Source organism: Streptomyces sp. NBC_00209 (genome assembly GCF_045206345.1).
Classification (GTDB): domain Bacteria; phylum Actinomycetota; class Actinomycetes; order Streptomycetales; family Streptomycetaceae; genus Streptomyces.
On the sequence record NZ_CP108121.1, the window covers coordinates 3983858 to 4096124 of the forward strand.

A 112267-nucleotide genomic window follows, 5' to 3' on the forward strand; every position below is an offset into this window, starting at 1 on the left:
GGCTGTTCGTCACGAACAACTCGTCCACCGCCTGCAAGGCCGACTTCGGGCCGAAGAGCGCGGTGCTCACCGTCACCGAGGCGGGCGGGGACGACGACGAGGTGTGGTCGTCCAAGGACTGCCCGCGCAACCCGAAGCCCGTCCTGATCGAGGTGCCCGCCGGGAAGACCGTCGTGCACACCGTGGAGTGGGACCGCGACCGGAGCGCCCCCAAGTGCGCGACGCCGCCCGCGGGCAAGGCCGAGCCGGGCACGTACCTCGTGGAGGCCAAGGCACCGGGCCGGCCCGTGCAGCGCGCCTCGTTCGTCCTCGCGAAGGACTGAGCGGGCGCCCCGGGGGACGGCCGGGGGTCTACACGTACCGTTCGAGGATGGACGACTCGGCCAGCCGGGACAGGCCCTCGCGCACGCTGCGCGCCCGGGCCTCGCCGACCCCGTCCACCGTCTGGAGGTCGTCCACGCTCGCCGCGAGCAGCTTCTGCAGACCGCCGAAGTGCTCCACGAGCCGGTCGATGATCGCGCCGGGCAGCCGCGGCACCTTCGCCAGCAGCCGGAACCCGCGCGGCGACACCGCCGAGTCCAGCGTCTCGGGCGAACCGCTGTAGCCCAGCGCCCTCGCGACCACCGGAAGTTCGAGCAGCTCCGTGTGGGTCAGCGAGTCCAGCTCGGTCAGCGCCTCCGCCACCGTGCGTGAACGCTTCGCCGTCGGCTCCGGCACGTAGTCCCGCACGACCAGCTCGCGCTCCGGCTCCACGCCCGCGATCAGCTCGTCCAGCTGGAGCGACAGCAGCCGTCCGTCCGTGCCGAGCTCCACCACGTACTCCGCGATCTCCGTCGCGATCCGGCGGACCATCTCCAGGCGCTGGGCCACCGCCGTCACGTCCCGGACGGTCACCAGGTCCTCGATCTCCAGCGCCGAGAGCGTCCCGGCGACCTCGTCCAGCCGCAGCTTGTACCGCTCCAGGGTGGCGAGGGCCTGGTTGGCGCGGGACAGGATCGCCGCCGACTCCTCCAGGACCCGCCGCTCCCCGTTCACGTACAGCGCGATCAGGCGCATCGACTGGGAGACCGAGACGACCGGGAAATTGCACTGCTTGGAGACCCGGTCCGCCGTGCGGTGCCGGGTGCCGGTCTCCTCGGTGGGGATCGACGCGTCCGGGACCAGCTGCACCCCGGCGCGCAGGATCTTCGTCATGTCCTTGTCGAGGATCAGGGCGCCGTCCAGCTTGGCCAGCTCCCGCAGCCGGGTCGCGGTGAACTCCACGTCCAGCACGAAGCCGCCCGTGCACATCGACTCGACGGTCTTGTCCATGCCGAGCACGATCAGAGCCCCGGTGTTGCCGCGGAGAATGCGCTCCAGGCCGTCCCGCAGGGCCATTCCGGGCGCGACGGCGCTCAACGAGGCGCGCATCAGCGCCTCGTTGCCCGTGGTTTGGCCGGACTTTCCGGGCGATGCTGCCCGGTCGCTGGCTGCCACTGCACTCCTCCGGTCACAGGTTTGCGGTGCCCTCGTGGCCTGTCGGTCGGAAACAGGCCGGATCCGATCGAAGGACCCTACGTCCCACGTGCCGTTCGTACGGACGGGCGAGACCAGGGCAAAGTCTACCGGCGTGCGTCGTCCTCCCGGGGGGCCTGTGCGCGGGTCCGGCGCGGGAGCGCCCTGAGCGCGTCGCCCATGTCGGCGACTTCCGTCACCTTCATACCGGCCGGGACCTTGCCCGGATCGGTCGGGACCAGGGCGTGCGTGAACCCCAGCCGGTGCGCCTCGGACAGCCGGCGCTGCACCCCCGTGACCCGTCTGACCTCGCCCGCGAGCCCCACCTCGCCGATCGCCACCAGGTTCTTCGGCAGCGGTGTGTCGCTCGCCGCGCTCGCCAGCGCCAGCGCGATCGCCAGGTCGGCGGCCGGCTCGGACAGCTTCACCCCGCCCACCGTCGCGCTGTAGATGTCCCGCTTGCCCAGCGAGCTGATCCGGCCGCGCTGCTCCAGGACCGCGAGCATCATCGACACCCGGGACGTCTCCAGGCCCGACGTGGTCCGCCGGGGGGACGGGATCTGCGAGTCCACCGTCAGCGCCTGCACCTCCGCGACCAGGGGCCGCTTGCCCTCCAGGGTCACGGTCAGGCAGGTGCCCGGCACCGGCTCGTCGCGCCGCGTGAGGAACAGGCCGGACGGATCGGCGAGCCCGGTGATCCCCTCGTCGTGCAGCTCGAAGCAGCCGACCTCGTCGGTCGCCCCGTACCGGTTCTTGATACCGCGCACCAGGCGCAGCCGGGCATGGCGGTCGCCCTCGAACGACAGCACCACGTCCACCAGGTGCTCCAGGAGCCGCGGCCCCGCGATGGCGCCGTCCTTGGTGACGTGGCCCACGAGCAGCGTCGACATCCCGCGCTCCTTGGAGGCCCGGATCAGCGCCCCGGCCACCTCGCGGACCTGCGCCATCCCGCCCGGCGCGCCGTCGATCTCCGGCGAGGCCACGGTCTGCACCGAGTCCAGGATCAGCAGCGAGGGCTTGACCGCGTCGAGGTGGGCGAGCACCGCCGACAGATCGGTCTCCGCCGCCAGATACAGGTGGTCGCTGATCGCATGGATGCGGTCGGCCCGCATCCGGACCTGGGACGCGGACTCCTCGCCCGTCACATAGAGGGTGCGGTGCTCGTCGGTCGCCGCCTTCGCCGCGACGTCGAGCAGCAGCGTGGACTTGCCGACGCCCGGCTCGCCCGCGAGCAGCACGACGGCCCCGGGCACCAGCCCGCCGCCCAGCACCCGGTCCAGCTCGCCGACGCCGGTCGGCCGGGCGGTGGCCTGCCGGCTGTCCACCTGGCCGATGGGCAGCGCGGCGGTGGAGACCCGCCCCGCGGCCGTGGTCCGGACGGCGGGGGCGCCGCCGAACTCCTCGACCGTCCCCCACGCCTGGCACTCGGGGCAGCGGCCGAGCCACTTCGCGGTGGTCCAGCCGCATTCGGTGCAGCGGTAGGACGGCCGGTCCTTCGCGGATTTCGTACGGGCAGCCATGGCGCCACCGTATCGGTGGGGTCTGACAGCGCGGCCGGGAACGCCCGCCCCTTATCGCGCCATACGTTCACCCGTAAGGGTTAAATCCACGCAAGCGGCGCGAGCGGGTGAGGCGCCGCGCCTACGGTCGCAAGGTGACGAGCAGCAGGCTGGAGACTCCGACGAACACCCCCGGCGCGCACCGGGGACAGCATCGCGCGCCCCACTCCTCGCACGCCACCCCGAAGAAGCCGCCCGCCCGTTACGAGCCGCATCTCGACGGCCTCTTCACCTACTGCCTCTCCGTCCTCTGCGACCACGACGCCGCCACCGAGGCGCTGGGCGGCGTCCTGGCCCTGGCCGAACGGCAGGGCTCCCGCTGTCCGGCCGACGAGGAGGAACGTAAAACCTGGCTGTACGCCCTGGCCAGGTGGACGTGTCTGCGCCGGCTCACCGAGCAGAAGCGGGGCCGCCGCGCCCATCGCCGCCTCGACCCCGCCCGCCCCCCGCACCGCAGGCCCCCCGACGAGGACCGCCACGCCCCGGCGGCCGCCCGCCCCGCCCGCCGCGCGCCACGCCCCGCGCCGCAGCCGTCACCGGCCCCGCGCACCGCCGCACCCGCACCCGCCCCGCCGCAGACCGCCCCCGCCGTCGAGGCGCACCGCCGGGAGCTGGCCCAGCTGGCCTGGCCCGAGGCCGCGGGCACCACGCCGGAGCAGCGCGAGGCCCTGGAGCTCGCCGTCCGGCACGGGCTGACCCCGCGCGCCGTCGCCGCCGTCCTCGGCCTGGACCGCACGGCCGCCCGCGAGCTGCTGGCCGGCGCCGCCTGCGAGGTCGAGCGCACCCGGGCCGCCCTCGCCGTCGTGGAGACGGGCAACTGCCCCACGGCCGGCCGGCTCACCGGCGACCACCGCGCGCTGCTCTCGCCCACGCTCCGCCGCGAGCTCGTCCGGCACGTGGACGATTGCCCGCGCTGCCGCCGCGCCGCCGAGCGCGCCGGGGCCGACGGGCCGTGGCCCGGGAAGACGGTGACCCCGGCCGCCGTGCTGCCGGTCCTGGAGGCCCCGAGGCCGTCCGCGTACGTGGCCATGCTGCACGCGCAGAAGCACCAGAAGAATCGGTCCGCCACACCGCGCTTCGACCGCACCGGCTTCCCCATGGACCCCAAGGACCACGCCGCGCGCCGCGACCGGCTGCGCTCCCGGGTCATGACGACGACGGTCGTCGCCACGGTCGTCGCCGCCCCGGTCATCGCCCTGTGGTCCGCCTACCGGGGCGCGCCGCTCACCGGTGAGGGCCGCGACGGCCCGGCGGTCAGCGCCGCCGACAACGGGACCGGTACGGCGCAGACCCCCTACGACGACTACGAGAACGCCGGCAACGCCCGCCCGGACGCCGGCTCCCGCTTCACCGGCAAGGACTCCCTGCCGGAGGTCTCCGCGGAGATCATCAGCAAGGGCACCGACCCCTCCCGCGACCCCGCCGCGCACGGCGAGGGCCGGCTCACCGTGCGGACCAGCACCGCCGGCTCCGCGACCTTGATCACCCTCACCGCGTCGCAGGCCGGCCCGGTCTCCTGGTCCGCCGCCACCGACCGGTCCTGGGTGAGCCTGAGCCGTACCTCCGGGAAGCTCCCGGCCGGGGGCAGCGTCACGATCCGCGCCCTCGTGGACCACGCGCGGCAGCCCGCGGGCCCCTGGACCGCCCACCTCACCCTCGCCCCCTCGGGCGCGGTCGTCGCCCTGCACGGCTACGGGGCCAAGGCGCCCACCCCCGGCGCCACGCCGCGCGGACTCCACCCGCGCCCGGCCAGGCCGAGTGCGCCGGACCCGACGCCCACGCCGGACCCGTCCACGCCGACGCCGACGCCGGACCCGACGGACCCCACGCCCACGCCGACGGAGACGGACCCGAGCCCCACCCCGGACCCGACCGGCTCCTCCGGACCGCCCGCCCCGCCGAAGGGGCCGAGCACCCCGCCCGCCGCGGACTGACGGTGCCGGGCGGCTACGCCGGGTCCGCCGGGTGCGGGGCCATCGGCAGCAGCGAGGCGAGCCGCTGCTCGCACAGCTCGGTCAGCGTGGCGTACGCCTCCTTGCCCATCAGCTCGATGAGCTCCGGCCGGTACGACACGTACACCGGCTCACCGGCCCCGTGCGCGGAGGTCGCCGACGTGCACCACCAGTGCAGGTCGTGGCCGCCCGGACCCCAGCCCCGCCGGTCGTACTCACCGATCGACACCTGGAGCACCCGCGTGTCGTCGGGCCGGTCGATCCACTCGTACGTACGCCGTACGGGCAGCTGCCAGCACACGTCCGGCTTGGTCTCCAGCGGCTCCCGGCCCTCCCGCAGCGCCAGGATGTGCAGCGAGCAGCCCGCCCCGGCGGCGAAGCCCGGCCGGTTCTGGAAGATGCACGAGCCCTGCCAGCGCCGGGTCTGGCGGTCCCCGTCCTCGTCGGTCTGGGTCCAGCCCGTCTCCGTACCCACGTCGTGGAACTGCCACAGCTCCGGAGTGAGGCGCGCGACATGACCGGCCACGCGCTTCTCGTCGTCCTCGTCCGAGAAATGGGCGCCCAGCGTGCAGCAGCCGTCGTCGGCGCGGCCCGCCTGGATGCCCTGGCAGCCGCTGCCGAAGATGCACGTCCACCTGGACGTCAGCCAGGTCAGATCGCAGCGGAAGACCTGCTCGTCGTCGGCGGGGTCGGGGAACTCCACCCAGGCGCGCGCGAAGTCCAGCTCCGTCTCGTCGGAAGGATCCGGCTCCGCCGCCGGGGTGTGCATCTCCACCTTCTCCACGTGCTTGATGTCCTGCGGGGTCTCCGCCTCGATGTCCCGCTTCTTCGTGGCTTTGCCCGGCTTCGCCTTTTTCGTCTTTGGCACGGGCCCAGAGTAAGTCCGCCACCGGCAGTAGCGTGCCCTGCATGAGACTCGGAGTCCTCGACGTGGGGTCGAACACGGTTCATCTGCTGGTGGTGGACGCCCACCCCGGCGCCCGCCCGCTGCCCGCGCACTCGCACAAGGCCGAGCTGCGCCTCGCCGAACTCCTCGACGAGGACGGCGCGATCGGCCCGCTCGGTGTGGACCGGCTGGTGGGGACGATCGCGGGCGCGCTCGAAGCCGCCGAGGACAAGGGCTGCGAGGACGTCCTCGCCTTCGCCACCTCCGCGGTACGCGACGCGAGCAACGCCGACCAGGTCCTGGAGCGGGTACGGCAGGAGACGGGCGTCGACCTCGCGGTCCTCAGCGGTACGGAGGAGGCCCGCCTCACCTTCCTCGCCGCCCGCCGCTGGTACGGCTGGTCGGCGGGCAAGCTGCTGGTCCTCGACATCGGCGGCGGCTCGCTGGAGATCGCGTACGGCCTGGACGAGGAACCGGCAGCCGCGGTCTCGCTGCCGCTGGGCGCCGGGCGCCTCACCGCGGGCTGGCTGCCGGGCGACCCGCCGGACCCTGCCGAGGTCAGGGCGCTGCGCCGGCACGTACGGGCGCGCATCGCCCGCAGCGTCGGCGACTTCACCCGCATCGGCCGCCCGGACCACGTGGTGGCCACCTCCAAGACGTTCAAGCAGCTGGCCAGGATCGCGGGCGCGGCGCGCACCGCGGAGGGCCAGTACGTGCCGCGCACCCTCAGCCGCAAGGCGGTGGAGGAGTGGGTGCCGAAGCTGGCCGCGATGACCGCCGAGGAGCGCGGGACCCTGCCCGGAGTGTCCGAGGGGCGGGCCGCGCAGCTGCTGGCCGGGGCGCTGGTCGCGGAGGGCGCGATGGACCTGCTCGACGTGGACGAGCTGGAGATCTGCCCGTGGGCGCTGCGCGAGGGCGTGATCCTGCGCCGCCTGGACCACCTGCCGTCGGGCGGGGAAGCGGCGCTGGACTGAGGGGGGAGTGGGGCCGGCGCGGAGGTGGCGCGGCTGGCGGTGCGGCCCTTCTCACTTTCAGCCGCTCTCCCTCGGCGGGGCGCAGCACTGCCCGTACGCTGTCTGCGTGGCAGAACCAGCGGTGCGCGTCCCGGATGCGAAGGTCGCCCTGTCGACGGCCTCGGTCTATCCGGAGTCGACGGCGACGGCCTTCGAGATCGCCGCGCGCCTCGGCTACGACGGCGTCGAGGTCATGGTCTGGACCGACCCGGTCAGCCAGGACATCGAGGCGCTGCGCCGGCTCTCCGACTACCACCAGGTGCCGATACTCGCCGTGCACGCGCCGTGTCTGCTGATCACCCAGCGGGTCTGGTCGACCGATCCGTGGGTCAAGCTCCAGCGGGCCCGCGCCGCCGCCGAGAAGCTGGGCGCGTCGACGGTCGTCGTACACCCCCCGTTCCGGTGGCAGCGCAACTACGCCCGTGACTTCGTCAGCGGAATCTGGCGGATGGCCGACGAGACGGACGTCCGGTTCGCCGTCGAGAACATGTACCCGTGGCGCTACCGGGACCGCGAGATGCTCGCGTACGCCCCCGACTGGGACGTCACCAACGACGACTACCGGCACTTCACGGTGGACCTGTCGCACACCGCCACCGCGCGTACGGACGGCCTGGCGATGGTGGACCGGATGGGCGACCGGCTGGCCCACGTCCACCTGGCCGACGGCAAGGGCTCCAACAAGGACGAGCACCTGGTGCCCGGCCGGGGCGACCAGCCCTGCGCGGAACTGCTGGAGCGGCTGGCCGGTTCCGGCTTCGACGGGCACGTGGTCATCGAGGTCAACACCCGCCGCGCGATGTCCACCGCCGAACGCGAGGCCGACCTCGCCGAGGCGCTCGCCTTCACCCGGCTCCACCTCGCCGCGTCCACCGAGGGCGCGCCGCGCCCATGACCCCGGACGCACCGGGCCCCAAGCGCCGGGGCCGCCCCGCCCGCGCCGCGTCGGACACCGGCCCGGACGCGCGCACCCGCATCCTGGAGGCCGCCCGCACGGAGTTCGCCGAGCGGGGGTACGACAAGACCTCGGTCCGGGGCATCGCGCGTGCGGCCGGCGTCGACTCCGCGCTGGTCCACCACTACTTCGGTACGAAGGACGAGGTCTTCGCCGCCGCGATCGAGCTGTCGTTCGAGCCCGCCCTGCTCGTCCCGGCCGTCCTCGAAGGCGACACCGACGATGTGGGCGAACGCCTGGCCCGCGCCTTCATCGGCATCTGGGAGAACCCGACGACCCGGGCCCCCCTCCTCGCCGTCCTCCGCTCCGCCCTCACCCACGAGGCCGCCGCGAAGGTCCTCCGAAGCTTCGTACTGCGCCGCCTGCTGGAACGGGTGGCGGCGGGCCTGGAGATCCCGGACGCGACGTTCCGGGCGGAGCTGGCGGCGTCGCACATGGTGGGGATCGCGATACTGCGGTACGTGTTGAAGGCCGAGCCGTTGGCGTCCGTGCCGCCGGAGAAGATCGTGGCGATGGTGGCCCCGACGCTGCAGCGGTATCTGGCGGAGCCGTCCGCGTAAGCCCGCGCCACCATCGTCGGGGGCGCCGCCCCCGAACCCCCGCTGCTCAATCGCCGCAGGGGCTTGATTTTGCCGCTGCAGCCTTCCACCCGCGGCGCTTGAGCAGCGGGGTCCGGGGCGAAGCCCCGAAACCATCCGGCGTGCATCCCAGCCCCGCCGGCGTTTGAGGCGCGGGGTCCGGGGCAGCGCCCCGGTTTCGGGAAGGGGCGGGTAGGGGGACAGGCCCGCCGCAGGCACCGCCCACCCCCAAAGCTTCCGCATAGCGGACACCCGGTCCACATCCTGGCACCAACGGCGTACGCTCAAGAACAGTCTTCAACGCAGAAGGAGCGAAAAGACGATGCCCACGCTGAGGTCCCGCACAGTCACCCACGGCCGCAACATGGCGGGCGCCCGCGCCCTTATGCGCGCCTCCGGGGTACCCGGCGCGGACATCGGCCGGAAGCCGATCATCGCCGTCGCCAACAGCTTCACGGAGTTCGTGCCGGGCCACACGCACCTGGCCCCCGTCGGCCGGATCGTCAGCGCGGCGATCACCGCCGCCGGAGGCATCCCGCGCGAGTTCAACACGATCGCCGTGGACGACGGCATCGCCATGGGCCACGGCGGGATGCTCTACAGCCTCCCCTCCCGCGACCTCATCGCGGACAGCGTGGAGTACATGGTCGAGGCGCACTGCGCCGACGCCCTGATCTGCATCTCCAACTGCGACAAGATCACCCCGGGCATGCTCAACGCGGCCCTGCGCCTGAACATCCCGACCGTCTTCGTCTCCGGCGGCCCGATGGAGTCGGGCCGCGCCACGCTGGTCGACGGCACGGTGCGCACGCTCGACCTGGTCGACGCGATGTCGGAGGCGGTCAACGACAAGATCTCCGACGAGGACATCCTCCGCATCGAGGAGAACGCCTGTCCCACCTGCGGTTCCTGTTCCGGCATGTTCACCGCCAACTCGATGAACTGCCTGACCGAGGCCATCGGCCTCTCCCTCCCCGGCAACGGATCGGTCCTGGCCACCCACACCGCACGCAAGGCGCTCTACGAGGACGCCGCCCGCACGGTGCTGGACCTGACCCGCCGCTACTACGAGCAGGACGACGAATCGGTCCTGCCCCGCAACATCGCCACGGCCGCCGCCTTCGGGAACGCCATGGCGCTCGACATCGCGATGGGCGGCTCCACCAACACGATCCTGCACCTCCTGGCCGCCGCCCAGGAGGCGGGCGTCCCCTACGGCCTGACCGAGATGGACGCCCTGTCGCGCCGCGTCCCGTGCCTGGCCAAGGTCGCCCCCAACGTCGGCAAGGACCGCACGTACTACATGGAGGACGTGCACCGGGCCGGCGGCATCCCCGCCCTCCTCGGCGAACTGCACCGCGCGGGCCTGCTCAACGAGGACGTGCACTCCGTGCACAGCCCGTCGCTGGACGACTGGCTGAAGACCTGGGACGTGCGCGGCGGCTCCCCGGCGCCGGAGGCGGTCGAGCTGTGGCACGCCGCTCCCGGCTGCGTGCGCTCGGCGGAGGCGTTCTCCCAGTCCGAGCGCTGGGACACCCTGGACCAGGACGCCGAGGGCGGCTGCATCCGCTCCGCGGAGCACGCCTACTCCAAGGACGGCGGTCTCGCGGTCCTGCGCGGCAATCTGGCCGTGGACGGCTGCGTCGTGAAGACGGCGGGTGTCGACGAGTCCATCTGGACCTTCGAGGGCCCGGCCGTCGTCTGCGAGTCGCAGGAGGAGGCCGTCCAGAAGATCCTCACCCAGCAGGTCGGCGAGGGCGACGTCGTCGTCATCCGCTACGAGGGCCCCAAGGGCGGCCCCGGCATGCAGGAGATGCTCTACCCGACCTCGTATCTGAAGGGCCGCGGCCTCGGCAAGACCTGCGCCCTGATCACGGACGGCCGGTTCTCCGGCGGTACGTCGGGCCTGTCCATCGGCCACGCCTCGCCCGAGGCGGCGTCCGGCGGCGCGATCGCGCTGGTCGAGGACGGCGACCGCATCCGGATCGACATCCCGAACCGCTCGATCGACCTCCTGGTCCCCGACGAGGAGCTGGCCACCCGCCGCGAGGCCATGAACGGCGTGTACGCCCCGAAGAACCGCGACCGCAAGGTCTCGGCCGCCCTTCGCGCGTACGCCGCGATGGCGACGAGCGCCGACCGGGGCGCCGTCCGCGACGTCTCGAAGCTGGGCTGACCCGAGCCGTGCCGGGGGACCGCACCCACGGCCCCCCGGCCGCTCCCGCACCTGCGGGATAATCGACCCCGTGAGCGAGAACAGCGAGACCCCCGAAGGCGCGGCCCCCGGCCCGTCCGAGCCCGCGGCCGGCACCCCGCAGGGCCCGCAGCCCGAGCCCCTCCGCTTCTTCGGCACCACCTGGGTCGCCCACGACGGCCACTACGGACTGCGCCGCGCCGGAGCCGCCGTCGGCTCCCTCCTCGCGGCCGCGGCCGCCTGCCTCGTCCTGCGCTTCGCGTACCAGGGCCTGGAGATCGCCGACGTCGGCGGCTTCGTCGGCGTGCTGGTGGTCGCGATGTTCGCCATCTGCAGCGCGATCGCCTTCCGCAAGACCTGGGAGGGCTTCAGCAGCCGCCCGGCCGACCCGGCCCGCGAGGAGAACCTGCGCGGCCTGAAGGCCATCGGCTTCGTCGGCTCGCTGCTCGCGTACTTCTTCCGTACGTTCACCGAGGCGCCCGGCGAGAAGCTGAGGCGTACGGAGTACGAGGAAGCCGTCGCCCGGTACGCGAAGCGCCGCGCCTCCCGCACCGGCAACCCGGCCGCCCGCAAGAAGAAGGGCCGCCGCGGCTGACGCGTCCGGACCCACCGGGCACGATGGCCGCATGACCACAACAGCATCCCCACAGCCCTCGCGGGCCCTGTCCTTCGACCGGGCCGCCGCCCAGTACGCCGCCGCCCGCCCCAGCTACCCGGACGCGCTGTTCGACGCCGTCGAGGACCTGGCCGGACGCCCCCTGCGCGGAGCCCGCGCCCTGGACGTGGGCGCGGGCACCGGCATCGCGACCCGCCGCCTCCTCGACCGGGGCGCCCGCGTCGTCGCCGTGGAACCCGGGCCAGGCATGGCCGCCCAGCTGCGCCGGGACCTCCCGGACGTCCCGCTCGTACAGGGCGACGGCAACCGGCTCCCCTTCGCGACCGCCTCGGCCGACCTGATCACGTACGCCCAGTCCTGGCACTGGACCGACCCCGCCCGCTCGGCCGCCGAGGCCCGGCGCGTCCTGCGGCCCGGCGGCACGCTCGCCCTCTGGTGGAACGTCGCGGACAGCACGGTCCCGTGGCTCGGCGCCCAGGAGGAACGGCTCGTCCGGTTCTTCGGCGTCGAGCCGGGCAAGCTGGGCCGCGGCATCGCCCACGGCTCGGCCACCCAGGGCCGCGCCCTGCCGCCGGACCTCGACTTCACATACCGCCGCGTCCCGTGGACCAGGAGCGTCCCCCTCGCCACCCACCTCGACAACCTCGGCAGCCACTCCGCGTTCCTGACCACCGACGACGAGGCGGCCCGCGGCTTCCTCGCGGAGGAGCGGGCCCTGCTCCTGGCGGAGTTCCCGGACGGCACGGTGGAGGAGGCGTACGTCGTGGAGCTGCACGCGGCCGTGCGCTGAGCCGAGTCGGTCACGCCCCGTCCCTTGACGGCGATGCCTCGCCGGAGCCAATATTCATCACATGATGAATTCTTCGGGCGTCGCCGTCGAGGCCCGTGGCCTCACCGTCCAACGAGGCAGCCGCACGGTCCTCAAGGGCCTCGACTTCACCGTCGAACCCGGCAGGATCACCGGCCTCCTCGGCCCCTCCGGCTGCGGCAAATCCACCCTCATGCGCGCCGTCGTGGGCACTCAGGCCAAGGTCACCGGCACCCTCCAGGTCCTCGGCAGCCCCGCAGGACACCCCTCCCTCCGTCCCCGCGTCGGGTACGTCACCCAGGCGCCCTCCGTCTACACCGACCTCACCGTCCGGCAGAACCTGGACTACTTCGCGGCGATCCTCCAGCCCGGCCGCGCCCACCGCGACACCCGCCACGAGGCCGTCACCCGCGCGCTCACCGAGGTCGACCTGACCAGCCACGAGGACGCCCTCGCCGGCAACCTCTCCGGCGGCCAGCGCACCCGCGTCTCGCTCGCCGTCGCCCTCCTCGGCACCCCCGACCTGCTCGTCCTGGACGAACCGACCGTCGGCCTCGACCCGGTCCTGCGCCGCGACCTGTGGCAGCTCTTCCACACCCTCGTCACCGGACGCGGCACCGCGCTCCTCATCTCCTCCCACGTCATGGACGAGGCCGAGCGCTGCCACCGCCTCCTCCTCATGCGCGAGGGCGAGATCCTCGCCGACGACACCCCGGACGCCCTGCGCGCCGCCGCCGGCGCCGACACCGTCGAAGCGGCCTTCCTCCACCTGGTCGACGCGGCCGCCACCCGCAAGGAGAACGCCCGATGAGCAGCACCTCCGTCACCGCCGCGAGCACCGCGCCCCTCAGCCCGGCCCGCACCCTCGCCACCGCCGCCCGCGTCCTGCGCCAGCTCGCCCACGACCCCCGTACGGTCGCGCTGCTCCTGCTGATCCCGGTCCTCCTGATCACGCTGCTGCGGTACGTCTTCGACGGCAGCCCGCGGACCTTCGACTCGACCGGCGCCTCCCTGCTCGGGATCTTCCCGCTGATCACGATGTTCCTGGTGACCTCGATCGCCACCCTGCGCGAACGCACCTCAGGCACCCTGGAGCGCCTGCTCTCGATGCCGCTCGGCAAGGGCGACCTCATCGCGGGTTACGCGCTCGCCTTCGGCGCCGTCGCCGTCCTCCAGTCGCTCCTGGCCACCGGCCTGTCGGTGTGGGCCCTCGGCCTGGACGTCATGGGGTCGCCGTGGCTGCTGCTCCTGGTCGCCCTGCTCGACGCGCTGCTCGGCACGGCACTCGGGCTGTTCGTCTCGGCGTTCGCGGCCTCCGAGTTCCAGGCCGTGCAGTTCATGCCCGCGGTGATCTTCCCGCAGCTGCTCCTCTGCGGCCTCTTCATCCCGCGCGACCGGATGGCGCCGTTCCTGGAGGCCGTCTCCCACGTGCTGCCGATGTCGTACGCCGTGGACGGGATGAACCAGGTGCTCCACCACACCGACGTCACCGGCGACTTCGTCCGGGACATCCTCATCGTGGCGGGCTGCGCCCTGCTCGTCCTGGCCCTCGGCGCGGCCACCCTCCGCCGCCGCACCGCCTGACGGGGCGGTGCGAAGATGGCGCCGACGAGCACTGAGCACCGCGCACATCGAGCACCGCCCGGAGGGTGAACGGCATGACCCAGACAGTTGCAGTCCTCGGTACCGGCAAGATCGGCGAGGCCCTGCTCAGCGGGATGATCCGGGCCGGCTGGCGCCCGTCGAACCTGCTGGTCACCACCCGCCGCTCGGACCGGGCCGAGGAACTGCGCGACCGCTACGGCGTGGACGCGGTCACCAACGCGGAGGCCGCCAAGCGGGCCGACATCCTCATCCTCGCGGTCAAGCCCCAGGACATGGGCCGCCTTCTGGATGAGCTCGCCCCGCACCTCACCGCGGACCGCCTGGTCATCAGCGCGGCGGCCGGCATCACGACCGCGTTCATCGAGGACCGCCTCACCGCCGGCACCCCGGTCGTCCGCGTCATGCCGAACACCCCCGTCCTGGTGGACGAGGGCATGTCCGTCATCTCGGGGGGCAGCCACGCCACGGGGGAGCACCTCGCCTCGACGGACGCCATCTTCAAGGGCGTCGGCAAGACCCTGCGCGTCCCGGAGTCCCAGCAGGACGCGGCCACCGCGCTCTCCGGCTCGGGCCCGGCGTACTTCTACTTCCTGGTCGAGGCGATGACGGACGCCGGCATCCTGCTCGGCCTGCCGCGCGCCCAGGCGCACGACCTCATCGTCCAGGCCGCGATCGGCGCCGCCGTGATGCTCCGGGACAGCGGCGAGCACCCGGTCAAGCTCCGCGAGGCCGTCACCAGCCCGGCCGGCACCACCATCAGCGCCATCCGCGAGCTGGAGAACCACGGCGTACGCGCGGCCCTCATCGCCGCACTCGAAGCGGCCCGCGACCGCAGCCGTGAACTGGCCTCCGGCAACGGCTGACACCCACGCGTCGGCCCCGGTCAACCCCGGGGTTGACACGCCCCCTCCCGATCCGTAGTGTGCTCCGAGTTGTCCGACGTGAGCGCCGACCCCGGTCGGTCCCCGGACAGCCATTCCGCAAGAAACACAACGAGCACGCGACAGCTGTCGCATGTCTTGGCGTGTGCTTATGCGAAATGAGGAATCCGCGTTCGAAAGAGCGCGACCCCGATTGGCGTCGGGGCCCAGGATTCCGCTAATGTCTCACTCGTCGGAACGGCCCAACGGCCGGGAAGGCAAGCCCCACTGACTGGGAATCAGGCCCGAAAGGATCTGATAGAGTCGGACTCGCCGGAAAGGGAAACGCGAAAGCGAAGAACTGGAAAGCGAAACCCGCTTCGACCGGGAATCGGACGCGAAAGAGTCTGATAGAGTCGGAAACGCAAGACCGAAGGGAAGCGCCCGGAGGAAAGCCCGAGAGGGTGAGTACAAAGGAAGCGTCCGTTCCTTGAGAACTCAACAGCGTGCCAAAAGTCAACGCCAGATATGTTGATACCCCGGCCTGCTTCGGCAGGTTGGTGGTTCCTTTGAAAGTCCTACACGGTCCTCTTGGGGTCCGGGTAGGCAAAACACAGCGAGGACGCAGTGGACGACGGGTCTTATTCCGACCTTGTCGTTCCGCTCTCGTGATGTGTCTCCCGATTACGGGAAAACATTCACGGAGAGTTTGATCCTGGCTCAGGACGAACGCTGGCGGCGTGCTTAACACATGCAAGTCGAACGATGAAGCCCTTCGGGGTGGATTAGTGGCGAACGGGTGAGTAACACGTGGGCAATCTGCCCTTCACTCTGGGACAAGCCCTGGAAACGGGGTCTAATACCGGATAATACTTTCTCCCTCCTGGGAGAAGGTTGAAAGCTCCGGCGGTGAAGGATGAGCCCGCGGCCTATCAGCTAGTTGGTGGGGTAATGGCCTACCAAGGCGACGACGGGTAGCCGGCCTGAGAGGGCGACCGGCCACACTGGGACTGAGACACGGCCCAGACTCCTACGGGAGGCAGCAGTGGGGAATATTGCACAATGGGCGAAAGCCTGATGCAGCGACGCCGCGTGAGGGATGACGGCCTTCGGGTTGTAAACCTCTTTCAGCAGGGAAGAAGCGAAAGTGACGGTACCTGCAGAAGAAGCGCCGGCTAACTACGTGCCAGCAGCCGCGGTAATACGTAGGGCGCAAGCGTTGTCCGGAATTATTGGGCGTAAAGAGCTCGTAGGCGGCTTGTCACGTCGGTTGTGAAAGCCCGGGGCTTAACCCCGGGTCTGCAGTCGATACGGGCAGGCTAGAGTGTGGTAGGGGAGATCGGAATTCCTGGTGTAGCGGTGAAATGCGCAGATATCAGGAGGAACACCGGTGGCGAAGGCGGATCTCTGGGCCATTACTGACGCTGAGGAGCGAAAGCGTGGGGAGCGAACAGGATTAGATACCCTGGTAGTCCACGCCGTAAACGTTGGGAACTAGGTGTTGGCGACATTCCACGTCGTCGGTGCCGCAGCTAACGCATTAAGTTCCCCGCCTGGGGAGTACGGCCGCAAGGCTAAAACTCAAAGGAATTGACGGGGGCCCGCACAAGCAGCGGAGCATGTGGCTTAATTCGACGCAACGCGAAGAACCTTACCAAGGCTTGACATACACCGGAAAGCATCAGAGATGGTGCCCCCCTTGTGGTCGGTGTACAGGTGGTGCATGGCTGTCGTCAGCTCGTGTCGTGAGATGTTGGGTTAAGTCCCGCAACGAGCGCAACCCTTGTTCTGTGTTGCCAGCATGCCCTTCGGGGTGATGGGGACTCACAGGAGACTGCCGGGGTCAACTCGGAGGAAGGTGGGGACGACGTCAAGTCATCATGCCCCTTATGTCTTGGGCTGCACACGTGCTACAATGGCCGGTACAATGAGCTGCGATGCCGCGAGGCGGAGCGAATCTCAAAAAGCCGGTCTCAGTTCGGATTGGGGTCTGCAACTCGACCCCATGAAGTCGGAGTTGCTAGTAATCGCAGATCAGCATTGCTGCGGTGAATACGTTCCCGGGCCTTGTACACACCGCCCGTCACGTCACGAAAGTCGGTAACACCCGAAGCCGGTGGCCCAACCCCTTGTGGGAGGGAGCTGTCGAAGGTGGGACTGGCGATTGGGACGAAGTCGTAACAAGGTAGCCGTACCGGAAGGTGCGGCTGGATCACCTCCTTTCTAAGGAGCATCTAGATTCCGCAAGGAATCCAGAGCCACTACGTCGGCAAATGTTCGACGGTGGTTAGCTCATGGGTGGAACGTTGACTACTCGGCACGGCAAGTTGTTTGTCACTAGTACTGCTTCGGCGTGGAACGTGAAAAATGATTGGTCGGGTCGGGCACGCTGTTGGGTATCTGAAGGTACGGGCTCGTTTGAGTCTGTTCCTTCGGTTGCCGGCCCCAGTGAACTCGCCTGTATTGGGTGGGGTGGTGGGTGGCTGGTCGTTGTTTGAGAACTGCACAGTGGACGCGAGCATCTGTGGCCAAGTTTTTAAGGGCGCACGGTGGATGCCTTGGCACCAGGAACCGATGAAGGACGTGGGAGGCCACGATAGGCCCCGGGGAGCTGTCAACCAAGCTTTGATCCGGGGGTTTCCGAATGGGGAAACCCGGCAGTCGTCATGGGCTGTCACCCGCTGCTGAACACATAGGCAGTGTGGAGGGAACGAGGGGAAGTGAAACATCTCAGTACCCTCAGGAAGAGAAAACAACCGTGATTCCGGGAGTAGTGGCGAGCGAAACTGGATCAGGCCAAACCGTATGCGTGTGATACCCGGCAGGGGTTGCGCATGCGGGGTTGTGGGATCTCTCTTTCATAGTCTGCCGGCTGTGAGACGAGTCAGAAACCGTTGATGTAGGCGAAGGACATGCGAAAGGTCCGGCGTAGAGGGTAAGACCCCCGTAGCTGAAACATCAACGGCTCGTTTGAGAGACACCCAAGTAGCACGGGGCCCGAGAAATCCCGTGTGAATCTGGCGGGACCACCCGTTAAGCCTAAATATTCCCTGGTGACCGATAGCGGATAGTACCGTGAGGGAATGGTGAAAAGTACCGCGGGAGCGGAGTGAAATAGTACCTGAAACCGTGTGCCTACAAGCCGTGGGAGCGTCGCTGTATGTGCTTGCACATACAGTCGTGACTGCGTGCCTTTTGAAGAATGAGCCTGCGAGTTAGCGGTGTGTAGCGAGGTTAACCCGTGTGGGGAAGCCGTAGCGAAAGCGAGTCCGAATAGGGCGATTGAGTTGCACGCTCTAGACCCGAAGCGGAGTGATCTAGCCATGGGCAGGTTGAAGCGGAGGTAAGACTTCGTGGAGGACCGAACCCACCAGGGTTGAAAACCTGGGGGATGACCTGTGGTTAGGGGTGAAAGGCCAATCAAACTCCGTGATAGCTGGTTCTCCCCGAAATGCATTTAGGTGCAGCGTCGTGTGTTTCTTGCCGGAGGTAGAGCACTGGATAGGCGATGGGCCCTACCGGGTTACTGACCTTAGCCAAACTCCGAATGCCGGTAAGTGAGAGCGCGGCAGTGAGACTGTGGGGGATAAGCTCCATGGTCGAGAGGGAAACAGCCCAGAGCATCGACTAAGGCCCCTAAGCGTACGCTAAGTGGGAAAGGATGTGGAGTCGCAGAGACAACCAGGAGGTTGGCTTAGAAGCAGCCACCCTTGAAAGAGTGCGTAATAGCTCACTGGTCAAGTGATTCCGCGCCGACAATGTAGCGGGGCTCAAGCGTACCGCCGAAGTCGTGTCATTCATACACATAGGGCCAACGCCTGTATGGATGGGTAGGGGAGCGTCGTGTGCCGGGTGAAGCAGCCGCGGAAGCGAGTTGTGGACGGTTCACGAGTGAGAATGCAGGCATGAGTAGCGATACACACGTGAGAAACGTGTGCGCCGATTGACTAAGGGTTCCTGGGTCAAGCTGATCTGCCCAGGGTAAGTCGGGACCTAAGGCGAGGCCGACAGGCGTAGTCGATGGACAACCGGTTGATATTCCGGTACCCGCTTTGAAACGCCCAGTACTGAATCAGGCGATGCTAAGTCCGTGAAGCCGGCCCGATCTCTTCGGAGTTGAGGGTAGTGGTGGAGCCGATGAACCAGACTTGTAGTAGGTAAGCGATGGGGTGACGCAGGAAGGTAGTCCAGCCCGGGCGGTGGTTGTCCCGGGGTAAGGGTGTAGGCCGTGTGGTAGGCAAATCCGTCACACGTTAAGGCTGAGACCTGATGCCGAGCCGATTGTGGTGAAGTGGATGATCCTATGCTGTCGAGAAAAGCCTCTAGCGAGTTTCATGGCGGCCCGTACCCTAAACCGACTCAGGTGGTCAGGTAGAGAATACCGAGGCGTTCGGGTGAACTATGGTTAAGGAACTCGGCAAAATGCCCCCGTAACTTCGGGAGAAGGGGGGCCATCACTGGTGAGAGCACTTGCTGCTTGAGCTGGGGGTGGCCGCAGAGACCAGCGAGAAGCGACTGTTTACTAAAAACACAGGTCCGTGCGAAGCCGTAAGGCGATGTATACGGACTGACGCCTGCCCGGTGCTGGAACGTTAAGGGGACCGGTTAGCTGCTCTTCGGGGTGGCGAAGCTGAGAACTTAAGCGCCAGTAAACGGCGGTGGTAACTATAACCATCCTAAGGTAGCGAAATTCCTTGTCGGGTAAGTTCCGACCTGCACGAATGGCGTAACGACTTCTCGACTGTCTCAACCATAGGCCCGGTGAAATTGCACTACGAGTAAAGATGCTCGTTTCGCGCAGCAGGACGGAAAGACCCCGGGACCTTTACTATAGTTTGATATTGGTGTTCGGTTCGGCTTGTGTAGGATAGGTGGGAGACTTTGAAGCGGCCACGCCAGTGGTTGTGGAGTCGTCGTTGAAATACCACTCTGGTCGTGCTGGATGTCTAACCTGGGTCCGTGATCCGGATCAGGGACAGTGTCTGATGGGTAGTTTAACTGGGGCGGTTGCCTCCTAAAGAGTAACGGAGGCGCCCAAAGGTTCCCTCAGCCTGGTTGGCAATCAGGTGTTGAGTGTAAGTGCACAAGGGAGCTTGACTGTGAGACCGACGGGTCGAGCAGGGACGAAAGTCGGGACTAGTGATCCGGCAGTGGCTTGTGGAAGCGCTGTCGCTCAACGGATAAAAGGTACCCCGGGGATAACAGGCTGATCTTCCCCAAGAGTCCATATCGACGGGATGGTTTGGCACCTCGATGTCGGCTCGTCGCATCCTGGGGCTGGAGTCGGTCCCAAGGGTTGGGCTGTTCGCCCATTAAAGCGGTACGCGAGCTGGGTTTAGAACGTCGTGAGACAGTTCGGTCCCTATCCGCTGTGCGCGTAGGAATATTGAGAAGGGCTGTCCCTAGTACGAGAGGACCGGGACGGACGAACCTCTGGTGTGCCAGTTGTCCTGCCAAGGGCATGGCTGGTTGGCTACGTTCGGAAAGGATAACCGCTGAAAGCATCTAAGCGGGAAGCCTGCTTCGAGATGAGTATTCCCACCCTCTTGAAGGGTTAAGGCTCCCAGTAGACGACTGGGTTGATAGGCCAGATGTGGAAGCCCGGTAACGGGTGGAGCTGACTGGTACTAATAGGCCGAGGGCTTGTCCTCAGTTGCTCGCGTCCACTGTGTTAGTTCTGAAATAACGAACAGCCGTGTTTTCATCCGGTGTTGGTTAATTTCATAGTGTTTCGGTGGTCATTGCGTTAGGGAAACGCCCGGTTACATTCCGAACCCGGAAGCTAAGCCTTTCAGCGCCGATGGTACTGCAGGGGGGACCCTGTGGGAGAGTAGGACGCCGCCGAACTCCTTTTAGGAAGAGCCCCGTGCCCTTGTGGCACGGGGCTTTTTCGCGTTCCGACCCTCTAAAGTCGTGCCATGCGCTACGAACTTGTCATCTTCGACAACGACGGTGTGCTCGTGGACAGCGAGCCGATCTCCAACACCATCCTGGCCGGCTACCTTACGGAGCTGGGCCACCCCACCACGTACGAGGAATCCCTGCGGGACTACATGGGGTCCGCCGTGCACCGCGTCCACGACCTCGTCCTGGAGCGGACCGGGACCAAGCTGCCCGAGGACTTCGACGTCACGCTCCACTCGCGGATCTTCGCCGCGTTCGAAGAGGAGTTGGAGCCGGTCCCCGGCGTGGACGAGCTGCTGGGCAAGCTGGTCGCCGACGGCGTCCCGTACTGCGTCGCCTCCTCCAGCAGCCACCAGCGCATCCGGGTCAGCCACCGGAAGACCGGGCTCGACCAGTGGTTCGAGGAGGAGTGGATCTTCAGCGCCGAGGACGTCGGCCGGGGCAAGCCGGCGCCCGACCTCTTCCTCCTCGCCGCCGAGCGCATGGGCGTCGCGCCCGAGCGGTGCGTCGTCATCGAGGACAGCCCGCTCGGGGTCGAGGCGGCGCGGGCGGCCGGCATGGACGTCTACGGGTTCGCGTCGATGATGCCCGCGGACCGGCTGAACGGTGTGACCGGGTATTTCTCCGACATGAGCCAGCTGCCGGAATTGCTTGCCTGACGCGTCTACCCACGGGTAGAAACTGGCTCTACGCTCGCCGCCATGACAGATGCACGGTTGCGGCACGGCAGGGCGTCCCTCGCGTTGAGCTTCTTCGTGCAGGGGGCCACCTTCGCCCTTCTGGTGACGCGGATCCCCGCGATCCAGGACCGGTACGGGATATCCGACGGCCTGCTGCCCGTGTTCCTCGCCGCCGTCCCGATCCTGGCCGGGGTGGGCAGTGTGCTCACCGAGAAGGCGGTCACCCGGGTACGGCCCCGGGTGGTCCTGCGGTGGACGCAGCCCGTCGTCCTCCTCGCGCTCCTCGGCGTCGGCGCCGGCAGCGAGCTCTGGCAGGCCGCCCTCGCGCTCGGGGTGTTCGGTCTGGCCGTCGGCGCGCTGGACGCGTCCATGAACATGATGGGCGTCAGCCTCCAGCGGGCGTACGGGCGCTCCATCATGCTCGGGTTCCACGCCGCGTACAGCCTGGGCGGGATCGCGGGGGCCTCGATGGCCTGGGCCGGGGCGCACTGGGACCTGTCGTTGCTGGTCTCGTACCTTCCGGCGGTCGTGGTGCTGCTGCCCGCGGCCTTCATCGGGAGCCGGTGGTACGTGGAGGGCGGCGAGGAGACACCGGAGAAGGGGGCGGCCGGTGTGGCCGGGGCGGTCTCCTTCCGGTTGCTGCTTCCCCTGTGCCTGGTCATGGCGTTCGCGTACATCGGGGACTCGACGGTCTCCAACTGGAGCGCGAAGTACCTCCAGGACGTCCTGGGCAGTTCGGAGCAGCTGTCCACCGTCCCGTACAACGTCTACATGGTGACGACGCTGCTGGGGCGGGCCGTCGGGGACCTCGGGGTGCGGCGGTTCGGGGCGGTGGCCGTGGTGCGGGGCGGGACCGTGCTCGCGGCCGGCGGGTTCGGCGTGGTGGCCCTGGCCGGCGGGGCGTGGACCGGGATGCTCGGGTTCACGCTGCTGGGGCTCGGGCTGTGCGTGATCGTGCCGCAGACCTTCGCGGCGGCCGGGCGGATGTTCCCCGGCGCGAGCGACACCGCGATCGCCCGGCTGAACATCTTCAACTACGTGGGCTTCCTCGTCGGATCCCCGCTCGTCGGGGCGCTCGGGGACGCCTGGAGCTACCGGGGCGCCATGCTCGTCCCGATGGTTCTGGTGCTGGCCACCCTCCTGTACGCCAAGTCGTTCGGCGCGGAACCCGCCCGATACGGTGGCGGGCATGAGCGGCCGCGCACAGCTGATGTGGGATGACGCAGTAACGGGCTACGACTTCGGGGAGAGCCACCCGATGGACCCCGTCAGGCTCGCCCTGACGATGGGCCTGGTGCGGGCGTTCGGCCTCGACCGGGCGGTCGACGTGGTCGCGGCCAAGCCGGCCGGGGACTCCACGCTGCGGCTCGTGCACCGCCCGGACTACGTGGCGGCGGTGAAGACCGCGTCCGCCGACCCCCGCTCGGCCGACCAGAAGTACGGCATCGGGACCGTGGACGACCCCGCGTTCGCCGGGATGCACGAGGTCTCCGCGCTGATCGCCGGGCAGTCCGTGGCCGCCGCCGAGGCGGTCTGGCGCGGCGAGACCCGGCACGCCGTGAACTTCACCGGCGGGCTGCACCACGCGATGCCCGGCGGCGCGGCCGGCTTCTGCGTGTACAACGACCCGGCGCTCGCCATCGCCCGGCTCCTGGAGCTGGGCGCCGAGCGCGTCGCGTACGTCGACGTCGACGTCCACCACGGCGACGGCGTGCAGGCGGCCTTCTGGGAGGACCCCCGCGTCCTGACGATCTCCCTGCACGAGCACCCCCGCACCCTGTTTCCGCAGACCGGCTGGCCGGAGGAGACCGGGGCCGGCCCCGGCGAGGGCGGGGCCGTCAATGTGGCGCTGCCCGCCGGGACCGGGGACGCGGGGTGGCTGCGGGCGTTCCACGCGGTGGTGCCCGAGCTGCTGGCGGACTTCCGGCCACAGGTCCTGGTGACCCAGCACGGGGCGGACACCCACTTCGAGGACCCCCTGGCGCACCTGGCGGTCTCGCTGGACGCGCAGCGCTCGGTGATGGCCGCGTGCCACGACCTGGCGCACACGTACGCGGACGACGGGCGCTGGGTGGTCCTCGGCGGGGGCGGTTACGCGGTGGTGGACGTGGTGCCCCGGTCCTGGACACACCTCGTGGGCATCGCCGCGCACGCCCCGGTGGACCCGGAGTCGGTGATCCCGTCGTCGTGGCGGGACGAGGTGTACGCGCGGACGCGGCAGTTGGGTCCGGCGCGGATGACGGACGGGCGGACGCCGTCGTGGTCGGCCTGGGAGGACGGGTACGACCCGGCGGACCGGCTGGACCAGGCGGTGCTCGCGACGCGGCGGGCGGCGTTCCCGCTGCGAGGGCTGCTGACCTGATCCGGGCACGGAGGGCCTGATCCGGGCACGGAGTGCTCGCGGGGTTACGGGGGTGAGTACGGTTTACGCCGACTGTGGGGCGTAATCGGGCTTTTGGCCCCTGGGCGGGCCGGTTCGGGCAGCATCGGTGGGGTGTTGAGCACCGGAGCGCTGCGTGCGCATCTGCTGGCGGCCCGGCTGGCCGGGCCCGTGGCCACCTCGCGTGAGGTGAGCCTGCGGAGTTATCGGCTGTTCGCGGCCAGGGACCCCCGGGTGACGCTCGGCCTCGACCCCGAACGGGGCTGGGACGAGCGCGAGTTACTGGAGCTGATGGCGGACAGGTGCGGGGTCTCGGACGATCCCGCGCATGTGTCCGGGCCCGATGTCATCGATCCGGAGCGGACGGTGGCGGGGCTCGACGCGTTCGCCGTACGGCTGGCGGAGGCGGCGGCCCGGCGGGTGCCGGTGCTGTTCGGGACCGGGCATCCGCATCGGCTGATCGGTTTCTACGCGGCGCTGGCAGACGCTTTGTCGTCGGCGGGCTGCCCCGTCCTCACCCCGGCACAGGGCCGATGTATCGACATAACGACTCGGTTTGGCGTACGTACGTACCACCTCGACTACGTACAGGGTGTCGCGCTGGTGCGTGAACCCGGCGCGGGGGCGGCCGGTGGTGGCACCGGCGCACACTCCCATTCGCCGCTGCCCGTACGGGTCGCGCTGGAGGCCGCCGCGGCCGGTCGCGGGCCCGTTCCGGAGCTGGTCGTCGGGGACCACGGATGGGTCTGCGGGGCAGGTCAGCTGGGCATCGAGGCGATCGGGCTGGCCGATACGGACGATCCCGCGCTGTTCGTCGGGGAGGCCGAGGGGCGGGTGGCGGTGGCGGTTCCGCTGGACGACGCCGTGCGGTCCGCGTACTACCTGCCGCTCACGCGCTATGTACTCAATCGGGCGTGTCTGTCACAGTAGCGGCCGATCGTCTCTCCTCTTCCCCACTCGCATCACCCGCCCCTAACCTGGGGAGTGAGCGCACAACGACGAAGAGTCACCGGAGGGGAAGCCGGTGCGCGTCTCGTGCGGAAGGTACAGGTGAGTCATGGCTGCTGACAGCGAGAGTCCTCTGAGCGAGGTCAAGTTTCTGACCGTGGCGGAAGTCGCCTCGGTCATGAGGGTGTCGAAGATGACCGTGTACCGCCTGGTGCACAGCGGTCATCTGCCGGCGATCCGGGTGGGCAGGTCCTTCCGGGTGCCGGAGCAAGCGGTTCACGCGTATCTGCGCGAGTCCTTCGTGGGGGTGGCATCGGCCTGACATTCCCCTCGGATTACGTCCCTCACGCGGTGGCGGGTAGGCTAGGCCGACGTAGGTCGTGTGGGCCCAGACGCCCCGCACCAGTGAAGAAGAAGTGAGCGAGGGTAGTCGTGGGCTCTGTTATCAAGAAGCGGCGCAAGCGGATGGCCAAGAAGAAGCACCGCAAGCTGCTCAAGCGCACGCGCGTTCAGCGTCGCAACAAGAAGTAAGCGAACGCAGTTCGTGAATCCGCAGCCCTCCCGCCGTTCCGGCGGGAGGGCTGCGGTGCTGTGTGCGGGGGTGCCCACCGGTTACGGTGACGTCCTGACCGACCGAATACGGGAGACCGACGGAAGGCGCTGATCTTGGGGAAGGCCGTGCTCGTCACGGGAGCGGCCCGGCAGCTGGGCGGCCGTTTCGTCCGGCGCGTCCAGCGCGATCCGGACGTGGAGCGGGTGATCGCCCTCGACGCGGTCGAGCCGGAACACGAACTGGGCGACGCCGTCTTCGTACGGGCGGACATCCGGGGGCCCGCCGTCGCCCGCGTGCTCGCCGACCACGACGTGGACACCGTCGTGCACCTGGACGTCAGCGGATTCGCGCTCGGGGCCCAGGGGCGTACGTCGGTCAAGGAGACCAACGTCATCGGGACCATGCAGCTGCTCGGCGCCTGCCAGAAGGCCCCGGCGGTGCAGCGGCTCGTGGTGAAGTCCAGCACCGGTGTGTACGGCTCGGCGCCCCGCGATCCGGCGGTGTTCCACGAGAACACCCCGCCCAAGTCGCTGCCCGGCGGCGGCTTCGCGAAGGACGCGGCCGAGGTCGAGGGGTACGTACGGGGCTTCGCCCGCCGCCGGCCGGACGTGGCCGTGTGCGTGCTGCGGTTCGCCAACATCCTGGGGCCCGACGCGGACTCGCCGCTCGCCGACTATCTGTCGCTGCCGGTGCTGCCGACGGTCTTCGGGTACGACCCCCGGCTCCAGTTCGTCCACGAGGACGATGTGCTGGACGTCCTGTCCATCGCGGCGAGCGAGCCCAGGCGCGGGACGCTGAACAGCGGCACGTTCAACATCGCGGGCGACGGCGTGCTGCTGCTCTCCCAGTGCGCGCGGCGGCTGGGGCGGCCGACGGTGCCGATGCTGCTGCCCGCGGTCACCTGGGTCGGACAGGCGCTGCGGGCGGTCGGCATGACGGACTTCTCGCCGGAGCAGATCCGGCTGCTCACCCATGGCAGGGTGGTCTCCACGGTCCAGATGCGCGAGACGCTGGGCTTCTCGCCCAGGTACACGACGGGGGAGACGTTCGCGGCCTTCGCGCGTAGCCGGGCGCCGGGCCTGCTGCCGCCCCGCGCGGTGGGCCGGGCCGTGGACCGCGTGGCCGAGGCCGTGCCCCGGATCGCCGGGCCCGGCTCCGGCGACGACACCCACCCGACCCCGAGCGCCAGGTAGAGGAGCGCAGCGACGATGGCGGATGCCAAGGTCATTCCGTTCGACGACGACCGTTCGCGGTCGGGGGGCGTGCCGCGCGCCGCGCGGCGGCGGACTCCGGTACGCGGCACGGGGTCGGTGAGCGCCCTGCCGGGGCAGGCGGATCCGGGCGAGCCCCAGGAGAGCCGTCAGGAGGGCACCCAGCGGGCCGGGGAAGCCGACCGGGGCCCCTGGGACCGCCGGATCGCGGGCGGGCTCGCCTTCCTGCGGCGGCGGGTCACCGGTGAGTACGACGTGGACGAGTTCGGCTACGACGAGGAGCTGACCGACCAGGTCCTGATGTCGCTGCTGCGGCCGGTGTACGAGAAGTACTTCCGGGTCGAGGTGAAGGGCGTCGAGAACATCCCGGCCGAGGGCGGGGCGCTCATCGTGTCCAACCACTCCGGGACGCTGCCGCTCGACGGGCTGATGCTGCAGGTCGCGGTGCACGACCACCACCCGGCGGACCGGCATCTGCGGTTGCTCGCGGCCGACCTGGTCTTCATGCTGCCCGTGGTCAACGAGCTGGCCCGGAAGGCGGGGCACACGCTGGCGTGCGCGGAGGACGCGGAACGGCTGCTGCGCCAGGGCGAGGTCGTCGGGGTGATGCCGGAGGGTTTCAAGGGGATCGGCAAGCCGTTCGGCGAGCGGTACAAGCTCCAGCGCTTCGGGCGGGGCGGCTTCGTGTCGACGGCGCTGCGGGCCGGGGTGCCGATCGTGCCGTGCTCGATCGTGGGCGCGGAGGAGATCTACCCGATGATCGGGAACGCGAAGACGCTGGCGCGGCTGCTGGGTTTCCCGTACTTCCCGATCACGCCGACGTTCCCCTGGCTGGGGCCGCTGGGGGCGGTGCCGCTGCCGACGAAGTGGACGATCCAGTTCGGTGAGCCGATCCCGACGGACGGCTATCCGCTGGAGGCGGCGGAGGACCCGATGCTGATGTTCAACCTGACGGACCAGGTGCGGGAGCAGATCCAGCACACGCTGTACAAGCTGCTGGTGCAGCGGCGGTCGGTCTTCTTCTGACGGCCGCCGCCGCACCGTGGGGCCGGGTCAGCCCTTCTCGTCCTCCGCGTCGATGCCGAGACCGCCGATGAGGCCCGGGAGCAGCGGCGGGATGGTGATGTCCGGCGACGGCGTCGAGCTCGGGGCCTCCTTCGACGGGCTCGTCGCGTCCGGCGACGGCGGGTCGAAGAGGCCGTCGGTGCCCCCGCCGATCAGGCCGCCGGCCGGGCTGGAACCGGCGTCCGAGGGGCGCGGCGAGGTGCTGGAGCCCGTATCGCCGTCCTCGTGGCGGCTGCTGGAGGACGAGGGCGACGGGGTGCGCGCGTCGGTGGACGGGTCCGCGCTGGTGCCCGTGGAGTCGGAGCGGCGGGACTCGGGGCCCCTCTCCGGGACGCGCGGGAACAGCGACTGGAGCGGCGCGACCTCTTCGTCTATGGCGTCGAAGACCGAACTGACCTGGTTGCCCACGTCGGTCAGCTGGACGGGGAGGCGGTCGCGGAGGCTGCTCCAGGTGTCGCGGTGGGAGCGGGAGAAGGAGTCCAGGGTCTGGATCGGACCGAGGGCGCCGTCCCGTTCGTACGCGGCGTGGAGGAGGCGGTGGCCCTCGGTGGCGTCGTGCGACATGCCGTTGAGGGTGCGCCTGATCTCGGCGAGCTGCTCGTGGTCGAGGTCGCCCGCGCGGGCGCGCTCCATGAGGCGGCGGGCCTCGCCGAGGCGCGTGGACGCCTGGTCGAGGAAGATCTCGCCGCGGTCGGTGTCGTCGCGGGTGAGGCCGAGGTGGAGGTCCTCCATGCCGCGCTTCAGGCCGTACAGCGAGTCACCGGGGAGGGCGTCGGAGCTGGCGGCGGCCACTCCGCCGAAGGCGCCGGCGGCCACCCCGACGGTGAGCCCGCCGGCGGCGAGGCCCTTGGTCCAGCGGGATCTGGGGCGCAGTTTGCGGAGCGGGGACGCGCGGTGGCTGCCCCTGCTCCGTTGTGAGGGCACCGTAGGGTCCGCGGACGCGCCTCCCTCGGCGAACATGGCTTCCATGGCGGCGACGAGCTGGGCTCGCTGCACCACTTTGACCTCGGGGTCCAATTGCGGCTTCGGTAGCTCACCGAGGCCGTTCGCCAGGGCCAACAGCGGTCCTCGGTCGGCCTGTTCGGCCGGGTCCTCGGGCTGTACGGCCGCCGCACCGCGGAGCGACTGCTCCTCCAGGGCCTGGGCGAAGGCGTTCGCCCGCCGGTGTGCCGAGACGTTTGCGATCACTGGCGGCACCTCCTCTCGTCATGACGGTCGACTCCCCTGGGGATCCGGAAGGTTGCACACCTTGAGCGCTTCCACACGAATGAGTGAGCGTCTGCGGACATGGTGTGACGACAGGGGGCCTGCAACCGGCACAACGAGTGGCTCGGCACTTGGGTTACGCACGAAAGATGATCGGACCAGTGCGTGATGAACGCATCGCCGGGACCGGCCCGGCGGGGGGAGCCGTCAGCGGGCATCGTCCGGGAGGAGCCGGGCGAGGGTGCGGACGGCACGGTACTGGAGGGTCTTGATCGCGCCCTCGTTCTTGCCCATGACGCGGGCGGTCTCGGCGACCGAGAGCCCTTGCAGGAAGCGCAGGGTCACGCACTCCTGCTGCTGGGGGTTGAGGCGGCGCACGGCCTGGAGGAGCGCCTCGTTGGAGAGGGATTCCAGGACGGAGTCCTCGGGGCTGCGCGCGACCTCGTTGGCGTCGAGCATTTCGCCGGTGGTCACTTCCAGCCGGAAACGACTGGATTTGAAGTGGTCGGCGACCAGGTTGCGCGCGATCGTGACCAGCCAGGCGCCGAAGTCGCGGCCCTGCCAGGTGAAGGTCGAGATGCGGCGCAGGGCGCGCAGGAAGGTCTCGCTGGTGAGGTCCTCCGCCGTCGCCTTGCTGCCCACGCGGTAGTAGATGTACCGGTAGACCGTGTCGCTGTACTGGTCGTAGAGGCGTCCGAAGGCGTCGGCCTCGCCGGCCTGGGCGCGCTCGACGAGCTCCATCATGCGCGCGCTGTCGCTGTCGGCGGCGGGCCGCCGCACCGGGGCGGCGCTGGTCGCCGCCCCGCGGGTGCCGCGTCTCCCCACCGCCGCGGCGCGTTCGGCCAGGGCGTAGCAGGGGCCGGCAGGTGCAGGGGTGGCGAATGCGGGTACGGCGTACGCGGTGGGGACGAAGCCGCGCATGCGTTCGGCTACTGATGCGCGCAGCGTAGCCAGGCCCGAGGCGTCAACCCCGACGTGTGGGTACACGGGACTCCCAGAGGCAGAGCTTCCATCACGAGCAGTGCGAAACCATCACTCGTCGTAGTGAGTGGCGGGTCCGGAATGCGTCTGAGGAGAATAACGCTTCGTACAGGCCGCGCTACGCCCAGTTGCGCAAATCACCGGTTGCGTCGCTTCCGTGCCAACTTTTCGACGCATCAAGTCACAGGTCGTGATCGCTTGTTGATCGAATTGCTTCGGAATCTGTCTGCGGGGGCGACGGGTTGTGGCCGGTGAAAGGGTGTGCCGTGTTGACGCACGCGGACGCGGAGAGTCAGCGGACGCGGAGAGTCAGCGGACGCGGCGGCGAGTCAGCGGCGGCGGCGGTGCAGGGCGACGGCCGCGGCCGTGCCGCCCGCGAGGGCGCCGACCCCGGCGGCGGCCGGGATGCCGACCTTGGCCGCCTTGCGGCCGGTGCGGTAGTCGCGCAGCCGCCAGTCGCGGGCGCGGGCGTGCTTGCGGAGCTTGGTGTCCGGGTTGATCGCGTACGGGTGGCCCACCAGCGACAGCATCGGGATGTCGTTGTGCGAGTCGCTGTACGCGGCGCAGCGCGCCAGGTCCAGGCCCTCCGCCGCCGCCAGGGCGCGGACCGCCTCGGCCTTCGCGGGGCCGTGCAGGGGTTCGCCGACCAGGCGTCCGGTGTAGACCCCGTCGACCGATTCGGCGACCGTGCCGAGCGCCCCGGTCAGGCCGAGCCGGCGGGCGATGATCGTGGCGGTCTCCACCGGGGCGGCGGTGACCAGCCAGACCCGCTGGCCGGCGTCCAGGTGGGCCTGGGCCAGGGCGCGGGTGCCGGGCCAGATGCGGTCGGCCATGTACTCGTCGTAGATCTCCTCGCCGATGGACATCAGCTCGGAGACGCGGTGGCCCTTGACGATGGACAGCGCGCTGTCGCGGGCGTCCTGCATGTGCTCCGGATCCTCGACGCCGGCCAGCCGGAACCACGCCTGCTGCCAGGCGAACCGGGTGAGCTCGCGGCGCTCGAAGAACTTCCGCTTGTACAGGCCGCGGCCGAAGTGGAAGAGCGCGGCGCCCTGCATCACGGTGTTGTCGAGATCGAAGAAGGCGGCGGCCCGTTCATCGCCGACGACGGGGAACTCCGGCTCCTCCGGTTCGGCGCGCTCCGGCTCGTCCTCGACGGCGGATTCGGCTTCGAGCGAGGACTTCCGCGCGGCCTCAGCCGCCGCCTCGCCCGCCAGCACACTGCGAGCCGTGGCGGAACGCCTGCGGGGGGTGAGCCATCCAAGAGCGGCCATGCGGTCGAGCATAGCCAGTCGGCCCGGCCGTTCCGGTTCCACCGTGGTGCCGCGGTGTGAACTCCTGGTGTCCGAGCACTCCCGGACGGGGTCGAGAATAAGAGGTATGAGTGCCTTGCTGCGCCGTAGGAAGAAGAGTCCCGCCGAGCGCGTGGTGACCCTGGTGGGGAAGCCCGGCTGTCACCTCTGTGACGACGCCCGCGCGGTGGTCCGGGCGGTCTGCGAGGAGACCGGTGCCGCCTGGGAGGAGAAGGACATCACCCAGGACGAGGAGCTGTACCGGGAGTACTGGGAGCAGATCCCCGTCGTGCTCGTGGACAACGAACAGCACACGTTCTGGCGGGTCGACCCGGCGAGACTGCGCAGCGCGCTGCTTTCCTGAGGGAAACCCGGTTACCATCGTGGGCGTTTTGAGTGGTCTCGGGGGCGTAGCTGTGAGGAGTGTGTGCTGCTTTGCCCCCTTCGGGCCTGCAACGGGCTGATGCGATCCATGGTTCCTGGATCGCACGACGGATGTGCGTGACCCCGGTCACTTTGACCGGACAAACCGGACACAATCTTTGTGCACGCGTTCACAAAGACATAGCCTGCATTCGACGGGGCGGTCTTGGGACATACGGCCGCCTAAAGCCCCGCTCATCCCGCAGGAGCACCGTGGCAACTGGCCGAAATCACCGACCGGCGACCCGTAGCCGAGGAATTCCCGAGGCCACCGTCGCCCGACTTCCGCTGTATCTCCGCGCGCTGACCGCGCTCTCCGAGCGCTCGGTCCCCACGGTCTCCTCCGAGGAGCTCGCCGCGGCGGCGGGGGTCAACTCCGCGAAGCTGCGCAAGGACTTCAGCTATCTCGGCTCGTACGGGACGCGCGGCGTCGGCTACGACGTCGAGTATCTCGTCTACCAGATCTCGCGCGAGCTCGGCCTCACCCAGGACTGGCCGGTCGCCATCGTCGGCATCGGAAACCTCGGCGCGGCCCTCGCCAACTACGGCGGCTTCGCATCCCGCGGCTTCCGCGTCGCCGCGCTCATCGACGCCGACCCGGCGATGGCCGGTACGCCCGTCGCGGGCATCCCCGTCCAGCACGCCGACGACCTCGACCGCATCATCAGCGAGAACGGCGTCTCCATCGGCGTGATCACCACCCCGCCCGGCGCCGCCCAGCAGGTGTGCGACCGGCTCGTCGCCGCCGGTGTCACCTCGATCCTGAACTTCGCGCCGACCGTCCTCTCCGTGCCCGAGGGTGTCGACGTGCGCAAGGTGGACCTCTCCATCGAGCTCCAGATCCTCGCCTTCCACGAGCAGCGCAAGGCCGGTGAGGAGGGCGTCGACACCACGCCCGACCCGGCCGCGCCGCCCGTACGCGCCACCACCAACCGGAAGGGACCCGACGGGGACATGCCCGCCGTGATGCCGGCATGAGCCTGCTCCTCGTGGGTCTGAGCCACCGCAGCGCCCCCGTCTCCGTACTGGAACGCGCCTCGCTGGCCGCCGACACCCAGGCCAAGCTGCTCCAGGACACCCTGGCGGCCGAGCCCGCCGCCGAGGCCACCGTCCTCGCCACCTGCAACCGCATCGAGCTGTACGCCGACGTGGACAAGTTCCACGCGGGCGTCGCCGAGCTCTCCACGCTCCTCGCCCAGCACAGCGGTGTCGGGCTGGACGAGCTCACTCCGTATCTCTACGTGCACTACGAGGACCGGGCCGTCCACCACCTGTTCTCGGTGGCCTGCGGGCTCGACTCGATGGTCGTCGGCGAGGGCCAGATCCTCGGCCAGATCAAGGACGCGCTCGCCCTCGGCCAGGAACTGCACACCGCGGGCCGACTGCTCAACGACCTCTTCCAGCAGGCCCTGCGCGTCGGCAAGCGCGCCCACAGCGAGACCGGGATCGACCGGGCCGGGCAGTCGCTCGTCACCTTCGGCCTGGAACAGCTCGCCGACGGCCCCGACACCGCCGCCTGGGCCAAGGGCAAGCGCGCCCTCGTCATCGGCGCCGGCTCCATGTCCTCGCTGGCCGCCGCGACGCTGGCCCGCTCCGGCGTCGCCGAGATCGCCGTCGCCAACCGCACCCGGGCCCGCGCCGACCGCCTGGTCGAGATCCTGAACCAGCCCGGCGGTACGGGGGTGCGCGCCCGGGCCGTGGAGATGGCCGAGGTCACCGGCGAACTGACACGTGCCGACATCGCCGTCTCCTGCACCGGCGCCACCGGACTCGTGCTCACCGCCGAGACCGTCGCCGGGGCGATCGGCCTGGACCACGTGCCCGATCCGGCGAGCGGCCTGATCCCGGCGCAGTCCACCGGACCCGAGCGCCTGGCGCTGCTGGACCTCGCCATGCCGCGCGACATCGACGTGGCGGCCGGCCGCCTCGACGGTGTGCGCCTCGTCGACATCGAGTCGCTCGCGGAGGCGTCGGCCGACGCCCCGATGGCCGCCGATGTGGACCGGGTGCGCACCATCGTCGCCGACGAGGTCGCCGCCTTCGGGGCCGCCCAGCGCGCCGCCCACATCACCCCGACCGTCGTCGCCCTGCGCACGATGGCCGCCGGCGTGGTGGCGGACGAGATCGCCCGGCTGGACGGACGCCTCCCCGACCTGGACGAGAAGCAGCGCGCCGAGATCACGCAGACCGTGCGCCGCGTGGTCGACAAGCTCCTGCACGCGCCCACCGTGCGGGTCAAACAGCTCGCCAGCGAGCCCGGCGGCGCCGGGTACGCGGACGCGCTGCGTGAACTCTTCGACCTCGACCCGCAGACGGTCGCCGCCGTCTCCCGGGCAGACCTGAACGACCCGAATCGAGGGCGGTCATGACCGACAACTCACCCCTGCGACTGGGGACCAGGCGATCCAAGCTCGCCATGGCCCAGTCCGGCCACGTCGCCGATGCGGTCAGCGAGGTGACCGGGCGCGCCGTCGAACTCGTGGAGATCACCACGTACGGGGACACCTCCCGGGAGCACCTGGCGCAGATCGGCGGGACCGGCGTGTTCGTCGCCGCGCTGCGCGACGCGCTGCTGCGCGGCGAGGTGGACTTCGCCGTCCACTCGCTCAAGGACCTGCCGACCGCGCAGCCCGAGGGCCTGGTGCTGGCCGCGGTGCCGGTGCGCGAGGACCCGCGCGACGTGCTGATCGCCCGGGACGGGCTGACCTTCGCGGAGCTGCCGCCCGGCGCCCGCGTCGGCACCGGCTCACCGCGCCGCATGGCCCAGCTCAACGCGTACGCCCGAAGCCACGGCCTCGACATCGAGACCGTTCCGATCCGCGGCAACGTCGACACCCGGATCGGGTTCGTACGCGACGGCGAGCTGGACGCGGTGGTTCTCGCCGCGGCCGGGCTCAGCCGTCTGGGCCGCAGCGGTGAGGTGACCGACTTCCTGTCGGTCGACACCGTGCTGCCCGCTCCCGGCCAGGGAGCACTGGCGATCGAGTGCGCTGCAGGCAGCGCCGACCTCGCCGCCGCGCTCGCCGAGCTCGACGACCCGTACACCCGGGCCGCCGTGACCGCCGAGCGTGCCCTGCTCGCCGCCCTGGAGGCCGGCTGCTCCGCACCCGTGGGTGCGCTGGCCGACCTCCTGGCCGACGGTCAGGCTGTCAACGAACTGCGCCTGCGCGGTGTCGTCGGTTCCACCGACGGTGCCTCGCTGGTGCAGATGTCCACCACCGGTCCCGTTCCCACGTCGCACGACGACGCGGCGGCGATCGGTCGCGAACTCGCGGCCGACATGCTTGCCAAGGGTGCGGCCGGTCTTATGGGGGAGCGAGCACTTTGAGCCCCACCGGCCCCGCCGTATCCGATTTCCCGGTCCACTCCGCAGGGCACGTCACCTTCCTCGGCGCCGGTCCCGGCGACCCGGGACTGCTGACCCTGCGCGCCGTCGAGGCGCTCGCGAGCGCGGACGTCCTTGTCGCCGAACCGGATGTTCTCGGCGTCGTCCGCTGCCATGCGCGGGCAGGGGTAAGTACCCCTGAACTGACGGTTGTTGACGCGCAGTCAACAGCCGCCGGAGTGCCCGTTCTCAGGGATGCGGCCAATCTTGTCATGGAGGCCGCGAAGGGCGGCAGGCGGGTCGTCCGTGCCGTGGCCGGAGACCCCGGCCTGGACGGGAACGCCGCCGCCGAGATGCTGGCCTGCGCCTCCGCCGGCATCCCCTTCGAGGTCGTCCCGGGCGTCGCGAACGCCGTCGGGGTGCCCGCGTACGCCGGGGTGCCGCTGCGGGACGCGCAGGGCGCGGACGTACGGTTCGTCGACGCCCGTACGGCCACCGACCGCTGCTGGAGCGAGGTCGGCGCGAGCGACGGCACGTGCGTCATCTCGACGTCGCTCGACGCGGTGGCCGCCGCCGCCGGTGAGCTGGTCGCGGCGGGCCGCAAGCCCGACACCCCGCTGACCGTGACGGCCGGGGGCACGACGACGCGCCAGCGCACCTGGACGGCGACCCTCGGCACGATCGCCCAGGTCTTCAAGCAGGGCAAGGTGCTTCCCTCGCCGGAGGGGCACCAGCCGGTCATAGCCGTGGTCGGGGAGCGCAGCTCCGCCGCCCAGCGCGACCAGCTCGCGTGGTTCGAGTCCAAGCCGATGTTCGGCTGGAAGGTCCTCGTGCCGCGTACGAAGGAGCAGGCGGCCTCGCTTTCCGACCAGCTGCGGTCCTACGGCGCCGTGCCGCACGAGGTGCCGACGATCGCCGTCGAGCCGCCGCGTACGCCCCAGCAGATGGAGCGGGCGGTCAAGGGCCTGGTCACCGGCCGGTACGAGTGGATCGCCTTCACCAGCGTCAACGCCGTGAAGGCCGTCCGGGAGAAGTTCGAGGAGTACGGGCTCGACGCCCGGGCCTTCGCGGGGATCAAGGTCGCCGCGGTCGGCGAGCAGACCGCCGCCGCGCTGATCGACTTCGGCGTGAAGCCGGACCTGGTGCCGTCGGGCGAGCAGTCCGCCGCCGGGCTCCTTGAGGACTGGCCGCCGTACGACCCGGTCTTCGACCCGATCGACCGCGTCTTCCTGCCGCGCGCCGACATCGCCACCGAGACCCTGGTGGCCGGGCTGATCGAGCTCGGCTGGGAGGTGGACGACGTCACCGCGTACCGCACGGTCCGCGCCTCGCCGCCGCCCGCGGAGACCCGCGAGGCGATCAAGGGCGGCGGCTTCGACGCGGTGCTCTTCACCTCGTCCTCGACCGTGCGCAACCTGGTCGGCATCGCGGGCAAGCCGCACAACGTGACGGTCATCGCCTGCATCGGCCCCGCCACGGCGAAGACCGCCGAGGAGCACGGGCTGCGGGTGGACGTCCTGTCGCCGGAGCCCTCGGTGCACAAGCTGGCCGAGGCGCTGGCGGAGTTCGGCGCGCGGCGCCGGGACGCGGCGCGGGAGGCCGGTGACCCGGTGACCCGTCCCAGCGAGCGGCGTCCGGGTGCGCGCAGACGGCGTACGACGACCTGATCCGGTGCTGTGAAGCGGGGCCCGTCCGTCTCTTCGTGAGGCGGGCGGGCCCCGCTGCTTTCCGGGCTCTTTCCCGGCTCTTTCCCGGCACCGGTGTCGGTAAGAGCGTGGGGCGCGCGGGTCTACGCTCGAAGGATGACTGTGTACGGAAACTTCCCCGGCTCGCGGCCCCGTCGGCTGCGGACGACCCCCGCGATGCGGCGGATGGTCGCCGAGACACGGCTCGATCCGGCCAACCTGATCCTGCCCGCGTTCGTCCGCGAGGGCATCGAAGCGCCGGTCGCGATCTCGGCCATGCCCGGAGTGCGGCAGCACACCCTGGACACCCTGCGGAAGGCGGCCGTCGAGGCGGTCTCGGCCGGGGTCTCGGGGATCATGCTGTTCGGCGTCCCGCTGGACGAGAAGAAGGACGGCCGGGGCACGGCGGGCACCGACCCGGACGGCATCCTCCAGCTCGCACTGCGCGCGGTGCGGGAGGAGGTGGGCGACGATCTCATCGTCATGTCGGACCTGTGCCTGGACGAGTTCACCGACCACGGCCACTGCGGCGTGCTGACCGAGGACGGCCGCGTCGACAACGACGCCACCCTTGAGCGGTACGCGGAGATGGCCCAGGTGCAGGCCGACGCGGGCGCCCATGTGGTCGGCCCCAGCGGGATGATGGACGGGCAGGTCGGGGTCATCCGCGACGCGCTCGACCAGACGGGCCACGAGGACGTCTCGGTCCTCGCGTACACCGCGAAGTACTCCTCGGCGTTCTACGGCCCGTTCCGCGAGGCCGTCGGCTCCTCGCTCAAGGGCGACCGCAAGACGTACCAGCAGGACCCGGCCAACATCCGGGAGTCGCTGCGCGAGCTGGCGCTCGACCTCGAAGAGGGCGCGGACATGGTCATGGTCAAGCCTGCCGGACCGTACCTGGACATCGTGGCGAAGGTCGCGGAGGCGTCGGACGTGCCGGTGGCCGCGTACCAGATCAGCGGCGAGTACTCCATGATCGAGGCCGCCGCCGAGAAGGGCTGGATCGACCGCGACGCGGCGATCATGGAGAGCCTGACGGGCATCCGCCGCGCGGGCGCCCAGCTGATCCTGACGTACTGGGCGACGGAGGTCGCGCAGCGGCTGCGGCGCTGAGGACAGGCCCTACGGCGTGTCCACCAGGCCCATGAAGAGCATCCAGGTGAACAGCACGGTCAGAGGGGCGGCCACGGCGAGGAGGACCGAGGCCGCCGGCCTCCTCCGCATGCACACCCAGCTCGCGAGCAGCACGCCGAGGCTCAGGGCGAGGCCGCAGCAGGAGACCGCGAAGGCCGGGCCGAAGCTCGCGTCGAAGCGGTCGCCCTCCGCGTCCGTGCACGAGTCGCAGGCCATCGGCATCAGCATGCTGAAGAGGAGCGCGTAGAACACGGCCGGGAGCATGATGACCGTCGAGGCCAGCGGCGCGATCCAGGGGTTCTTGGGGAGGTCGTCCAGGGGCTCGTCGTCCAGGGCGCTGGTCTGTGACATGGGCACGATTCCATCAGGTGTGCGGCGGTCGCGCATGGGTTCTTCTCGATCGCGCCGGGGAGCGGGCTCGCCGCCCTCGCCGGGATCGGCGGGGACGGCGAGCCCGCCGTCGACGAGGACGGCACGCATCGGATCTGGTTCTACTTCGAGCTGGGCGGTCAGTAGACGAGTGCGTCGGACATCTCGCTCTGCCAGTAGGTGACGAAGCCGTTGTCGTCCCAGTAGGTCCCGGCGGGCAGCGTCAGCTCGGCCTGGGAGCCGTTGATGGGGGCGTCGGCGCGGTCGGCGAAGGTGACGCCGAGGTGCTTGCTCGGGTACGGCTTCTGGCCGTTCGGCTCGCCCGTCAGGCCGATCCCGGCGTACGCGGACTGGCCCGGGTCGAGCGTCACCACGGCCTGCGGCTTGCTGTCCCGGAGCACCCGGAACACCGCCTGCGCGCCGTCGAAGCGGAGCATCGGCGCGTGGTACGCGTAGCAGGGGCGGTCGCCCGTGTTGGTGACCGTGAGCAGCAGGTGGTTGATCGGGCGGGTCACCTTGGTGACGGTGACCTTCGTGTTCGCGCCGGTGCAGGTGACCGGGGACTTGGGCTTGGGCTTCGGGCTCGGCTTGGAGGCGGGCTTTCCGGCGGACTCCGCGGGCTTCTCGGCCGGCTTGGTGGCGGGCTTCTCGGCGGGCTTGGTGGTGTCGGAGGCCGGCTCGGCGTCCGTGGGGGCCGTCGAGTCCTTGTCCGGCGTGGCCGTCGACGTGTCGTCGGTGGCCTGGACGGACGCCGCGGGCTTCTTCGCGTCGGTGCCGTCGTCCCCGCCGCACGCCGTGAGCGAGAGCGCGGCGAGCACGGCGGTCGCCGCGAGAACGGTGGTGCGGATGCGGTTGCTGCGCATGGTGGTACTCCCCGTGGGTTGTGTCCGGTCGTTCCGGTGTGGTCAGTTCTGGCAGATCAGGAGCAGGACGATCGCGGTCGTCACGATCAGCACCCCGATCGCCAGCGCATCGGTCAGCTCGATGCGGAAGAGGGTTCGCACTGTTCGGCCCCCGTGGTCGCTGTGGTGTGGTCCGAGCTTGTGGCACGGCCGATTCCGGCCGCAACGCCCGCCACACCATTGGGGATGCTGGAATGCCTGCGCGTACTGTGACCTGGGCAGATTCCACGTCCCTGGAACGGTGATCCGGGACGGACCAGGAGGGGGAACGCCGCAGTGGCGACGCCGGAGGCCGAGGAACTAGCGGGCCTGCTGAAGAAACTGAAGGACCGTTCGGGGCGCAGCTACGGGGTGCTCGCGGGCCGCTTGCACGTCAGTACGTCGACGCTCCACCGGTACTGCAACGGGGACGCGGTGCCGGGTGAGTTCGCGCCCGTGGAGCGGTTCGCGCGCCTCTGCGGGGCGACCTCCGACGAGTTGGTGGAGGCCCACCGCCGGTGGATCCTGGCGGACGCGGCGCGGGGGCGGGGGAAGGCGGAAGCGTCTGCTCCGGCGGAGGCCGTGGCGCCGGAGGCGGTGAAGCCGGAGCCCGCTGAGCCGGAGCCGGCCGAGACGCAGCCGGAGCCCGCGCCCGTAGCGCCGGGGCCCGAGCCTCTGGACCCCGGGCCCGTACGCGAAGCCCCCGCCCCCTCACGCCGGCGCCGGGCCTCCGCCCGTACGCGGGTGCTCCTCGCCGCCGCGGCGGTCGTCGCGCTCACCGTGCCCACCGCCGTCGTCATCGGCCAGCTCAAGCAGACCGGTTCCGACGCGGCCGCGGGCGCCCCGGGCGGGCCGGGCACCACTCCCGGGGAGGACTTCGTCTCCGCGTCCCCGGACATCCCCTCGCCCTCGGTCAGCGCGTCGAAGCGGCCCAGCGCCTCCGCGACGGCGGGTTCGGCCAGTGCCTCCGTACGGACGTCACCGTCCGCCTCGCGCACCACCGGCGCGCCCGGGGGCGGGCCGGGGAAGCCGCCCACGGTGACGATCAGCTCGTACAACTGGGAGGAGCCCTGCGGGCAGTACTACCTGCTGGGCCAGGACCCGGCGACCGTGCCGCCCCCGCCGCCGCCCAACAGCACCCGGGGCTGGGCGCGGGCGCTCGGCGGGGTGGACGGGGGCTCCATGAAGCTGGAGCTGACCGTGCAGGGCACCTCCGCGCAGGCCGTCGTCCTGACCGGGCTCCGGGTGAAGGTGCTGAGCCAGCGGGCGCCGGTGCAGCAGCCGGCGTTCTCGATGGGCGAGGGGTGCGGCAGCGGCATCGAGCCCCAGTCCTTCGACGTCGACCTGGACGACAGCCGCCCGGGGCTCAGGCCGGTCGCCGGGAAGCAGGGCGACGAGACCGTGCCCGCCAAGGACTTCCCGTTCCGGGTGTCGTCCAGCGATGTGGAGGTCTTCGACCTCGACGCGCACGTGGAGGGCCACGACGTCAGCTGGTACCTGGAGCTGGAGTGGTCCAGCGGCGGCCGTACGGGCACCCTGCGCGTGGACGAGGGCGGCAAGCCGTTCCGTACGAGCAGCATCGCGGGGCGCCCGGAGTACTACTACCGCTACGACACCTCGGTCTGGGAAAAGCGCTGAGCGGCACGCGGCCCTTCCCGGGCCGCGTGCCGCTCAAACGGTCATGCGTCAGGCGCGCTTGCGGCGGCGGGCCATGACCACGAGGCCCGCACCGGCGGCGACGACCACGGCGCCTCCGACGGTGATCGGGATCATGTTGCCGCTACCGGTCGTCGCCAGGTCGCCCTCGGGCTGCGAGGGGCTGGGCGACGGGACCGGGGCGCCCGGGGTCGTCGTGCCCGACGGGGTGGCGGACGGGGTCGCGTCGCCGGACGGCGGCACCGAGGCCGACGGGGTGGCGGTCGCCGGGGGCGTCGTGGAGGGCGTGCCGCTCGGGGTCGTGCCGGGCTCCGGGGTGCCGGGCACCTCGGGCAGGCAGCCGGTGAACGGGAAGTGGTGCGTCTCCGCGCCGCCCGAGCCGTGCAGCGAGGCCACCCAGACCGAGCCGTTGACCGGGGCGGCCGTGCCCAGCTCCAGGTGCGCGTACGGGGCGAGCACGCTGCCGGGCCAGGCGGCCTGGCTGTTCTTGACGACCTTCGTGGCGGTCGGGAAGTTCCAGAGCAGCTTGGCGCGGACCGCGCCGTCCTCCGCGCTCTGCGTCTTGTCGTCAAGGACGAAGTCCTGACCGCCCGAGAGGAAGAAGCCCGTCGTGCCGGCCGTCTGCATGTCGTACGTCTGGCCGGTGACGTTGACGATCGTCGTCGCGCCCGCCGGGACCTTGATGAAGACCTCCTTGGCCTTCTCCAGCTGCGACGCCTCGACCGAGAACACGTTCCGGCCGGTGTCCGTGCCGGTCAGCGTCAGCCGGTTGCCGTCGAGGCTCGCGGTGGCGCCGGAGGTCGCCGACTCCTTGGCCAGCGTGTCCGCGTACGACCGGAGCTTCGCGAACTCGCCGTCGAAGTCGATCAGATCGGCCTTCTTGCTGAAGGTACCGTTGTGCATCTCGACCGCGCGGTCCTTGACCTCGCCGCCGACGACGGCGTTGCCCTTCATCACGACGGTGGCGGAACCGCCGTTGAGCAGGTCGCCGCGCACGACGAGCGACGCCCGGCCGGGCAGCGCGTCGACCTGGGCGGCCGTCAGCTCGTTGCCGACGCTGAACCCGCCCTTGAAGTCGGCGTTGCCGCCGACCGCCACGGCGCCTTCGGCGTCGGGGGAGTGGACGTCGTCCCCGAGGACGAACTCGCCGTACTTACCGGCGATTCCGAAGGCGTCGGTCGTGCAGTCCGCCGAGGCGGGGGCGGCCTGGACGGCCGGAGCGACGGTGAGCCCGAGAACGAGGGCACCGCCGAGCGCCGCGAGGGCGGCGGAGGTCGGTATGCGCATGGTGCGTGGGTCTCCTGCGGAGCAGTTATGAAGGTTCTGTGGCGACTCCGGTCATGATTCTCATACTTAGGGAAATTGGTCAAGACCAATGAGGCCACCGGCCCCCATTGACCGGAGAGTTCAGCCCCCACGTGCCCGGTGAACGAGGCCCGGCCGGTGGGTGCGGCGTGTGGTGCGCGTCCTGGGGAAGATGGTCTCTGGCCCGGGAGCCACCGAACACTCTTGAGGAGCGACATGACCAGCGGCACCGACGACAGACCGGAACTGCGGACAGCGGCGCCCATCGCCGACGATGCCCTCGTGGAGCGCGCGCAGCGCCTCAGGCGGCGGCTGGAACGGCTCATCGGCATCGCCGCCACCGAGGGGAACGAGCTGGTCCCGCTGCGGAACGGGGACGCGATCTTCGCCGCGATGCTGGACAGCATCCGGGGTGCCGAGCACACCGTGGACATGATGACGTTCGTCTACTGGCGCGGCGACATCGCGCGCGAGTTCGCCGCCACCCTGGCGGATCGCGCCCGCGCCGGGGTCCGCGTACGGCTGCTGCTCGACGGGTTCGGGAGCAGGCTCATAGAGAAGGACCAGCTGCGGGCCATGGAGGACGCGGGCGTCCAGGTCGCGTGGTTCCGCAAGCCGCTCTACCTCTCGCCCCTGAAGCAGAACCACCGCTGCCACCGCAAGGTCCTTGTGGTGGACGAGGAGGCCGCGTACACCGGCGGTGTCGGGATAGCCGAGGAGTGGTGCGGCGACGCGCGGAACGAGAACGAGTGGCGGGACACGCACGTCCGCGTACGGGGCCCGGCCGTCGACGGACTCGCCGCCGCCTTCGCGCAGAACTGGGCCGAGTGCCACGACGAACTCTTCGACGCGCGCGACCGGTTCCGGAGCATCCCGCCTCAGGGCGACGCCGTGGTGCAGGTGGTGCGGGGCTCGGCCAGCGTGGGCTGGCAGGACATGCAGACCCTGCTCCGGGTCGTCCTGGAGACCGCCGAGGAACGCGTCAGGATCGCCACGGCCTACTTCGCCCCGGACGCCTTCTTCGTGGAGCTCATGTGCGCGGCGGCGCGGCGCGGGGTCGAGGTGGAGATCCTGCTGCCGGGCCCGCACACGGACAAGCGGGTCTGCCAGCTCGCCGGGCAGCTGTACTACGAGCAGCTGACGGCGTGCGGCGTGAAGATCCACCACTACCAGCCGACGATGATGCACGCCAAGATCATCACCGTCGACCGGGTCGCCGCGCTGATCGGGTCCACGAACATCAACCGCCGCTCCCTGGACCACGACGAGGAGGTCATGCTCGCGGTCCTGGACCGGGAACTCACCGCCACGCTCGACGCCCACTTCACGGAGGACCTGAAGGCGAGCGAGCGCATCGAGGGCCGGAGGTGGCGGCGCAGGTCCGTCGCCCAGCGTCTTCGCGAGGCGTCGGTGCGGCCGCTGCGCCGCTTTCTCTGAGCGCCCGTCATTTTCAGCGCGCCATGGAAACGAGAACGACTTTTCCGCGGGGGGCGTGGTCGCGAATGTCGGCCTTATCGGCCAGCTTCAGGATCAGGGGCCAGCCGAAGCCCCCCGTACCGCCGCTGAGGTCGGGCGTTCGCTGTCGCGGGCGGTCCCTACTGGGGTCGGCGACCTGTACGTACAGCATGGCTTCGTCCGCCCAGAAGCTCAGCGCGGTCACCGCGCCCGCGTGCCGGATCGCGTTCGTCACCAGTTCGGACACCAGGAGCAGCAGGTCCTGGATAGTCGTCGCCGCCGGTCGTGGGTCGAGTGTCGCCACGAACACCTTGGCCGCCGCCCGCGCGTCGGCCGCCCTGGACGGCGGAGGCCCGGTCACTGTCATCGGGTGCGGGGCGGGAGACACCGCCGCGGAATCGAGGTCAGTCATTTTCTCCCCCGGAGAAATGATCGTCGAACGGTCTGAATTCTTCTTCTTCCCTCGGGTCCCAGGCGTATCCGGCTTTTTTCCCGTACGTGGGGCAAGTGATTGAGCACGTCGACTCGGGGCATACGGGGCAAGTGAATTCCGGCCCGGCGCCGGAAAGAGGCCATGGCCGAAGGGGACACCAGATGACCGACTCAGCCGACTCCGTCCGCGACGCACTCCTGGTCACCCAGCCGGTGCCCGACCTCCAGCTCCAGCTGCTGATCCAGCTGCTCGACCGGGAGACCCGTTCCGGCCTGCCGCTGACGCTGGCGGTCCCCGCCGGGGTGCTTCACGGCGAGGTGATCGGCCACGAGTCGTGGAAGGCGGAATGGGCGCGCAGCCTGCGCCAGGTGGAGGGTGAGGGAGCGAATCTCCTGGCGGAGTTCCCCGAGACGGTGGACCAGGGCATCAAGGAGGCGCAGACGGAGGAGGACGCCGCCTTCCTGCCCCGCTGGATCCACCTGCGGGACGCGACCCTCGTCTGCGGCGGGGTGGCCCCGCTGCGGCTGCCGCTGTGGCGCGGCAGGCTGTCCGACGTCTCGGGATGGACGCTGGGGCGTCCGGAGTAGCGGAGAGGGGCGGGGCCCGCCGGGCCCCGCCCCGTAAAAAGCCCCGCCCCTACCGGCGCCTCAGAGCCGCTCGGGCGTCCGGATGCCGAGCAGCGCCATGCCCCGGTGCAGGGTGCGGGCGGTGAGGTCGCAGAGGAACAGCCGGTTCTCGACGACCTCGGCCGGGTTGTCCTCGCTCAGTACGTGGCACTGGTCGTAGAACGTCGTGAAGAGCGACGCGAGCTGGTAGAGGTACGCGGCCAGCTTGTGCGGCTCGTACTGTGCGGCCACCTCGGCCAGCACCTCGCCGAACTGGTCCAGATGCAGGCCCAGCGCCCGCTCCGCCGGGGCCAGCTCCAGCTCCGGGTGCGCCACCGCCTTCGCGTCGCCCGCCTGGCGCTTGATCGACTGGCTGCGCGCGTACGCGTACTGGATGTACACCGACGTGTCGCCGTTCAGCGACACCATCTGGTCCAGGTCGAACTTGTAGTCCCGTACGGCGGAGGTCGACAGGTCCGCGTACTTCACGGCGCCCACGCCGACGTACCGGCCGTTCTCCACGATCTCCTGCTCGGACAGGCCCACCTTTCCGGCCTTCTCGCGGACCACGGCGGTCGCCCGCTCGACGGCCTCGTCCAGCAGGTCCTCCAGCCGGACCGTGACGCCCTCACGGGTCTTGAACGGCTTGCCGTCCTTGCCGAGCACCGTGCCGAACGGGAGGTGGTGCGCCTTCACGTCCTCGTTCAGCCAGCCCGCCCGGCGGGCCGTCTCGAAGACCATCTTGAAGTGCAGCGACTGCCGCGCGTCCACCACGTACAGCAGGGTGTCCACCTTGAGGTTCCGCACCCGGTCGCGGATCGCGGAGAGGTCGGTCGCCGCGTAGCCGTAACCGCCGTTCGTCTTCTTGACGATCAGCGGGACCTTGTTGCCGTCGGGGCCCAGCACGTCGTCGAAGAAGACGCACAGCGCACCCTCGGAGCGGACGGCGACGCCCGTCTCCTCCAGGATGCGGCAGGTCTCCTCCAGCATGTCGTTGTAGCCGGACTCGCCGACGATGTCGGGGTCGCTGATCTCCATGTCGAGCTTGTCGAAGACCGAGTAGAAGTAGATCTTCGACTCGTCCACGAACCGCTGCCACATGGCCAGCGTCTCCGCGTCGCCCGCCTGGAGCGCGACCACCCGGTCCCGGGACCGCGCCTTGAACTCCTCGTCCGAGTCGAACAGGACCCGCGACGCCTTGTAGAGCCGGTTCAGCGAGGACATCGCGGCCTCGCCGTCCTCCTGGCCGCCCTCGTGGTCCAGCTCGTGCGGGTGCTCCACGAGGTACTGGATGAGCATGCCGAACTGCGTGCCCCAGTCGCCGATGTGGTGGCGCCGGACCACGGACTCGCCGGTGAACTCCAGGATCCGCACCATCGCGTCACCGATGACGGCGGACCGCAGGTGGCCGACGTGCATCTCCTTGGCCACGTTGGGCTGGGCGTAGTCGACGACCGTGGTGCCCGCCGCCTCGTCCGCCGGGACGCCCAGCCGGTCGCCGTCGGCGGCGCGCGCGGCCAGCGTCGCGGTGATCGCCCGGTCGGTCAGCGTGACGTTCAGGAAGCCGGGGCCCGAGACCTCGATGTCCTTGATCAGGTCCGAGGCCGGGAGCGCGTCGGTGACCTGGGCGGCCAGCTCGCGCGGATTGCCCTTGAGCTTCTTGGCGAGCGCCAGGATGCCGTTGGCCTGGAAATCGGCCCGGTCGCTTCGGCGCAGCAGCGGATCGGCGGTGCCCGCATCCGGCAGTGCTGCCGTCAGGGCGTCCGCCAGCTGCTGCTGGAGCGTGGAAGCGAGGGAAGTGACCGAGGCCATGAGCTGGCTGCCGTTTCGGTAGAGGACAGAGGATCGGTCCAGTATTCCACGGGGAGTAAAGCCGTTTTCGTGCTGCGGCCCGCACCTGGGAGAATGGCCGCTGCCCCTACCAGTCCTAGCCGAGAGAAGGACGTGCCGACCGTGGCTCAGAGTCAGAGCAGCACCGAGACCGACTGGGTCTCCCGCTTCGCGGACGAGGTCATCGCCGAATCGGAGCGTCGTGCGCCTGGCAAACCGGTCGTCGTCGCCTCCGGCCTCTCCCCGTCGGGCCCGATCCACCTGGGCAACCTCCGCGAGGTCATGACCCCGCACCTGGTCGCCGACGAGATCCGCCGCCGCGGGTACACCGTGCGGCACCTGATCTCCTGGGACGACTACGACCGCTACCGCAAGGTGCCGAACGGCGTCCCCGGCGTCGACGCGTCCTGGGCCGAGCACATCGGCAAGCCGCTGACCTCGGTGCCCGCCCCGGCCGGGTCCGCGTACCCGAACTGGGCCGAGCACTTCAAGGCCGCCATGACCGCGTCCCTGGACGAGCTGGGCGTCGAGTACGACGGCATCAGCCAGACGGAGCAGTACCTCGCGGGCACGTACCGCGAGCAGATCCTGCACGCCATGCGCCACCGCGCGGACATCGACGCCGTCCTCGACCGCTACCGCACCAAGAAGGATCCGGCGGCGGGCGGCAAGAAGCCGCAGCAGAAGAAGGTGGACGAGGCCGAGCTGGAGGCCGAGGCCGGCTCCGGCGCGGCGAGCGAGGACGACGGCAGCGGCGGCTCCGGCGGCTACTTCCCGTACAAGCCCTACTGCGGCAACTGCGAGAAGGACCTCACCACCGTCACCTCGTACGACGACGACACCACCGAGCTGAACTACACCTGCACGGCCTGCGGCTTCGCCGAGACGGTCCGGCTCAGCGAGTTCAACCGGGGCAAGCTGGTCTGGAAGGTCGACTGGCCCATGCGCTGGGCCTACGAGGGCGTGGTCTTCGAGCCCAGCGGCGTCGACCACTCCTCGCCCGGCTCCTCGTTCGTCGTCGGCGGCCAGATCGTCCGCGAGATCTTCGACGGCGTGCAGCCGATCGGGCCCATGTACGCCTTCGTCGGGATCTCCGGCATGGCCAAGATGTCCTCCAGCAAGGGCGGCGTGCCCACCCCGGCCGACGCCCTCAAGATCATGGAGGCCCCGCTGCTGCGCTGGCTCTACGCCCGCCGCAGGCCCAACCAGTCCTTCAAGATCGCCTTCGACCAGGAGATCCAGCGGCTCTACGACGAGTGGGACTCGCTGGCCCGCAAGGTCGCCGACGGCACGGTCCTCCCGGCCGACGCCGCCGCGTACGCCCGCGCGATCGGCACGGCCGCCGGTGAGCTCCCGAGCACGCCGCGCCCGCTGCCGTACCGCACGCTCGCCTCGGTCGCCGACATCACCGCGGGCGCGGAGGACCAGACGCTGCGCATCCTCAGCGAGCTGGACCCGGCGAACCCGCTCACCTCGCTGGACGAGGCCCGCCCGCGCCTCGACCGCGCCGAGAGCTGGATCACCACCCAGGTCCCGGCCGAGGCCCGCACCATCGTGCGCGACGAGCCGGACCGGGAGCTGCTCGGCTCGCTCGACAACGAGGCGTGCGAGTCCCTGTGGCTCCTCCTGGAGGGCCTGGACACGCACTGGTCCCTGGACGGCCTGACCACGCTCGTCTACGGCGTGCCGAAGGTTCTCGCGGGCCTGGAGCCCGACGCCAAGCCGACGCCCGAGCTGAAGACCGCCCAGCGGTCCTTCTTCGCCCTGCTCTACCGGCTGCTCGTCAGCCGCGACACGGGGCCGCGGCTGCCCACGCTGCTGCTCGCGGTGGGGGCGGACCGGGTGCGCCGACTGCTGGGCGCGTAGGTACGGATGCGCTGAGGGGCCGTCTCCCGGGTGGGAGGCGGCCCCTCGTGCGTCGCGGGGTTACGCGATGTGGTCGGCTTCCAGCTCCGCGTGGAAGCGCCGCTTGAAGTCCGGCATCAGCTGCCGGAGCAGGGCCTCGCCGCGCGGGTGGCGGACGTTGTGCCCGTCCGACAGGTGTATGTCCAGCACCGCGACGCTCGGGTAGTCGTTGTTCTCGGCGATGAACGCCGAGAACACGTCGTACGCGATCTCGGCGAACTCCTCGTCCTGCTGCGTCCACTGCTGTGCGGACTCCTGGACGGGCTCCTGTACGGGCACGGGCTCCGGTACGGGGGTCCGCTCGGGCCGCTCGCCGGGGACGGTGCTGCCGACCGTGCCCACGTTGCCCAGCGGCCGGGTGCGGCCGCCCGGGCCCGAGGGGACCTGGTGCGGGACCGGGCCCTCGACGTCGAAGTCCGGGTCGTACCTGCCCTCGTACACCTTGGCGGTCGCCTGCGACGGGAACCAGGGGTTGTCGCTCTCGTCGGCGGCGGGCTGCCCGGGGGCCTGCTGCCACTCCTCCGGGGTCGCCGTCTGCGGCAGCTCCGGGTGCTGCTGGGCCGTCTCCACGGCGGGGGCCGCGGCCTGGGGCAGCGGCTCCGGCATGGGCTCCGGCAGCGGGGCCGGGTCCGGGTCCGGGGCCGGGGGCAGGAGCGCGGGTTCGATGCCCGCGGCGGCCAGTCCCGCGGGGCCGGTCTCGGCGAGTGGGACGCCGTACTTCGCGAGGCGCAGCGGCATCAGGGACTCGACGGGGGCCCGGCGCCGCCAGGCGCGGCCGTAGCGGGCCTGGAGGCGGGCCTGGTAGATGAGCCGGTCCTGTTCGAGCTTGATGACCTGCTCGTAGCTGCGGAGTTCCCACAGCTTCATCCGGCGCCAGAGCCGGAAGGTGGGGACCGGCGAGAGCAGCCACCGGGTGAGGCGGACGCCCTCCATGTGCTTGTCGGCCGTGATGTCCGCGATCCGGCCCACCGCGTGGCGGGCGGCCTCGACGGAGACGACGAAGAGGACGGGGATGACCGCGTGCATGCCGACGCCGAGCGGGTCGGGCCAGGCGGCGGCGCCGTTGAAGGCGATCGTCGCGGCCGTCAGCAGCCAGGCCGTCTGGCGCAGCAGCGGGAACGGGATGCGCAGCCAGGTGAGCAGCAGGTCCAGGGCCAGCAGGACGCAGATGCCCGCGTCGATGCCGATCGGGAAGACCAGCGAGAAGTTCCCGAACCCCTTGCTCAGGGCCAGTTCGCGCACCGCGGCGTACGAACCGGCGAAGCCGATCGCGGCGATCAGCACCGCGCCGGCCACGACCAGACCGATCAGCACCCGATGCGTGCGCGTCAGCTGCATCGCAGCCACCCCCCCATCCCCTCCCTGTTCCCTTGTCCTCGTCGCCGGTGGCTTGTTTCCGGCGGGCACAGCCTGGCACATGTGTGCGAGAGGTGTCGCGGGGGGAGGGGCCGGGGTGGCCGCGGATGTCGTTGCTAGGACTTGGCCTTGGCCGATGAACTGGGCTTCTTGGACGGCTTCTTGGACGGCTTCTTGGAGGAGTCGTCGGACGCCTTGTCAGTCGCCTTGCCGGTCGCCTTCGGGGACGGGTCGGTCTTCGCGTTCGCGTCGGCGACGGCCGCGACCGCGTCCTTGGCTGCCATCGTGGCGCCCTTCAGGATGGTCTCGGCGTCCGGGGTCTTCGAACCGGCGTAACCCGCGCCGTTGTAGTTGACGACCACGACGACGTTCCCGGTGCGGGCGACGATCGTCGCGAACCGGAAGTCCTCGTCCGTCTTGGACTGGTCGTACGCGATCTTCGTCGCCTGGTCGCCGATGCCGCTGACGGGCCCGGTCGCGATGTTCTTCGCGCCGTCGGCCGCCTGGGACTTCTTGACCTGCTTGTCGAACTCGTCGCCCGCGCGGGCGGCCCCGCTGCCCAGGGTCTGGTCCGAGGCGAAGCGGGTGAAGCCGACGTCCAGCCAGCGGTACTGGGAGCCCTTGACACCCTTGTCGGCCAGCCCGTTCCAGGAGCAGCCGCCGCGCGCGGACGCGTCGCTGGACTTGCTGCGCGTGCCGTTTTTGCTCTTGGCCGAGGGGACCAGGGACCTGACGGTCTTCGCCTCGACGGACGAACAGGGGTCGGGCAGCTCGGCGAACTTCGCCGCCTCGACGGCCGGTTCCGACTTCGTCGCGTCCGGCGTGGCGGAGGCGGAGGAGTCCGCCTCCTTCTTGTCGCCGGAGTCCGACGAGCATCCGGCGACGACGAGCATCACCGGGACGGCGGCGCAGGCGAGTATGCGGGTGAGTCGCGGGGCTGATCGGTGCATGGTTCCTTCACTCGGATGGCGCGGCGGTCGGGGGACGGTGGTGGCTCCGGAGGGCCACGGTACGACGGACGGCGACCGGATGCCGCCTTCGCGGGCGGGCGCGGGGAGCGGTGCGCGGGCGGTCCGGGCGGGGCACCGGGGGCGTCAGTCGTTGAACGAATCGACCAGCTGACGGGCCAGTGCCTGGGCCTTCTCCTGGAGTTCCTGGCTGTCGGGGACCTCGGTGGGCATGGCCGGCTGGGCGGTGTACTCGACGGTCACGATGACGTTGGATGTGCGGAACACCACGCTCACGGTGCGGTGGCGGGCGGGGGCGCCGGCCCGGCTGAGCGCGTCGTCCAGGAACGCGCTGTCGCCCAGCTTGTCGAGCAGCCGGGGCTGGAGGCTGTCGGCGGGGCTGCCGGGGGTGGTGTCGCCGGTCGCGCCCTTGCCGTCCGTGCCCTCGGTGCTCTCCGTGCCCTCTGTGCCGTCCGCGCTCTCCGTGCCTTCCGTGCCTTCCGTGCTCTCCGTGCCTTCCGTGCCTTCCGTGCCGGCGTCCGGGGTGCCGGAGCCGGACGGGGACGCGTCGGGGGTCTCCGGCGGCAGGGCGGTGTCGGGCAGATCGGCGGCGGTCTCCTTCTTCGCGTACACCTCGCGGGCGCGGTCGTCGTCGCTCACGGCGGTGTCGTAGGAGACAACGCGCTCGAAGTCCAGGTGGATGCTGCGGGTGCCCTCGGGGACGTCGGACTTCCAGCGGCAGCCGATCCGCCGGTCGGTGTCGTAGGTGACCGTGGCGGCGCCCTCGAACACCTTGTCCTGCTGGGCCTCCGGCATGTCGGCGGTGCCGGGCAGGAGGTCCTTGAGGGTGGCCTGCGGGATGGCCCGGCAGGCGTCGGGGAGGGTGCGGTACTTGCCCGGGGGAGCGGAGGAGACGGTCGGGGTGCCCGGCTTGCCGTCAGGGGCGGATTCGCCGCTTCCGGTATCGCTGGTGCAGCCGGCGGCGAGCGCGGCGATGAGCACGGCGCCGGTCGCGTACGCCATTCGTCGCACGGTCCTGGGCTCCCTTCGTGCGAAAAACGGTTGCCGCCCGATGGCGGCCGGTGGACACAATGTGTATCGCACGCGCCGCTGTGAACGCCGGTCGGCTGACTTATTTGCCGATCTTGGCGCCGGTTTTGCGCTTTCAGACTTTTCGGGGGAATCGAGGGGTTATGTCGTATGTAGAGGTACCGGGTGCGAAGGTTCCCATCCGGATGTGGACCGACCCGGCGTCGGTCGAGGACGTGGCGATGCAGCAGCTGCGCAACGTCGCCACACTGCCCTGGATCAAGGGCTTGGCCGTCATGCCCGACGTCCACTTCGGCAAGGGCGCCACGGTCGGCTCGGTGATCGCGATGCACGGCGCGGTCTGCCCGGCGGCGGTGGGCGTGGACATCGGCTGCGGCATGTCCGCGGTGAAGACGTCGCTGACCGCGAACGACCTCCCCGGCGACCTCTCCGGCCTCCGCTCGAAGATCGAGCAGGCGATCCCGGTCGGCCGCGGCATGCACGACGATCCGGTCGACCCGTCCGGCCTGTACGGCCTGGCGGCCCGGGGCTGGGACGACTTCTGGGACCGGTTCGACGGGGTGGCCGAAGCGGTCAAATTCCGTCAGGAACGGGCCACGAAGCAGATGGGAACGCTCGGAAGTGGCAACCACTTCATCGAGTTCTGTCTCGACGAGTCGGGTTCCGTCTGGCTGATGCTGCACTCCGGGTCGCGGAACATCGGCAAGGAGCTGGCCGACTTCCACATCGGCCGGGCGCAGGGACTGGCGCACAACCAGGGCCTGGTCGACCGTGACCTCGCGGTCTTCCTCGCGGACACCGAGCCGATGCGGGAGTACCGCAACGACCTGTTCTGGGCGCAGGAGTACGCGAAGCACAACCGCGCGGTCATGATGGCGCTGTTCCAGAACGTCGTCCGCAAGGAGTTCAAGAAGGCCAAGGTCACCTTCGAACCGGTCATCTCCTGCCACCACAACTACGTGGCGGAGGAGCGGTACGACGGGATGGACCTGCTGGTCACCCGCAAGGGCGCGATCCGGGCCGGTTCCGGCGACTACGGCATCATCCCGGGCTCCATGGGCACCGGCTCGTACATCGTGAAGGGCCTCGGCAACGAGAAGTCCTTCAACTCGGCCTCGCACGGCGCCGGCCGCAAGATGAGCCGGAACGCGGCGAAGAAGCGGTTCTCCACGAAGGACCTCGCGGACCAGACGCGGGGCGTCGAGTGCCGCAAGGACTCCGGGGTCGTGGACGAGATCCCGAGCGCCTACAAGCCGATCGAGAAGGTCATCGACCAGCAGCGCGACCTGGTCGAGGTCGTCGCCAAGCTGAAGCAGGTCATCTGCGTGAAGGGCTGAGGCGGGGCCGGGGGCGACCCGGCCCCCGTTCTCACGCCGTGCGGTGCACCTTCGAGTTGGATGCCTGGGCTCGGGGGCGGACCACCAGGAGGTCGATGTTGACGTGGCTGGGGCGGGTGACCGCCCAGTTGATCGTGTCGGCCACGTCGTCGGCGGTGAGGGGGGCCTCGACGCCCGCGTAGACCTTGGCGGCCTTGTCCGTGTCGCCGCGGAAGCGCGTGGTGGCGAACTCCTCGGTCCTGACCATGCCCGGGGCGATCTCGATGACGCGGACCGGGGTGCCGACGATCTCCAGGCGCAGGGTCTCGGCCAGGACGTGTTCGCCGTGCTTGGCGGCCACGTAACCGCCGCCGCCCTCGTAGGTGGAGAGGCCGGCCGTCGAGGAGAGGATGACGATCGTGCCGTCGCCGCTCGCGGTGAGCGCGGGCAGGAGGGCCTGGGTCACGTTGAGCGTGCCGATGACGTTCGTCTCGTACATCTGCCGCCAGTCCTGCGGGTCACCCGTCGCGACCGGGTCGGCCCCGAGCGCGCCGCCCGCGTTGTTGACCAGGACGGCCAGGCCGCGGAACGCGGTGGCGAACTCGTCCACCGCCGCGCGGTCGGTGACGTCCAGCGCGTAGGCCGTCGCCTGGTGGCCGGCCTCGGTGAGCTCGGCGGCCAGGGCCTCGATGCGGTCCTTGCGGCGGGCGGTGAGCACGACGCGGTAGCCGGAGGCGGCCAGCTGCCGGGCGGTCGCGGCGCCGATGCCACTGCTCGCTCCGGTGACGACGGCGATGGGGGTTGCGGCCATGGTCGGGCTCTCCTCGGACGGCTGAACGGTACGGTCGAACGGGGCCAGGATAGGCAGGTCGGACCCGGGTCAGTGGTTGCGGGGGGCGTACATGATCACGGCCATCCCGGCCAGGCAGACCAGCGCGCCGGTCACGTCCCAGCGGTCCGGCCGGTAGCCGTCGGCGACCATGCCCCAGGCGATCGAGCCCGCCACGAAGACCCCGCCGTACGCCGCGAGCACCCGCCCGAACTCGCCGTCCGGCTGAAGCGTCGCCACGAAGCCGTACGCGCCCAGCGCGATGATTCCCGCGCCGATCCAGGCCCACCCCCGGTTCTCCCGTACGCCCTGCCAGACGAGCCAGGCGCCGCCGATCTCGAAGAGCGCGGCGAGGACGAACAGGGCGAGGGAGCGGAGCACGGACATGGGAGCAGCGTGTCATGGGCGGCGCGCCGCGAGGCGCGACGAACCGGTCGGTAAATATGCGCAATTCGGGGTGATCGGTATCTTCGGGGTGCAACGGCGGGACGACGGACCGGGACGCAGGAAACAACGAGCACGGGCGCTCGCCCTGGCCACGGGCGACCCGTACGTGTGCTGAGCAGCGACCCGGCCTTCGTACACTCTCCGCATGCCGCCGAAGCCGTCCCCCCGCCGCAGCACCCTGCTGGCCGAGATGTCCGTCGTGTCGCGGCGCTACATGGCCGCCTACGCGCTGTTCAACCAGGCCGTCGCCGACCGGCTGGGGCTGCACCCGACCGACCTCCAGTGCCTGAACCTGCTCAGCCTGGAGGCGGCGCCCGTCACCACGGGCCGCGTCGCCGAGCTGACCGGGCTCACCACCGGCTCGGCGACCCGGCTGGTGGACCGCCTCGTGCGGGCGGGTTACGTGACCCGGGCGCGGGACACCGCGGACCGGCGGCGGGTGCTCGTGGCGACGGTGCCCGAGCGCATGGCGGAGTTCGGCGCGGTGTGGGAGCGGCTGACCGGCGGCTGGGACGCGCTGTTCGACGCGTACGGCGACGACGAGGTGGCCCTGCTGCTCGGCCACATGCGGCGGACGGTGGAGCTGAGCACGACGCAGATCGCGCGGCTGCGGGAGGGCGACGCCTGAGCCCCGGGCCTCAGCCCGCGACCGGGCCGAAGTCGCGGACCGCTTCCGCGACGATCGCCTCCAGGCGGGCGTGGTGCGCGCCCCGCCAGTAGACCCGCCCGCACTCCACGCACTGCGCGAACACGTCGTACGTACGGCGCGTCCCGTGTTCCAGGTGCGGGCCCACCGTGTCCTTGTCGGCCTCCGTCAGCGGGCCGTTGCAGGCGGTGCACCGGGTCCACGGGGCGAGCGCCGGGGCGAACCGCTCCAGGACGTCCCGCAGCTGCTCGTCGGGCCGGTCGCTGTAGACGTACGCCCCCGCCCAGAGCTCCCGGCGGTGCAGCAGCCCCCGGTCCCGGGAGAGCAGGACGCGCCGCTCCTTCGCGGAGAGCGCGGTGAGGGGGTGTCTTGTCGGTCAGGGTCGGTCAGGCCGCGGCGCCTGGTGCGGTGCATCGCAAGGCGCCGGAGCGTCCTCATGGCGGAGCCATTCGGGCGTTTCGGCAACGCGGCGAGGCGCCGTGCCAGGCGTCGCGGACCCGGCCCTGACCGACAAGACACCCCCTGGGGCCGGGTCGCCGATGTCCTCGCTCTCGTACGCGGCGTCGACGCCGAGCAGCCGCAGCCGCCGGGCGAGGGTCCCGAGGTGGACGTCGAGCAGGAAGCGCAGGGGCGCCCCCGGCACGTGCTGCGGCCGGGGCACGGGGCGGACCTCGACCAGCTCGCCGGCGGCCGGGACGTGCGAGGCGGGGGCGGGGCGGCCGTCCACGAGGAGTTCGCCGGCCTCGGTGAGCGGGATGCCCAGGGACTCGACGACATGGCCGAGCGTGGACGAGCCGTCGGTGGCCACCGGCGTCCGCCCCTGCCGGCGCCCGTGGGCCACGAAGAGCCTGAGCTCGGGGGCGACTTCGAGGTGGATCTCCGGTCCGTTCACCGGGCCAGGATGCCATCGGGGCGGGCGCGCCGCCGCGGATTTCGGGGGCGGTCCGGAGACGGGGCGTCGGCGCGGCTTCAGGGCCGGAACGCGGCGGCGTGCTCGGCGGCCCAGGTGGCGAAGGGGCGGGCCGGGCGGCCGGTCAGCTTCTCGACCCCGTCGGCCACCTCTGCGGGGATGCCGTCGGTGGCCGCCCAGTAGGCGAGCAGCCCGTCGGCGACCTCGGTGGGCATGAACGACGCCATGGACTCCTTCCAGGCGGCCGGGGTCACCTCGTTGACGGCGGCCGGGGTGCCGGAGGCGTCGGCCAGGACGCGGACCTGCTCGGCGGCGCTGAGGGATTCGGGTCCGGTGAGGTGGTGGGCGGCGCCCTGGAGGGCGGGGTCGGTGAGCGCGGCGAGGGCGGCCTCGGCGATGTCCGTCTCGTGGATCGGGCTGCCCTCGCTGCGGGGGAAGGGCAGGTCGACGGGGCGCCCGGAGCGGAAGGCGCCCGACCACCCGTAGGCGTTGGTGGCGAAGGCGCCGGGGCGCAGCAGGGTCGCGGTGAGCGGCGAGGCCAGCAGCGCCTGCTCCACCGCGTGGTGCGAGGCGGCGATCGGGTTGGCCTCCGGGTCGGGGACCAGGACCGAACTGGAGGACAGCAGCACGATGTGGCGTACTCCGGCGGCCCGGGCGGCGGTGAGGAAGGCGTCGATGTGCGCGGGTTCCGCGTACAGGAAGACGGAGTCGACGCCCTCCAGGGCGGCGGGGAACGTGCCGGGGTCGCCGAGGTCGCAGGTCACGGCGGGGACGCCGGGCGGCGGGGTCAGCTCGGCGGCGTTGCGCGAGGCGGCGCGGACGGGGTGGCCGCCCTGGTGGAGCAGGGCGGTGAGCGCGGCGCCGACGCGGCCGCGGCATCCGGTGACGAGTGTGAGCATGGGTCTCCTCGGGTGAATGCGCCACGCATAGATTGCGCGATGCAGCTAAATATCCAGGAGGCGGCAGCACCCGTCAAACGCGTAAATCCGCCTCCTGCGTACTCCGGCGTCAGTCGTCCGCGCGCAGGTCCAGCCGCCAGTCGTGGGTGAGGAGCGGGTGGCCGGGCGGGTACTCGATCTCGCACTCGCCGAGCAGCGTGAAGCCGGCCTTGCGGCAGACGCCGTTCGACGGGCCGTTCTCCACGGACGGGTAGGCGTGCAGATAGCGGTGCTTGTGCTCGGCGCGCGCCGCGTCGGCCACCGCGCGGGTCGCGGCCGACGCGATGCCCCGGCCCTGGAACTCCGGCAGGACCGTCCAGCCCGTCTCGTACACCTCCTGGTCCCGCCAGGGCCGCTCCCAGAAGCCGATGGTGCCCGCGGCCTCCGCCTCACCGGCCAGGGCGACGCGGAACATCCGGCCCCGTCCCGTCCGGTCGGCGCTGAGCGCGACGTAACGGGCATGGCGCGCCATGAGCTGCTCCTCCGTCTCGGGCCCGCCCAGATGGGCCATCAGCTCCGGTGCGTTGGCGCGGCGGAGGAGGTCCAGGTCGTCGTCCGACCAGGGCTCGATCCGTACGGATGAGACGGTGGTGCGCTGCACATCGGCCATGACCGCACTGTAGGACGCGGCACTGACAACGGGGGTCTCAGCGGGGACCCAGAGCCGTGGGCGGGACGCCGAGCGTCGCCGTGAAGTCCCGGACCAGGTGCGCCTGGTCGCTGTAGCCGAGGTCGGCGGCGAGGCCCGCCCAGTCCACGTCCGGGTCCGCCCCGGCGCGTTCCAGCGCCTCGTGGATGCGGTAGCGCAGGATGACCCACTTGGGGCCGACCCCCACGTACGCGGCGAACAGCCGTTGCAGCGAGCGCGCCGACACGCCCTCGGCGCGGGCGAGTCCGTCCACGCGCAGGATCGTGCGGTCGGTGCGCACCAGGTCCACCAGGGCCATCGCGAGATCGGCGCGCGGGTCGGGCCCGGGGGCGAGCGCCAGCAGGTACGCGTCGAGCGCGGCGACCCGGTCGTCCTCGGCCGCCGGGTCCAGCACGGCGGCGGGCGGGGCGGGCGGTGCGAACACGTCGGCCGCCGGGAGGCGCCGGCCCGTCCACCGCGAGACGGGCGCCCCGGGCGCGAACGGCCGGAAGCCGCCCGGCCGGAACTGCACCCCGCAGACCCGCCCGCGCCCCTCCAGCTTCTGCGTGAACAGCTCCAGGCCGATGCCCGAGACCTCGGCGTATCCCGCCTCCTCGTCGCCGCAGCCCGCGTACCGCTCGAAGACGAGGTTGACGCTCGGGTGCGGGACGAGGTGCGAGGCGTACGGCTGGGTGAGGTCCCAGTCCATGAGCCAGTAGTGCTCCAGATACGGCCGCAGCCCGGGCGCGGGCTCGCGGCGCCGGAACTGTACGTGCGCGAACAGTTCGGGCGCGTCGACGATGCCCCGGGTGTCGCGCCGGGGGCCTTCCTGACCGGCCACGACGGGTGATCCTAGGTGCGCTCCCGGCCCTCGGCCAGTCGCGCGGCCTGCTGGGTGTACGGGGAGGGCGGCGCGGGATGCCTGCGCCGCCACCAGGTGCTCGCCACCGTGTGGAGGCCGCTGGCGAGGAGCAGCGCGGGGATGGACAGGGTCAGGAGTGTGTCGCCCATGGCAGCCTCCTTCGGGAGGGCGGTGCCTCCTGCATCGGCAGGGCGGACGGGGCGACTGAAGATCATTCTTCGGCCATTGAATGGCCGGATATGGCTGGCCCTACATGTGTCCTTCGAGCACGTGACCGCAGGTCGGGGTGTTGACGCGGACCACCTCGGGCGACCGTCCGGTTTCCGCCATGACGGCGATCCGACACCGGCCACCCCTGTGCAGGGCAGGGCCACGCTCGCTAAACCGATGCCATGAGATCCATATCCAGGCGCCGGTACCTCCCGGCCGCCACAGCGCTGACCATGGCGCTCACCGGATGGGCCGGCGTACCGGCTGCGGCTGCCGGCCCCGCCGCCACCCCGACGGCGAGCGGTTCCACCGGCACGTCGTACGACATCACCCTGGTCACCGGCGACGTCGTCCACTACACCGACCTGCCCGGCGACCACGACGTCGTGACGGTCGATCCCGTGGACGGCGCCAAGGGCGGTGTGCACGTGCAGACCCAGAGCGGGCACACCTTCGTGGTGCCGGAGCAGGCCATGCCCCTGCTGGCCGCCGACAAGCTGGACCCGCGCCTGTTCGACGTCACCGGTCTGGTGGCGATGGGGTACGACGACGCCCGCTACGGCTCCGTGCCGCTGATCGCGACGGGCTCCGGGCGCGGCCGTTCGGCCAGGCCCCCGGCCACGCCCGAGGGCGCGACCCGGGTGCGCACGCTCGACTCGATCGACGCGAGCGCGCTGCGCGCCGACAAGCGTCACGCCCGGGCCTTCTGGAAGGACGTCGCCCCGGGCGCGGCCCCGGACGCCCTGGCCGGAGGCATCGGCAAGCTCTGGCTCGACGGCCGGGTGACGGCCTCGCTCGCCGACGACACCACGCAGATCAAGGCGAACGCCGCCTGGCAGAAGGGCTACGACGGCAAGGGCGTCAGGATCGCCGTCCTCGACACCGGCGCCGACCTCGACCACCCGGATCTCGTGGGCCAGGTCGAGGCGTCCCAGAGCTTCGTAGACGGTCAGGCCGTGGACGACGGCAACGGCCACGGCACCCACGTGGCGTCCACCATCGCGGGCACCGGTGCCGCGTCCGACGGCACGGAGAAGGGCGCCGCCCCCGGCGCCCGGCTGCTCGTCGGCAAGGTGCTCGGCGACTCGGGGTCCGGCGCGGACTCCGCGTCGATCGCCGGCATGGAATGGGCGAAGGCCCAGGGTGCGGACATCGTCTCGATGAGCCTGGGCTCCTCCATACCGTCCGACGGCGACGACCCCATGTCGCGGGCCGTGGACGCCCTCTCGGCCGACGGCGGCCCGCTCTACGTGATCGCCGCCGGCAACGCCTACGACCCGGGCAGCATCGGTGCCCCGGGCGCCGCGGCCGCCGCGCTGACCGTGGGGGCCGTCGACGGGCGCGACCAGCGGGCCGAGTTCTCCAGCCAGGGGCCACTGGACGGCAGCCACCGCCTGAAGCCGGACGTCTCGGCGCCGGGCGTGGACGTCACCGCCGCCGCCTCGCAGTCCGTACCGGGCTGGACGGGGGGCCTGTACCGCACGATGAGCGGTACGTCGATGGCCACCCCGCTCGTCTCGGGCGCGGCGGCGATCCTCAAGCAGCGCCACCCCGACTGGAGCGGCGAGCGCATCAAGAACGCGCTGATGACGACCTCCGAGCGGACCGCGCAGAGCCCGTACGAGGTGGGCACCGGCCGCATCGACGCGGCCGCCGCCGTGGACTCCGTGATCGAGGCGATCGGCTCGGTCGAGGCCGCCGCCTACACATGGCCGAACGCCGACGCGAAGCCGACCGCCCGCACGATCACCTACCGCAACGACGGTGACCGGGACGTCACGCTCGACCTCGCCACCGGTACCGACGACGACGCCTACACGCTGTCGGCTTCCCGGGTCTCGCTCCCCGCCGGCTCCACCGCCGACGTCACGCTGACCCTCGACCCGTCGAAGGTCCCGGCGGGCACCACCTTCTCCGGCCAGGTCGCGGCCACCGACGCCGCCACCGGCGCCGTGGTCGCCCACACCGGGTTCGCTCTGTTCAAGGAGCGGGAGATGTACGACCTCACCATCAAGGTGAAGGACCGCGACGGCAAGCCCGCCACGGACTCGGTCGTCCTCTACGACCCGGCCTCCACCTCGCCCGCGTACCTCGATGTCACCGGCGAGCGGACCCTGCGCCTGCCGCCGGGCCGCTACACCTCCTCGTCGTACATGGACATTCCCGGTGACAGCCCCGACTCGCTCGGCAAGGCGTTCCTGATCGCGCCCGAGGTCTCGCTCGGCCCGGACCACCCGGGCGCGACCGTCACCCTCGACGCGAGCGAGGCGCGCAAGGCGTACGCGCTGCCGGAGCGGAAGAGCGAGACGATCGCCGCGGTCTTCGGCCTCGCGCGCGACTACGCCGGGGCTGCGGACCACGACTGGTCCAGCTCCATGCAACTGCCGATCGCGTACGACTCCGTGTACCTGACGCCCACCGCCAAGCCCGCCGACGGTTCCCTGGACGGGTTCCTGCACTGGCGGATGCGGCAGAAGGCCCTCGACGCGCGCACGGGCAGCGGCCGGGACGTCGCCCTGCTCGCCCAGCCGGAGACCGTGTTCCACGACGGAACCCGTACCCTGCGCACGGTCTACGCGGGTCAGGGCGCGGCAGCCGACTACGCGGAGCTCGACGCGCGCGGCAAGGCGGTCGTCATCGACCGGAGCGACGCGGTGTCGGCAGGCGTGCGCGCGAAGGCGGCAGCCGACGCGGGCGCCGCGATGCTGCTGGTCGTCAACGACGCACCCGGCAGGCTCTACCAGTCCTACACCGGCGGCGGCGACGTCACGGTCGCCTCGGTGGAGCACACGGCGGGAGCCCGGCTGATCGCCGAGGCCCGGACCGGCCGCGGGAAGCTGGCAATCACGCAGCGGCAGTTCCCGGACTACACGTACGACCTGGTGCAGAAGTTCCAGGACCGCATCTCGGAGAAGGCGCTGGCCTACCGCCCCCGCGAACACGACCTCGCCCGGGTGGACAACAGCTTCTACGCGCCGGAAGGGACGGCCGGCTTCGGCGGGCGCTACTTCGTCCCGGCGTGGGGCCCCGCCCTGGGCGGCGACTTCTACGAGCGCTACGGACGCACCGTCACCGAGTACGTCACCCCGGGGACCGGGGCCCTGGGCACCTGGTGGGAGCAGCACGAGGGCCTGGGCGCGGCGGCCGGCTACCGCGAGAGCGGCTACGCCGCGTCCTACTCCGCCGGGCGGTCTTACGGCGGGGCCTGGTTCAAGCCCGTCCAGGCCCCCCGCCTCGGCAGTGACTACGTCGTCTACCACACCCGCTCCACCCTGAACTGGAACATCCCGGTCCTCTCGGGCGGCAGCGACGGCCACAGCGGCTTCGGCGGCACGGCCCGCTCCACCCTCACGCGCGGCGGCACCCAGGTGGCGGCGTTCAACTCCCGGGCGGGCCGCGCGTCGAACCTGGCGGCGGGCCCCTACGAGCTGACCCTGACCGGTGAACGCTCCTCCGGGTCCGCCTGGTCCACTTCGACCCGTACGGCGACCACCTGGGGCTTCGACTACGCGCCGCTGTCCGCCGACGGGCCGGGCCGCGCGGACCTGCCGCTGCTGAACCTCGGCTATGACGTGGACACGGACCTCCAGGGCACGGTCCGGGCGGGCAAGCGCCTCACGATCGGCTTGAGCGCGGCCACCTTCCCCGGTGACGTGCCGGCGCGGACGGCCACGCTCCAGGTGTCGTACGACGACGGGGCGACCTGGCAGGACGCGAAGCCGAAGCGGACCGGCGACGGCCGCTGGACGGCGGCCTTCCCCACGCCGCGCCACGCCACCGCGGTCTCGCTGCGCGCCACCGCCACGGCACCCGGCGGACTCTCGGTCCGGCAGGACGTCATCAGGGCGGTCACGCTGCGCTGACCGGGCGGAGCACACGGAGGCGGGGGCGGCCCGGCACACCGGGCCGCCCCCGCCTCCGTCACACCCAGCCCCGGTCCCTCGCGTACCAGCCGAGCTGCAGGCGCGTCGTGGCGTCGGCCCTGGCCATGAGCGCCTGGAGCCTGCGCTGCACGGTACGGACCGACAGCCGTACCTGCCCGGCCACCGCCGTGTCCGTGAGACCGGCGAGCAGGAGCCGCAGGATGTGGGCGTCGACCGTGTCGATGCCGGCGTGCGGCTGCTCCTGGTAGGGGCGCGAACGCTGCCACACCTGCTCGAACAGCTCCCGTGCCACATGCGCCAGACCGCCGCGGAGCAGCACCGCCGGGTCCACATCCGCCTCGCGCCCGTGGAGCGGCAGCATGGCCACCGCTCCGTCGCACAGGATCAGCTTGTAAGGGACCTCGGTGACCGTACGCACCTCGACCCCGTCGGCCAGGGACTGCGCGACCTCGTCGGACGCGCCCGGTTCGCTCAGGAACCCCTGATCGACCACGGCCCGCACCCGCACGTGCCGGGAGATGGCCGTCACCTCCGCGCTGTCCGCCGGGGTGACCGCCTGGGGAGTGCCCGCCGAGAAGATGTCGATGGTGCTGCGCGCCGACAGCTGGAGCTGGAGGTAACGGGTGCGGATCGCCTCGGTGCCCTCGACGATCTCCACGAGATCGCGCTGCGCCCGGTCGGCGGTCGTCGTCCGGTAGGTCTCCGCCAGCCGTGCCACGGTCAGCTCGGCGCGCTGGAGGCGTTCACGCCGGGCGGCGAGTTCGACCCCGAGAGCGACGGCCGGCGGGGCGGCCGCGTAGCGCTGCCCGTCGGAGACCCGCAGGACCAGCCCCCGTTCCACCAGGGCGTGCAGGGCGTCGCCCGTTCGCTCCTCGCCCAGCCCGGCCGCGGGGGCCAGTTCCCGGCGGGCGGACGAGGGCAGCGCGATCAGCGCCTGGTAGACGGCGGCCTCATCGGCGGTGAGCCCGAGATCCTCCAGGCCCATGGCCGCCCCCACTTCCGCGCTGTATACATGTGTCGAACCGACGCGGCAGAAGTGTCGCAGGCCGTCTTCCCGGCCGTCCCGTCACGGCCACACCAGGCAATACGCCTGATGCCCCGCGTCGTGCAGCCGGTGCGAGAAGTCCTGCCACTCGTGGAGCAGCTGGTAGACGTTGAACGCGTCGCGCGGGCCGCCGCGGTCCGGGACCGTGGACCAGATGAAGGCGGCGGCGCCCACCGACTCCTCGCCGACGCCGCGCAGCGGGTCGACCACGGTCATGGGGAGCTTGACCACCGCGTAGTCGGGGTGCAGGACGACCAGTTCGAGCGGGGGGACCTTGTGCAGAGGTATGCCCTGTATGCCGGTGAGGACCATCGCGGCCACCGTCTCCGGCTTGATCTTGGTGAACATGCCGCCCATGCCGAGCTCGTCGCCGCCGAGCTCCTCGGGGCGCATGGAGATGGGCACGCGTGCCGCGGTGGCTCCGTCGGGAGCACCGAAATATTTGTAGGTCACCCCCACCCGGCCACCACTCCCGCTCCCGGCTCCGCCGCCTGTCCGCGCCTCACCGGCCTGTATGCCCTGCGTGTGCTCAGCCTCGCGCCGCCGGTGCCGGCCACGCCGGGCAGGCTCGGGCCCCGGGCTGTCGGTCCCTTCGCCCACTCCGCCACCGCGATGCATATCTCATCCACCCGACTACTCACTAGGAGGCACAGCCCCCGCCGTGCAACCCGATCATCGTGTCAGTGACCTCCCCCACGGGCGTGCGGTGAAACACCTGTCCGCAAAGACCGTCCGTGGCTCTGACACCATGGCATGTGTGAGCTTTCCCTATGACGCCCCAGTTTCGCAGACGCTTTTCGACCGCGCGTCCCTCGTGACGCCCGGCGGCGTGAACTCTCCTGTCCGTGCCTTCCGGGCCGTGGGCGGTACGCCCCGGTTCATGGTGTCCGGTACCGGTCCGTACCTGACCGACGCCGACGGACGGGAGTACGTCGACCTCGTGTGCTCGTGGGGGCCGATGATCCTCGGCCACTCCCACCCCGAGGTGATCGCCGCAGTCCAGGAGGCCGTCGCCCGCGGCACCTCGTTCGGTACGCCCGGCGAGGGCGAGGTCGCGCTCGCCGAGGAGATCGTCGCGCGGGTCGAGCCGGTCGAGCAGGTGCGGCTGGTGTCGTCGGGGACCGAGGCGACGATGTCCGCGATCCGCCTCGCCCGCGGGTTCACCGGCCGGGCCAAGGTCGTGAAGTTCGCCGGCTGCTACCACGGCCATGTGGACGCCCTGCTCGCCGCGGCCGGGTCCGGCGTCGCGACCTTCGGGCTGCCGGACACCCCCGGGGTCACCGGCGCTCAGGCGGGCGACACGATCGTGCTGCCGTACAACGACCTGGACGCCGTGCGCGCCGCGTTCGCCGCGCGGCCCGGCGAGATCGCGTGCGTGATCACCGAGGCGTCGCCCGGCAACATGGGCGTCGTCCCGCCGCTGGACGGGTTCAACGCGGGGCTCAAGGAGCTCTGCGCCGCCAACGGGGCGCTGTACATCTCCGACGAGGTGATGACCGGATTCCGTACGTCGAAGGCCGGCTGGTACGGCGTCGACGGGGTCCGCCCGGACCTGATGACCTTCGGCAAGGTCATGGGCGGCGGCTTCCCGGCCGCGGCGTTCGGCGGGCGCGCCGACGTGATGGCGCACCTGGCCCCGGCCGGCCCGGTCTACCAGGCGGGCACGCTGTCCGGGAACCCGGTCGCCACCGCCGCCGGCCTCGCGCAGCTGCGGCTGCTGGACGACGCCGCGTACGCGAAGGTGGACGCGGTCTCCGCCGAGATCCGGGGTCTGGTGAGCGCCGCCCTGGACAAGGAGGGCGTTGCGCACACCGTTCAGGCCGCGAGCAACATGTTCTCCGTCTTCTTCACGGACGGGCCCGTCCGTGACTACGAGGACGCCAAGCGGCAGGAAGCCTTCCGCTTCACCCCGTTCTTCCACTCGATGCTGGCGCAGGGCGTCTACCTCCCGCCGTCCGCGTTCGAGTCCTGGTTCGTGTCCACCGCCCACGACCCGCAGGCCGTCGAGCGCATCGCCGCCGCCCTGCCGGCCGCCGCCCGCGCCGCCTCGGAGGCCACCGCATGAGCGAGAAGAATCCCGACGACATCACCGTGGTCCACCTGATGCGCCACGGCGAGGTGCACAACCCGGAGGGCGTGCTGTACGGGCGCCGGCCGGGGTACCACCTCTCCGAGCTGGGCCGGGAGATGGCCGACCGGGTCGCCGAGCACCTGGAGAAGCGCGACATCACGTACGCCGTCGCGTCCCCGCTGGAGCGCGCCCAGGAGACCGCGACCCCGATCGCCAAGGCGCACGGCCTGGACCTCGCCACGGACGAACGGCTCATCGAGGCCGCCAACGTCTTCGAGGGCAAGACCTTCGGCGTCGGCGACGGCGCGCTGCGCAAGCCGGACAACTGGAAGCACCTGACGAACCCGTTCCGCCCGTCCTGGGGCGAGCCGTACATCGAGCAGGTCGTCCGCATGATGGGCGCGCTCGACGCGGCGCGGGACGCGGCCCGGGGGCACGAGGCGGTCTGCGTCAGCCACCAGCTGCCGATCTGGATCGTCCGCAGCTTCGTGGAGCGGCGGCGGCTCTGGCACGACCCGCGCAAGCGGCAGTGCACCCTCGCCTCGCTGACCAGCTTCACGTACCGGGGCGACAAGATCGTCTCCGTCGGCTACGCGGAGCCGGCCCGCGATCTGGTCCCCGCGCACCTGCGGGCCGGCGCGAAGCCGGTGAAGGGTGCCTCGAAGGGATTCGGCGCGTAGCGCCCCCCGGAGGTCGGAGCTAGTACCTCTGTTCGGTCAACGTCCGGGGCTGGTTTCGTAAAGAATTTTGTGCTATCCGGGGGAACCTCCGTGTGGCTCCTCCCATCTAAGCGATTGCCAGTTTGTATGGACTTCAGGCAAAACGACCGCAGATGGGAAGCCGCATGCGTGAGATCAGCCGAAGGGGATTGCTCGGAGCCGGTCTCGGTGCCGCGGCCGCCGCCGGAATGGCGGGGTGCGGCACCACCGGCTCCTCCGGCCCCGGCGCCGGAGACGGAAGCCCGAGCCCCGACAAGGGCGCCGCCGGGCAGAAGGCGGCCGGTGGAACCTCGAAGGGCACCGGGAACAAGAAGGACGTCCGCGCCATCGGTGACGGTTCCACCGCCTACACCGGAAAGCAGCCGAAGCAGCCGCAGGCCCCCGTGCCGCTGGAACCCGGGCAGAAGCCGCCGCAGTTCGTGATCTTTTCCTGGGACGGGGCCGGCGAGGTCGGCAACGGGCTCTTCCCGCGCTTTCTCGAACTCGCCCGGGAACACGACGCGTCGATGACCTTCTTCCTCTCCGGCCTCTATCTCCTGCCGGAATCGAAGAAAACGCTCTACCGCCCGCCGAACAACCCGGTCGGCGCCTCCGACATCGGCTATCTCACCGATGCCCACCTCAAGGAGACGCTGAAGAACGTCCGGCAGGCGTGGTTCGACGGCCACGAGATCGGCACCCACTTCAACGGGCATTTCTGCGCCGGCTCCGGATCGGTCGGCAACTGGACCCCCGCCCAGTGGCAGAGCGAAATCGACCAGGCGATCTCCTTCGTCACCCAATGGCGCACCAACACCGGCTGGAACGACGAGGAATCGCTCCCCTTCGATTACCGCAAGGAACTCGTCGGCGGCCGCACCCCCTGTCTCCTCGGCCAGGACAACCTGCTGCCCACCGCCAAGAAGCTCGGCTGGCGCTACGACGCCAGCTCGCCCGGCGGCACCCAGGTCTGGCCCGTCAAACGCCAGGGCGTCTGGGACCTGCCCCTCCAGGGCATCCCCTTCCCCGGGCACACCTTCGAAGTCCTCTCCATGGACTACAACATCCTCGCCAACCAGTCGCAGAACTCGACCAAGGGAATGCCCTCCCGCTATCCCGGCTGGCGCGAACAGGCCACGCAGTCCTACCTCAGCGGATTCAAGCGCGCCTACGAGACGAACCGCGCGCCCTTCTACGTCGGAAACCACTTCGAGGAGTGGAACGGCGGCATCTATATGGACGCCGTCGAGGAAGCGTTCAAGCACATCGCCGGGAAACCGGATGTGCGCCTCGTCTCGTTCCGGCAGTTCGTGGACTGGCTCGACGTCCAGGACCCGGCGGTCCTCGACAAGCTGCGTACACTCCAGGTCGGCGAAGCACCCGCGGGCGGCTGGAACACCTTCTTTAAACGAGCCTGACAACGGGCTTTACGGGCACCGAGGGGGGTGCCCAAGATCCCCGGAACGGCCATGCGAAACTTTTCACATGAGCCATGGCCGCGCACCCCGACGCCGCTTCACGCTGCTCGCCGCCCCCCTGGCGGCCGCCGCCCTCGCCGTCACGCTGACCGCGTGCGACTCCGGCACCAAGACCAGCGGCGGCGGCGACACCAACTTCGTCACGGGCAGCGGCGGCATCGCCACCGCGCCCGAGGGCGAGCGCGCCGACGCACCGGAACTCGACGGCGAGACCGTGGACGGCAAGCAGCTCGATCTCGCCGACTACAAGGGCAAGATCATCGTCCTCAACGCCTGGGGCTCCTGGTGCGCCCCCTGCCGGCTCGAAGCGAAGTACTTCAAGCAGGTCGCCGAGGACACGAAGGACAAGGGTGTGCAGTTCGTGGGCATCAACACCCGCGACAACTCCAAGAGCAACGCCGCGCAGTTCGAAGAGAGCCACGGGACCCCCTACCCCAGCTTCTACGACCGGACCGGGAAGCTCCTGCTGCGCTTCCCCAAGGGCACCTTCCGGCTCCAGTCCATCCCGTCGACCGTCGTCATCGACCGGAACGGCAAGCTCGCCGCCCGCTTCGTGGGTCCGATGGACGACACCGATCTGCACAAGATGCTCGACCCGCTGATCGCGGAGAAGTGATCAGGTGAGCACCCTCGCCGCAGCCATGCAGAACAACACCGTCCTGAACGGTGCCCTGCTGGTCGCCCTGCCCATCGCCCTGCTCGGCGGGCTCGTCTCCTTCTTCTCGCCCTGCGTCCTGCCGCTCGTCCCCGGCTACCTCAGCTACGTCACCGGGGTCAGCGGCGCCGACCTCGCCGAGGCCCGGCGCGGCCGGATGGTCGCGGGCGCCTCGCTGTTCGTCGCCGGCTTCACCGCCGTCTTCGTCTCCGGCGGCGCCCTCTTCGGCTACTTCGGCGACACCCTCCAGGCCAACAGCGGGCCCCTCACCAAGGTGCTCGGGGTGCTGATGATCCTCATGGGCGTCTTCTTCATGGGCCTCATGCCGTGGATGACGCAGCGCGAATTCCGTATCCACCGGAAGCCGGTGACCGGCCTGGTCGGCGCCCCGCTGCTCGGCGCCCTCTTCGGCATCGGCTGGACCCCGTGCCTCGGGCCCACGCTCAGCTCGGTGTCCATCCTCGCGATGAACCAGGGCACCGCCGGACGCGGCGCCATACTGACCGTGGCCTACTGCCTGGGCCTGGGCATCCCCTTCGTGCTCGCCGCCGTCGCCTTCCGCAAGGCACTCGGAGCGTTCGGCTGGGTCAAGCGCCACTACGCCTGGGTCATGCGCGTCGGCGGCGGAATGATGATCGTGACCGGGCTGCTCCTGCTCACAGGCGCGTGGGGCAGCATGATGCAGGAACTACAGGGCTGGTCGAACGGCTTCCAGGTGGGGATCTGAGTACCAATGAGCAACACCACCTCCAACCGCTCCCAGGAGCGGGACCAGGAGAACGCGGCTGAGCTCGGCGCCGCCGGCTCCCAGCTCTCCACCGCCCCCCGCGAGGAGACCCTGGCGAACCTCCCCGCCATGGGCGTCATCGGCTGGATCCGCTGGTTCTGGCGCCAGCTCACCTCCATGCGGGTCGCGCTGATCCTGCTCTTCCTGCTCTCGCTCGGCGCCATCCCCGGCTCGCTGATCCCGCAGAACAGCGTGGACGAGCTGAAGGTGCAGACGTTCAAGGACGCGCACACCGTCGTCACGCCGATCTACGAGAAGCTCCAGTTCTTCGACGTCTACAGCTCCGTGTGGTTCTCCGCGATCTACATCCTGCTGTTCGTCTCGCTCATCGGCTGCATCGTCCCGCGCACCGCCACCTTCGTCGGCCAGCTCCGCAGCCGCCCGCCGGGCGCCCCGGGGCGCCTCACCCGGCTGCCCGCGTACACCACCTGGCGCACCGAGGCCGAACCGGAGAAGGTCCACGAGGCCGCGCTCGCGATGGTCCGCAAGCGCCGCTACCGAGCCCACCTCGCCGGAGACGCCGTCGCCGCCGAGAAGGGCTACCTGCGCGAGGCCGGCAACCTGATGTTCCACGTCGCGCTCATCGTGATGCTCGTCGCCTTCGCCTGGGGCCAGCTCTTCAAGTATGAGGGCGCCAAGCTGGTCGTCGAGGGCGACGGCTTCTCCAACACGATCACCCAGTACGACAACTTCAAATCCGGCTCGCTGTACGACGACGACTCGCTGACCCCGTTCAGCTTCACCCTGGACGACTTCGTCGGCACGTACGAGCGCAAGGGGCCGCAGATCGGCACCCCGCGTACGTACGAGGCGCGCGTGACCTTCTCCGACGGCGCGTACGGCAAGCCGCAGAAGAAGGTCATCAAGGTCAACGAACCCCTCGTCGTCGACGGCACCAAGGTCTACCTCAACGCCCACGGCTACGCGCCCGTCATCTCCGTCAAGGACGGCCGGGGCAAGGAGATCTTCAAGTCGGCCGTCCCGCTGCTGCCCCTCGACAACAACGTCACGTCGAGCGGCGCCATCAAGGTGCTCGACGGTTACCGCGACAAGAACGGCAAGACCGAGCAGCTGGGCTTCCAGGCGTTCTTCGTGCCGACCTTCGCGGGCAAGGGCAAGGGCACCATGTGGTCCCAGTTCCCCGCCGCCGACTTCCCCGTCCTCGCGCTCAACGGCTACCACGGCTTCATCGGCGTCGACTCCGGCATCGCGCAGAACGTGTACCAGCTGGACACCAGCAAGATGAAGGAGTTCAAGGACGCCGACGGCAAGCAGCTCAAGCAGCGCCTCCTCGCCGGCGAGACGATGAAGCTGCCCGACGGGGCCGGCTCCATCACCTTCGAGGGCCTTCAGGAGTGGGCGAGCTTCCAGATCTCCAAGCAGCCCGCCAGCGGCTGGGCGCTCACCGGCGCCGTCGCCGCCATCGCCGGACTCGCCGGCTCCCTGTTCATCCAGCGCCGACGCGTCTGGATCCGGGCCGTACGCGGCGCCGACGGCGTCACCGTGGTCGAGATGGCCGGGCTCGGCCGCAGCGAGTCCGCGAAGCTTCCCGAGGAGCTGGCCGACCTCGCGGTCACGCTCAACGCCGAGGCGCCCACCGCGCCCGGCACCGACAGCGACGTCGCCGAGGCGTCCTCCGTAGAACCCGCCGAAGGGGCTGGGAAGTGAATCTCGCCGCCGCAACCAACGAGAACCTGGCACACACCAGCAATGTGCTGATCTATTCGTCCATGGCCGTCTACACCCTGGCCTTCTTCGCGCACATCGCGGAGTGGGTGTTCGGCAGCCGCAGCAAGGTCGGCCGCACCGCCGCCGAGCTGACCGCCGAGCAGGGCTCCGCCGGCACGGTGAAGGTCCAGGTCGCCGCGAAGGGCGGTGCGACCGCCGTACTGGAGCGGCCGAAGATCGTCACCCGCGCCGCGGCCGGTTCGCGTGACGTCCCGGACGGGCCCGGCGCCGCGGGCGGCACCTTCAAGGGCGACCTCTACGGGCGGATGGCGGTCTCGCTGACCGTCCTGGCGTTCCTGATCGAGGCGGCCGGTGTCGTCGCCCGCGCACTGTCCGTGCAGCGTGCCCCCTGGGGCAACATGTACGAGTTCTCCGTCACCTTCTCCACGGTGGCGGTCGGCGCGTACCTGATCCTGCTCGCGCTGAAGAAGAACGTCCGCTGGATGGGCCTGATCCTGGTCACGGCCATCCTGCTGGACCTCGGCCTCGCGACCACGGTGCTCTACACCTCCAGCGACCAGCTGGTGCCGGCGCTGCACTCGTACTGGCTGTGGATCCACGTCTCCACCGCCATCATCTGCGGCGCGGTCTTCTTCATCGGCGGCATCGGCACGCTGATCTACCTCTTCCGCGACAGCTACGAGAACAAGCTCGCGAACGGCGAGGAGCCGGGCGCCTTCGCCCACTCCGTGCTCTCCCGGATGCCGTCCGCGTCGAGCCTCGACAAGTTCTCGTACCGCATCAACGCCGCGGTCTTCCCGCTGTGGACGTTCACGATCATCGCGGGCGCGATCTGGGCGGGCGACGCCTGGGGCCGCTACTGGGGCTGGGACCCCAAGGAGGTCTGGTCCTTCATCACCTGGGTCGCGTACGCCGCCTACCTGCACGCCCGCGCCACCGCCGGCTGGAAGGGCCGCAAGGCCGCGTATCTGGCCCTGATCGCCTTCGGCTGCTGGATCTTCAACTACTACGGCGTCAACATCTTCGTCACCGGCAAGCACTCGTACGCCGGCGTCTGACGTACGCACGACGACACCTGCCCGCCACCGGTCCGCCGGGGCGGGCAGCGGGCTTTCCCCGGGGGAGGGACAGCGCATGACCATGCACGACGACTAGGTGGACGTGACCACGGAGACCGTCGCGGCCCTGATCCGCGACCAGTTCCCGCAGTGGGCCGGCGAGGCCGTCCGCCCCTCGCCTCCACCGGCACGGTGAACGCCATTTTCCGTATTGGCGCCGGCCTCTCCGCACGCTTCCCGCTGCGCCGGGCCGACCCCGCCTAGGCGCTGGCGCGCGTCTCCCGCTTCCCCGTCCCGGAACCGGTCGCCCTGGGCGCGCCCGGCCCCGGCTACCCCATGCCCTGGGCCGTCCAGACCTGGCTCCCGGGGACCAACGCCTTCGGCGGCCGCCTGGCACCTGCTGGGCCCGGGCCCGCGCGGGTGTTCCGCCGGGCGCTGGGCTGCGACGAGCTGGAGTGGGAGCGCGGCCGGGCGTGGGCGTTCGAGCAGGCGATGGGCCCCGCGCCGTCGCTACGCGATACGACAAGCTCGCCGTCCGCTACGAGGCGACCGTTCTCGTCGCGGCCATCAACGAGTGGCTGTGAACGATGGCCTCGAACGTGCAGCTCGGCACGGGGTGAAGAAGGGACGGGCTCATGTAGGCCAGGGCCCCAGTCAGCTTTCCATGGCCGACGACGCGCTGACGACTGCTGTGAGCAGGCCGGGGAAAAGCCGCGCGAGGTCGTCGTCGCGCAGTTCGTTCATGCGTGAGGTGCCGACGTAGTACTGGCGAATGACGCCGGCCTGACGCAGGACCTTGAAGTGATGGGTGCCCGTGGAGCGTGACACCGAGATGTCGAAGGTGCCGCAGGCCATGTCGTCAGGCGCCTGGGCCAGTTGGCGCACGATGCTTCGACGGACCGGATCCACGAGCGCGTCCAGCACTCCTTGCAGGGTGATGGCTTCCGCGCCGGGATGGTCCGTTATGCGCTCCGTGGTGGTCCGTGCGGTCACGATCGCTCACCCCTTTCGCTCTTCCCCACCATACTACGATGCTCACCATAGGTTGATGAGCATCAACGTTTGACAGTCATCAACCTATGCAGTTCAGTGGTCAGCCACGCACCGGAAGACCCGAGCAGGCGCACAGGAACTGCAGTTGGGCGGTTGCGCCCCCATGCGGGCGTACCCCCGCCTCGACCCCGCAGGAGAAATGAAGATGACTTCAGTCCACACCGGAGTGACACCCACGCCTGCGCCGGGGAAGCGCGAGGTGCCAAGCGGCGTGAAGATCACGGCGCTGGCCACGGGATTCGTCATGGCGACCCTGGACGTCACCGTGGTCAACGTCGCCGGCGCCACCATCCAGGAGGAGCTGAGGACCACACTGACGCAGCTGACCTGGATCGTCGACGGGTACGTTCTGACCTTCGCCTCGCTCTTGATACTCGCCGGCGGCCTGGCCAACCGGATCGGGGCGAAGAAGATCTACCTCTGGGGGATGGGCGTCTTTTTCATCGCCTCACTCGCCTGCACCCTGGCACCCAACGCCGAAACACTGATCGTGGCGCGCTTCGTCCAGGGCGCCGGCGCAGCTCTCTTCATGCCCAGCTCCCTGTCACTGCTGGTCTTTTCCTTCCCGGAGAAGCGCCGGCGCACGAAGATGCTGGGTCTGTGGTCGGCGATCGTCGCCACCTCGTCCGGGCTGGGCCCCACCGTCGGTGGTCTGATGGTGAGCGCGTTCGGCTGGGAGTCGATCTTTCTTCTGAACCTGCCGATCGGTCTGATCGGTATGTCCATGACCTACCGCTACATCGCGCCGGTCGGGATCCAGGCCACGCGGCTGGCCGTTTCCGGGCACATCACCTGGATCCTCCTCCTCGCAGCCATCAGCTTCTCCCTGATCGAAGGCCCACAACTGGGCTGGGCGGCAGGGGCGGTGGTCACCGCCTACGCGGTCGCCGTCGTGGCCGCCGCCACCCTCGTGGTCCGCGAGCGGCGCGCGGTCAACCTCGTGATGCCATGGCTTCTCTTCCGCCACTCAGGTTTCGCCGGCGCCAACATCGTCGGCTTCCTCTTCAACTTCGGCCTGTTCGGCTCGACCTTCATGCTCGGCCTCTACCTCCAGCACGCCCGCGGGGCCTCCCCGTTCGAGGCGGGCCTTGAGCTGCTCCCCATGACGATCTTTTTCCCGGTGGCCAACATCGTCTACTCCCGGATCTCCGCCCGATTCTCCAACGGCATCCTCCTGACGACATTCCTGCTGCTCGCCGGAGTCGCCTCTCTGACGATGGTCACCATCTCCCCGAGCACCCCTTACTGGGCGGTGGCCGTTGCCGTGGGTGTGGCGAACGTGGGCGCCGGCATCATCTCGCCCGGCATGACGGCGGTGCTCGTCGATGCTGCCGGCCCGGAGCATGCGAACGTGGCCGGATCGGTTCTCAACGCCAACCGTCAGATGGGTTCACTGGTCGGGATCGCCGTTATGGGCGTCATCTTGCACTCCATCACCGACTGGAACCACGGAGCCGCCCTCTCCTTCCTCGCGGTCGGCGCCGCCTACCTCCTGGGCGGCCTCGGTGCCTGGCGGCTCATCGCGCGGCCGGAACGGCGGTCCGCCGCAACAGCGGCAGCCTGACCCCGCAGACTCGGTTCTTCCTGTCTGACACCGCGAGGTGGTACGCCCCCGAAGAGCACTTCGATACGCGGCCTAGGAGGCTTCCTCGGAGCCGTTCTCGCGGCGCTTCAGTTCCTCCTCGCGGCGGCGCAGGTCCGCCTCCCAGTCCTTGAGCAGGGCCTCGTCGTTCTTGTCCTCATCCTTCAGCGACTTCAGGAAGTCCGGGTTGTCGTCCGGGGCCACCCACTGCTGACGGTGGTCGCGGTGCCACTCGGAGGGCGTACGGCCTCCGGCGGGCGCCTGGCGGACCTTGCCCGCGGCCAGCCAGACGATCGGGCCGACGATCCAGAACAGCAGGATGATGAAGACCCAGGCGATCTTCGGCAGGTGCTTGGCCTCGTCCTCCGGGGTGTTCAGGCAGTCGATGAACGCGAAGATCGTCAGCGCCAGCGGCAGAAGGTAGATCAGGGCCCGCAGCATGGTGGAAAGATCCCCCCGAGGAGAGTTGGCGGGGCTTTGCCCCGCCCCGGTGACGGGCCCAGAGTAGCCGGTGTCATTTACGTCCCACGGCGAGCAGGTGGGAACGGGCGGCGAGCAGGTCCGGGTACGGTTCGGCCATGCGGGCGGCCGCCGGCGCGGAGGCGAACAGGCGTGATCCGACCAGGGATTCCCCCGTGTGGAAGTGGGCTTCGGCGAAACCCTTCCTCCCGTCGTGCGATCCGGGTTCAGGATCTCGGCGATGCCCTGCTGGAGCGAGTCGCGAGCGGGCGTGGATGCCGGGGCCGCCGCCGACATCCCGTACGGAAGCGGGTGCGGCTGGCAGGTGCCGGGGGAGCGGCTCCTGGGTGGTCGGGGCGAAGAACACTCTGGCCGCCTGGCATGGCGGTTACCTGACGTGGAGCCCTCCAGGCGTCGGCCGGGGCCGTGAAGCGTCAACCGGGCCGTCGGCTTTCCGGCGTGCCACCGCGTCGGTCGATGGCTGACACGGGGAGCCCCGGCGGGGCTCGCCGGGGAGGATGTCAAACTTGTCCTCATGGCTTACGACGATCTTCGATCCCTCCTCCGGGCTCTGGAGCGCGAGGGCGAGCTCAAGCGCATCAAGGCCGAGGTCGACCCCTACCTGGAGGTCGGTGAGATCGTCGACCGGGTGAACAAGGCCGGCGGGCCCGCGCTGCTCTTCGAGAACGTCAAGGGCTCCTCGATGCCCCTCGCCATGAACGTCTTCGGCACCGACAAGCGGCTGCTCAAGGCGCTCGGGCTGAAGTCCTACGGCGAGATCAGCGAGAAGATCGGCGGGCTGCTCAGGCCCGAGCTGCCGCACGGCTTCGTCGGGGTGCGGGAAGCCTTCGGGAAGCTCGGCTCGATGGTGCACGTGCCGCCGAAGAAGGTGAAGGGCGAGAACGCGCCGGTCCAGGAGGTCGTCCTCACCGGCGACGACGTGGACCTGGACCAGCTGCCCGCGCTGTTCACCTGGCCCAAGGACGGCGGCTCCTTCTTCAACCTGGGGCTCACCCACACCAAGCACCCCGAGACCGGCATCCGCAACCTCGGGCTCTACCGGCTCCAGCGGCACGACCGGCGCACCATCGGGATGCACTGGCAGATCCACAAGGACAGCCGCAACCACTACCAGGTCGCGGCCCGGCGCGGGGAGCGGCTGCCCGTCGCCATCGCGTTCGGTGCGCCGCCCGCCGTCACGTACGCCTCCACGGCGCCGCTGCCCGAGGACATCGACGAGTACATGTTCGCCGGGTTCCTCCAGGGCAAGCGGATCGAGATGGTCGACTGCAAGACCGTGCCGCTCCAGGTCCCGGCCAACGCCGAGGTCGTCATCGAGGGCTGGCTGGAGCCCGGCAAGACGCTGCCCGAGGGGCCGTTCGGCGACCACACCGGGTTCTACACCCCGCAGGAGCCGTTCCCCGCACTGACGATCGACTGCGTGACCATGCGGAAGCGACCGCTGCTCCAGTCCATCGTGGTCGGCCGGCCGCCGACCGAGGACGGGCCGCTCGGGCGGGCCACCGAACGCTTCTTCCTGCCGCTGCTGAAGATCATCGTCCCGGACATCGTGGACTACCACCTGCCGGAGTCCGGCGGCTTCCACAACTGCGCGATCGTCTCGATCGACAAGAAGTACCCGAAGCACGCGCAGAAGGTGATGAGCGCGATCTGGGGCGCGCACATGATGTCGCTGACGAAGCTGATCGTCGTCGTGGACTCCGACTGCGACGTCCACGACCTGCACGAGGTGTCCTGGCGGGCCCTCGGCAACACGGACTACGCCCGCGACCTGATGGTCACCGAGGGTCCCGTCGACCACCTCGACCACGCCTCGTACCAGCAGTTCTGGGGCGGCAAGGCGGGCATCGACGCGACGAGGAAGTGGCCCGAGGAGGGCTACACGCGGGACGGGGGCTGGCCCGACATGGTCGAGTCGGACCCGGAGACGGCGGCGATGGTCGACCGCCGGTGGAAGGAATACGGATTGTGAGCGCCGCCGAAGCAACCCTGGGGTCAGGGCCCGCGCAACCGAGCAGCAAGGTGAAAGCCTTCCTGCGGCTCGTGATGATCGAGCACTCCGTCTTCGCGCTGCCCTTCGCGTACATCGCCGCCCTGACCGCGATGTTCATCGACGGCGGGGAGATCCAGTGGGGCACGCTGCTGCTGGTGACGGTCGCGATGGTCGGGCTGCGGACGTTCGCGATGGCCGCGAACCGGATCATCGACCGCGAGATCGACGCCCGCAATCCGCGCACCGCGGGTCGTGAGCTGGTGACCGGCGCGGTGTCCGTGAAGTCGGCGTGGACCGGGGCGCTCGTCGCCCTCGTCGTGTTCCTCGGGGCCGCCGCCCTGCTGAACCCGCTCTGCCTGGCGCTGGCGCCGGTCGCGGTGATCCCGATGGTGGTCTACCCGTACGGCAAGCGGTTCACGAACTTCCCGCACGCCATCCTGGGGCTCGCCCAGGCGATGGGCCCGGTCGGGGCCTGGATCGCGGTGACCGGCAGCTGGTCGGGGGACGCGGTCATCCTGGGGCTCGCCGTCGGCATCTGGATCGGCGGCTTCGACCTGATCTTCGCCTGCCAGGACGTGCGGGCCGACCGGGCACACGGGGTGCTGTCCTTCCCGGCGCGCTTCGGCATCCCGGCCGCGCTGTGGGGCGCGCGGGTGTGCCACGTGGTGACGACGGGCCTGCTGGTCTGGTTCGGCCTCGCCACGGACGCGGAGGTCTTCTACTGGATCGGCATGGTGATCGTCTCGGTCGCCTTCGTGTACGAGCACCGGGTGGTGCGCCCGCACGACCTTTCCCGGCTGAACCGGGCCTTCTTCTCGGTCAACGGCTTCATCGGGATCGCGCTGTTCGTGTGCGCGCTGCTGGATCTGGTCGTGCGGGGGCTCACGGTGTGAGCGCGCGCGGGGCGGTGGGGCGGCGCAGCGCGAAGGCCGCCGCCACCCCGCCTATCAGCCCGAAGAGCCCGTCGTGGAGGAACGCGGCGTGCACGATGTCGAGCAGTTCACCGGGCTCGCGGGGGGAGATGCCGTGATCGTCCAAGCCGTGGCCGGTGGCGAGGTCGACGGCCTCCAGGATCCAGAGCAGCGCGATCCAGCCGAGCATGAGCGCTCCGGCCACGAGAGCCCGGTCACCGGTCCCCATCCATACGTCGCCCATCACAGGACACCCCCCTTCACCTGACGGAACGCACCAAGCCCCTCGGACAGTTCCTGGTGCGGTGCGCCGGATAGGCTCGGGGGTGTGGATTCCCGGTCTTCAGTGAGTCAGCGGCAGCGAATGCCTTGGATTGTCGGGGTTTCCGGCGCTTCGGGCACGCCTTTCGCCGCCGCGGTGCTGCGCGGGCTGCTGGCGGCGGGGGAGGGCGTGGACCTGGTCGTGAGCCGGGCCTCGCGGCTGACGCTCCTGGACGAGACCGGGATCGCCTACCGCGACGCGCACTGGCGCGAGGACCTGGCGGCCTGGCTGGCGCGGGGCGCGGACGGCAAGCCGGAGACCTTCGACGTGGACGTGTCGGGTGTACGCCACTGGGCGGCCGGCGATCTGGCCGCGGGGCCGTCCTCGGGGTCGTATCCGGCGAAGGGGATGCTGATCGTCCCGGCCTCGACGGCGTGCGTGGCGGGGGTGGCGCTCGGGCTCTCGAAGGACCTGTTGCAGCGGGCGGCGAGCGTGACGCTGAAGGAGCGGCGGAAGCTGGTGGTCGCGGTCCGGGAGACGCCGTTGAGCGGGCAGACGCTGAAGCAGCTGGTGGCCCTGGACGAGGCGGGCGCGGTCGTGCTGCCCGCCTCGCCGGGCTTCTACGCGGGGGCGACGCACATCCAGGATCTGGTGGACTTCGTCGCGGGGCGGGTGCTGGACGCGGCGGGTGTGCCGCACCGGCTGTACCGCCGTTGGGAGGGGGAGCTGGGTGGCGGCTCCCCGGGCTGACGGTGTGGGCGTCAGCGCTTCTTGGGCGCGCGCCGGGGGCCGCGGGTGCGGTCGACCCGGAGGGCGGCGGCGGGGTGGTGGGCACGCGAGCGGTTGGCCAGGTCCTGAAGCTCGCGCATTCGGGCGTAGGCCATCTCGATCGTGTACACGGTGTCGTCACTCCTGAAGATTCGTAAGCGATTTTTGGTTGTGCGAGAAGATTTGCAGGCATCGATGCCTGCATGCCTTCGATTCTACACGTAGACTTGCGGTACTGCTGAACAATGGAAGGTTTCAGTCATATGGACGCGGTGGACAGGCAGCTCATCCAGGCCCTCCGGGAGAACGGCAGGGCCTCGTACGCCGAGCTCGGACGGCTCGTCGGGCTCTCCGGGCCCAGCGTCACCGACCGCATCAACCGGCTGGAATCCGCCGGTGTCATCACGGGCTACCGCGCCACCGTCGACGCGGCCTCGCTCGGCCTCGGCGTCACGGCCCTCATCGGCATCTCGCTCTCCGACGCCGCCGACCACGAGGACGTGGCGCACCGGCTGAAGGACCTCGCGGAGATCGAGGACGCCTGGTTCATCGCGGGCGACGACTCGTACATGCTCAAGGTCCGCGTGGGCGACGTGGACGGCCTGGAGAAGACGATCCGCCGCCTCAGCGGCACGAAGGGCGTCTCGCGCACCCGTACCACCATCGTGCTCTCCACGAAGTGGGAGAACCGGGTCGGAGACCTCCCCGAGGAGGGCTAGGCGTACGGTGGCAAGGTTCGGTACGGCGAGGAATTGAGGAGCACTGGTGGACGCGGGACTCAAGCGCGAACTGGAGCAGAAGGTCGAAGCCGGTGAGCGGCTGAGCCGTGAGGACGGGATCGCGCTCTACGAGTCCGATGACCTGGCCTGGCTCGGCGGGCTGGCCCACCAGGTGCGCACGCGCAAGAACGGCGACGTCGTCCACTTCAACGTCAACCGTCACCTCAACATGACCAACGTGTGCACCGCCTCGTGCGCGTACTGCTCCTTCCAGCGCAAGCCGGGGGAGAAGGACGCGTACACCATGCGCATCGAGGAGGCGGTGAAGCTCGCCAAGGCGATGGAGGGCGAGAACCTCACCGAGCTGCACATCGTCAACGGGCTGCACCCCTCCCTGCCGTGGCGCTACTACCCGCGCTCGCTCAGCGCGCTCAAGGAGGCGCTGCCGCAGGTCTCCCTGAAGGCGTTCACCGCCACCGAGATCCACCACTTCGAGACCATCTCCAAGCTCTCCGCCTCGGAGATCCTGGACGAGCTGATCGAGGCCGGTCTCGAATCGCTGACCGGTGGCGGCGCGGAGATCTTCGACTGGGAGGTCCGTCAGCACATCGTGGACCACCGCACCCACTGGGAGGACTGGTCGCGCATCCACCGGCTCGCCCACGAGAAGGGGCTGAAGACGCCGGCGACCATGCTGTACGGGCACATCGAGGAGCCCCGGCACCGCGTCGACCACGTGCTGCGGCTGCGTGAGCTCCAGGACGAGACCGGCGGCTTCCAGGTCTTCATCCCGCTGCGCTACCAGCACGACTTCGTGGACATGAAGGACGGCAAGGTCCGCAACAAGCTCCAGGCGCGGACCACGATGGCGACCGGTGCCGAGGCGCTGAAGACCTTCGCCGTCTCCCGGCTGCTGTTCGACAACGTGCCGCACGTCAAGGTGTTCTGGGTGATGCACGGCGTGCAGACCGCTCAGCTCGCGCTCCAGCACGGCGCGGACGACATGGACGGCTCGGTCGTGGAGTACAAGATCACGCACGACGCGGACAACTACGGCACGCCGAACAAGCTGACCCGCGAGGACCTGCTCGACCTGATCCGCGACGCGGGCTTCCAGCCCGTCGAGCGCAACACCCGGTACGAGATCATCCGCGAGTACCCGGGCCCGGACGCGGAGCGGCGCGAGTCGCCGCAGCCGATGCGGGTCTGACCCGGCGCGCGCCGCGCGCGCGACGCCGCACGTACGAAAGCTCCGGCCACCGTCCCCGGCCGGAGCTTTCTCGCGTTCCGGACGCTGGTTGAACCTGCAAGCTGTAATAGTTAATGTGCATCTATGGCTCTTACGTTCGAGGTGGACCCGCCCTATGACCGGCCCGTGCGGGACGGCATCGTCGCGCTCTGGGTCGATGTCTCCAACGCGGGCGGCGCGGTGGGCTTTGTGCCGCCGGTGTCGGAGGAGGACGTCCGGCCGGAGCTGCTCAAGCACCAGGTCGCCCTGACCGAGGGGCGGACCCGGCTGATCGTCGGCCGCGACGAGGAGGGGCGCGTCGCCGCCACCGCGTTCCTGACGTTCAACACGCACCGGCTGATGCGGCACTGGCTGTGGGCGTACACCGTGATGGTCCACCCCCGCCACCAGGGCAAGGGGTACGGCCGCGACCTGATGGCGGCGGTCGCGGACGCGGCGCGCGCGACCGAGGGCATCGAGGCGATCCGGCTCACCTGCCGGGGCGGCACCGGCGCCGACCGCTTCTACGCCGCCTGCGGCTACAAGGAGGTCGGGCGCGTCCCCGACGCGATCCGGGTGGCCGAGGGCGACGACCGGGACGACATCTTCATGCTGCTGCCGCTGGGCTGAGCGTCCGGGACGCGGCCCAGCGAATCGATCGATTGCGGGGCATGCTTCACTGGTCGGGCAGGACTGTCGTACGTAGAGAGAAGGCCAGCTGTGTCCGCTGCCAAGCCGAGCGCAACGATCCGGTACACCGCGATGCGTCTCAGCATCTTCGTCGGCTGCCTCGTCGTCGCCGCCATCGCCGTCCACTTCGGGGCGGTGCCGTCCGGGGTCGGGGGGTCCAACGTCGTCTGGGTCGTCCTGCTCGCGCTGGTGGTGTCCGCGCCGCTCAGCTTCGTCCTGCTGCGCAAGCAGCGCGACGAGATGTCCGAGCAGATCGTCTCCTCGGTCGACCGCGCCAAGGCGCGCCTGGAGGCCAACCGCACGCGCGAGGACGGTGTGACCCAGTAAGGGGAACGTAAGCTTCCTCACACCCCCGCACCTTTTTCGTCGAACCCCAGCGCGGGAGCAGCCGCTCCTGTACTGGGGTTTTTCGTGTCTCCAGGCGGAGTTGGGGATTCCGGGATGTCCGGAGGTGGCCGCGGAGCGCTCTCCCGTACCAAAGAAGACCTTTGAGGTTCTCAAAGTTCAAGTGTTAACGTGTTCGGCATGAAGACTGATGTGCGCCTGCGACCTGCCACGAGCGTCCCGCTCGTGGAGCGCCTTCATGTCGATCTCTGCCGCTGTATGTCCGCGGTCTGTTGCCGCAACGTCTGATACCGGCACCATGCAGCGGCGCCGCCCCTGACGCGGGCGCCGCACCCCCGTCCCCCGCACACCGTCCCCGTGCGTCCCGATGCGTCACATCTGGAGTGTGTCCGTGTCCGCGAACCCCGCGTCCACCGCCGAGAAGCCCGCGGGCTCCGGCTTCCGTATACCCAACGTCCCGTTCTGGGCCCAGATCGTCGCCGGTCTGGTCCTCGGCGTCCTGCTCGGCTGGCTCGCCCGCAGCCAGGACATCGACTGGCTGTACACCACGCTCGACAAGGTCGGCCACATCTTCGTCCAGCTGCTGAAGCTGGCCGTCGCGCCCCTCGTCTTCTTCGCGATCCTGGTGTCGATCACCAACCTGCGCAAGGTCAACAACGCCGCCCGGCTGGCGACCCGCACCCTGCTCTGGTTCATGATCACCTCGCTGATCTCCGTGGCCATCGGCCTCGCGATCGGCCTGATCACCAACCCGGGCTCCGGCACCGGCCTCACCCCGAAGGACGGCAAGCTCCCCGAGCACGCCGGCTCCTGGCTCGACTTCCTGACCGGCATCATCCCGGACAACGTCATCACGCCGTTCGCCGAGCTGAACGTCCTCCAGATCGTCTTCATGGCCGCCGTCGCCGGCATCGCCGCCCTCAAGCTCGGTGAGAAGGCGCAGCCGATCCTCACCCTCAGCGAAGCCGTCCTGGAACTCCTCCAGAAGGCCCTGTGGTGGGTCATCCGCCTCGCCCCGATCGGCACCATCGGCCTCATCGGCTACGCCATCGCGGACTACGGCTGGGACCTGATCGGCAAGTACGCGACGTTCACCGCCGACGTCTACATCGGCTGCGCCCTGGTGCTGTTCGGCGTCTACCCGCTGCTGCTCGCCACCGTCGCCAAGCTGAGCCCGCTCCAGTTCTTCAAGGGCGCCTGGCCCGCGATCCAGCTGGCGTTCGTCTCGCGCTCCTCGGTCGGCACCATGCCGGTCACCCAGAAGGTCACCGAGCGCCTGGGCGTTCCGAAGGAGTACGCCTCCTTCTCCGTCCCGTTCGGCGCCACCACCAAGATGGACGGCTGCGCCGCGATCTACCCGGCGCTCGCCGCGATCTTCATCGCGCAGATCTTCGACGTGCAGCTGGGGATCGGTGACTACGTCCTGATCGCGTTCGTCTCGGTCATCGGCTCGGCGGCCACCGCCGGTCTGACCGGCGCGACGGTCATGCTGACGCTGACCCTGTCGACCCTGGGCCTCCCGCTGGAGGGCGTCGGCCTGCTGATGGCCATCGACCCGATCCTGGACATGATGAGGACGGCGACGAACGTGGCCGGCCAAGTTGTCACTCCGGTGATTGTGGCGGCGCGGGAGAACATTCTCGACCGCGACAAGTTCAGCAGCGTGGAGTCGTCGCCGGTCGATGCGGAACAGCCGCAGAAGGTCGCCGTCGCCGCCTAGCGTTCCGCTGCCGGAGACCGGAAGGCGCCCCGTACCGATACCTGGTGCGGGGCGTCTTCGGCACCGTTGTCGTCGGTGCTCAGCGCTCCGGCCGCGGGTTTCCGCTGCCCATCGGCAGGCGTCATCGTGATCGATGACATTTCGGGCGGTGTGCGCCTGCCGCGACCGATGCTGAAGACATCCACGTGGTCGATCACCGTCGCTACGATCGCGCGGCGACGCTCAAGGTTTTCGGGGCGGTCGTCACCCCAGACTGTGAGCGGATCGGCCTGCGTGCGGGATCGGCGAACGGCCGTCGTCGCTTCACGTGTGTGCAGAGTCCGGAGATCCGCGCGCAGGTGGGTCAGTGCATCGAAATAGTCCTCGTCGTCCATTCGGCCGTCCTTCCAGCGGCTCCGGAGTGCTTGGACCCGACTCTCCAGCAGGCTGATCTCCTTCGTGAGGTTCCGTGCGGGCTCCTCTTCTTCCCTCTCGGAGGGGCGGGACAGCGCAGATTCGATCATCTCGTTGAGACGCTCTTCGATCCACTCGTACTTGCGGCTCACCTTCCCGCAGCCCAAGCGGCCGTTCATCCCTCGCTGACCTGAGTGGCACAACGTCCGTCGGAAGGTGCGGCCCTGGATGGTCGCCCACTGGACACGCATGACGGACCCGCAATAGCCGCACCGCAGAAAGCCGGAGTACACGTGCTTCCGCTTGCCCGCGCCCTGCGCTGCGGGCGTGGCTCGCCCGTTGAGCAGAGCCTGGGCGTTCTGCCACTCCTTGCGAGTCAGCGGAGCCCCGTAAACGCTGTCGCCGATGTCCTGGCCCTTGTACGTGACGATCCCACCGGTCCGTTCTGACCGGTAGACGCGCTTCACCGACTGGATGGTCCAGGCACCACCGTGCGGTGTCGTAGAGCCCTGGGAATTCCAGTACCGGGCCACGTCACCGGGAGTCCCTGGGGTCGGGCCGATCAGCATGCGGTAGCCCGCCCCGATGAGTTCGGCCTCGTGTTCGTCCACTTCTCGGAATCGTGCCCCTTCCTTGAAGCCGAACTGCCGCTTGCCGCCGGCGTGCGGCTTTCCTTGCTCTCTGCGCTGCAGGAGAGAGTTGTTGATGCGTTCCGACATGCGTTCTGTCTCTTGCTGTGCCACCGCACCCTTGATCGTCAGGATCATGCGGCCATTTGCCGTCGCAGTGTCCTCGCCCTCTGTGGTGGCGAAGGCGAACCCGTGTTCCTTCTGTTCATCCAGGAAGTGGGTCAGCTCGCTGATTCGCCGCGTCAAACGGTCGATGGAGTAGACGACGATCCCGTCGATGAGGCCGTCCCGGGCGTCTCGGATCATCTGCGCGTACTGGGGGCGGCGACGCTTGCTCGTGGTCGATGCCGACACATCGTTCTCCGGGTAGACCTGGAAGACGCCCCACCCCATACGTGCGCACAGTTCTCGACACGCCTTCTCCTGGCGTTGGATGCCGAGTTCTTCTCCCTTGCGGTCCTTGCTGATCCGCACATAGATGCCTACGTGCTTCGGCTTGCTCATGGCCCAGCCCCGTCCGGATCGACTTCCTGTGTACGGAGCAACGTGCATCCAGCAGATGTGGTTACGGGGTGACCGAACAGGCACTGGTTCCAGCGCGGTGTGCCCGCGCGGGCCCCGTACCCTTACCCGGGAGTAGTGCTGCGGGGCGGGAGGAGTCGACGTGGGTGCTGTGCGGAACAAGCGGATGCCGCGCGCCGTGCGCGAGCAGCAGATGATGGACGCCGCGGTGCAGACGTTCGGGCAGCGGGGGTACCGGGCCGCCTCGATGGACGAGATCGCCGAGCTGGCCGGGGTGTCGAAGCCCCTGGTCTACCTGTACCTGAATTCAAAGGACGAGCTGTTCACCGCGTGCATCCGGCGCGAGGCGCAGGCGCTGCTGGCCGCCGTGCAGGGGGGCGTCGAGCCCGGTCTGCCCGCCGACCGGCAACTCTGGGAGGGGCTGCGGGCGTTCTTCACGCACACCGCGGAGAACCCGGACGGCTGGGCGGTGCTCTACCGGCAGGCGCGGACGCACGGGGAGCCGTTCGCCACCGAGGTCAACGTGATGCGCGAGGAGATCGTCGCGTTCGTGACCGGTCTGATCGGCGCCGCCGCCCGCGAGGCGCACCACGACCCGGCGCTCCCGGACCGGGACGTGGCGGGCCTCGCGCAGGCCCTGGTGGGCGCGGCGGAGGCGCTGGCGGGCTGGGCCAACGAGACCCCGGGCGTCTCGGCCCGGGAGGCGGCGGCCACGATGATGAACTTCTCCTGGGCGGGCCTGGAGAACCTGATGAACGGCCGCCCGTGGCAGGTGCCTAGCCCGTAGTCCCCGTCAGGTGCACCCGTTCGCCGCCGCGCAGCTGGAACGCGTGGCCGGCGGAGGCGTACGTGACCGTGCCGGGCAGCAGGACCGGGGCGCGGAAGTCGGCCCGTACGGTGCGGAGCGTGGCCGGGTCGGGATTTTCGGCCAGGCAGCGGGCGACGGTCCACATGCCGTGGGCGATGGCGCGGGGGAAGCCGAACAGCCGGGCGGTCAGCGGGTGGAGGTGGATCGGGTTGCGGTCGCCGGAGGCCGCCGCGTACCGCCGTCCGAGGTCGCTGGGCAGCCGCCACTCGGCGAGGGCGGGGAGCGGTGCGGGAGGCGTCGCCGGTGGCGGGGCCTCCGTACGCGTCACCGGTGCCGGGGCTTCCGTACGCGTCGCGTGCCGGGACAGATAGCCGCTGCGGGACTCCCACACCAGCGCGCCCGCGAGCCGCGCCTCGGTCACCACGGTGACCTCGGTGCCGCGCCGGTGCGGGCTCAACTCCGCCGCGTACACCGTGAGTTCGAGCGAATCCTCCGGCCGGAGGGTACGGTGGGCGGTGATCTCGATCCAGGTGTGGACGAGTCCGGTGACCGGGAGCGGGAAGTCGCGGCGGGTCATCAGCCGCATCGCGAGGGGGAACGCCAGGACGTGCGGGTACGTCACCGGCAGCGGCCCGGTCGCCGGGAAGCCGCAGATCGCGCGGTACGCGGCCAGGCGTCCGGGTACGAGGGGCGCGGCGGGCAGGCGGAGGCGGCCGGCGGGGAGGGTGGCGCCGGGGCGTCCGGCGCGCTTGAAGGGCGAGGTGACGGCGCCCCGGGCCAGCGAGAGGATCAGGCTCATCGGGTCACGCCCCCAGCAGGCTCTGGCCGCAGACCCGGACGACCTGGCCGTTGACGGCGGCGGACGCGGGCTGGGCGAACCAGGCGGTGGTCTCGGCGACGTCGACCGGGAGGCCGCCCTGGGAAAGGGAGTTCATCCGGCGGCCGGCCTCGCGGATGAGGAGCGGGACGGCCGCGGTCATCTTCGTCTCGATGAAGCCGGGGGCGACCGCGTTGACCGTGACGCCGTGGTCGGCGGCGGCGCGCGGGGCCAGTGAGCGGACCAGGCCGATGATGCCGGCCTTGCTGGCCGCGTAGTTGGTCTGGCCGTTGTTGCCGGCGATGCCCGCGATGGAGGCGGTGGCGACGATCCGGCCGCCCCGGTTGACCGTGCCCGCCTTCAGCAGCGCGTCGGTGGTGCGCAGGACGCTGTCCAGGTTGACGTCGATGACCGAGGCCCAGCGGTCGGCGGCCATGTTGGCGAGCCGGCGGTCGCGGGTGATGCCGGCGTTGTGGACGAGGATGTCGAGCCCGTCCGGGGCGGCGGCCGCGATGCGCGCGGCGGCGTCCTCGGCCGTGATGTCGAGGGGGAGCGCGGTGGCGCCGAGGCGGTCGGCGGTGCGCACCAGGTCCTCCTGGGCCTGCGGGATGTCCAGGCAGATGACGTGGGCGCCGTCGCGGGCCAGGACCGAGGCGACGGAGGCCCCGATGCCCCGGGCGGCGCCGGTGACCAGGGCGGTCCGGCCGGCGAGCGGGGCGGCCCAGTCGCGGACCGGGTCGGGGGCGGCGTCGGTGACCTCGATGACCTGGCCGCTGACGTACGCGGACCGGGGCGAGAGCAGGAAGCGCAGGGTGGACTCGGCGGAGGCGACGGCGGACGGGGCGATGCGGACCAGCTGCACGGTGGCGCCCTTGCCGATCTCCTTGCCGAGCGAGCGTGTGAAGCCTTCCAGGGCCTGCTGGGCGGCGGCCTGGTGGTGGTCGTCCGGCGAGGGCCGCACGCCGAGGACGACGACCCGGCCGCCGGGGGCCAGCGAGCGGACGACCGGGTGGAGGGCGGCGTGCACGGCGCCCAGTCCGGCGGCGGTGTCCACGGCGGTCGCGTCGAGCACGAGCGCGGCGGGCCGGTCCGCGCGCGCGACGACCTCCAGGCCGGTGGCGGTGAGGGCCGCGGCCAGCTCCTCGGTGACGGCGGAGTCCCCTGCGGTGAGGTGGAGGACGGGGCCGGTCAGCGTCGGCGTCTCCAGGGTCCAGCGGCGCAGCCGGGCGGGCTGCGGGAGACCGAGTTTCCGGGTGAGGAACGTGCCGGGTGCCGTGCCGGTCAGGTGCAGATAGCGGTCGGCCATTGTCCAGACTCCCTGCTCGGTCGTAGATTTACTCCGGAGTAAGGTTACTCAAGAGTCAGGAGCTGGTCGAGATGAGTTGGTCGAGTTGATTCCCCTCGCACTCCCGCGGCCCCGCCGGGTCGCGGTCATCGGCGGCAGCCGCATCCCGTTCGCCCGGTCCGACGGGCCCTACGCGCAGGTCTCCAACCAGCAGCTGCTCACCGCCGCGCTCGACGGCCTGGTCGACCGCTTCGGCCTCCAGGGCGAGCGCGTCGGCGAGTTCGCGGCGGGCGCGGTCCTCAAGCACAGCCGCGATTTCAACCTGGCCCGGGAGACGGTGCTTGGCTCGCGGCTCGACCCGCGCACCCCCGCGTACGACGTCCAGCAGGCGTGCGGCACGGGGCTCCAGGCGGTGATCGCCGCCGCGAACAAGATCATGCTCGGGGCCGTCGACTCCGCGATCGCGGGCGGCACGGACACCGCCAGCGACGCCCCGCTCGGCGTCAACGACGAACTGCGCCGGCTGCTGCTCTCCGTCCGGCGCGCGAAGTCGGCGGGCGCCCGCGCGAAGGCCCTCACGGGCGTACGGCCCCGGCACCTCGTCCCGGACATCCCGCGCAACGCCGAACCCCGCACCGGTCTTTCGATGGGCGAGCACGCGGCGCTCACCGCCCGGCAGTGGGACATCGGCCGCGCCGAGCAGGACCTGCTGGCCGCCACCAGCCACCAGCGGCTCGCCGCCGCGTACGAACGGGGCTTCCTGGACGACCTCGTCGTCCCGTACCAGGGCCTGGAGCGCGACCAGAACCTGCGCCCCGGCTCCACGGTGGAGAAACTCGCCACGCTGAAGCCCGTGTTCGGCACGGAGCACCCCGGCGCGACGATGACCGCGGGCAACTCGACGCCGCTCACGGACGGCGCCGCGACCGTGCTCCTGGCGAGCGAGGAGTGGGCCGAGGCGCGCGGGCTCGAACCGCAGGCGTACCTCTCGCTGTACGAGACCGCCGCGGTGGACTACGTGAAGGGTGAGGACGGGCTCCTGATGGCGCCCGCGTACGCGGTGCCCCGGCTGCTGGAACGGGCCGGGCTCGGGATCGAGGACTTCGACCTCTTCGAGATCCACGAGGCGTTCGCCTCCCAGGTGCTGGCCACGCTGGCCGCCTGGGAGAAGCGGGGGCTGGCGCCCGTCGACCGGTCCCGGCTGAACGTGGCCGGCTCCTCGCTCGCCACCGGCCACCCCTTCGCCGCGACGGGCGCCCGCATCGTCGCCACCCTGGCGGGTCTCCTCGCGGAGCGGGACGCCCCGGGCCGCGGGCTGATCTCGATCTGCGCGGCGGGCGGCCAGGGGGTCACGGCGATCCTCGAACGCGGCGCCTCGTCGTCCGGCGGGGCGTAGGGGGCCGCTGCGCGGGGCCTTCTCCCCTCCCCGCCCCTTCCCGAAACCGGGGCTCCGCCCCGGACCCCGCGCCTCAAACGCCGGCGGGGCTGGATGTATCGCCGTCCGACCTCGCCTCACACGACCGGTCGTCCCCCCAGCGAACCCGCCCGTCCCCCTTGCCGAGGAGCCGCACGTGTCCACGCCACCCGCCCCTTCCCCCGTACCCGCCCTGGTCGAGCCGACGCTTGAGCGGGACGCCCACGGGACCGTCCGGCAGGTCTCCGTACCGGCGTTCGCGCCGCCCGTCCGGCGGGGGTCGCTCGCCGAGATCCCGTTCGACAACGCCCGCGAGGCCCCCGCCGATGCCGTCCTCAGCCGCAAGCAGCCGGACGGGAGCTGGCAGGACGTGTCGGCCGCCGAGTTCGCCGCCGAGGTGCTGGCCGTCGCCAAGGGCCTGATCGCGGAAGGGCTGCGCGCAGGCGACCGGATCGCGATCATGGCCCGTACGACGTACGAGTGGACGCTGCTCGACTTCGCGGCCTGGGCGGCCGGACTGGTCACCGTGCCCATCTACCCGACCTCGTCCGCCTTCCAGGCCCGCTGGATCCTTCAGGACTCCGGGGCCGTGGCCTGCGCGGTCGAGACCGCCGACCAGAGCCGGATCATCAGCCAGGAACGCAAGCGGCTTCTCGGGCTCGCGCACCTCTGGCAGTTCGACACGGGCGCGCTCGGCCGGCTGAGGAAGCTCGGGCGGCACCTCCCGGACGACGCCGTCGCCGAGCGCCGCGCGACCCTGGAGCCGGAGACTCCGGCGACCCTGATCTACACCTCCGGGACCACGGGCCGGCCGAAGGGGTGCGTGCTGACCCACGGCAACTTCTTCGCCGAGGTCGACAACGCCATCGAGCTGCTGCACCCGGTCTTCAAGTCGGTCAGCAAGTACCCCGCGTCGACGCTGCTGTTCCTGCCGTTGTCGCACGTCTTCGGCCGGATGGTCGCGATCGGCTGTCTGCGCGCCCGGGTCCGGCTCGGCCACGCGCCGTCGATCCGGACCGAGGACCTGCTCGCCGACCTGGCCGGTTTCAAGCCGTCGTTCCTGCTGGCGATCCCGTACGTCCTGGAGAAGGTCTACAACACGGGCCGGGCCACCGCCGAGAAGATGGGGCGCGCCTCCTCCTTCGACCGGGCCGCCCGGATCGCCCAGCGGTACGGCCAGGCCGTCGAGGCCGCCGAACACGGCACGGGCCCCGGCCCCGGCCTCGGACTGCGCGCCGCCCGGGCGCTGTACGACCCGCTGGTCTACCGCCGCATCCGGGCGGCGCTCGGCGGGCATGTCCGGTACGCGATCTGCGGCGGCTCCCCGCTGGGGCGGCGGCTCGCGGCGTTCTACGCGGGCGCCGGCATCGAGATCTTCGAGGGCTACGGCCTGACCGAGACGACCGCTGCCGCCACGGTCACCCCGCCGCTCAAGCCCCGCCTGGGCACGGTCGGTTGGCCGATGCCCGGCACCGCCGTACGCATAGCCGAGGACGGGGAGGTGCTGCTCAGCGGCGGGCAGGTGTTCCAGGGGTACTGGGACGCGGAGCGCGGGGTGTCCGCGTCCGTGCCGGCCGGCGGCTGGTTCGCCACCGGTGACCTGGGCGCGCTCGACCAGGACGGCTACCTCACGATCACCGGCCGCAAGAAGGACATCATCATCACGTCGGGCGGCAAGAACGTCACCCCGGCCCCGCTGGAGGACTGGCTGCGCGCCCATCCGCTGGTCGGCCAGTGCATGGTCGTCGGCGACAACCGCTCCTTCGTCACGGCCCTGATCACGCTGGAGGCGGACGGGCTCGCGCACTGGTGCCGGATGCGCAAGAAGCAGGACGTTCCCCTCCGTGAACTCGTCCACGACGACGAACTGCGCACCACGCTCCAGCGCGCGGTGGACGAGGCCAACCGCCTGGTCTCCCGCGCCGAGTCGATCCGCAAGTTCACGGTGCTGCCGGTGGACTTCACGGAGGAGAACGGCCACCTCACGCCGTCGCTGAAGCTGAAACGGGATGTGATCGCGCGGGACTTCGCGGGGGAGATCGAGGAGCTGTACCGGAAGTAGCGCGGCGGAGACGCTTCGGGGGAGCCTCAGCGGTCGGCCGGCAGTTGCCTTGCCGTGCGACTGCTGCGGCACCCCCTTGCGCGTTCGCGAGGGCCGAGCCGGTCAGCCGTTTGCCGGATTTTCGGTGAGCGCACGTGAAATCGTCTCGGCGTCGACCGCACTGGCCAGGATGCGGATCATTTCTCCCTCGCGAGGCCGGTAGGAGAGCAGGGAATTCCCGGCGCGCCAGCTGGGCTCGGACTCCACGGTCCCAGCGGCGGGGAGTTCGATGAGCTGCGCGGACCGCCTGCCGAAAAATACCGTGCCGTCGGAGATGTGAAGCTTCCCGTAGACGAACGCCTTTCGCCCGATCCCCGCGGGCCACGATATGCGGCAAGGGACGGCTGCCTTGCCCGCGTGCGCGACTTCGGTGGCGCGCCTCCGGGCCCTGCGCTGCGTCAATGCGACAACAGCCTTCACGGTTCCGGCAGCCACGGCGACTCCGATGGCGAGTTCAATGATTGAACCCATGTTCATGGATTCCCTTCAGGGATGCCGGGTTGTCCGGCGCCTTCGTGTGGAGGATGGCGCGGGCCTGGTCGGCGGCTCGGGCTATGGATTCGGAGACGAAGTCCAGGTAGCGGGACATGTTCTCCAGGCGGGCGCCCGCCGCCGTGCCCGCGCCCAGGACGGAGACGCCCTCGCGGGCGGTCGCGGCGAGCTGGGCCGTGGAGCGGGCGCTCGCGATCATCGAGTCGTGCATGAGGTCGTTGTCGATGACATAGCGCTCGCGGCGGCCCTCGCGCTCCCGGCGGACCATGCTCTGGGTCTCCAGGAACGCGACCGCCTTGGACACGGAGGCCGGGCTGACCTTCAGGTGCGCGGAGAGTTCCCCGGCGGTGAGGCTGCCGGTGTCGCTGAGGGTCAGGGCGGCGAGGACCCTCGACATCATGAGCGGGGCGCCCGAGGCCGTCATGGCCGTCGTGAACATCTCCTCGTACGCGCGTACCGCCTCGGCGTCCCGGCCGTAGGGCTGCGGGTCCGGGCGCGCGTCGCGGGGCGCGGGGTTCTTCCGGCGGTGGGCGCGCTGCTCGGCGGAGCGGTGGGCGGCGTCGGCGCGGTAACCGGTGGGGCCGCCGTTGCGTGTCACCTCGCGGGTGATGGTCGAGGTGGGGCGGTCCAGCTGCCGGGCGATCTCGGCGTAGGCCAGGCCGTCGGCCAGGCCCCGGGCGATCTGGCGGCGTTCCTGCTGGGTGAGCCTGCCTCCCGGCATCGCGTACTCCTTCGTGGCGCGGGCCCGGCCGTGCGGTGGCCGGAGGGCCGACTATAGCGTTCGCTGGCAGTCCATTGCAACGAATTGTCGGCTGGCCGTTGCGTTACTTCTGAGCTCATTGCTCCAACTTCTCTGTTGTGACGTGCTGTTACGCGACTCTGATGCAACAAGTGCGTTGCCAGGTTCATGAACGCAACGTAGCGTTTCTCTCATCGGAAAGCGCGAGCCGCCCGGCCCGCCGCACCGCAGAAGGAGCGCACCATGCCGAAGTTCGACACCCCCGCCGCCGTCACCGCCCACGTCGACATCCCCGCCGGATCCATCCGGTTCATCGCCGCCGACCGCGCCGACACCGTGGTCGAGGTCCTGCCCGCCGACGCCACCAAGAGCCGCGACGCGAAGGCCGCCGGCCGCGTCGAGGTCGCGTACGCCGACGGCGTCCTCGACATCCGGGCCGCCAAGGAGGGGCGCAACCGGCTCCTCGGTGACTCCGGGGCCGTCGAGATCACCGTCCAGCTGCCCGCCGGCTCGCACGTCGAGGCGAAGGCCGGCGCCGCCGAGTTCCGGGGCGTCGGACGCCTCGGGGACGTCGTCTTCGAGGGCGGCTACCGCTCGGTCAAGGTGGACGAGGCCGCCAGCGCCCGGATCGCCGCGCACGACGGCGCCGTCATCGTCCGCCGCCTCACCGGCCCCGGCGACCTCAGCACCCAGCGCGGCGACGTGACCGTCGAGGAGGCCACCCGCGGCGAGCTCACCCTCAGCACCCAGCTGGGCGACATCAGGGTCGGCGCGGCGCGCGGCGTCCCGGCCGTGCTCGACGCGGGCACCGTCGTGGGCCGCATCGACAACGCCCTGATGAACGACGGCGCGCCCGCCCTGGCCATCCGGGCGACCACCACCAAGGGCGACATCACCGCCCGCAGCCTCTGACCACCTCGCCCCACCTCGTAAAAGCACCGCCCCCACCTCGTGGAAGCAGAAGGAGCCCCACCATGACGAACCCGGCCATCGCGGCGAACGGACTGCGCAAGGCGTACGGCGAGAAGACCGTGCTCGACGGGATCGACCTCAGCATCCCGGCCGGAACGGTGTTCGCGCTGCTCGGCCCGAACGGCGCCGGCAAGACGACCGCCGTCAAGATCCTCTCCACGCTCATCCCACCCGGCCAAGGGTCCGGCGCGATCAGCGTCGGGGGCCACGACCTGGCCACCGACGCACAGGCGGTGCGCGCCGCCATCGGTGTCACCGGGCAGTTCTCCGCCGTCGACGGGCTGATCACCGGCGAGGAGAACCTGCTCCTGATGGCGGACCTGCACCACCTGCCGAAGGCCGAGGGGCGGCGGGTCACCGCGGAGCTCCTGGACCGCTTCGACCTCACGGAGGCGGCGAAGAAGCCCGCGTCCACCTACTCCGGCGGCATGAAGCGCCGCCTCGACATCGCGATGACCCTCGTCGGGAACCCGCGCATCATCTTCCTGGACGAGCCGACCACCGGCCTCGACCCGCGCAGCCGGCACGGCATGTGGCAGATGATCCGCGGCCTGGTCGGCGACGGGGTGACCGTCTTCCTCACCACCCAGTACCTCGAAGAGGCCGACGAACTCGCCGACCGCATCGCCGTCCTGCACAACGGGAAGCTGGTGGCCGAGGGCAGCGCCGAGGAGCTGAAGCGGATCGTTCCCGGCGGGCACGTCCGGCTGCGGTTCAGCGACCCCGCCGCCTACCGGGACGCGGCGGCCCACCTCGGCGGCGACGCCGTCCGCGACGACGCCGCGCTGGCCCTGCAACTCCCCAGCGACGGTACCCAGAGCATCCTGCGCTCCCTCCTCGACCGGCTGGACGCCGCCGGGATCGAGGCCGACGAGCTCACCGTGCACACTCCCGACCTGGACGACGTCTTCTTCGCCCTGACCGAAGCCGACACCGGGACCGAAGCCGGTACCGACGCCGTCATCCCCGCCCCGACCAAGGAGTCCGTCCGATGAGTACCCTCTCCCTCGCCGTGCGCGACTCGGCCACGATGCTCCGCCGCGACCTCCTGCACGCCAGGCGCTACCCCTCGCTCACCCTCAACCTGCTGCTCACCCCGGTGATGCTGCTCCTGCTGTTCGTCTACATCTTCGGCGACACCATGAGCGGCGGGGCGGGCCGCGACGCGTACATCGCGTACATCGTGCCCGGCATCCTGCTCATGACGATCGGCTCGACCACCGTCGGCACCGCCGTCTCGGTCTCCATGGACATGAGCGAGGGCATCATCGCCCGCTTCCGCACCATGGCCATCCACCGGGGCTCGATCCTCTTCGGCCACGTCGCGGGCAGCGTCCTGCGGACGCTGATGAGCGTGGTCCTCGTCGGGGCGGTCGGGGTGGCCATGGGCTTCCGGTCCACCGACGCCACCGTCCTGGAATGGCTCGGCGCCCTCGGACTGCTCGCCCTGTTCACCCTGGCCTTCACCTGGATCGCCGTGGGCATGGGCCTGGGCAGCCCCAACGCGGAGGCCGCCAGCAACAACGCCACGCCGCTGATCCTGCTGCCGCTCATCTCCAGCGCGTTCGTCCCGCTGGGCTCGATGCCCGGCTGGTTCCGGCCGATCGCCGAGTACCAGCCCTTCACCCCGGCGATCGAGACCCTGCGCGGACTGCTGCTCGGTACGGAGATCGGCCACAACGGGTGGCTCGCGGTGGCCTGGTGCGTCGGCCTGACCGTCCTCGGCTACTTCTGGTCCAGGGCGCAGTTCGAACGCGAACCGAAGTAGTGACTCCCTCGGCCGGCCAGGGTTCTCACCCCGGCCGGCCGATGCGTGCGTCCAGGCGGGCCAGCACCTTGCGGCCCGCCCTCCGCACGCCCACCGGCACCAGGGCCGCCCGTCCCGGCACCCGCACCCCGCCCGTGAAGGCGACCAGGGTGTGCCCGGGGCGGGCGGCCGACGGCGTGGCCGCGATGCCGATGAGCACGAAGCGGCTCTGCAGCCACAGCCAGCCGGGCCGCCGCACCCCGTGGAAGCGGGCGTGCATCCCGAACCGGCTGCGGGCCACCGCCTCGACCCGGTCCCCGTCGGCGCGGGTCAGCCGCAGCCGCCGCATATCGGGTACCAGGAGCGCCAGTTCGCCGTCGATGTCGGCGAGCAGGGGCTCCACCTCGGCGCAGGGCGCGGCGATCTCGCGGGTGGTGACGCGGGCGCCCGGCACCCCGGCCGCGAGGACGCGGAGGCGGCGGACCGGGTCCAGGGGGGCGGCGGCGGGCCACAGCGGGGTGTCGGTCATGAGGTCCATGCCTTCCGGAACGAGTCCCGGGCGCGGGACAGACGGGACTTGACGGTGCCGACGCGGAGTCCGAGCAGGGCGGCGGCGCCCCGCTCGTCCAGCCCTTCGACGTCACGCAGTACGAGCACGGCGCGGTGTTCCGGGCTCAGCCGGGCCAGCACGTCCCCGATGTCGGCGGCCAGCTGGGGATCGCCGCGCTGGGGCAGGGTCGCGAGGTCGGCGGGCACGGACCGGGACCCCCGCCGGGCGACCCGGACGGCCTCCCGGCAGGCGATCGCCCGCACCCACCCGTACAGCGCGGCCGGCTCCTTCAGCGAGCGCAGGCTCCGGAAGACGGCGACCAGGGTCTCCTGGACGGCGTCCGGCCCGTCGGCGAGCGCGATCGGGGCGCAGATGCGGCCGGCGTACGGGGTGAGGACGTCCAGCAGCTCGTTCATGGCGAGCGTGTCGCCGCGCTGGGCGGCCACCACCAGGCGTATCGCGCGGTCGCGTGCGGCGTCATCGGGCACGGGTGGCGGCCTCCTTTCCGGCCGCCCCCTGGGGCGCGGCGGTGGTTTCCTTTCCGGCCGCCACCCGGACCGCGGCGGTGGCGAGCAGCAGGCAGAGCGGTGTGTACAGGGCCCGGTTGAGCAGCTGGAAGGTGTCCCCGGAGGCCGCGTCGAGACCGGTGCGCAGTCCCACCGCCCAGCCGATGCCGGCCAGCCCGCGCAGCGCGGTGCCGCAGGCGACGGCGAGCGTACCGGCCTGGAGGAGGCGCCCGAGCCGGTGGGTGCGGCCCAGCCGCGCGCGGGCGGTGACCAGGGCCGCGCCGCCGAACAGGACGGCGGCGAGGGGGAGTACGACGGGCGGGGTGAACGGGGTGTCGATGCCGAGCACGGCGTACGAGAGTGCGCGCGCGTCCCCGGCGGGCCAGGTGCTCCCGGTGGACCAGAGCACGTGCAGCAGCCCGTCGGCGGTGAGGACGCCGGCGACGGTCAGGGCGGCGGCGCGGGTGGTGACGGCCATGGTGGCTCCTCGCTGAGGGGGCGGGCAGGGCGCCCGGATCACCCCACAGAGGAGGCGGGACGCGGATTCGTTCCCGCGCCGCACCGAGTACATGTATCTCGCTTTCAAGCATCTTGACATCAAGAGAATATCCGGGCAGGCTTCGCGGGTAGATAGATCTCTTGATGTCGAGATACTTGGGGGTGCGGGGTGGGACGCGTCCGGGAACAGGCGGGGTTGCTGGCCCAGTTGCGGAACCCGCCGGGCGGCAGGGATGCCCGGATCATGCTGCGCGCCCTGGCGGTCGACCGCACCGGCACCGGCCTGTGGGCGGCCTCCTCGGTCCTGTATCTCACCTTCGTCACCCACCTCAGCGCCCAGCAGATCGGCGTCCTGCTCGGCGCGGCGGGCGTCGCCGGCATCGCGGGCTCACCCCTCGCCGGGCGCCTCGCGACCCGCTTCCCGGTGCGTCCGCTGCTGATCGGCTGCCACCTGCTGCGCCTCGTGACGCTGACGCTGGTGCTGCTCTGTACGCGCTTCGAGGCGCTGCTCGTTGTGGTCGCCGTGACCTATCTGGGGGACCGGGCGGCCAAGACCCTGGAGATGCTGTTCGCCACCCGCGCGGCGGGCGAACGGCGCGCCGCCTACCAGGCGTTGTCCCGCAGCGCCGCCAACGCGGGCTACGGGCTCGGCGCCGGACTCGCCGCGATCGGCCTCGCGGCCGGCACGGTGGACGCGTACCGCGCGCTGATCCTCGGCAACGCGCTCTCCTTCCTCGTCGCCGCCGCGCTGGTGTGGCGTACGGGGGAGCCGGGCGGGGTGGTGGCCCCCGGGCCCGCCGCGCGGCCGGTCCGGGCCAAGGGCCCCTGGCGGGACGGCGGTTACCTCCGCTTCGTGCTGCTCGACATCCCGATGAACCTGGACGACTCGGTGCTCGGCGTCGGCCTCCCGCTCTGGCTCGTCAGCCGCACCTCCGCCCCGCACGCCCTCGTCCCGGCCTTCCTGGTCATCAACACCGTGCTGGTCGTCCTGCTCCAACTCACCGTGTCCCGCAGGGCGGAGGGCCCGCGCAAGGCGGCGCGCGCGGTGATGCTGTACGGCGTGCTGCTCTTCGTCTGCTGCGCCCTGCTGGCCGCGTCCACCGGCTGCGGCACCTGGACGGCGGCCGGGGTCCTGCTCGCGGCGGCGGTCCTGGTCACGATGGCGGAGCTGATGCGCTCGGTCAGCTCCTGGGAACTGGCCGTCCTGCTCGCCCCGCCGGACGAACGGGCCGCCTACCTGGGCGTGGCGGGCATGTCCCAGTCCATCCAGAAGTCGGCGGGCCCGCCGCTGCTCACGGGCGTGGTCATGGCCGCGGGCCCGGCGGGCTGGCTGGCGCTCGGCGTGGCGGTGGCGGGCCTGTCGGTGTGGCAACGGCGTTGCTGCGAGCGGCGGTTGGGCGCGATGGAGGTGTCCGAACCGGTGGCCGGGGTGGCCTGACCGCAGACGGCGACCCCGTAGCCCAATTTAGGCGCGCCTAACCTGAGCAAGTGGCGTTCGGGGGGGTCGGTGACGCCCCTTCGTGCCCCCGACCGCATACGTTGGGAGCGTCACGGGTCAACGACGGAGGTGCCTTCGTATGCGGATCGCCACCACGATCTTCCTCACCGACGAGACGATCACCCCGGTGCGGCTGGCGCACCAGCTCGAACAGCGCGGGTTCGCCGGGCTGTACCTGCCCGAGCACACGCACATCCCGGTGAGCAGGGACACCCCCTACCCGGCGGGTGGCGAGCTGCCCCGCGAGTACGGACGCACCCTGGACCCGTTCGTCGCCCTTGCCCAGGCCGCGGCGGTGACCGAGCGGCTGGCCCTGGGCACGGGCATCACCCTGATCGCCCAGCACGACCCCATCGACCTGGCCAAGCAGGTCGCCACCCTGGACCACCTCTCCGCAGGCCGCTTCACCCTGGGCATCGGCTACGGCTGGAACGTCGAGGAGGCCGCCGACCACGGCGTCGAGTGGCCGACCCGCCGCCGCCTGGGCCGCGAGCGGCTGGCCCTGATGCAGGCGCTGTGGGCTGCGGAACCCACGGCGTACGAGGGTGAGTTCGGCTCCGTACGCGCCAGCCACGCGTACCCCAAGCCGCACCGCCCGCAGGGCCCCCGCACGCTGATCGGCGGCGCGGCGGGCCCCAGGCTCTTCGCCCACATCGCGGAGGCGGCCGACGGCTGGCTCCCCATCGGCGGCGGCGGCCTCACGGAGTCCGTGCCCCGTCTCCGTACCGTCTGGGAGGCGGCAGGCCGCGACCCGAAGGACCTCCACATCGTCCCGTACGGGGTCCTCCCGTCCCCCGGCAAGCTGTCCCGCTTCGCGGACCTGGGCATCGAGGAGGCCGTCCTCCAACTGCCCCCGGCCCCGGAGCCGGAGGTGCTGCGGACGCTGGACGCGTACGCGGCGTACTTGTAGGAGCCCGTCGCTACTTCGACCCGCGAGAGGGACCCGTGGACACCACCTACGACGAGCGGCTCGCCGCGTTCTCCCGTGAGCGGCTGGACGGATACCCGGTGCCGGACGACCTGCGCGTGCTGCTGCTCGCGCACTGGGAGGGCCGTACGGACTTCGCCCACCTGCTGGGTCTGGAGTTCTTCGATGAGGGCGAGCTTCACCCCTTCCTGGACACCGCCTACCTGAGCGAACAGGAGCTGGCCGACCCGGAGATGCAGGCCGTCAACGCGGGGGTCGCGCGGATGGTGGAATACGTGCAGCTCGTCGCCAAGGGGGGTAAGGGGTGGGTCGGTTACTGGGTCCATCCGGACGAGCCGGTGCGGCGGCCGATCGAGCTGGACGCGGAGTTCACGCTCTGGCAGATGACCGGCGCATCCCTCACGGAGGCCATGGCCTTCGAGCAGGCCGCCTACCAGGACGAGCCGGATGAGCGCGTGGCGTTCGGGCGGCTGGCTGCCGAACTGGACGCGTTGTTGCCGTTGGGGGCGGCGGACTACGACTCCTTGGACGACAGCGCGTACGTGGTGGATCCGGAGAAGCTGATGGAGGCCCTGACCGAGGCGGAGCGCGTCGCGCGCGGGCTGGGGTGAGGGGTCAGGGACTGCGTGCGACGAGGACGTACTCCCGGCTGGGCCGGGGACGCGGCCGTCGTCACTCACGCATACGTCCGTCCCTTCCGGACAGGTCCGCTGCCACACTCCGCCGCCACGCGGTTCATGGCTCGGCGCAAGGGAACCGAGGTCGCGATGATGAACAGGCCGAAGAGCGTGATGGGCAGCAGCCCGACAGGCCGCAGCAGCAATACCGGATTCTCCCGGATCGCCGTCCAATTGACGATCCAGTTCGCGAGGGCGTCCAGTGCGATCACGCCACCGGCGAGAGGGACGCCCGCTGTCCGGACGCGTCCCAGCAGCACGACGACCGCCGGGTCGAGGACGATCAGGCTGACGAAGAACACTTGCAGCGGCGCCGGGGCGAAGGGCGCGTAGACGTGGATCCCGCCACTGATGAGATCAAGGGCATGGGCGCCGAACCCTTCAACGAAGCCGAGCAGATAGACCGCGAGCGTCCCTCTCACCCACCGCGGCTGTCCCGCCCACCGCTCCCGCAGTCCGCCCGTCATCAGGTCAACCTAGGCGAGGGCCGGGACCGATGTCATCAACGATGTGATCCCCTCGCACGGTCGGGTCTGCACCGGCATCACGGTCTGCGCGCCACGAACACGTACTCCAGGCCCGGGCGGTCAGGCGCCTCGCGGACGTCCTCCAGGGCGTATCCCTGTGCGGCCAAGTCCGCCTCGACCTCCTCCCGTTCCCGGAAGCGCAGCGTCGAGTCGGAGGTCAGCACCCGGCCGTCCGCCGCGAGCCGGTAGGTCCAGCGGAAGCCGACCAGGGGTCCGGCCACCTCGGTGACGTCGACCCAGGTCTCGACCGCGCCGACGCCGGGGACCTCGGTCACGCCGTGGGACCGCTCGCGCGTCCACTCCTCCCAGGCCCGCCGCGCCGGCACCCGCGTCTCGAAGACCAGCCGCCCGCCGGGCCGCAGCGCCTCGTGGGCGCCCCGGAGGGTGGCCTGCCAGTCCTCGGGGGCCACGATGGCCTGGGCCACGTTCGCGGTCATCGTCGCGAGGTCGACGCGCAACGGCGGCAGCCGTGCGGCGTCGCCGCAGATCCAGCGCACCCGCTCGGCACCCGGCTTGGCCCGGGCGACATCGAGGGACGCCCGCGCGGGATCGACGCCGACGACCTCCTTCCCGCGATCCGCCAGGAGCAGGGCGAAGACCCCGGTCCCGCAGCCGATGTCGAGTACGCGGTGCGCGCCGAACTCCTCCGCCATCCGCAGGTACGCGTCGAGGTCGCCGCGGTCGGGGTCGAGCGGGTCGTAGAGCGTGGCGAGAAGCGGGTGGGCGAAGCAGTCGTCGGCCATGCCGGCGAACGTTAGGCGGGGACGGCCCGGAGGGCGAGCGGGTTTCGGCGCCCGGCCAGTGAATGTCCGTTGATCACAATGCGATCACTGTCCCTTCGCAACTTCCCCACATCTCGTTCGGGGTAATACGGTCACCCCACTCGACGAGACATATGGGGGACTCCATGCCCAAGATGCTGAGCCGGCGCACGCAGATATGGGTCGGCGGGATGGCCCTGATCGCCCTTGGTGCGGTCGGCTGCTCGGAGTCCGGGAAGGGTGACGCGGCGGCGAGCGCCAAGCCGTTGCCTGCGGTCACCGTGACCGTCACGGCCACCGCGACCGAGACCGCGACGCCCGCCCCGGCGCCCACGGTGACCGAGACGAAGACCGTGAAGGTGCCCGGGCCGACCGTCACGACGACCGTCACCAAGGCCGCCTCCACCCGGTCCGGCGGCGGGTCCTCCGGTGGCGGCACCAAGACCACCAGCACCTGCTCCATCCGCTCCAACGCCGGGAACTGCTACAGCGCCGGGCAGTTCTGCCGGAACAGCGACCACGGGGCCGTGACGACGAACGCCTCGGGCGCCCGGATCAGGTGCAGCCAGAGCGGAAGCTCCTGGCGGTGGACGTACGCCTGACAGGCGGCGCCCCGCCCCGCGCGAAAGTGCGTGGAGCCGTGGAGGCGGCCGGTGATGGAATGGGGCGATGCGTGATGAGGCTTCGGTGGATCGTGGGGCGTACCCGGATGTGGTGACCCCCTGGGACGACCCGGACTGGCGGGCGGACACCCTCGCGTGGGCGGAGCGCGGGCTGGCTGCTCGCGGGTGGACCGGGGTGCGGCGGGTCGCCGTGCGGGTGCGGCCCTGGTCCGTGCTGGTGCGGATGTCCGCCGACGGCCGGTCCGACGTGTGGTTCAAGGCCAACCCGCCCGGGAGCGCCTTCGAGGCCGGGCTGACCGAGGCGCTGGCCCGGTGGGTGCCGGGCCATGTGCTGGAACCGCTCGCCGTGGACGCGGAGCGGGGCTGGTCCCTGTTTCCTCACGGGGGCACGCTCTTCAGGGACGCGTCCGGTGCGGGTGTACGCACCTGGGAGCAGGCGCTGCGGCAGTACGCGACGGTGCAACGCGCCCTCTGCTCCCGCGTCGAGGAGATCGACCGGCTCGGTGTGCCCGATGCCCGTACGGCCGTGCTGCCCGACGTCTTCGACCGGGTCGTCGCGGAGAACGCCGCCCTGGACGCCGGCACCCGCGCGGCGCTGCGGGCGCTGCGCCCGCGTCTCGTGGGGTGGTGCGGGGAGCTCGCCGCGCTCGGTATCCCCGACTCGCTCGATCATGCCGACCTGCACGACGGGCAGCTCTTCGCCCCCGCGCCCGGCCGCTTCACGTTCTTCGACTGGGGTGACGCGGCGGTCTCCCACCCGTTCTGCAGCCTGTTCGTTCCGCTGAACAGTGCGGGCGAACGGTACGGGCAGGAGGTCCTGCCGCGGCTCCGCGACGCCTACTTGGACGCGTGGACCGGGAGGGGCGCGACGGCCGCCGAACTGCGGCGCGCGGCCGTTCTGGCCCGGCGCCTGGGGGCGATCGGCCGGGCGTGCTCCTGGTCCCGGCTCTTTCCCACGGCGCTGCGGGGGCTGACGGACGTGGCGGGCGCGGGGGGTGTGCGGGAGCTGCGGCAGTTGCTGTCGGACCCGGGGGCGTAGACGTACGCCGCTCCGGCGCGCGGAACGATGCGCCGGGGCCCGGGCGTTGGACGTGTCGGCATTCGTACGCGAGAGGGGACACGCATGGACGACGTCAGCGGCTTCAAGGGCATCTCGCCGACCACGCTCGCCGATCTGGTCGGGCGGGCGCAGGTCATGGACGCGCGGATCCGGCCCCTGTGGGCGCCGATGCCGCGCGTCGCCGGGCCCGCGTTCACCGTGCGGTGTCCTGCCGGGGACAACCTCATGCTGCACGCCGCGATCCACCGCGCCGCACCCGGTTCCGTCATCGTCATCGACGCGGGCGACGCGGACTACGCGCTGGCCGGGGGAAACGTGTGCGCCGTGGCGCAGCGCCGGGGGATCGCCGCGTTCGTCACCAACGGGGTGATCCGGGATCTGGCCGAGGTAAGGGAGCTCGGCTTCCCGGTCTTCGCGACCGGGGTCGTCCCCTTCCCCGGTACGAAGAAGGCCGTCACGCCCCTCAATGAACCCGTGCGATGCGGTGGGGTGATCGTGTGCGCCGGTGACGTCGTCGTCGCCGACGAGGAGGGCATCGTCGTCACGCCCGCCCTGAGCGCGGACGAGGTGCTGGCCGCCGCCCGGGCCAAGGCCGCCAAGGAGGCGGCGGAGACCCTGGACGACTGGGAGGCCGCCCACCGCGCCCGTATCGACAAGATCCTCGCCGACCAGGGGTACACCGGCTGACCCGGCCGGGGGTCCAGACCCCGGTGGTAGCTTGGCAGGCCAGTTCTTGGCGTGTACATCGATGCTTGGGGGACCCATGAGGCAGTCCGTACGGAGTCGGATGGTGGCCGGGGCGGCGGCCGGGACGCTCGCGCTGTTCTTCGTCTCGGGCTGTTCGTTCAGCTTCGGCGGCGACAAGGTCGTCAAGAAGGACGAGGTCGCCAAGCAGGCGACCGCCGGGCTGAAGAAGGAGGTCGGGCGCGCCCCCGAGGACGTGACCTGCGAGGACGACCTCAAGGCCAAGGTCGGCGAGTCCGTCCGCTGCACCCTCACCGACGGCGGCAAGAAGCTCGGCATGACCGTCACCGTGCGGTCCGTCGACGGCGACGACGTGAACATGGACTACAAGGTGGACGGCGGAACCGACGCGGGCTCCGGCAGCGGTGCCTCGGCCGACCCCCAGCCCAGCGACTCCGCGCAGCCGTCCGATCCCGCGGGCGCCGACAGCGGCGCCTCCGGCTCCGTGCCCAAGGCCGAGGTCGCCCGCCAGGGCAAGGCCGCCCTCGCCGCCCAGGTGGGCAAGGAGCCCGACTCATTCTCCTGCCCGGAGAACCTGCCCGCCAAGGTCGGCGCCACGATCCGCTGCCAACTGGCCGACAGCGGTACGCAGTACGGAGTGACGGTCACCGCGAAGTCGGTTGTCGGCGGCAAGGTCAACATGGACTTCAAGGTGGACGAGACGCCGGGCGGCTGAGGGGCCGGGCGGGCCCGGCGCGGGTCCGGTGACGTCAGCGCGGCTCCAGGCCGAGCCGGGCGCGTACCTCGTCGTGCGGAACCGGTTCGGGGAGGTCGGCCGCGGAGGCCCTGCGGGCCCGGTACCGCGCGAGGGCCCGCGCGTCTTCCGCCTCCGCGCGTTCCTGCGGGTCATCGTTCATGCGCCGAGTCTGCACGACCCCGGCGGGCGGACGGCGAGCGCCCGGGTGGGGCTCGCCGTCCGGCTTTTCAGCCCTGGCGCGCGTACGTGACGAACGCGGACCAGGCCGTGGGCGCCACGTCGAAGTGGGGGCCGGGGATGTTCTTCGAGTCGCGGACGTGGACGGTGGTCGCGCAGGACGCGACCTCGATGCAGTTGCCGCCTTCGCCGTCGCTGTAGCTGGACTTGCGCCAGTCGTAGGCGACCTCGATGCACTCGCCGCCTTCGCCGCTGCTGTAGCTGCTCTTGAACCAGTGCAGATGCTCAGTGCTCATTGGTCTCCAACATCTTCTTCTCGATGAGCGTCAGGGTCTCTCGGGGGGAGGAAGCCTGCGCCCTCATGATTCCAAAGCGATCGGTGAAGAATCGAACCTCAGCCGGGTCCGTGATCAGCCTCGCATGCCCGTACGTCTCGGTGTACGCGGCCTCTTGGCGTCCCTTCGGTGTCACCAAGGTGAACGACGCGTCCAGACTCGGATGTTCGGATCGGTCTGTCGTCATGACCTGGAGTTCGACGTTGCGCATCCGCCCCACGGTCAGCAGCCGTTGCAACTGGGCTCGGTGCACCGCCAACCCACCAATCGGTCGTTGGAGAATGGTCTCCTCCAGAAGGAAGCTGAGCGTCGGAGCGGGCCAGCGTTCGAAGATCTGCTGGCGAGCCATGCGGTCCGCCACGCGCTTCTCGATCGTCTGCTCGTCCAACAGCGGGCGCCGCTGGGTGAAGACCGCGCGGGCGTACTCCTCCGTCTGGAGCAGGCCGGGGACCGCCTGAGTGCTGTAGACGTGCAGTGCCACTGCCTCCGCCTCCGTTCTGGCGAAGTCCCGGAACCACCCCGGATGCCGTGTCCTTGCCCGTGACAGCGCCTCCCGTACGTCCTCCGCTGCTGCCGACAGGAAGCCCCCCGTGTTCAGGGCACGGTCGGCCAGCTCCAGGAACTCCACCTGCGGGGTCCGCACCCCCCGTTCCATCGCGGAGATCAGGTCCTCGCCGCAATGCGTCGCAGACGCAAGCTCCCTCTGGCTTCATCCCCGCGCGTTCGCGCAAGAACTTCAGCTGGCGGCCCAACGCCCTGAACAGGTGCGCCGTGCCGTCCGATTCGGCCGGGCGCTCCGGCCGTTCCTCACGTTGCGTGTTCGTCATCTGCCCCGTACCGCCTCTGTCCGTCCGGTCACGGCCGACGCCCCGTACAGCCGGTCGGGCAGGCCCGTACAGCTTTGTGGAGTCGTGTGGTCACTGCTGGTCAGCGTACGAGCAGACGGACACGCTGGGTCACATGAATCCCGAAATCACCCTTGTGGGTGCCGACTTCGTCCAGCGCTTCAGCGCCACCCGGCGCGGCGCCCGTCTCGCCCGACGCCTCGCCGTGCAGCAACTCGACGCCTGGGGCGTGGCGTACGGGAGCCGGCTGTCCGACGACGTGGCGGTGGTCGTGGGCGAGCTGGCCGCCAACGCCGTGCTGCACGGCCACGTCACCGGCCGGGACTTCGAGCTGCGCGTGCTCCCCGAGGCGGACGGCATCCGCGTCGAGGTCTCGGACGCGCGCGGCGAGCGGCGCCCCGAGCTGCGCGCGGGCGGGCCCGCCGCCGAGGGCGGGCACGGGCTGCGCCTGGTCGAGGCGCTGGCGGCGGAGTGGGGCGTCGCCGAACGCATCGTCGGCAAGACGGTGTGGGCGCGGGTGGCCCCGGGGAGATAGGGCACCGCTACCTCGCGGACGTTCGGGTCCAGGCACCATGGAGGTCCTCGGGCGTGAGCGAGGGGACGTCGGCTGTGCAGCCGCTGCGGGTGACGGCGAGCAGGGGGGTGGTGTCGTCGGCACCGGGCAGCTGGGACCGGTGGGTGACGAGGCGGGCGAGGTCGCGGTTGTCGAAAGGCTTCTTCTCCAGCCACTTGACCGAACCCACGACGGTGATCTTCTTGGCGATAGGTGCGCGGTCGGCGCCCACGATGTCGATCTCCGGGTCATTGGTACGGGTCCAGTAGCCGCCGATGACGTCGGTGCCGGCGGGCAGCTGCCCGTCGTCGGAGCCGAGCCGCCATAGAGCTTCGCGGATGACGGGCTCGATGGCCCTGCCCCGCCAGGACGTCCAACTGGCGCGGATGGTGTCGAGGACGCGGTCGCCCCGGCCACGTTCGATCGCGGGGATGCCCGGGCCGATGAAGGAGAGCCAGAAGCGCAGGTAGGGGTCGTCGATGCGATAGCGGGTCTCCCGGCTGGGTTTGGTGGAGAGCGGGAGCTCTGCGACAACCATGCCGCGAGAGGAGAGAAGCTCCAGCGAGCGGGACACCGAGCTGGGGTTGAGGCCCCCGGCGGCTCTGCCGATCAGGGTGAAGGTGCGCTCGCCGTGACCGATGGCACCCAGGACGGTGCGCGCCTGCGCCTCGACGGGGAACTCGGCAGCCAAAGACCGTTCGCCGCTGACCAGCAGGGCAGATGTCGGTCTGCGCAGGGCCAGTTCGAGGTATTCCCACAGCCCGGCGCCCTGTGGCCACTCCTCCAGGATGAGCGGGAGGCCGCCGGACACCAGATAGGCATCGAAGGCGTCGGCGGGCGGCAGATCCAGCATCGAGGCGACCTCGGCGGGATTCAACGGCGGTACGACCATTTCGGTCCCCCGCTGGTAGAAGGGCCGCCCGTAGGTGTTGAGCTGTTCCATCATGGTGATGTCGGAGCCGATGAGGACGAGCAGAACGGGCAGTTTCGACAGCGTCCGGTCGAACGCCTTCTGGAGCGCTCCCTCGAAGCTCGGATCCTCGCGCACGAGGTAGGGCATCTCATCGAGCACCACCACGCTGGGCGAGCCGGTGGGCAGTGCGGAGGCGAGCATGGTCAGCGCGGCGTCCCAGGTGAGGGGGGCGGCGAAATCGCTGAACCGTGCCACGTCAGGAAGCGGGGAAGCGGCCACCTCGGCGGCGAAACCTGCCAGGTCCTCCTCACGGGAGCCGCCGACGGCAGTGAAGAACACATGTGGCAGACCCTCATGCTCCAGGAACTCTTCCACCAAGCGCGACTTCCCCACCCGGCGGCGCCCGCGGATCAGAACGGCCCGCCCCGGACGCCCGCTGCGCCCGCCGTCCTTGACGGGACGCAGCAGGTCCTCCAGAAGACTGAGTTCGGTGCGGCGTCCGATGAATCCGTTCACGGCAGTCCACCTCCATGGCATGCGCCCTGATACTTGCATGCAAGATACTCTCATGAATGCAAGTAACAAGCGGATACGGAAAGTGATCGAGTCTGCAAGGAGCACCGAGGCGCCGAAGCGCGCCCCCTTACGCCCCCGCCAGCACCACCAGCTCCCGCGTCGCCCGGGTCATCGCCACGTACCGGTCGACCGCCCCGCCGACCCCCGTGCCGAAGGACTCCGGCTCGACCAGGACCACGAGGTCGAACTCCAGGCCCTTCGACAGCGTCGGGGTCAGCGAGCGGACGCGCGGTGACGGCGGGCGGAAGTCCGCCGGGGCGCCGATGACGCACGCCGTGCCCTCGGGGTGGGTCGTCAGCCAGGTGTCCAGGACGGTGGGGAGGTCCGTGAGCGGGCCCTGGCGCACCGGGATGCCGCTGCTGCGGATGGACACCGGGACGTTGGCGTTCGGAAGGGCGGCCCGGATCACCGGCTCCGCCGCCGCCATGATCTCCTCCGGTGTGCGGTAGTTGACGGTCAGCGACGACAGGGTGATCCGGTCGAGGCCGACCCGTTCCAGCCGCTCCCGCCACGACTCCGTGAAACCGCGCCTCGCCTGCGCGCGGTCGCCGACGATCGTGAAGCTGCGCGAGGGGCACCGCTGGATCAGCATCCGCCACTCCGCGTCGGTCAGTTCCTGCGCCTCGTCCACCACCACATGCGCGAACGGGCCCGCCAGGAGGTCCGGTTCGGCGGTGGACAGCGCGTCCGGGTCGAGCAGCGTGTCCTGGAGGTCCCGACCGCGCAGCATCCCCACCGCGCCCTGGCTCTCGTCGATCTCCGCGTTCTCCAGGAGGCTGTCGATCGCCTCGGCCCGGCGCGCCCGCTCGGCGGCGGCCGTCGCCTCGTTACGGCGCCTGCGGCGGGCCGCGTCCGGGTCGCCGAGCCGCTGCCTGGCCGCGTCCAGGACCGGCAGGTCGGAGACCGTCCACGCCTGGGGCTCGGCACGCTGGAGCGCGGCCACCTCCTCGCGGGTGAGCCAGGGCGCGCAGGTCCGCAGATAGGCCGGGACGGACCACAGGTCGCCGACCAGGTCCGCCGCGTCCAGCAGGGGCCACGCCCGGTCGAAGGCCGTCATCAGCTCGCGGTCGCGCAGCAGCGCCTGGCGGACCAGGTGGTCCGGGACCTCCTCGTCCTGCCGGTCCGCGTGCTGGTCGGCCAGGATCGTCAGGATCTCCTCCAGGACCGCGTCGCGCGCCTCGTTGTGCGGGACGCCCGGCGCCGACTCGAAGGCCACGGCCCAATCGGCGGCGGTCAGCCGGACGTCCGCCCAGGGCGTCGTGACGGTCAGGCCCTTCGACGGCGGCTCCTCGTAGAACGCGGCGGCCGCCTCGACCGCCCGCACCAGCTCCGCCGACGCCTTCAGCCGGGCCACCTCCGGATCGGCCTCCGGCACGGCCGCCGCGCCCTCCGGGACGAGGTCGCGCAGGGTGCACGTCCGCACCCCGTCCTCGCCGAGGCTCGGCAGCACATCGGCGACGTACCCCAGATACGGCTGGTGCGGGCCGACGAAGAGGACGCCGCCGCGCCGGTGCCCGAGGCGCGGGTCCGCGTACAGGAGGTACGCGGCGCGGTGCAGGGCGACGACCGTCTTGCCGGTGCCCGGGCCGCCGTCCACGACCAGCGCGCCGCGCGAACCGGCCCGGACGATCGCGTCCTGGTCCGCCTGGATCGTGCCCAGCACGTCCCGCATCCGGGCCGACCTGTTGGTGCCCAGGCTCGCGATGAACGCCGACTGGTCGTCCAGCGCGGCGTGCCCGGCGAAGGCGTCCGGGGCGAACACCTCGTCCCAGTAGTCGCCGACCCGGCCGCCGGTCCACCGGTAGCGGCGGCGGCTCGCCAGGCCCATCGGATGGCCGTGCGTCGCCCCGAAGAACGGCTCGGCGGCCGGGGAGCGCCAGTCCGTCAGCAGACGGCGGCCCTCGCGGTCCGTGAGGCCGAGCCGTCCCACGTACACCGGCTCCGAGCCGTCCGCCCCGGCCATGTGGCCGAGGCACAGGTCCAGGCCGAAGCGGCGCAGGGTGCGCAGCCGGGCGGTCAGCCGGTGGATCTCGGCGTCCCGGTCCAGCCCCTGCCTGCCCAGGCCGCCCGGGGCGCGGCGGGCGGTGTCGAGGGCGGCGGTCAGTTCGGCGACGGTCTCCTTCAGGCAGCGCGCGATCGCCGCGAAGTGGCGCTCGTCCCCGGCGATCAGGGCGGGGTCCGCCTTGGCCTCGGCGCGGTCGCCGGTCAGCGCGAAGGAGCTCGTGGTGAGGCTGGTGTGCATCGGTTCGGGCACTACGTAAAACTCCCAAATGCCGCAGGTGGCCGGTTCAGATCAGCGATTGTGCGGGACAAGGGGGGCCTTGCGGCAAGGCCCCCCTTGCGCTATACGTTGAGAGTGGCCGGAGGTGGCATTCCTTTCCCGGCCGGCCGGTGAACGCCCCCGGCACCCCTTGCATCCCGCCCCACCCCGCCCGCCGTGCCGCGTATTGGCAGGCACACGGCATACTGGGCCGCCGGATCACCGGGGGGAGCGCCGAGCGCATGGCGTACGGAACGGACGGGGCGGGGCTGCCCGAGAAGGTCGGCGGATACGCCGTGGAGCGGGAACTCGGCGCCGGGGGCATGGGCGTCGTCTATCTGGCGCGGTCCCGGGGCGGGCGCGCCGTCGCCGTGAAGGTGGCGCGGTCCGAGCTCGCCACCGACCCGCACTTCCGCGAGCGGTTCCGGGCCGAGGTCGAGGCCGCCCGGAGTGTCGGCGGGTTCCACACGGCGCCGGTGGTCGACGCGGACCCCGACGCGGCCGCGCCCTGGCTGGCGACGGCCTACATCCCCGGGCCCACGCTCTCCGCGCTCGTGGCGGCCGAGGGCGCCATGGACGAGACACGGCTGCGGCAGCTGGGCGCCGCCCTCGCCGAGGCGCTGGCCGCCATCCACCGCTGCGGGCTCGTCCACCGCGACCTGAAGCCGGGCAACATCATCATGGCGGCGGACGGGCCTCGCGTCCTGGACTTCGGCATCGCCCGGGCCCTCGAATCGACCCGGCTCACGGCGACCGGGATGGCCTTCGGGACGCCCGGGTTCCTCGCCCCCGAGCAGGCCCAGGGCCTCGAAGTCGGCGCCTCCGCCGACGTGTTCGCCCTGGGCGCCGTGCTCGTCGCGGCGGCGGGCGGCAGCGCGTTCGGGACCGGGACGCCCATGGGGATGATGTACCGGTCGGTGCACGAGGCGCCGGACCTGGACGCGGTGCCGGAAGGTGTCCGGGACGTGGTGGCGGCCTGCCTGGCGAAGGAGCCCGGCGAGCGGCCCGCGCCGGAGGCGCTGCTGGACCTGTTCGCGCCGGGAGGTCCGGTGTACGTCCCGACCATGCCCGTACCGGCGCGGCAGCCCGGCCACCCGGCGGACGCGACACCGTCGAGCCTCGCCAAGCACCCGGCGGACGCGAGCCCCTCGCAGCACCCCCTTCCGCCCGCGCCCCCCGCCTACCCGCCGAGCTCCGGGACCCCGTCCCCGTACCCGCCGATGGCGGCCTCCCCCTACGGCCCGTCCCCGTACACCCCCTCGCCCTATCCGCCCGCCGCCGCGATCCCCAACAACCCGTACGCGCAGGGGCCGGCGGCGGGCCCCTGGCAGCAGGGGCCCGCCGAGCCCGTCGCCGACATCGGGTTCGTCGGTGTGGGCACGGAGAGTTCGCTGGTGATCGACGCGCTGGGGGTCGAGTTCCAGGCGGACAACGGCCTTGAGCTGCAGTTCGCCTGGGCCGAGATCGGCCGGATCGAATACGCGGTGCGCGGGCCCAAGCTCCTCGTGGTCACCGTCCGCCTGCGCGCGGGGGCCGTCCACACCTGGACGCTGGGCGCCCGCAACCGCTCCCGCCTGCGGCAATGGACCCAGGACCTGCCGCTGATCCTGGAGTACTACGCCTGACCGGGGCCCCGGCCACCCGCTCGTATGCTCGGGGACATGACCGATGCCCAGAGCGGACCCACCACCAACTCGATGCGGCGCGCGCTCAAGCGCGCGCGTGACGGAGTCGCACTCGACCGGGCCGAGGCCGCCGTGCTGCTCCAGGCGCGCGGCGACGACCTGACGGATCTCGCGGCCTCCGCCGCCCGGGTGCGCGACGCGGGCCTTGAGGCGGCGGGACGGCCGGGGGTCATCACGTACTCCCGCAAGGTCTTCATCCCGCTGACCCGGCTCTGCCGCGACACGTGCCACTACTGCACGTTCGTCACCGTCCCCGGCAAGCTCCGCCGGGCCGGGCACGGCATGTTCCTGTCGCCCGACGAGGTGCTGGCCATCGCCCGCGAGGGGGCCGCGATGGGCTGCAAGGAGGCCCTGTTCACGCTCGGGGACCGGCCGGAGGACCGCTGGCCGGAGGCGCGGGAGTGGCTGGCGGCGGAGGGGTACGACGACACCCTCGCGTACGTACGCGCCATGGCGATCCGGGTCCTTGAGGAGACGGGTCTGCTGCCGCACCTCAACCCCGGGGTCATGAGCTGGACGGACCTTCAGCGGCTGAAGCCCGTCGCGCCGTCCATGGGCATGATGCTGGAGACGACCGCGACCCGGCTGTGGTCCGAGCCCGGCGGCCCGCACTACGGCTCCCCGGACAAGGAACCGGCCGTGCGCTTGCGGGTGTTGGAGGACGCGGGCCGGTCCAACGTGCCGTTCACCACGGGCATCCTGGTCGGCATCGGCGAGTCGTACGAGGAGCGCGCGGACTCCCTCTTCGAGCTGCGCTGGACCGCCCGGGCCTCCCACGGCATCCAGGAGGTCATCGTCCAGAACTTCCGGGCCAAGCCCGACACCGCGATGCGCGGGATGCCGGACGCCGAGCTGGAGGAGCTGGCCGCCGCGATCGCCGTCGCCCGGCACATCCTCGGCCCGTCCGCCCGCATCCAGGCCCCGCCGAACCTGG

103 protein-coding genes, 3 rRNA genes and 5 pseudogenes (2 of these 111 cut by a window edge) are annotated in these 112267 nt (G+C 70.9%); 68 read left to right on the top strand and 43 right to left on the bottom strand.

The genetic code is table 11. The features are described from left to right. Positions 1 to 323 carry the 3' end of a hypothetical protein gene (locus OG867_RS18070; RefSeq protein WP_406291021.1) on the top strand. 445 nt of this gene lie to the left of the window's left edge, so 323 of the gene's 768 nt are visible here — the last part of the coding sequence; its start codon lies off the left edge, out of view; it ends in the stop codon at positions 321 to 323. A gap of 28 nt (positions 324 to 351) precedes the next feature. On the opposite strand, the gene disA is transcribed toward OG867_RS18070, so the two are convergent. Both disA and radA read right to left on the bottom strand, forming a co-directional pair. Further along, a complete protein-coding gene (gene disA / locus OG867_RS18075; RefSeq protein ID WP_328900824.1) occupies positions 352 to 1476 on the bottom strand; it encodes a DNA integrity scanning diadenylate cyclase DisA in 1125 nt (374 codons plus the stop codon). Between the two features lie 125 nt (positions 1477 to 1601). After that, positions 1602 to 3014 carry a DNA repair protein RadA gene (radA, locus tag OG867_RS18080; protein ID WP_328900823.1) on the bottom strand — a complete coding sequence of 471 codons (1413 nt, stop codon included), beginning with the start codon at positions 3012 to 3014 and terminating at the stop codon, positions 1602 to 1604. A 134-nt stretch (positions 3015 to 3148) separates the two neighbouring features. On the opposite strand from radA, the gene OG867_RS18085 reads away from it, so the two are divergent. After that, the gene (locus tag OG867_RS18085) at positions 3149 to 4987 is read left to right on the top strand and encodes a hypothetical protein (RefSeq protein ID WP_406286607.1); all 1839 of its coding nucleotides are present in this window, start codon (positions 3149 to 3151) and stop codon (positions 4985 to 4987) included. A gap of 13 nt (positions 4988 to 5000) precedes the next feature. Here OG867_RS18085 and OG867_RS18090 read toward each other — a convergent pair whose 3' ends face one another. Further along, positions 5001 to 5774, bottom strand: a complete 774-nt coding sequence (locus tag OG867_RS18090) for a hypothetical protein (protein ID WP_406291024.1) — start codon at positions 5772 to 5774, stop codon at positions 5001 to 5003. A gap of 140 nt (positions 5775 to 5914) precedes the next feature. Between OG867_RS18090 and OG867_RS18095 the strand changes: the two genes are divergently transcribed. The 20 genes from OG867_RS18095 to OG867_RS18190 all read left to right on the top strand — a co-directional run bounded on the left by OG867_RS18095 (position 5915) and on the right by OG867_RS18190 (position 27222). Beyond that, on the top strand, positions 5915 to 6865 hold the full coding sequence (locus tag OG867_RS18095) for a Ppx/GppA family phosphatase (protein ID WP_406286609.1): 951 nt from the start codon (positions 5915 to 5917) through the stop codon (positions 6863 to 6865). A 121-nt stretch (positions 6866 to 6986) separates the two neighbouring features. Then, on the top strand, positions 6987 to 7799 hold the full coding sequence (locus tag OG867_RS18100; protein ID WP_328904372.1) for a sugar phosphate isomerase/epimerase: 813 nt from the start codon (positions 6987 to 6989) through the stop codon (positions 7797 to 7799). Further along, entirely contained in the window at positions 7796 to 8419 is a 624-nt protein-coding gene (locus OG867_RS18105) for a TetR family transcriptional regulator (protein ID WP_406286611.1), read from the top strand. The genes OG867_RS18100 and OG867_RS18105 overlap by 4 nt, the downstream gene beginning before the upstream one ends. Before the next feature lie 340 nt (positions 8420 to 8759). After that, positions 8760 to 10613: a dihydroxy-acid dehydratase gene (ilvD, locus tag OG867_RS18110; protein WP_406286614.1), complete on the top strand. Its 1854-nt coding sequence runs from the start codon at positions 8760 to 8762 to the stop codon at positions 10611 to 10613. A 70-nt stretch (positions 10614 to 10683) separates the two neighbouring features. After that, positions 10684 to 11226 (top strand): hypothetical protein, encoded by a 543-nt coding sequence (locus tag OG867_RS18115; RefSeq protein WP_406286616.1) that lies wholly within the window; start codon positions 10684 to 10686, stop codon positions 11224 to 11226. 31 nt (positions 11227 to 11257) lie between these two features. Continuing rightward, positions 11258 to 12037: a class I SAM-dependent methyltransferase gene (locus OG867_RS18120; RefSeq protein ID WP_406286618.1), complete on the top strand. Its 780-nt coding sequence runs from the start codon at positions 11258 to 11260 to the stop codon at positions 12035 to 12037. Positions 12038 to 12098: 61 nt separating this feature from the next. Next, a complete protein-coding gene (locus tag OG867_RS18125; RefSeq protein WP_406286620.1) occupies positions 12099 to 12866 on the top strand; it encodes an ABC transporter ATP-binding protein in 768 nt (255 codons plus the stop codon). Further along, positions 12863 to 13639 (top strand): ABC transporter permease, encoded by a 777-nt coding sequence (locus OG867_RS18130; protein WP_406286622.1) that lies wholly within the window; start codon positions 12863 to 12865, stop codon positions 13637 to 13639. Before OG867_RS18125 ends, OG867_RS18130 begins: the two co-directional genes overlap by 4 nt. 74 nt (positions 13640 to 13713) lie before the next feature. Continuing rightward, on the top strand, positions 13714 to 14523 hold the full coding sequence (proC, locus tag OG867_RS18135) for a pyrroline-5-carboxylate reductase (RefSeq protein ID WP_328900813.1): 810 nt from the start codon (positions 13714 to 13716) through the stop codon (positions 14521 to 14523). Positions 14524 to 15217: 694 nt separating this feature from the next. Then, a 16S ribosomal RNA gene (locus OG867_RS18140) occupies positions 15218 to 16743 on the top strand. A 303-nt stretch (positions 16744 to 17046) separates the two neighbouring features. Then, positions 17047 to 20171 (top strand): 23S ribosomal RNA (locus OG867_RS18145). 79 nt (positions 20172 to 20250) lie between these two features. After that, positions 20251 to 20367: ribosomal RNA gene (gene rrf / locus OG867_RS18150) — 5S ribosomal RNA — on the top strand. Together the 16S, 23S and 5S rRNA genes form the textbook arrangement of a ribosomal RNA operon. Positions 20368 to 20438: 71 nt before the next feature. Further along, complete coding sequence (locus OG867_RS18155; protein ID WP_406286625.1) at positions 20439 to 21083, top strand: HAD family hydrolase; 645 nt, start codon at positions 20439 to 20441, stop codon at positions 21081 to 21083. Positions 21084 to 21125: 42 nt separating this feature from the next. Next, positions 21126 to 22325 carry an MFS transporter gene (locus OG867_RS18160; protein ID WP_406286627.1) on the top strand — a complete coding sequence of 400 codons (1200 nt, stop codon included), beginning with the start codon at positions 21126 to 21128 and terminating at the stop codon, positions 22323 to 22325. Further along, positions 22294 to 23466 (top strand): acetoin utilization protein AcuC, encoded by a 1173-nt coding sequence (locus OG867_RS18165; protein ID WP_406286629.1) that lies wholly within the window; start codon positions 22294 to 22296, stop codon positions 23464 to 23466. Before OG867_RS18160 ends, OG867_RS18165 begins: the two co-directional genes overlap by 32 nt. 132 nt (positions 23467 to 23598) lie before the next feature. Next, positions 23599 to 24414 (top strand): phosphatase, encoded by an 816-nt coding sequence (locus tag OG867_RS18170; protein WP_406286631.1) that lies wholly within the window; start codon positions 23599 to 23601, stop codon positions 24412 to 24414. Positions 24415 to 24541: 127 nt separating this feature from the next. After that, the gene (locus tag OG867_RS18175; protein WP_328900808.1) at positions 24542 to 24754 is read left to right on the top strand and encodes a helix-turn-helix domain-containing protein; all 213 of its coding nucleotides are present in this window, start codon (positions 24542 to 24544) and stop codon (positions 24752 to 24754) included. Between the two features lie 110 nt (positions 24755 to 24864). Then, positions 24865 to 24963, top strand: coding sequence for a 30S ribosomal protein bS22 (locus tag OG867_RS18180; protein ID WP_003948845.1), 99 nt, complete (start codon positions 24865 to 24867; stop codon positions 24961 to 24963). 135 nt (positions 24964 to 25098) lie between these two features. After that, positions 25099 to 26178 carry an NAD-dependent epimerase/dehydratase family protein gene (locus OG867_RS18185; RefSeq protein WP_328900807.1) on the top strand — a complete coding sequence of 360 codons (1080 nt, stop codon included), beginning with the start codon at positions 25099 to 25101 and terminating at the stop codon, positions 26176 to 26178. Positions 26179 to 26193: 15 nt separating this feature from the next. Beyond that, positions 26194 to 27222: a lysophospholipid acyltransferase family protein gene (locus OG867_RS18190; RefSeq protein ID WP_328900806.1), complete on the top strand. Its 1029-nt coding sequence runs from the start codon at positions 26194 to 26196 to the stop codon at positions 27220 to 27222. Positions 27223 to 27249: 27 nt separating this feature from the next. Here OG867_RS18190 and OG867_RS18195 read toward each other — a convergent pair whose 3' ends face one another. The 3 genes from OG867_RS18195 to OG867_RS18205 all read right to left on the bottom strand — a co-directional run bounded on the left by OG867_RS18195 (position 27250) and on the right by OG867_RS18205 (position 30722). Further along, complete coding sequence (locus OG867_RS18195) at positions 27250 to 28449, bottom strand: DUF5667 domain-containing protein (protein ID WP_328900805.1); 1200 nt, start codon at positions 28447 to 28449, stop codon at positions 27250 to 27252. A 225-nt stretch (positions 28450 to 28674) separates the two neighbouring features. Beyond that, a complete protein-coding gene (locus tag OG867_RS18200; RefSeq protein ID WP_328900804.1) occupies positions 28675 to 29454 on the bottom strand; it encodes an ECF subfamily RNA polymerase sigma factor, BldN family in 780 nt (259 codons plus the stop codon). 323 nt (positions 29455 to 29777) lie between these two features. Next, positions 29778 to 30722: an HAD family hydrolase gene (locus OG867_RS18205; RefSeq protein ID WP_406286635.1), complete on the bottom strand. Its 945-nt coding sequence runs from the start codon at positions 30720 to 30722 to the stop codon at positions 29778 to 29780. A 106-nt stretch (positions 30723 to 30828) separates the two neighbouring features. On the opposite strand from OG867_RS18205, the gene OG867_RS18210 reads away from it, so the two are divergent. The 6 genes from OG867_RS18210 to hemB all read left to right on the top strand — a co-directional run bounded on the left by OG867_RS18210 (position 30829) and on the right by hemB (position 37286). Then, positions 30829 to 31104 carry a glutaredoxin family protein gene (locus tag OG867_RS18210; RefSeq protein ID WP_328900802.1) on the top strand — a complete coding sequence of 92 codons (276 nt, stop codon included), beginning with the start codon at positions 30829 to 30831 and terminating at the stop codon, positions 31102 to 31104. Positions 31105 to 31376: 272 nt separating this feature from the next. After that, positions 31377 to 32141, top strand: a complete 765-nt coding sequence (locus tag OG867_RS18215; RefSeq protein ID WP_328900801.1) for a redox-sensing transcriptional repressor Rex — start codon at positions 31377 to 31379, stop codon at positions 32139 to 32141. After that, positions 32138 to 33532: a glutamyl-tRNA reductase gene (locus OG867_RS18220; protein ID WP_328900800.1), complete on the top strand. Its 1395-nt coding sequence runs from the start codon at positions 32138 to 32140 to the stop codon at positions 33530 to 33532. The genes OG867_RS18215 and OG867_RS18220 overlap by 4 nt, the downstream gene beginning before the upstream one ends. Next, entirely contained in the window at positions 33529 to 34491 is a 963-nt protein-coding gene (hemC, locus tag OG867_RS18225; RefSeq protein ID WP_406286639.1) for a hydroxymethylbilane synthase, read from the top strand. The genes OG867_RS18220 and hemC overlap by 4 nt, the downstream gene beginning before the upstream one ends. Beyond that, the gene (locus OG867_RS18230) at positions 34488 to 36155 is read left to right on the top strand and encodes a uroporphyrinogen-III synthase (protein WP_406286642.1); all 1668 of its coding nucleotides are present in this window, start codon (positions 34488 to 34490) and stop codon (positions 36153 to 36155) included. The genes hemC and OG867_RS18230 overlap by 4 nt, the downstream gene beginning before the upstream one ends. A 135-nt stretch (positions 36156 to 36290) precedes the next feature. Further along, on the top strand, positions 36291 to 37286 hold the full coding sequence (gene hemB, locus OG867_RS18235; protein WP_406286644.1) for a porphobilinogen synthase: 996 nt from the start codon (positions 36291 to 36293) through the stop codon (positions 37284 to 37286). A gap of 9 nt (positions 37287 to 37295) precedes the next feature. Here hemB and OG867_RS18240 read toward each other — a convergent pair whose 3' ends face one another. After that, positions 37296 to 37787, bottom strand: coding sequence for a hypothetical protein (locus OG867_RS18240; protein ID WP_406286647.1), 492 nt, complete (start codon positions 37785 to 37787; stop codon positions 37296 to 37298). A gap of 29 nt (positions 37788 to 37816) precedes the next feature. Continuing rightward, on the bottom strand, positions 37817 to 38539 hold the full coding sequence (locus OG867_RS18245; protein WP_406286649.1) for a DUF4232 domain-containing protein: 723 nt from the start codon (positions 38537 to 38539) through the stop codon (positions 37817 to 37819). A 315-nt stretch (positions 38540 to 38854) separates the two neighbouring features. Here OG867_RS18245 and OG867_RS18250 point away from each other — a divergent pair, with 315 nt between their 5' ends. Continuing rightward, on the top strand, positions 38855 to 40195 hold the full coding sequence (locus OG867_RS18250; RefSeq protein WP_406286652.1) for a helix-turn-helix domain-containing protein: 1341 nt from the start codon (positions 38855 to 38857) through the stop codon (positions 40193 to 40195). Between the two features lie 48 nt (positions 40196 to 40243). On the opposite strand, the gene OG867_RS18255 is transcribed toward OG867_RS18250, so the two are convergent. Further along, positions 40244 to 41500, bottom strand: coding sequence for a choice-of-anchor A family protein (locus tag OG867_RS18255; RefSeq protein WP_406286655.1), 1257 nt, complete (start codon positions 41498 to 41500; stop codon positions 40244 to 40246). Between the two features lie 234 nt (positions 41501 to 41734). On the opposite strand from OG867_RS18255, the gene OG867_RS18260 reads away from it, so the two are divergent. Further along, positions 41735 to 42955 (top strand): phospholipase D-like domain-containing protein, encoded by a 1221-nt coding sequence (locus OG867_RS18260; protein WP_406286658.1) that lies wholly within the window; start codon positions 41735 to 41737, stop codon positions 42953 to 42955. 13 nt (positions 42956 to 42968) lie between these two features. Here OG867_RS18260 and OG867_RS18265 read toward each other — a convergent pair whose 3' ends face one another. Beyond that, positions 42969 to 43340, bottom strand: coding sequence for an ATP-binding protein (locus OG867_RS18265; RefSeq protein WP_406291026.1), 372 nt, complete (start codon positions 43338 to 43340; stop codon positions 42969 to 42971). A gap of 227 nt (positions 43341 to 43567) precedes the next feature. On the opposite strand from OG867_RS18265, the gene OG867_RS18270 reads away from it, so the two are divergent. Continuing rightward, positions 43568 to 43993, top strand: coding sequence for a hypothetical protein (locus OG867_RS18270; protein ID WP_406286660.1), 426 nt, complete (start codon positions 43568 to 43570; stop codon positions 43991 to 43993). A 60-nt stretch (positions 43994 to 44053) separates the two neighbouring features. Here OG867_RS18270 and argS read toward each other — a convergent pair whose 3' ends face one another. Beyond that, complete coding sequence (argS, locus tag OG867_RS18275; protein WP_406286663.1) at positions 44054 to 45823, bottom strand: arginine--tRNA ligase; 1770 nt, start codon at positions 45821 to 45823, stop codon at positions 44054 to 44056. A gap of 132 nt (positions 45824 to 45955) precedes the next feature. Between argS and lysS the strand changes: the two genes are divergently transcribed. Next, complete coding sequence (gene lysS, locus OG867_RS18280; RefSeq protein ID WP_328900786.1) at positions 45956 to 47707, top strand: lysine--tRNA ligase; 1752 nt, start codon at positions 45956 to 45958, stop codon at positions 47705 to 47707. 60 nt (positions 47708 to 47767) lie between these two features. On the opposite strand, the gene OG867_RS18285 is transcribed toward lysS, so the two are convergent. The 3 genes from OG867_RS18285 to OG867_RS18295 all read right to left on the bottom strand — a co-directional run bounded on the left by OG867_RS18285 (position 47768) and on the right by OG867_RS18295 (position 51072). Next, complete coding sequence (locus tag OG867_RS18285; protein WP_406291029.1) at positions 47768 to 49084, bottom strand: DUF2637 domain-containing protein; 1317 nt, start codon at positions 49082 to 49084, stop codon at positions 47768 to 47770. Positions 49085 to 49218: 134 nt separating this feature from the next. Beyond that, positions 49219 to 50052, bottom strand: coding sequence for a DUF3558 domain-containing protein (locus OG867_RS18290; RefSeq protein ID WP_406286665.1), 834 nt, complete (start codon positions 50050 to 50052; stop codon positions 49219 to 49221). Positions 50053 to 50196: 144 nt separating this feature from the next. After that, the gene (locus OG867_RS18295; RefSeq protein ID WP_406286667.1) at positions 50197 to 51072 is read right to left on the bottom strand and encodes a DUF3558 domain-containing protein; all 876 of its coding nucleotides are present in this window, start codon (positions 51070 to 51072) and stop codon (positions 50197 to 50199) included. Positions 51073 to 51242: 170 nt separating this feature from the next. Between OG867_RS18295 and OG867_RS18300 the strand changes: the two genes are divergently transcribed. Further along, positions 51243 to 52436, top strand: a complete 1194-nt coding sequence (locus OG867_RS18300; RefSeq protein WP_328900783.1) for an RtcB family protein — start codon at positions 51243 to 51245, stop codon at positions 52434 to 52436. Positions 52437 to 52467: 31 nt separating this feature from the next. On the opposite strand, the gene OG867_RS18305 is transcribed toward OG867_RS18300, so the two are convergent. Both OG867_RS18305 and OG867_RS18310 read right to left on the bottom strand, forming a co-directional pair. Then, positions 52468 to 53226 (bottom strand): SDR family NAD(P)-dependent oxidoreductase, encoded by a 759-nt coding sequence (locus tag OG867_RS18305; RefSeq protein WP_406286669.1) that lies wholly within the window; start codon positions 53224 to 53226, stop codon positions 52468 to 52470. 69 nt (positions 53227 to 53295) lie between these two features. Beyond that, positions 53296 to 53631 (bottom strand): YnfA family protein, encoded by a 336-nt coding sequence (locus OG867_RS18310; RefSeq protein ID WP_406286671.1) that lies wholly within the window; start codon positions 53629 to 53631, stop codon positions 53296 to 53298. 205 nt (positions 53632 to 53836) lie between these two features. Here OG867_RS18310 and OG867_RS18315 point away from each other — a divergent pair, with 205 nt between their 5' ends. Further along, the gene (locus OG867_RS18315) at positions 53837 to 54319 is read left to right on the top strand and encodes a MarR family winged helix-turn-helix transcriptional regulator (RefSeq protein ID WP_406286673.1); all 483 of its coding nucleotides are present in this window, start codon (positions 53837 to 53839) and stop codon (positions 54317 to 54319) included. 10 nt (positions 54320 to 54329) lie between these two features. On the opposite strand, the pseudogene OG867_RS18320 reads toward OG867_RS18315, so the two are convergent. The 6 genes and pseudogenes from OG867_RS18320 to OG867_RS18345 form a co-directional block, all read right to left on the bottom strand. After that, a pseudogene (locus OG867_RS18320) lies at positions 54330 to 54698 on the bottom strand (Mut7-C RNAse domain-containing protein); the annotation flags it as partial. Positions 54699 to 54863: 165 nt separating this feature from the next. Beyond that, positions 54864 to 55229 (bottom strand): annotated as a pseudogene (locus OG867_RS18325) (Mut7-C RNAse domain-containing protein); the annotation flags it as partial. A 77-nt stretch (positions 55230 to 55306) separates the two neighbouring features. After that, the gene (locus tag OG867_RS18330) at positions 55307 to 56146 is read right to left on the bottom strand and encodes an NAD(P)H-binding protein (protein WP_328900777.1); all 840 of its coding nucleotides are present in this window, start codon (positions 56144 to 56146) and stop codon (positions 55307 to 55309) included. A 109-nt stretch (positions 56147 to 56255) separates the two neighbouring features. Next, positions 56256 to 56795, bottom strand: a complete 540-nt coding sequence (locus OG867_RS18335) for a GNAT family N-acetyltransferase (RefSeq protein ID WP_406286676.1) — start codon at positions 56793 to 56795, stop codon at positions 56256 to 56258. Between the two features lie 37 nt (positions 56796 to 56832). Beyond that, complete coding sequence (locus tag OG867_RS18340; RefSeq protein ID WP_406286678.1) at positions 56833 to 57654, bottom strand: DUF6597 domain-containing transcriptional factor; 822 nt, start codon at positions 57652 to 57654, stop codon at positions 56833 to 56835. 11 nt (positions 57655 to 57665) lie between these two features. Then, complete coding sequence (locus OG867_RS18345; protein WP_328900774.1) at positions 57666 to 57824, bottom strand: hypothetical protein; 159 nt, start codon at positions 57822 to 57824, stop codon at positions 57666 to 57668. A gap of 243 nt (positions 57825 to 58067) precedes the next feature. Here OG867_RS18345 and OG867_RS18350 point away from each other — a divergent pair, with 243 nt between their 5' ends. Continuing rightward, positions 58068 to 61748, top strand: a complete 3681-nt coding sequence (locus OG867_RS18350) for a S8 family peptidase (RefSeq protein ID WP_406286681.1) — start codon at positions 58068 to 58070, stop codon at positions 61746 to 61748. 58 nt (positions 61749 to 61806) lie between these two features. Here the strand turns inward: OG867_RS18350 and OG867_RS18355 are convergent, their stop codons facing one another. Next, entirely contained in the window at positions 61807 to 62754 is a 948-nt protein-coding gene (locus tag OG867_RS18355; RefSeq protein WP_406286683.1) for a helix-turn-helix domain-containing protein, read from the bottom strand. An 81-nt stretch (positions 62755 to 62835) separates the two neighbouring features. Further along, positions 62836 to 63432 (bottom strand): hypothetical protein, encoded by a 597-nt coding sequence (locus OG867_RS18360; protein ID WP_328900771.1) that lies wholly within the window; start codon positions 63430 to 63432, stop codon positions 62836 to 62838. Positions 63433 to 63562: 130 nt separating this feature from the next. On the opposite strand from OG867_RS18360, the gene hemL reads away from it, so the two are divergent. The 8 genes and pseudogenes from hemL to OG867_RS18400 form a co-directional block, all read left to right on the top strand. Continuing rightward, on the top strand, positions 63563 to 64879 hold the full coding sequence (hemL, locus tag OG867_RS18365) for a glutamate-1-semialdehyde 2,1-aminomutase (protein ID WP_406286686.1): 1317 nt from the start codon (positions 63563 to 63565) through the stop codon (positions 64877 to 64879). Beyond that, a complete protein-coding gene (locus OG867_RS18370; RefSeq protein WP_328900769.1) occupies positions 64876 to 65565 on the top strand; it encodes a histidine phosphatase family protein in 690 nt (229 codons plus the stop codon). Before hemL ends, OG867_RS18370 begins: the two co-directional genes overlap by 4 nt. 164 nt (positions 65566 to 65729) lie before the next feature. Further along, positions 65730 to 67001: a hypothetical protein gene (locus tag OG867_RS18375; RefSeq protein ID WP_406286688.1), complete on the top strand. Its 1272-nt coding sequence runs from the start codon at positions 65730 to 65732 to the stop codon at positions 66999 to 67001. A gap of 67 nt (positions 67002 to 67068) precedes the next feature. Continuing rightward, positions 67069 to 67677, top strand: coding sequence for a TlpA family protein disulfide reductase (locus tag OG867_RS18380; RefSeq protein ID WP_406286690.1), 609 nt, complete (start codon positions 67069 to 67071; stop codon positions 67675 to 67677). Positions 67678 to 67702: 25 nt separating this feature from the next. Beyond that, entirely contained in the window at positions 67703 to 68443 is a 741-nt protein-coding gene (locus OG867_RS18385) for a cytochrome c biogenesis CcdA family protein (protein ID WP_406291031.1), read from the top strand. Between the two features lie 6 nt (positions 68444 to 68449). Further along, positions 68450 to 70171 (top strand): cytochrome c biogenesis protein ResB, encoded by a 1722-nt coding sequence (locus tag OG867_RS18390; RefSeq protein WP_406286692.1) that lies wholly within the window; start codon positions 68450 to 68452, stop codon positions 70169 to 70171. Next, positions 70168 to 71250: a c-type cytochrome biogenesis protein CcsB gene (gene ccsB, locus OG867_RS18395; protein WP_406286694.1), complete on the top strand. Its 1083-nt coding sequence runs from the start codon at positions 70168 to 70170 to the stop codon at positions 71248 to 71250. The genes OG867_RS18390 and ccsB overlap by 4 nt, the downstream gene beginning before the upstream one ends. 97 nt (positions 71251 to 71347) lie before the next feature. Beyond that, positions 71348 to 71748: pseudogene (locus tag OG867_RS18400) on the top strand (hypothetical protein); the annotation flags it as partial. Between the two features lie 156 nt (positions 71749 to 71904). Here the strand turns inward: OG867_RS18400 and OG867_RS18405 are convergent. Continuing rightward, entirely contained in the window at positions 71905 to 72243 is a 339-nt protein-coding gene (locus OG867_RS18405) for an ArsR/SmtB family transcription factor (protein WP_382823053.1), read from the bottom strand. A 271-nt stretch (positions 72244 to 72514) separates the two neighbouring features. Between OG867_RS18405 and OG867_RS18410 the strand changes: the two genes are divergently transcribed. Further along, positions 72515 to 73867, top strand: a complete 1353-nt coding sequence (locus tag OG867_RS18410; RefSeq protein WP_406286696.1) for an MFS transporter — start codon at positions 72515 to 72517, stop codon at positions 73865 to 73867. Between the two features lie 72 nt (positions 73868 to 73939). Here the strand turns inward: OG867_RS18410 and OG867_RS18415 are convergent, their stop codons facing one another. Then, entirely contained in the window at positions 73940 to 74326 is a 387-nt protein-coding gene (locus OG867_RS18415) for a PLD nuclease N-terminal domain-containing protein (protein ID WP_406286699.1), read from the bottom strand. A 553-nt stretch (positions 74327 to 74879) separates the two neighbouring features. Between OG867_RS18415 and OG867_RS18420 the strand changes: the two genes are divergently transcribed. Further along, complete coding sequence (locus tag OG867_RS18420; protein WP_406286701.1) at positions 74880 to 76337, top strand: menaquinone biosynthesis decarboxylase; 1458 nt, start codon at positions 74880 to 74882, stop codon at positions 76335 to 76337. Further along, positions 76331 to 77251 carry a menaquinone biosynthesis prenyltransferase MqnP gene (gene mqnP, locus OG867_RS18425; protein WP_406291034.1) on the top strand — a complete coding sequence of 307 codons (921 nt, stop codon included), beginning with the start codon at positions 76331 to 76333 and terminating at the stop codon, positions 77249 to 77251. The genes OG867_RS18420 and mqnP overlap by 7 nt, the downstream gene beginning before the upstream one ends. A gap of 19 nt (positions 77252 to 77270) precedes the next feature. Here the strand turns inward: mqnP and OG867_RS18430 are convergent. Beyond that, positions 77271 to 77513: pseudogene (locus OG867_RS18430) on the bottom strand (rhomboid family intramembrane serine protease); the annotation flags it as partial. 120 nt (positions 77514 to 77633) lie between these two features. Between OG867_RS18430 and OG867_RS18435 the strand changes: the two are divergent. Then, positions 77634 to 78281: a UbiX family flavin prenyltransferase gene (locus tag OG867_RS18435; protein WP_406286703.1), complete on the top strand. Its 648-nt coding sequence runs from the start codon at positions 77634 to 77636 to the stop codon at positions 78279 to 78281. Between the two features lie 11 nt (positions 78282 to 78292). Here the strand turns inward: OG867_RS18435 and OG867_RS18440 are convergent, their stop codons facing one another. Beyond that, a complete protein-coding gene (locus OG867_RS18440; RefSeq protein ID WP_199879188.1) occupies positions 78293 to 78430 on the bottom strand; it encodes a hypothetical protein in 138 nt (45 codons plus the stop codon). A 132-nt stretch (positions 78431 to 78562) separates the two neighbouring features. Here OG867_RS18440 and OG867_RS18445 point away from each other — a divergent pair, with 132 nt between their 5' ends. The 5 genes from OG867_RS18445 to OG867_RS18465 all read left to right on the top strand — a co-directional run bounded on the left by OG867_RS18445 (position 78563) and on the right by OG867_RS18465 (position 83001). Beyond that, positions 78563 to 79018 (top strand): Lrp/AsnC family transcriptional regulator, encoded by a 456-nt coding sequence (locus OG867_RS18445; RefSeq protein ID WP_406286706.1) that lies wholly within the window; start codon positions 78563 to 78565, stop codon positions 79016 to 79018. Positions 79019 to 79064: 46 nt separating this feature from the next. After that, positions 79065 to 80228, top strand: a complete 1164-nt coding sequence (mqnE, locus tag OG867_RS18450; RefSeq protein ID WP_328900756.1) for an aminofutalosine synthase MqnE — start codon at positions 79065 to 79067, stop codon at positions 80226 to 80228. A gap of 123 nt (positions 80229 to 80351) precedes the next feature. Further along, positions 80352 to 80876 (top strand): GNAT family N-acetyltransferase, encoded by a 525-nt coding sequence (locus OG867_RS18455; RefSeq protein ID WP_406286709.1) that lies wholly within the window; start codon positions 80352 to 80354, stop codon positions 80874 to 80876. A 132-nt stretch (positions 80877 to 81008) separates the two neighbouring features. Further along, on the top strand, positions 81009 to 81263 hold the full coding sequence (locus OG867_RS18460) for a DUF4229 domain-containing protein (protein ID WP_328900754.1): 255 nt from the start codon (positions 81009 to 81011) through the stop codon (positions 81261 to 81263). Positions 81264 to 81672: 409 nt separating this feature from the next. Continuing rightward, a complete protein-coding gene (locus tag OG867_RS18465; RefSeq protein ID WP_406286711.1) occupies positions 81673 to 83001 on the top strand; it encodes a dicarboxylate/amino acid:cation symporter in 1329 nt (442 codons plus the stop codon). Here the strand turns inward: OG867_RS18465 and OG867_RS18470 are convergent. Continuing rightward, positions 82998 to 84527, bottom strand: a complete 1530-nt coding sequence (locus tag OG867_RS18470; RefSeq protein ID WP_406286713.1) for a recombinase family protein — start codon at positions 84525 to 84527, stop codon at positions 82998 to 83000. The genes OG867_RS18465 and OG867_RS18470 overlap by 4 nt on opposite strands. A gap of 184 nt (positions 84528 to 84711) precedes the next feature. On the opposite strand from OG867_RS18470, the gene OG867_RS18475 reads away from it, so the two are divergent. Further along, positions 84712 to 85332, top strand: coding sequence for a TetR/AcrR family transcriptional regulator (locus OG867_RS18475; RefSeq protein WP_328904369.1), 621 nt, complete (start codon positions 84712 to 84714; stop codon positions 85330 to 85332). Here OG867_RS18475 and OG867_RS18480 read toward each other — a convergent pair. Together OG867_RS18480 and OG867_RS18485 are read right to left on the bottom strand one after the other, a co-directional pair. Next, positions 85322 to 86152, bottom strand: coding sequence for a MaoC family dehydratase (locus OG867_RS18480; RefSeq protein WP_406286716.1), 831 nt, complete (start codon positions 86150 to 86152; stop codon positions 85322 to 85324). The two genes, OG867_RS18475 and OG867_RS18480, sit on opposite strands and share 11 nt — an antisense overlap. A gap of 4 nt (positions 86153 to 86156) precedes the next feature. Further along, a complete protein-coding gene (locus tag OG867_RS18485) occupies positions 86157 to 87476 on the bottom strand; it encodes a 3-oxoacyl-ACP reductase (RefSeq protein WP_406286718.1) in 1320 nt (439 codons plus the stop codon). Positions 87477 to 87552: 76 nt separating this feature from the next. Between OG867_RS18485 and OG867_RS18490 the strand changes: the two genes are divergently transcribed. Both OG867_RS18490 and OG867_RS18495 read left to right on the top strand, forming a co-directional pair. Then, positions 87553 to 88851 carry an acetyl-CoA C-acetyltransferase gene (locus OG867_RS18490; protein ID WP_406286721.1) on the top strand — a complete coding sequence of 433 codons (1299 nt, stop codon included), beginning with the start codon at positions 87553 to 87555 and terminating at the stop codon, positions 88849 to 88851. A 175-nt stretch (positions 88852 to 89026) separates the two neighbouring features. Then, positions 89027 to 90931, top strand: a complete 1905-nt coding sequence (locus OG867_RS18495) for an AMP-dependent synthetase/ligase (protein WP_406286723.1) — start codon at positions 89027 to 89029, stop codon at positions 90929 to 90931. A gap of 102 nt (positions 90932 to 91033) precedes the next feature. Here OG867_RS18495 and OG867_RS18500 read toward each other — a convergent pair whose 3' ends face one another. Together OG867_RS18500 and OG867_RS18505 are read right to left on the bottom strand one after the other, a co-directional pair. After that, positions 91034 to 91441 (bottom strand): hypothetical protein, encoded by a 408-nt coding sequence (locus OG867_RS18500; protein WP_406286725.1) that lies wholly within the window; start codon positions 91439 to 91441, stop codon positions 91034 to 91036. Next, the gene (locus OG867_RS18505; RefSeq protein WP_406286727.1) at positions 91425 to 92183 is read right to left on the bottom strand and encodes a helix-turn-helix domain-containing protein; all 759 of its coding nucleotides are present in this window, start codon (positions 92181 to 92183) and stop codon (positions 91425 to 91427) included. Before OG867_RS18505 ends, OG867_RS18500 begins: the two co-directional genes overlap by 17 nt. A gap of 261 nt (positions 92184 to 92444) precedes the next feature. Here OG867_RS18505 and OG867_RS18510 point away from each other — a divergent pair, with 261 nt between their 5' ends. The 3 genes from OG867_RS18510 to OG867_RS18520 all read left to right on the top strand — a co-directional run bounded on the left by OG867_RS18510 (position 92445) and on the right by OG867_RS18520 (position 94941). Further along, a complete protein-coding gene (locus OG867_RS18510; RefSeq protein ID WP_406286729.1) occupies positions 92445 to 93113 on the top strand; it encodes a hypothetical protein in 669 nt (222 codons plus the stop codon). Between the two features lie 62 nt (positions 93114 to 93175). Beyond that, complete coding sequence (locus tag OG867_RS18515) at positions 93176 to 94168, top strand: ATP-binding cassette domain-containing protein (protein ID WP_328900746.1); 993 nt, start codon at positions 93176 to 93178, stop codon at positions 94166 to 94168. Then, a complete protein-coding gene (locus OG867_RS18520; RefSeq protein WP_073864995.1) occupies positions 94165 to 94941 on the top strand; it encodes an ABC transporter permease in 777 nt (258 codons plus the stop codon). The genes OG867_RS18515 and OG867_RS18520 overlap by 4 nt, the downstream gene beginning before the upstream one ends. Before the next feature lie 25 nt (positions 94942 to 94966). Here OG867_RS18520 and OG867_RS18525 read toward each other — a convergent pair whose 3' ends face one another. From OG867_RS18525 to OG867_RS18535, 3 genes are all read right to left on the bottom strand, one after another. Further along, entirely contained in the window at positions 94967 to 95449 is a 483-nt protein-coding gene (locus OG867_RS18525) for a hypothetical protein (protein ID WP_328900745.1), read from the bottom strand. Continuing rightward, positions 95446 to 95886: an RNA polymerase sigma factor gene (locus OG867_RS18530; protein WP_406291037.1), complete on the bottom strand. Its 441-nt coding sequence runs from the start codon at positions 95884 to 95886 to the stop codon at positions 95446 to 95448. Before OG867_RS18530 ends, OG867_RS18525 begins: the two co-directional genes overlap by 4 nt. Positions 95887 to 95947: 61 nt before the next feature. Next, positions 95948 to 96454, bottom strand: a complete 507-nt coding sequence (locus OG867_RS18535; RefSeq protein WP_406286733.1) for a DUF3995 domain-containing protein — start codon at positions 96452 to 96454, stop codon at positions 95948 to 95950. 189 nt (positions 96455 to 96643) lie between these two features. Here OG867_RS18535 and OG867_RS18540 point away from each other — a divergent pair, with 189 nt between their 5' ends. From OG867_RS18540 to OG867_RS18550, 3 genes are all read left to right on the top strand, one after another. Then, on the top strand, positions 96644 to 97912 hold the full coding sequence (locus OG867_RS18540; protein ID WP_406286735.1) for an MFS transporter: 1269 nt from the start codon (positions 96644 to 96646) through the stop codon (positions 97910 to 97912). 139 nt (positions 97913 to 98051) lie between these two features. Continuing rightward, entirely contained in the window at positions 98052 to 98882 is an 831-nt protein-coding gene (locus OG867_RS18545; protein ID WP_406286737.1) for a TIGR03619 family F420-dependent LLM class oxidoreductase, read from the top strand. 35 nt (positions 98883 to 98917) lie between these two features. After that, the gene (locus tag OG867_RS18550) at positions 98918 to 99511 is read left to right on the top strand and encodes a hypothetical protein (protein ID WP_406286739.1); all 594 of its coding nucleotides are present in this window, start codon (positions 98918 to 98920) and stop codon (positions 99509 to 99511) included. 65 nt (positions 99512 to 99576) lie between these two features. On the opposite strand, the gene OG867_RS18555 is transcribed toward OG867_RS18550, so the two are convergent. Together OG867_RS18555 and OG867_RS18560 are read right to left on the bottom strand one after the other, a co-directional pair. Beyond that, positions 99577 to 100044, bottom strand: coding sequence for a hypothetical protein (locus tag OG867_RS18555; RefSeq protein WP_406286742.1), 468 nt, complete (start codon positions 100042 to 100044; stop codon positions 99577 to 99579). Between the two features lie 77 nt (positions 100045 to 100121). After that, positions 100122 to 100847, bottom strand: coding sequence for a class I SAM-dependent methyltransferase (locus tag OG867_RS18560; protein WP_406286744.1), 726 nt, complete (start codon positions 100845 to 100847; stop codon positions 100122 to 100124). 164 nt (positions 100848 to 101011) lie between these two features. On the opposite strand from OG867_RS18560, the gene OG867_RS18565 reads away from it, so the two are divergent. From OG867_RS18565 to OG867_RS18580, 4 genes are all read left to right on the top strand, one after another. Next, positions 101012 to 101467, top strand: coding sequence for a hypothetical protein (locus OG867_RS18565; RefSeq protein ID WP_406286747.1), 456 nt, complete (start codon positions 101012 to 101014; stop codon positions 101465 to 101467). Between the two features lie 67 nt (positions 101468 to 101534). After that, positions 101535 to 102527: a phosphotransferase gene (locus OG867_RS18570; protein WP_406286749.1), complete on the top strand. Its 993-nt coding sequence runs from the start codon at positions 101535 to 101537 to the stop codon at positions 102525 to 102527. A gap of 84 nt (positions 102528 to 102611) precedes the next feature. Next, positions 102612 to 103235, top strand: a complete 624-nt coding sequence (locus OG867_RS18575) for an RraA family protein (protein ID WP_406286751.1) — start codon at positions 102612 to 102614, stop codon at positions 103233 to 103235. Positions 103236 to 103335: 100 nt separating this feature from the next. Continuing rightward, on the top strand, positions 103336 to 103968 hold the full coding sequence (locus tag OG867_RS18580) for a DUF4333 domain-containing protein (protein WP_406291040.1): 633 nt from the start codon (positions 103336 to 103338) through the stop codon (positions 103966 to 103968). Positions 103969 to 104002: 34 nt separating this feature from the next. On the opposite strand, the gene OG867_RS18585 is transcribed toward OG867_RS18580, so the two are convergent. From OG867_RS18585 to OG867_RS18595, 3 genes and pseudogenes are all read right to left on the bottom strand, one after another. Continuing rightward, positions 104003 to 104149 (bottom strand): prevent-host-death family protein, encoded by a 147-nt coding sequence (locus tag OG867_RS18585; RefSeq protein WP_406286753.1) that lies wholly within the window; start codon positions 104147 to 104149, stop codon positions 104003 to 104005. A 67-nt stretch (positions 104150 to 104216) separates the two neighbouring features. Then, entirely contained in the window at positions 104217 to 104462 is a 246-nt protein-coding gene (locus tag OG867_RS18590) for a DUF397 domain-containing protein (RefSeq protein WP_406286755.1), read from the bottom strand. Next, positions 104452 to 105328 (bottom strand): annotated as a pseudogene (locus OG867_RS18595) (Scr1 family TA system antitoxin-like transcriptional regulator). Before OG867_RS18595 ends, OG867_RS18590 begins: the two are co-directional and overlap by 11 nt. 133 nt (positions 105329 to 105461) lie before the next feature. On the opposite strand from OG867_RS18595, the gene OG867_RS18600 reads away from it, so the two are divergent. Beyond that, the gene (locus OG867_RS18600) at positions 105462 to 105881 is read left to right on the top strand and encodes an ATP-binding protein (protein WP_406286756.1); all 420 of its coding nucleotides are present in this window, start codon (positions 105462 to 105464) and stop codon (positions 105879 to 105881) included. A gap of 7 nt (positions 105882 to 105888) precedes the next feature. Here OG867_RS18600 and OG867_RS18605 read toward each other — a convergent pair whose 3' ends face one another. Next, entirely contained in the window at positions 105889 to 107328 is a 1440-nt protein-coding gene (locus OG867_RS18605) for an ATP-binding protein (protein WP_406286758.1), read from the bottom strand. A 127-nt stretch (positions 107329 to 107455) separates the two neighbouring features. Beyond that, positions 107456 to 109630 carry an RNA polymerase recycling motor ATPase HelR gene (helR, locus tag OG867_RS18610; RefSeq protein ID WP_406291042.1) on the bottom strand — a complete coding sequence of 725 codons (2175 nt, stop codon included), beginning with the start codon at positions 109628 to 109630 and terminating at the stop codon, positions 107456 to 107458. Positions 109631 to 109890: 260 nt separating this feature from the next. On the opposite strand from helR, the gene OG867_RS18615 reads away from it, so the two are divergent. Further along, complete coding sequence (locus OG867_RS18615) at positions 109891 to 111273, top strand: serine/threonine-protein kinase (RefSeq protein ID WP_406286760.1); 1383 nt, start codon at positions 109891 to 109893, stop codon at positions 111271 to 111273. Positions 111274 to 111309: 36 nt separating this feature from the next. Then, positions 111310 to 112267: the start of a bifunctional FO biosynthesis protein CofGH gene (locus OG867_RS18620; protein ID WP_406286763.1), read on the top strand. It continues 1622 nt past the right edge of the window; only the first 958 of its 2580 coding nucleotides appear in the window; it begins with the start codon at positions 111310 to 111312; the stop codon falls past the right edge of the window.

Excerpts from the sequence above, each read along its gene's own strand:
- radA (WP_328900823.1), bottom strand. The coding sequence starts at position 3,014 with ATGGCTGCCCGTACGAAATCCGCGAAGGACCGGCCGTCCTACCGCTGC.
- OG867_RS18090 (WP_406291024.1), bottom strand. The coding sequence starts at position 5,774 with ATGCACACCCCGGCGGCGGAGCCGGATCCTTCCGACGAGACGGAGCTG.
- OG867_RS18095 (WP_406286609.1), top strand. The coding sequence starts at position 5,915 with ATGAGACTCGGAGTCCTCGACGTGGGGTCGAACACGGTTCATCTGCTG.
- OG867_RS18105 (WP_406286611.1), top strand. The coding sequence starts at position 7,796 with ATGACCCCGGACGCACCGGGCCCCAAGCGCCGGGGCCGCCCCGCCCGC.
- ilvD (WP_406286614.1), top strand. The coding sequence starts at position 8,760 with ATGCCCACGCTGAGGTCCCGCACAGTCACCCACGGCCGCAACATGGCG.
- OG867_RS18120 (WP_406286618.1), top strand. The coding sequence starts at position 11,258 with ATGACCACAACAGCATCCCCACAGCCCTCGCGGGCCCTGTCCTTCGAC.
- OG867_RS18125 (WP_406286620.1), top strand. The coding sequence starts at position 12,099 with ATGATGAATTCTTCGGGCGTCGCCGTCGAGGCCCGTGGCCTCACCGTC.
- OG867_RS18130 (WP_406286622.1), top strand. The coding sequence starts at position 12,863 with ATGAGCAGCACCTCCGTCACCGCCGCGAGCACCGCGCCCCTCAGCCCG.
- proC (WP_328900813.1), top strand. The coding sequence starts at position 13,714 with ATGACCCAGACAGTTGCAGTCCTCGGTACCGGCAAGATCGGCGAGGCC.
- OG867_RS18155 (WP_406286625.1), top strand. The coding sequence starts at position 20,439 with ATGCGCTACGAACTTGTCATCTTCGACAACGACGGTGTGCTCGTGGAC.
- OG867_RS18160 (WP_406286627.1), top strand. The coding sequence starts at position 21,126 with ATGACAGATGCACGGTTGCGGCACGGCAGGGCGTCCCTCGCGTTGAGC.
- OG867_RS18165 (WP_406286629.1), top strand. The coding sequence starts at position 22,294 with ATGAGCGGCCGCGCACAGCTGATGTGGGATGACGCAGTAACGGGCTAC.
- OG867_RS18175 (WP_328900808.1), top strand. The coding sequence starts at position 24,542 with ATGGCTGCTGACAGCGAGAGTCCTCTGAGCGAGGTCAAGTTTCTGACC.
- OG867_RS18190 (WP_328900806.1), top strand. The coding sequence starts at position 26,194 with ATGGCGGATGCCAAGGTCATTCCGTTCGACGACGACCGTTCGCGGTCG.
- OG867_RS18205 (WP_406286635.1), bottom strand. The coding sequence starts at position 30,722 with ATGGCCGCTCTTGGATGGCTCACCCCCCGCAGGCGTTCCGCCACGGCT.
- OG867_RS18210 (WP_328900802.1), top strand. The coding sequence starts at position 30,829 with ATGAGTGCCTTGCTGCGCCGTAGGAAGAAGAGTCCCGCCGAGCGCGTG.
- OG867_RS18220 (WP_328900800.1), top strand. The coding sequence starts at position 32,138 with ATGAGCCTGCTCCTCGTGGGTCTGAGCCACCGCAGCGCCCCCGTCTCC.
- hemC (WP_406286639.1), top strand. The coding sequence starts at position 33,529 with ATGACCGACAACTCACCCCTGCGACTGGGGACCAGGCGATCCAAGCTC.
- hemB (WP_406286644.1), top strand. The coding sequence starts at position 36,291 with ATGACTGTGTACGGAAACTTCCCCGGCTCGCGGCCCCGTCGGCTGCGG.
- OG867_RS18240 (WP_406286647.1), bottom strand. The coding sequence starts at position 37,787 with ATGCGTGCCGTCCTCGTCGACGGCGGGCTCGCCGTCCCCGCCGATCCC.
- OG867_RS18245 (WP_406286649.1), bottom strand. The coding sequence starts at position 38,539 with ATGCGCAGCAACCGCATCCGCACCACCGTTCTCGCGGCGACCGCCGTG.
- OG867_RS18255 (WP_406286655.1), bottom strand. The coding sequence starts at position 41,500 with ATGCGCATACCGACCTCCGCCGCCCTCGCGGCGCTCGGCGGTGCCCTC.
- OG867_RS18260 (WP_406286658.1), top strand. The coding sequence starts at position 41,735 with ATGACCAGCGGCACCGACGACAGACCGGAACTGCGGACAGCGGCGCCC.
- OG867_RS18265 (WP_406291026.1), bottom strand. The coding sequence starts at position 43,340 with ATGACAGTGACCGGGCCTCCGCCGTCCAGGGCGGCCGACGCGCGGGCG.
- OG867_RS18270 (WP_406286660.1), top strand. The coding sequence starts at position 43,568 with ATGACCGACTCAGCCGACTCCGTCCGCGACGCACTCCTGGTCACCCAG.
- argS (WP_406286663.1), bottom strand. The coding sequence starts at position 45,823 with ATGGCCTCGGTCACTTCCCTCGCTTCCACGCTCCAGCAGCAGCTGGCG.
- OG867_RS18285 (WP_406291029.1), bottom strand. The coding sequence starts at position 49,084 with ATGCAGCTGACGCGCACGCATCGGGTGCTGATCGGTCTGGTCGTGGCC.
- OG867_RS18290 (WP_406286665.1), bottom strand. The coding sequence starts at position 50,052 with ATGCACCGATCAGCCCCGCGACTCACCCGCATACTCGCCTGCGCCGCC.
- OG867_RS18295 (WP_406286667.1), bottom strand. The coding sequence starts at position 51,072 with ATGGCGTACGCGACCGGCGCCGTGCTCATCGCCGCGCTCGCCGCCGGC.
- OG867_RS18300 (WP_328900783.1), top strand. The coding sequence starts at position 51,243 with ATGTCGTATGTAGAGGTACCGGGTGCGAAGGTTCCCATCCGGATGTGG.
- OG867_RS18305 (WP_406286669.1), bottom strand. The coding sequence starts at position 53,226 with ATGGCCGCAACCCCCATCGCCGTCGTCACCGGAGCGAGCAGTGGCATC.
- OG867_RS18310 (WP_406286671.1), bottom strand. The coding sequence starts at position 53,631 with ATGTCCGTGCTCCGCTCCCTCGCCCTGTTCGTCCTCGCCGCGCTCTTC.
- OG867_RS18315 (WP_406286673.1), top strand. The coding sequence starts at position 53,837 with ATGCCGCCGAAGCCGTCCCCCCGCCGCAGCACCCTGCTGGCCGAGATG.
- OG867_RS18330 (WP_328900777.1), bottom strand. The coding sequence starts at position 56,146 with ATGCTCACACTCGTCACCGGATGCCGCGGCCGCGTCGGCGCCGCGCTC.
- OG867_RS18335 (WP_406286676.1), bottom strand. The coding sequence starts at position 56,795 with ATGGCCGATGTGCAGCGCACCACCGTCTCATCCGTACGGATCGAGCCC.
- OG867_RS18345 (WP_328900774.1), bottom strand. The coding sequence starts at position 57,824 with ATGGGCGACACACTCCTGACCCTGTCCATCCCCGCGCTGCTCCTCGCC.
- OG867_RS18350 (WP_406286681.1), top strand. The coding sequence starts at position 58,068 with ATGAGATCCATATCCAGGCGCCGGTACCTCCCGGCCGCCACAGCGCTG.
- OG867_RS18355 (WP_406286683.1), bottom strand. The coding sequence starts at position 62,754 with ATGGGCCTGGAGGATCTCGGGCTCACCGCCGATGAGGCCGCCGTCTAC.
- OG867_RS18360 (WP_328900771.1), bottom strand. The coding sequence starts at position 63,432 with ATGCATCGCGGTGGCGGAGTGGGCGAAGGGACCGACAGCCCGGGGCCC.
- hemL (WP_406286686.1), top strand. The coding sequence starts at position 63,563 with ATGGCATGTGTGAGCTTTCCCTATGACGCCCCAGTTTCGCAGACGCTT.
- OG867_RS18370 (WP_328900769.1), top strand. The coding sequence starts at position 64,876 with ATGAGCGAGAAGAATCCCGACGACATCACCGTGGTCCACCTGATGCGC.
- OG867_RS18375 (WP_406286688.1), top strand. The coding sequence starts at position 65,730 with ATGCGTGAGATCAGCCGAAGGGGATTGCTCGGAGCCGGTCTCGGTGCC.
- OG867_RS18380 (WP_406286690.1), top strand. The coding sequence starts at position 67,069 with ATGAGCCATGGCCGCGCACCCCGACGCCGCTTCACGCTGCTCGCCGCC.
- OG867_RS18385 (WP_406291031.1), top strand. The coding sequence starts at position 67,703 with ATGCAGAACAACACCGTCCTGAACGGTGCCCTGCTGGTCGCCCTGCCC.
- OG867_RS18390 (WP_406286692.1), top strand. The coding sequence starts at position 68,450 with ATGAGCAACACCACCTCCAACCGCTCCCAGGAGCGGGACCAGGAGAAC.
- OG867_RS18415 (WP_406286699.1), bottom strand. The coding sequence starts at position 74,326 with ATGCTGCGGGCCCTGATCTACCTTCTGCCGCTGGCGCTGACGATCTTC.
- OG867_RS18420 (WP_406286701.1), top strand. The coding sequence starts at position 74,880 with ATGGCTTACGACGATCTTCGATCCCTCCTCCGGGCTCTGGAGCGCGAG.
- OG867_RS18435 (WP_406286703.1), top strand. The coding sequence starts at position 77,634 with ATGCCTTGGATTGTCGGGGTTTCCGGCGCTTCGGGCACGCCTTTCGCC.
- OG867_RS18445 (WP_406286706.1), top strand. The coding sequence starts at position 78,563 with ATGGACGCGGTGGACAGGCAGCTCATCCAGGCCCTCCGGGAGAACGGC.
- OG867_RS18455 (WP_406286709.1), top strand. The coding sequence starts at position 80,352 with ATGGCTCTTACGTTCGAGGTGGACCCGCCCTATGACCGGCCCGTGCGG.
- OG867_RS18460 (WP_328900754.1), top strand. The coding sequence starts at position 81,009 with ATGCGTCTCAGCATCTTCGTCGGCTGCCTCGTCGTCGCCGCCATCGCC.
- OG867_RS18470 (WP_406286713.1), bottom strand. The coding sequence starts at position 84,527 with ATGAGCAAGCCGAAGCACGTAGGCATCTATGTGCGGATCAGCAAGGAC.
- OG867_RS18475 (WP_328904369.1), top strand. The coding sequence starts at position 84,712 with ATGCCGCGCGCCGTGCGCGAGCAGCAGATGATGGACGCCGCGGTGCAG.
- OG867_RS18480 (WP_406286716.1), bottom strand. The coding sequence starts at position 86,152 with ATGAGCCTGATCCTCTCGCTGGCCCGGGGCGCCGTCACCTCGCCCTTC.
- OG867_RS18485 (WP_406286718.1), bottom strand. The coding sequence starts at position 87,476 with ATGGCCGACCGCTATCTGCACCTGACCGGCACGGCACCCGGCACGTTC.
- OG867_RS18500 (WP_406286725.1), bottom strand. The coding sequence starts at position 91,441 with ATGGGTTCAATCATTGAACTCGCCATCGGAGTCGCCGTGGCTGCCGGA.
- OG867_RS18505 (WP_406286727.1), bottom strand. The coding sequence starts at position 92,183 with ATGCCGGGAGGCAGGCTCACCCAGCAGGAACGCCGCCAGATCGCCCGG.
- OG867_RS18510 (WP_406286729.1), top strand. The coding sequence starts at position 92,445 with ATGCCGAAGTTCGACACCCCCGCCGCCGTCACCGCCCACGTCGACATC.
- OG867_RS18515 (WP_328900746.1), top strand. The coding sequence starts at position 93,176 with ATGACGAACCCGGCCATCGCGGCGAACGGACTGCGCAAGGCGTACGGC.
- OG867_RS18520 (WP_073864995.1), top strand. The coding sequence starts at position 94,165 with ATGAGTACCCTCTCCCTCGCCGTGCGCGACTCGGCCACGATGCTCCGC.
- OG867_RS18525 (WP_328900745.1), bottom strand. The coding sequence starts at position 95,449 with ATGACCGACACCCCGCTGTGGCCCGCCGCCGCCCCCCTGGACCCGGTC.
- OG867_RS18530 (WP_406291037.1), bottom strand. The coding sequence starts at position 95,886 with ATGAACGAGCTGCTGGACGTCCTCACCCCGTACGCCGGCCGCATCTGC.
- OG867_RS18535 (WP_406286733.1), bottom strand. The coding sequence starts at position 96,454 with ATGGCCGTCACCACCCGCGCCGCCGCCCTGACCGTCGCCGGCGTCCTC.
- OG867_RS18545 (WP_406286737.1), top strand. The coding sequence starts at position 98,052 with ATGCGGATCGCCACCACGATCTTCCTCACCGACGAGACGATCACCCCG.
- OG867_RS18555 (WP_406286742.1), bottom strand. The coding sequence starts at position 100,044 with ATGACGGGCGGACTGCGGGAGCGGTGGGCGGGACAGCCGCGGTGGGTG.
- OG867_RS18560 (WP_406286744.1), bottom strand. The coding sequence starts at position 100,847 with ATGGCCGACGACTGCTTCGCCCACCCGCTTCTCGCCACGCTCTACGAC.
- OG867_RS18565 (WP_406286747.1), top strand. The coding sequence starts at position 101,012 with ATGCCCAAGATGCTGAGCCGGCGCACGCAGATATGGGTCGGCGGGATG.
- OG867_RS18570 (WP_406286749.1), top strand. The coding sequence starts at position 101,535 with ATGCGTGATGAGGCTTCGGTGGATCGTGGGGCGTACCCGGATGTGGTG.
- OG867_RS18575 (WP_406286751.1), top strand. The coding sequence starts at position 102,612 with ATGGACGACGTCAGCGGCTTCAAGGGCATCTCGCCGACCACGCTCGCC.
- OG867_RS18580 (WP_406291040.1), top strand. The coding sequence starts at position 103,336 with ATGGTGGCCGGGGCGGCGGCCGGGACGCTCGCGCTGTTCTTCGTCTCG.
- OG867_RS18585 (WP_406286753.1), bottom strand. The coding sequence starts at position 104,149 with ATGAACGATGACCCGCAGGAACGCGCGGAGGCGGAAGACGCGCGGGCC.
- OG867_RS18590 (WP_406286755.1), bottom strand. The coding sequence starts at position 104,462 with ATGAGCACTGAGCATCTGCACTGGTTCAAGAGCAGCTACAGCAGCGGC.
- OG867_RS18600 (WP_406286756.1), top strand. The coding sequence starts at position 105,462 with ATGAATCCCGAAATCACCCTTGTGGGTGCCGACTTCGTCCAGCGCTTC.
- helR (WP_406291042.1), bottom strand. The coding sequence starts at position 109,630 with ATGCACACCAGCCTCACCACGAGCTCCTTCGCGCTGACCGGCGACCGC.
- OG867_RS18615 (WP_406286760.1), top strand. The coding sequence starts at position 109,891 with ATGGCGTACGGAACGGACGGGGCGGGGCTGCCCGAGAAGGTCGGCGGA.